Genomic DNA, 87,912 nt, shown 5'->3' on the forward strand with positions numbered 1-87,912 from the left:
CATTGAGTATGTAAAGGTGCTTCAGCACCAGCTTGGATATGATTTCAAGTTGAATGAGTGCACTGACAATATTGAGGTAAATGGAAGTCCAATCCACGATCATTTGGCAGCCCAGATTCGAAGCCAGATGAGAGATTTGGGGTTTGAACGCTCTCAAGTAGTTGAAGATGCTTATGTTTCTTTGGCTTTCCAACAGCGATATCATCCTGTGCGACAGTACTTGACCAGCTTGAATTATGATGGCGGAAATTACATCGCTGAGCTTGCTTCCTTTTTCAAGGATAAATATGGCATGTTCCCAATCTGGTTGAGAAAATGGATGATAGGTGCCTGCGCCAAAGTGTTTGAGGCAGAGCAAAACCCCATGCTGGTTCTGGATGGCCGCCAGGGGATTGGCAAAAGTGAATTTGTGAAATGGCTGGCAAAGCCGCTCCAGGATTATTTCATAGAGGCACCCATCAATACAGAAGACAAGGATTCTGATATTCGGTTATTCAGTTATTGGATCTGGGAAGTAAGTGAGTTGGGCGCCACAACCAGGCGTGCAGATTACGAAGCATTGAAAGCTTTCCTGACCAAGCGTAAGGTAACCGTAAGAAAGCCTTACGGCCATTATGATATCAATAAACCGGCCATGGCAAGCTTTATCGGCACAGTCAACAATAGCAGTGGCATTCTAAATGACCCTACAGGTAGCAGGCGCTTTCACATTTCACACTTGGAAGGTATCAATTGGGATTATACAAGCATTGAGCCAGATTTGGTTTGGGCAGAGGCGATGGCTGCTTACTTGGCTAGAGAAAGCTGGCAGCTGACCAAAGATGAAGAAAAGCGCGCTCAGGAAATTAATGAGGAGTATGAAATCACTGATCCAGTAGAAGATTTGATTCGAAAGCATTTCAAAATTCAAGTTGGCAATCAGACCTGGTGGATGCCCACAGCCGATATTCTTTCTATTTTGGAGGATCCGTTTGCAGGTGGATTGAAAGGGAATACCCGGAGTAATGCCATGGCGCTGGCTGGTGCTATGAAAAAGATTGGGTTAGAAAAGAAAAAGCAGCGAAACTCCAATGGTCAGCCGGTTTGGGGCTATGTGGGCATTGCTTATGGACCATAAAAGTGGCTAGGTTGGAACAGGTTGGATACAAGGTTGGAACGAGGTTGGAACACGAAACGGACTACTTAATATATGAAGAAAGCTATTCGTAAAAATGATCACTTAACCGGTTGTTCCAACCGTTCCAACCTAAAAACCAACAAACACTGAAACGACTTAATTATTAACAAATCAATTTAATGAAAAAAGTCGGAACAGTTGGAACAGGTTGGAACAAAATCGGTTTTTTGGGTATTGAAAGCGAGCTGAGAATGGAAATATTAGAATCCGCTTTATATTGGCGTAAAAAAGGCATAGCAGTCATTCCGATTCGGTTTCGGGATAAGAAACCAGATGGTAGTCTATTGCCGCGAGATGAAAAGGGCAAGCCTGTTTGGGAACCGTTTCAAAAACGACTGCCAACAGAGAATGAAATAAAAACCTGGTTTCCTTCTCGATTACGCAATATGGCAATTATAACCGGTTGGCGCGGTCTTGTTGTATTGGATTTTGATAATGCAGCTGCATTTTCTCAATGGCGTGTATGGACTACCAGAAAGGGCGGATTTACCAGGTATGCATCTGAATCAACTTATCAGGTTAGAACAGCCCGGGGGATTCATGTTTATGTCAGATTACCTCATACTGAGTTGAATAGAAAATTTGATGGTATTGATATCAAAGCGGCAGGTGGGTACGTTTTAGCTCCGCCTTCCATTCATCCCACAGGAATACAATATCAAGCTGTTGATGAAAAAGCACAAATCATTTTAGTGGATGCGCTTTCAGATATTTTGCCTGCAAAACTGCTAGAAAAACATACTGAGTTACCAGAGGATGTGGTGATATTGCCTGGAAGAGCTCAGGTACCACAACCATCAGATGATCTTTGGGAAACGGTCAACCGTGGTCCTGATCCGGAGAGGGCATTAGTCGATCAAATTAGAGAAAAATTTGATATTCTTAGTTTCTTCCCAAACGCAGAAAAAACCAGTGGCAATGGCCGCTGGTATCGCAGCATGTGTCCATTCCATCAGGACAATCATCCCTCATTTTGGATTGATCGGGCAAGACAAATATGCGGCTGTTTCGCCGCTTGTACACCAAAGCCATTGGATGTGATCAATCTTTATGCGCGGTTGAATGGAATCAGCAACGTTGAATCCATTTTTAGCCTTTCGCGGTTGTTATGAATTGTTCGGACAGGAGATATTTATGGCATCATTTATCGGAACTAAAAAGAAGATCTATTGCCCGAAATGTCAGCATGTAGTGGGCGATGTAGTGATCATCGAAAACAGAGAATGGTTGAAGGTAAATGGCATCGCAGTGAATGTTATGCGTGGGGTATGTCTTGAATGTGGTGCTGAATTTCATTGGTCAATCTCCGAAAGAATGTTGTCTCAGCTGGTGGAGCACGTCATTAAATTGAGAGATAGTTGACGACTGGTATATAATATTTTAAAACAAATGCGGTATAAAGCTGGATCCGCCCGGCACATTGCGTAATTCAACGCAGTGCCGGTTTTTTGTTAATTAGGCTTGTACATGAAAAAGAATACTGAGTATCGGCTTAACTCAAAACAAAGGATGTTTCTTGAGAGTTACCTTCAAACCTGGAATGCCACCGAAGCTGCGCGGAGAGCTGGGTATAAGCATCCATTGACTCAGGGCCCACGTTTGCTAACTCACCCAGAAATTGAAGCTGCACTTAAAGAGCGGATAAAGACTGCTGCCATGGAAGCGGACGAAGTTCTGGCGCGGTTGGCTGAGCAGGCAAAACTGAATGCTGCTGAGTTTTTCAATTTTGAAGAGAATCCTCAGGGTGAACTCCAGATGAAAGATATTAACTGGGAGGTTTTTCGCAGTCGCGGGCACCTGGTTAAGCGCTTGACCTGGATTAAGGGAAGGCCGGTGGTGGAATTTCATGATGCTCAGGCTGCTTTGATCCAATTGGGAAGAGCGCTCAAGCTATTTACAGATGGCGTGGATTTAAATATGCCTGCCGCCAATGTGCATTTTTATATTCCTGATAATGGTAGAGATGATGAACCAGATCAGAATTGAAATCCGGCCGCAGCCTGGCCCGCAGGAAATGTTCTTATCATCCCCAGCAGATATTACAATTTATGGTGGTTCTGCCGGGGGGGGGAAGACCTGGGGGTTGTTGATTGAAGCTGCCCGGCATCATAGGCGGCAGGGATATGGAGCGGTGATATTCCGTCGGACTTACCCGGAGATTACAAATGAAGGTGGTCTTTGGGATGAAAGTGAAAAGATTTATCCCCTCTTAGGAGCCAAACCAGTAAAAGGGGATTTATATTGGAAATTTCCAAATGGTTCAAAAATTAGTTTTGGTCATCTGCAGTTTGAGAAAGATCTGATGAATTACCAGGGGTCTCAAATTGCCTTGATAGGATATGACCAGCTAGAACACTTCACTCAAAAGATGTTCTTTTATATGCTCAGTCGTAATCGGTCAGTATGTGGCGTTCGGCCGTATATTCGGGCAACATGTAATCCGGACCCCGATTCATTTTTAGCAAATTTCCTGTCCTGGTGGATTGCTGAAGATGGATATGCAGATCTTTCTAGAGCAGGAAAAATCCGTTGGTTTATCCAACCTGATGGACAGATGGTTGTCTGGGGGGATTCTCGAGAAGAACTGATTGAGAATTATGGTGACGACGTAGATCCCCTGAGTGTGACATTTATTCCTGCCAGTGTTTTCAATAATAAGATTCTGCTGGCGAAAGATCCTGGTTATTTAGCCAAATTAAAAGCGTTGAGTTATATTGACCGTGAAAGATTGTTGGGAGATCCCATGCGTGGGGGGAATTGGAAAGTAAAACCCACAGCAGGTAAGTTCTTCAACCGCACATGGTTCAAATTGGTCAAAGAAGTGCCGGCAGGTGGAATTGTTGTGAGACGATGGGATTTTGCCGCGACTGCAAAAGAGCTTGTTAATGACGACCCTGACTACACGGCTTCGTGCTTGATGTTACGTTCTCAAGATGGCAGCTTCTATATTCTGGATGTGACTGCAGCTCAAATGGGGCCAGCTGAGGTTGACAAGTATTTCATGAATCTTACACGTCAGGACGCGGTCCGATTTAGGGAAGAGAAACGGCAGTACTTGAGCCGTTGGGAACAGGAGCCGGGTAGTGCTGGAAAACGGGAATCTTTCCGGCTCACGAAATTGCTTGTCGGGATCGATGCCCATGGTATCCCATCAACAGGAGACAAGCTGGTTAGAGCAAAACCACTTGCTGCCCAAGCTGAAGCTGGAAATGTGTATTTGCTTGAAGGACCATGGAATGAAATGTTTCTTTCTCACATGCATGGGCAACCCGATTTGCCTCACGATGACATAATGGACAGCACCAGTGGCGCTTTTGATGATTTATCACGACCCATTTTGAGAATAGCGAGGAGTTACCAGGGATGAACGCTGATTTAAAGCTTGCATTTGAATCGATTATCGAGAAACAGAAAGACCACACTGAAAAGTTTAATTATTACGATGGCCAACAGCCGTTGGTTTATTTAACGTACCGCTTGCGAGAAATCTTCCAGGGTTTGGATATTGAATTTATGGATAACTGGTGTGCGGTTGTTATTGATGCTGTGAAAGAAAGGATTAACCTTACGGGGTTAAATGTTCCAAAAGCGCACCAGAATGCAATGAATAAGATTTGGACTCTGAATGAGCTGAATTTAGAAGCGGATGAGGTCCATGAATCAGCGTTGGTGACTGGCGAGGCATTTATGATCGCCTGGCCGGATGAGAAAAAAATGCCTAAGGCTTACTATAACGATCCGAGATTGTGTCACAGTTTTTACCATAGTGATAATCCACGAGAATTACGCATGGCGGCAAAGATGTGGGTGGATGATGATGGATACTATCGATTGACATTGTATTATCCAGATCGGCTTGAATACTACGCCAGTACTCAGAAGGCGGATCAAGTGTCAAGTCACAAATCTTTCAAGGCTATGGAAACCCCAAGTGCTAAAAATCCTTATGGAAAAATTCCCGTTTTTCATTTCAGGTTAGAACGGCGCGGTCGAAAGAGTGATTTAACCAGCGTCATTCCATTGCAAAGGGGCGTGAACAAGCTGTTAAATGACATGATGGTAGCTGCAGAGTTTGGTGCATTCAAACAGCGATATGTAATCAGTCAGGTGGATGTTTCAAGATTAAAAAATGCGCCAAATGAAGTGTGGAGTATTCCAGGGTCAGATGGCACCGGGCAGGGAACCGAGGTGGGAGAATTCGGAGCTACTCCATTGCAGAATTATATTGAAGCTATTGATAAGCTCGCTGGCGATATGGGGCGAATAACCCGGACTCCAAAGCACTATTTCTATCACCAGGGTGGAGATCCAAGTGGTGAGGCTTTGATTGCTCAAGAAGCGCCACTTAATAAGAAAGCTCAGGACCGGATTGAAAAATTTAGTTCAGTCTGGCGCCGGCTTGGCTCTTTCTTGTTGGAGTTGAAGGGAATCAATGTAAACCCGATGGAAATAACCCCGGTGTGGGATCCGGTAGAGACGGTACAACCCAGAACGCAAGCGGAGATTCGATTGCTTGATAGGCAATCTGGGATTCCCTTGATTACTGTGTGCCGCCGGTCTGGCTGGCCTCAGGTTGAAATTGATCAAATGCTTCAAGAAGCTGAAGCGGATGTTGAAGGGCTTGGTGAGCGGATACTGAGCGCATTTGATAAAGGCAAGTAGTTCGTGTAGGCAATCATGGCAGATTATGAAGGCGATCTTTTCATTACAAGTGACCGGTTTCGGAAGGCATTGTTAAATTCTGAGCGTGCAGCCGCCAGCGAGATGGTCCGAGTTTATGGAAATATCTGGAAGGAAATTAATACTCAGATCAGAGAAATTGGCCAGAATTATTACGCAAACCAGGCGGCAGGAATAGCAACTGATCAAGCCTGGCTGCAGCAGCTTGGAAGATTGAAGTTGCTTCGAAAGCAGGTTGAATCTGAACTAGCAAGGTTTGCAAAGTACGCAGAAGATAAAGTGATATCTGAGCAAGAGGCAGCGGTAAAAAGCGCTCAAGAGCATGCTGAGAAGCTTATACGAGCTAGACTAGGATTGCCCCTTCAAGGACCAGCTATTCTTCCTGGTGAAGTGCGTTTGGTGTTTAATCGTTTGCCAGCTCAATCAATAAAGGAATTAATTGGATTCATGCAGGATGGATCGCCATTGAAAGAATTATTCGATGGGCTCCCAAACGACGGTGGCAAGATTGTGGAAGAAGGCCTTATCCAAGGTCTGGCATTGGGATTGAGTCCTGCTCAAATTGCCATTAATATTCGAAAAGGTTTGGGGGGGAATTTAGCGCGCGCATTGACTATAGCCAGAACGGAAGTGCTTCGCTCTTATCGTGAAGCCAGCCGGTTAACTTACAAAGAAAATGAAGATGTGGTGGCTGGATGGATTTGGCGAAGTGCCAGGAACACAAGAACCTGTGCATGCTGCTGGGCAATGGATGGAACAGAACACAGTTTAGATGAGAGACTTGATGATCACCCGAACGGCAGGTGTTTAACTCCCGGAACAGTTGTTTCTGGTCCCATTGCTACCGCCTTCGTATCCAGATACTACGAAGGTGATATTGTCACTATCCAAACTTCCTCTGGAAAGTTCCTGTCCGTCACCCCGAATCACCCTATACTCACGAGTCGCGGATGGGTTGCTGCAGACTCTATTGTAGAAGGCGACAATGTAGTCTGCTACAGCGGGGACGAGTGGCGATCTTCTGGCATGTGTCCAGATGACTATCAAGTGCCAACCGCTGTTGAGAATATACCTGGCTCTCTCAATTTGACTAGGCTTATCACGATGCCAACCTCCCCCAAAGATTTCCACGGCGACGGGGTAGGCTCCAATATCCACGTTATATATACCAACCGCTTTTTGGGAATTTGTAGCAAGACCTCTTTTGCTGAGCCATTTTTTGAGGAGTATTTCTGCAGGGGATTGTCCAATAGACCTTTTTTCTCTAGTCATTGCCCGTCTGAGTTTTTCTTCAAGTGGGACAATTCTACCTCGTACAGCGTCTTGGGCGATTTTGATCCTTTTACGGTGTTCTTCAATAGGAATATTTTGGGAAAGCAGTTTATTCGCCTCGGTTTGGTTTCTGAGGCTGACATTATTAGCAATCAGTCTAGCTCTGACTGCACTTCGCGATATGCCGAAGGATTTAGCGAGGGAATTCTCAGATTCTCCAGACAAGTATCGTCGGATAATTTCGTCTTCAGGAATGTTGAGTTTATCTCTCCTGGTTTTACCGGCTTTTTCCCCGATGACACGATAACGAGTGCTTTTGTCTCTGAACAAGTTATGAGCCTTGAGAAAATCTCTCAAGCGTTGTTCAGAAGTGTGGAATATGGCAGCAGCATTCTGCGCGCTATAACCAGAAATGTAAGCCTTGACCGCGTTCTGGAAATCAGTATCACTCGCTTTAGTGGGCATGTTTATAACCTTCAAACTCCGGTAGGATGGTACATCGCTAATGGTGTTATAACACATAATTGCACAATGATACCTAAAACCGCGACTTGGGCAGAAATTGGCAAAAGATACGGGATTGACCTGTCGGATATTCCAGATACTAATCCCGAGATTAAATCAGGCACAGCGCTTTTTGAAAAACTGCCGGCAGAGAAGCAAATCAAGATTTTCGGACCAGCGAAGTACGCGGCATGGAAGGATGGCCAGTTTACACTGAGTGATATTGTTGGTAGAAAGCGGTCAAGGGAGTGGGGGACGCACCGGTATGAGCGGTCGCTGCAGGATTTGATTGGGGAAAAGGCAAAAGAGTATACCCGGCTGGCGCGGATGGGGATGGCGCAGCGGGCGGGGAATTATACAGTGGATGATCTGGTTCATATTGCAGGGATTGGGCTGCGGAAGTTGACGCCTGGAGAATTGGATCGAGTGGTGCGGCATGTGGCGAATGCTGGGTTCAGTTCAACTGAGATGATGCGGGTCAGAATGCCTATTCGGGGGCAGTTTTGGAATGGAAAATGGCTGGGAACTGACGACAGAATACCAACTGATGTTGGGCATTATCTCAAACATGTTGTTGTCAATCAGGAATGGCCGGATGGCACGACACTGAAGGATTACAAACGAAGCTTGCGGGAGGTTATTCTTGACCCGGCTTCAGATATATTTGTGTCCAAATATAATGACGCCTGGCAGATTGGGTTTATCCGCGAGAGTCGGGAGTGGCAAGGATTGAGAGGAAAAGATTTTATTCTTGTCGAATACAAGGTACAATATGGATATTGGACAACGGGATTTCAACCTCAGAATTTGAGTCGTCAAGTATTTGAGGGAAGAGAGAGTATTGTATGGCTGCGAAATCGGATTTTGAAATAATTTGCGATCAAATTGATGAGTTGGCTGAGGCTGAAGAAGATTTAGCCAGCAACCCTGATCAATTATCTATGTTTATGTCCGATTGGAATAACATCATTTTCTGGTTTCAAGATATTCGAGAGAGATTTTCTCAAACTGAAGAGGCCACCATTTTACAGAAATTTGCGGCTGTAAAACCGATTGCTGAAAAGTTGAAGTTGACCTGGTATGAGTGAAATGGATGTCATGAAACGCGTTTTCCGTTTGCGATTGCCGGCAATCTCTGGATTGTGGATGTATGAAGTGGGTGAAACGCCAGAGGATGCAATCAGGCAAGTGGAACGAGAATTTGAAGGTAAATTTGCATTCTGCGGTGATGGCAGTGAATGGGAAATTGAACCCTGCCCAATGGATGACCTGTCACGGGTATGCAAGGATTACCGCCATCTGCACAGGAAGGTGAATGAGTTGTCTGTTGCACTGAAGTCGAAAAATATAGTTCTTGAAAGCAGGAATAAAACGATTAATACTTTGGTGAAAAAAATAGATAATGTGCTATAATTTAAATAATTGAATATGCGGTATTTTAACCGGAATCCGCCCGGCACTCTCAATTTGAGGGCTGCCGGGTTTTTTGGTTTAACCCATTTGAAAGAGGTGAGGAATGAAATTTGAAGCATTTCTATCTGAGTTTGTCCAGCAGCTGCTTTTATATCTCTTGCCAATCCTCGCAGCAGCATTAGCAAGCTGGTTGATCGTGCAGGTATCGAAAGGCCTGGCTGAATTAAAATCTGCCCGTCCTGATGTGTACCAGGAATTGATGTGGGTTGCCAAAGGTGTTGTTCAAGCAGCTGAACAGGCAGGGGCGGCCGGGTTAATCACAGATAAGAAAAACTACGCCATCAATATCGCTGAAAAGTGGCTTGCCGCAAAAGGGTGGCATATAGATCTTGATTTGATTGATGCTGCAGTAGAACAGGCCGTTTGGGATGAAATCAACAAGTACAAAGTCCTGCCGGTTTCAACGCTGACCGAAGTAAGCGAATAAGCCAAAAGGTGCTGTGATGCCGCCCACCGCTGGCCAAAACTATAGCATGCAAACGCAGATCAATGCACTCAAAGAAAGCATGGAAAAAGGATTCGACGAAATCAAGCGCATGATCCGCGATTTCGACGTGCGCGTGCGCGAAGTGGAAAACCGCGAAGCCGCCTGCCAGCCGGTGGTCCAGCAGCGCCTGGATGCCGCCTGGCGCAAGATTGATGAACACTCCACCCAGATCAAAGAGCAGGACGCGCGCCTGGACGCGATGAACAACCTCATCACCAAATTGGAGCAGGCCAATACCCTGCTGGTCTGGCTGCTGGGCATTCTGGGCGCTGCAGTCATTGGCTGGTTGGTCACCCAGATTCTCAAAGGAATCGCGTAATGGTTTACCCACAACTGCCCTATGTGTTTGGCCCGGACATCTCCGTCTGGCAGGATGACAACAGCACTGCCCAGATGGTGGATTTTGACATCATGCGCCAGGCCGGCGCCACGTTTGTGGGTATCAAGGTTTCACAGTCCACGTGGATTGATCAGGACTTTGTCTACAACTGGCATAACGCCAGGTTGAAGGGCATCCCGCGTAAGGCATATCACTTTCTGGATTGGGATAAGACCGGCAAAGAGCAGGCGCGCACCTTTTACGGCGCGTTGAAAAATGATCCGCCCGAACTGCTGGCCGTGTGCGACTACGAAAAGCGCACCAACGCGCCCGGCAGGTCCAAAATGCTGGACACACTTTATGACTTCATGGAAGAGCAGAAGCGCCTGTTTGATCTGCTGGATCGCCGCCCGAAGGACGCCATCTATACCGGTATTTCCTTCTGGAAGGAATTCGGCAGCACAGATTCCTATTGGGCGCGATATTTGTTGTGGCTGGCGTTCTATTCCACGATGGTGCCGGCAGCCCCCAAGCCCTGGTCGCAATGGACCTTCTGGCAGTGGGGCACGCCGGCCTGGGGTCGCCAGTTTGGGGCTGAATCCAAAGACATCGATATGAATTACTTTAGAGGTAACAAAGCGGAGTTCTGTAAATTCTTTGACCTTCAATGTGATGAAGAGCCAATAGTAGAAGAACCGAAAATTCAAAAAATGTGTGTGAATGTTAGATCTTTGAACCTGCGTACGATCCCAGGAAAAGAACAATCAACAATCATTGGGCAAGCATTTCAAGATACTGAGGTTGTAGTACTTGATCGACAAATATTGGGAGAAGATATCTGGATAAAAGTACAGATGGAAGGATGGATGGCCCAACAATTTCAAGGTTACCGATACATGCGAGATGCGTGACCGGATACTGAGTATCAAGGTGGTCTGAGATGGACCAAAGGAGTTAAAGCGAGATGCTTTCAAAACGCATTTTTGACTTCGATGCCGATGATGGCAAAAGTGGTGGAAACACTCAGGAGGATAATGAGACGTTTGATGCCTGGTTGGAAAAACAAGATTCATCTGTTAAGGGGTTGTATGAAAGCCATGTTGCGAACCTGAAATCTGCTTTGGAAAGCGAGCGCACCAGCAGAAAAGATGCCGAGCGGCAGCTGAGAGAGCTGGCGGTTCAGGCTGGGAAAGGTAGTGAAGCAGAAAAAAAACTGACTGAGATGGCAGATAAACTGGCTGAAGCTACGCGGCGGGCTACATTTTATGAGAAAGCGCCTGGCGCTGGGGTTCGTAATGTTGTGGCTGCATACAAATTAGCCATGGCAGATGGAATATTTGATGGGGATAAAGTGGACTTCAAGAAATTGCAGGAAGCTTATCCAGAATTGTTTGGAGAGAATGAACCTCCCCCTGGAAATGCGGGAGAAGGTAATGAAAAGATTGGACTGCCGAAAAAAGGGATGAATCAATTCATCCGTGCTGCTGCCGGCAGAAAGTAAATGTAACCAGGAGAAAAAGAGATGCCTTACAACTCAATTATCAATCGAACCGATGCTGAAGCGCTAATCCCTGAAGAGGTCTCACGCGAGATTATTCAAGAAGTCCCCACCAGCTCTTCAGTAATGCAACTGGCACGGAAGTTGCCAAATATGAGCCGAAAGCAGCGCAAAATGCCTGTGCTTGACGCTCTCATCAGCGCTTACTTTGTAAATGGTGACACTGGTCTCAAACAGACTTCTGAAGCCGCTTGGACAAATAAATACGTTACTGCGGAAGAAATGGCGGTCATCGTTCCCATTCCTGAAGCGGTTTTGGAAGATGAGGACTACGACATCTGGGGCGAAGTAAAACCCCGGATTGTTGAGGCTTTTGGCCGGGCATTTGACGCCGCTGTAGTGTTAGGAACGAATATTCCTGCTGCCTGGGTAATTGATATGGGTAACCATTCTGGTCTATTGGATGGTTGCACTGATGCCAGCCATGTTGTAGACCTGTCAACTCAACTGGCTGCTGGTAAGGATATGTTTGATGTGATTCTGGGAGAAGGTGGTTTACTTTCTTTTGTGGAAGAAGATGGATATGAAGTTAATGGCCATGTTGCTTCCCTGACCATGAAAGCAAAACTCCGCGGTGTTCGAGCGAAAGTGTTCAATGGTGTGGATTCAATGGTGCCGGCTGGTGAACCCATCTTCGTGCGGTCAATGCAAGAAAGTGGCCGTTATGAATTGGATGGTACGCCAATCCTTTTTCCGAAAAATGGAGCAATCCCCGCTGATTCTTTGTTGCAAGTTAGTGGCGATTGGAATCAGTTAGTTTATTCAATCCGCACTGATGTTACCTACAAAATCCTGACTGAAGCGGTCATCCAAGATAATACCGGGACGATCATTTACAACCTGGCCCAGCAGGATATGGTAGCTTTGCGGGCTGTGATGCGTCTTGGCGTTGCCTTGCCAAATCCCATTAATGCTGTTAATCAGGATGTTGCAACCCGATTCCCCTTCAGTGCATTGGTACCGTAATCTGGTTCGTTGGTTGAGGGAGATTGATATGGCGGCAGCAGCAGATTTGATTCCCCGTTTCAGACGTATGATCGCAGAACCCACTCAAGATGTATATTCGGATGTGGTCTTGATTGAAGTTATTGAAAGTCATCCTTCTCAGGATCCTTCCGGGGTTTTTCCGGAGTATGCTGATTGGGAACCTTCATTTGATCTAAATGCTGCTGCCGCTGAAATTTGGTCTGAAAAAGCGGCTGCCCTGGCATGTAATTTTGATTTCTCGGCGGATGGATCCAATTTCAGTCGCAGCCAGGCGTATCAACAAGCCATAGCGCAGGCAAGATATTTCAGCGCTCGCCGAAGTCCTTCCACAATTCGTCTTCAGATGGCCCCGCGACCTGAGGTAGAAGATGTTGACTGAAGAAGAGTTATCTCAGATTCAGATTGATATTAATGCAAGCTTTCCAGAAACCTGTGAAATTTACCATCAAGTTTTCATCTCTGATGGAGCAGGAGGGAAAAAGAGCGACTGGGCAATTACAGTGACTACGGGAGGGCGGATTGGTCCAGTAGGCAGAGACCCTGTTGAAAGAGTATTAGCGGAAAAGGTTTCCAATTCTCAGCCTTATGTCATCACGATGCCTGCTGGAACAGTGGTTTCTGAAACTGATCAGATCCATATTGGTGAAAGGATTTTTGAAGTGGTGGGCGTTATTCAGAGAAGCTTGGAGACAGCGAGACGCGTTATTTGTAAAGAGGTCAGATGAAACCAGGTTATCGAGTGGTTTACAACCGCTTTCCAAAGATCGCAGCCCAATTCCCGGTTGCAACTGAGGCGGTTGTAAAGAAGACCACCCAGGAGATTGAAAAAATCTCCAAAGAAAGCATGGAAGGCCCCAAAAGTGGTCGGCTCTACTCCCGCGGAAAAAAAACCCATCACGCTAGCGCGCCAGGGGAACCACCGGCTGTTGATAGCGGGAATCTGGCAAACTCAATTCAATCCGAGGTGTCAATGCAGGCCAATGGTCCAAGAGGAGTGGTGTTCACGAATACCGAGTATGCGGTGGGGCTGGAATTTGGAACACGGAAGATGGCAGCCCGTCCTTTCATGAAGCCAGCAGCTGACAGGATGCGACCGATATATTTATCTGCCTTGAAGAAAATCGAGGAATCATTGAAATGAGCACATTCTTAAATAGGGAGCAGGCTCAGAAACAAAATGAACACATTCTGGAAGAGCAAATTAGTGCTTTGAGCGCCGAAAATGCAGTTCTTCATGAAATGTTGGGCAATTATGCAGCGAAGGTAGCCAAGCTTGAATTCGAAATTCTTCTTTTACACTCCAGGGAAGAAGGTATAGATGGCGGAAATCAACCAGATTGAACGCTGGATTTTTGAAATTCTTTCAGCCGATTCAGCTCTGAGTCAGCTGAGTAAAGGAGTGTATGCTCACCCAGCTGATCAAAATGCTGAATACCCATTTGTATCGTTCCAGTACCAAGGCGGGTTTGATCTTAACGGTGTAGGTGCCAGACGAATTTATGTGAATGCTCTTTACCTGATAAGAGTCATTGGAAAGAATTGTGGAATTGAGGATCTCAAATTGGTGGCTGACCGCATTGATAGTCTTCTTACCACGCAGAATGAAGGAAGCATTGCCTGTTTACGAGAGCAACCATTTTCCATGGTTGAAGTAGAAGATGGAATCAGATACCCCCACTTGGGAGGTTTGTACCGGTTTTACCTAAGTTAAGGAGCCAAAGATGGCAGAACGATCTAGTATTTTTCAAACTGTGCAAATTGGTGTGGAAGCCAACCATGGTGTAGCCGTATCGGCGAACCGTAAGTTGCAGTCCGTTGGTCTTTCCACGGCGATGAAAACGGATATCAAGAAATTCAGGCCGGCTGGTAGTAAGTTTCCAACAATTACTGCGCTTGGAAAAGAATGGGTGGAACACAGTCTCAGCGGCCAATTAACATATACCGAGATTGTGTATCTCTTTGCTTCAATTTTCGGTCTTGATGCTGGTCAGCCAACAGATAATCTTGATGGATCTTTTACTTGGTTGTTTTCACCAAAAGCAAACCAGGCAGATAACTTTGTTACCTTTACGATTGAACAAGGTGGAAGTGTTCGGAGCCAGCGATCTACATACGGTTTGGTAAAAGACCTGACTTTGAATTTCAGCCGTGATGAAGCTACGGTTGAGGGTGGCACATTGGCTCAAGCGCTTGAAGACAATGTCATAATGACAGCAGCGCCTTCAGCTATTGACCTTGTACCTGTGCTGCCAACACATATTTGTATATACCTGTCAGATACATTTGCAGGTCTTGACGCGGCAGACCCACTTCAGCGTGTTCTATCCTGTTCTTATTCAATGTCAGATCGTTTTGGGGCGATTTGGCCAATGAATCGAAATTTGAATTCGTTTGGCGCTGTAGTTGAAACCGAACCAAAACCACAATTGAAGTTGAAAATGGAAGCCGATGCTGAAGGTATGGCTTTATTGAATACCATGCGAGGTGGTTCCACCAAATTTCTCCGGATTGAAGCGGTTGGAGATGAGATCGCTGCAGGTGTGCCTTATGAATTGGTTATTGATACCGCGGTGCAGGTGGAGGAACCTGGAGAATTTGAGGATGCTGATGGTCTTTATGCCATTGAATGGACGTTTACCGCGATTCAGGATAGTGCATGGAATAAAGCAACTCAGTTATCTGTGACCAATTCCATTTCAACTCTGTAGGAGAAACTATGAGTATTCGAATTTCTGATCTTGTCCAAGAAGAACGGACAATCACCATCATGGTCGGTGACGAAGAATTGAGTGTTACTTATAGGCCCAAGGCTTATACACCGCTTGTGGAAGATCAAATGCAATCTTTGATGGAAAGCAATCGGCCGGGAAATGGTCTTGCTCAGATGCTTTCTCACATCTTGATCAACTGGGATGTGGTAGATGAAAACAACAAGCCAATAGAGACCACCTTTGAAAATATAAGGAAATTTCCGGTTGCGCTATTGACTTTAATTACCCAGGAAATAAACAAAGACAATCGCGCCGGAGATGAAGACCGAAAAAACTCAGGCGGTGGCTCGCGTCGAGGGGCGAAATCGGACAGCGTCCGAACTGGTTCCTTCTGATGCGGGCTGCGCAAATCATGCATGTGCCACCATGGGAGTTGATGAAACAACCAACCTGTTTCATGGATTGGGCTTTGGAAATGAATGCGGCAATGATTGAGGCAGAGACTACAACAAGACCGAAAAATAAATAGTGAAGTAGTCTCTGCCTGATTTTAGGTGAAAGCATGGCGATTACCGTTGCAAAATTGTTAGTTGAAATTGGAGCCAACATAGATCAGGCTCTGACCGGCATGGAAAAAGCTGGACAGAGTTTACTGGATGTCGGCGCCAGAGCAAAGCGAGCAGGAGCAGAGCTTACGGCTACTTTCACTTTGCCCCTGGGAATTGCCGGGCGCCAGGCTCTCAACTTAACTGAAAATTATGACCGAGCCATGGGTGTGTTGCGGGAAACCAGTGGGGCAACCGCGGAAGAGATGGGATTACTCCAGCAGAAGGCTAAAGAGTTGGGGGCTGATCTGACTCTCCCGGGCACAAGTGCGGCTGATGCAGCAGAAGCAATGTTGGAATTGGCAAAAAGTGGTATGGCTATCAACAATGTGTTATCTGCTTCCAAAGGAGTACTACAGATGAGCGCTGCCGGCCAAATCAGCAATGCAAGAGCGGCAGAGATCACCAGCAATGCGTTGAATGCATTTCGCCTAGAAGGAAATCAGGCTGTAAAGGTTGCCGATTTACTAGCTGCAGGGGCTAATGCCAGTAGTGCTGAAATTGAAGATATGGCAGATGCTTTGCAGATGGCAAGCGCTGTGTACTCAGCAGCGGGTGTTCATATTGAAGATCTTACAACCTTGATTGCTGAAATGGCAAATGCTGGTATCAAAGGAAGTGATGCAGGGACCAGCCTGAAGCAAATGATGTTGAGCCTGCAAGCTCCTACAGCAAAAGCAGCAAATTTGATGAAAGATCTAGGGATCAATATTTATGATTCTCAAGGCAGTATGTTGCCCATGGAAAAGATAATTGGGCAATTTGCTACCAGCTTGTCTGGCCTTACACAAGAACAGCGCAATGCTGCGCTTGCTACGATATTTGGAAGTGATGCTGTTAGGGCTGCTAATGTGGTTTTGATGAGTGGTGCAGACGCCTTTATTACAATGCGATCAGCAGTATCCAAACAAGGCGCTGCTGCTAATCTGGCAGCGGCTCAAATGAATGGATTAAGTGGAGCTTTTGAGAACTTACGCAGTGCTGGCGAAACAGCAATGCTGGCAGCAATAGAGCCTTTTCGAGAAGATATCATCAACCTGACTGGTTCAATTACAGAAACAATTAATACTTTTAGTGAATTGGATGAATCTACTCAAAAGATTATTGTTGGGTTTTTGGCTGCTGCAGCTGCGGCTGGACCAATGTTAATCGTGTTTGGTCAAATGGCCAGTGGTGCAGGTTTCTTAATGACCACGTTGAGCAATTTACCTGGTTTATTATCTCAGGTGGTTTTTGGATTTCAAGCCATGGCAGTTGGAGCCGGTACAGTGGCTGAAGTGGCAACCATGAGCTTTGGGGGATTTGTAGCTGCTGCTCTACCGGCAATTGCTGCAATTGCAGCTGTTGGAATTGCTTACAAGAAATTGATTGCAGATGTAGTGGCGTCTGGAAAAGAGGCGACAGAATCTGCATGGTCAGATTTCTTCCAAAAACAAATTGATTCTGGAAAAAGTGCAGTTGAAATTGCCAATGAATACCGAGCTGCTCAACAGCGAGTTCAACAAACACTTGATGAAGCCAATCCAGTTGCACGGATGTTTATCAAAAACCAGGTTGGCCTTATTGACGCATCCAAACAGGCATCTGAGGCGATTTTACTCAGTTCTTCCTCATATACTGAGTATGCTTCAGCAATGAGTATGGCTGGCTTGGCCAATGAGCGTCTGGCTGAAAGTGAATGGAAGAAAGCTAGAGAGGTCGGTGCTTCAGCCCTGCAGATTGAGGCTGGGCTTGGACTGAATGAAGATTACCGCGCTATTGTTGAGGCTTTGGGTGAAACAACAAGGCAAACTACTGACCAATTCAGTGGATATAATGATGAGCTTGGTGAAGCTAATCAGAAAACCGGTGAATTGATTTCAGCTCAATTAAGTTTGCAGGAAGAATTGAAGAATGCTTCGGGTGCAGATTATGCCAGAATGGCCCTTGATTCGCTGAAAACGAAGATCGAAGAAACCGGGGATCCTACTGGTGCCCTTACAGTTAAATATCAAGAATTGGGAAAACAATTTGGCTTGATGAATGATGCTTCAATTGTGGCAGCAGATAACTGGGGCATTGTTAATGCTGCAATAGAAGGTGGAATCATTCCGATTGAAAAAGCAAGAGACGCCATTAATTATTTCCGGGCAGACGCCGCTGATGGCTCTATCGATATAGATGCATTCCTTCAAAAATTTGCAATATCTCCTGACCAGGTTCAACCATTTCTTGAAAGCATTGGTGGGCTTGAAACTGGCGTACAGAATATTACAACCAACCTGGCTTCTTTGGAATCTGAAGGGATTGGTCATGTCAACAATACTGGTAAGAGCTTTGAAGCGTTGGATACCACGATTCAAAATTCAGCCAACAATGTTCAAACTCAGTTTATTCAACCGGTCACACAGGACTTGAGCACATTGGCAACGAAGACAATGCCCGGATTGACAGAAAAAATTGCGGCTCACTTCGATTCAATTCGCGATGCAGCAGAAAAAGCAGCAGGAAAGGTTGGCGCTATCCATACTGCTGCAAAAAACCTGAAAGACTGGGCTGATAAAAATACAATTGATATCTTTGTCAATATTCACCAGTCAGGATCTATTCCTTCAATACCTCAACCATCAGGCGAAGCTATTGGCGGCTCAGTATTTGCGGGGCGTCCATACATTGTTGGCGAGCGAGGTCCAGAGCCCTTTTTCCCCGCAATCAATGGCCGAATTTTAAGCAATCAGGAAGCCAGAGAAGCCCTTGCAGGTGGTAGAAGTAGTGGAAATCAATATAACATCACAATTCAGGGTGGAGACGGGGAAGCAACCGCAGTTCATCTTGTGCGCGAATTGAAACGCCTGGAGGTTCTACATGCTTGATGTGGTCTGGATAGATCCTTCTGGTGGTTCTACCGATTTGCATAATTGTCAGGATCTATTTGTTCTTGAGGGATGCGCCGGCCTGGATATGCCTGAATTTAAATTTGTGACTGATGATTTCCCTACCTCAGATGGTGGTGAAGTCCGAATGGTGAAAGCGGCCGGTAGGGATGTTCAACTACATTTACTGGTGAAGTGTTCTAGTAGATCATTGCTAAGGGAGAAAATAAGAAGTCTTTCCAGAGTAATGAATCCCAAATTGGGAAATGGCCGGCTGCGAGTAACTTCTGCGGATGGTAAGCAAAGAGAACTAATTTGCCGCTATGTCCGTGGCCTTGAAGATGAAGATACAGGTTTTTCCTGGCGAGAAGTAGTATTGGTTTTTCGGGCTTGGAAACCTTTTTGGCAATCCGTAAATGAACGTGCGGCCACTTTCGTTTCAGGCGGTGCTGCCCCATTCTTTCCAATCTTTCCTTTAGTGTTATCAAATTCAGCAGTGTTTTCTTCACGCAGCTTGGAAAATCAGGGCGATACGGAGTGCTGGCCTGTGTGGACAGTGTATGGTCCAGGCGAAAATTTAAAAGTAGTTAACTTCACAACTAATCAGGAATTGGAAGTTGGTATCACGCTTAATCAAGAGGACACTTTAGAGATTGATACTCGACTGGGATACAAGGCAGTAAAAAAGGGTGATGGCAGTAATCAATTTTTTAGACTTAGCCCCGAGTCCGTTTTATGGCCGTTACAAAGAGGCGAAAACCAGGTGCAAATTGAATTGAGCAATACCAATGAGTCTAGCAAGGTGATAGTTCATTATGTTGAACGTTTCCTGGCTGCGTAGGTGATTATGGCTAATTATGAATTATTTGTTCTTGATAATACTGGTCAAAGAGTGGGGCAGATTGATGGTTTTACTCGATTAGATCTTGTTATTCGGTTTAATGATATTGGAAAGTTTTTGTTGACACTGCCGGCTGAAAGCGAATTCTCGAATCTCATCACATGGAAGGGCGGAATTGAAGTTCGAAGAAATGGAAGTCACCTGATAACAGGTCTAGTAAGACATTTTGAAAGAAATCAAGATGACTCAAGGAATGAGCTGATGGTAGGCGGGCCTGACGAAAATGCGTTTCTTTCAGACCGCATAGTCTATCCGGCACCAGATGGAAATTTTATAAGCCAGGCGCATGATTCTGCATCAGGTCCGCTGGAAACAGTTTTAAAACATTTTGTTACTAATAATCTTGGGCCAGGAGCGCTACCAACCCGCCAAATACTGAGCATCCAGGTGGATTTGGCGAGGGGGAATTATGTTGAAAGAAACGGACGGTTTCAGAATCTTCTTGAGCTATTACAGGAAACCGTTCTTCAAAGTGGTACAGAATTGGGTTTTCAGGTGAGAAATCGAGTTTTTGAAGTGTTTTTACCATCGGATAAACGAGGTGAGGTTGTCTTTTCACTTGGTCTTGGTACGATGCTTGAATTTGATTACACCCTTGAATCTGCGAAAGCTAATGCGGTCATTTGTGGTGCATCAGGTGAATTAACTTCTAGAATTGTGCGAGAGGTTTCTTGGAATCAGAGTGTTAATCAGTTTGGCAGAATAGAAAGTTTTCGAGATCGCCGAGATACGGATCAGGAAGATGAAATTCATCAAACATTAACTGAGGAACTTGTAAAAAACTCCGAACGATTTTCACTGCAATTTAGAGTTGCTGAATTAGAAGGATTGAAAGCGTTTGATCATTGGAATATTGGAGATCTAGTTACTGTGATGATTGATGGGCAACGGATTGAGCAGGCAATCCGGGAAATTCATGTCAAAGTAGATCAGAAAAATGGTGAAACAATCATTCCAGTAGTAGGTACACCTGGTATGGGCGCGGTCAATTTTATGAGTGGGCTTTTTGAACGGATGCGAGATATTCGCCGGCGAGTTGATCACCTGGAGGTGATAGTATGACTAAGCGTTTCTTCCCTTTTGATGGAGTGCCATTGTATGAATCTGACTGGTCCAGTATGGCGCGATATTGGCGAGATTCCGGGGTGATTTCTGGAGTCTTGAATGAACTTGAAGTTTATGCAGATAGCACAGGAATGCAGGTAAAAGTAAAATCAGGTCGAGCTTGGCTGCAGGGTCATTTTTTTGAATCCGATTCTGAAGAAGTCTTGTCAATTTCTTCAGCAGATCCAACTTTGACTCGAATTGATAGAGTTGTACTAAGGCTGGATTGGACTTTGAACAGCATTGATTTCCTGGTGCTTGAAGGTACTCCAGCCGCCAGCCCAACTGCTTCTGATTTGTCTCAAACTTCATCAATATGGGAAATTCCTTTAGCCAAAATCACTGTAAGTGGTGGAACAAACACCGTTAATTCAGGAGATATTATAGATGAACGTGTTCTGTCGAGGTCTGTGGAAGAAATCAAATCTGAACTAGAATCCATCAAGTATTTTGGGTTGACCGTGGCCTTGGGAGATGGGGTCTTGCCTGTTCCCATAAACTCTTATCTGGGCTGGGTAGAAATACCATTTTCTTGCACAATTCAGAGTGTTAGACTTTGGTCTGATGTAGCTGGATCAATCACAATTGATATTAGGAAGGCTTCCAGTTTGGGTGGATCATGGGCTTCTATTTGTGGTGGTTCAAAAGCGGTAATTTCGAGTTCTACCATTGCTACTCCAAATATTGCTGCATGGACAAAGTTACTGAATGCGGGTGATTGGATTTCATTCTTTCCTGAATCAGTTACTAATATTAAAAAACTAATGCTTTCAATTCGCGGGATTAAAAACTAATGGCAATTGATATTGTTCTTCTTGATACACGCTCATCAGGTACGACTGGCACATGGTCTTTGACTGTAAACGTACCGACAGGTAAGACGCCAGCTTGCCTTCTTCTATTTCTCTTTAACAAAAGTGGATTGGGTGCATTAAACTATGTAAGGATTGGAAGCGTCACACCGACCACAATCCATTATTACTCCGCGAATAATGTTGGGTTTGGTGTTTATGCCCGAAAAGACCTTACGCCGGGCGATTACCTGGTTGAAGTCAACGGAACTGGTGAAAATCGGGGTATCATTCTTGGCGTTTGGGAAACGATAGGATGGAATACAAATGCTGCTAGTCAATACACGAGCGTATTGCCTAACCCCGGAAACCTTTCTTTCAATCCGACTTTGGCTGCAGGACTTCTATTTCTAGAATTCTACAAACAAAACTCTGGCACCAACAACCTGGCAACTGCTAGCCAAACAGTTCTCTCTCACCTGACTGGTACCAGTTATGAAGGTGGTGCTGTGTATAAGAAAGGGGTGGGACCTTACACATGGACTACCTATGTTTATGAAGAATACCTTTTTGGACTCGAATTTCTTCCCGTGCCGGCCGGCAATTTTCAACCTATTTGGATTGTTTAGGAGATAAAAATGGCAAAACTATTAGGTTCTGAGTATGAAAAACTCAGCCAACTATCTCAGAATGGAGAATTCCTGGGCGTCATCAAAATTGCTTTGGTGAAAGCGGTTCGCGAAAAACTAACTTGGACCGTGAAGAGCGGTCAATTTCAGAGTGAAGAGCAGAAAACTCAACAGCAAATGTACGCAAAAGTCACACTTAATGATCTAGATAATCAGGCTCGGCGCTGGGCAAACGTATTGGCCTCCTGGGATGAATATATCAGCACGGTTGATTGTGAAGAGGATCTTGATGGAAGCCTGGCATTTTCCAATTTCAATGAAAATGGCGCCTTGGATTACACGATCAGAACTTCACTTTGGGGAGTGTTGAGTAATTTATAATCGCCAGTTATCTGCAGGAGATGCTCGCTGGTGAGCAGCTTTTACATCAAAGTCTGCAATTGCCAGGTAATGCTGGACCATTGAAAGTGAACTGTGTCCAAGCATTCTTTGAAGAGTGAAAATATCTCCAGAATTTCTTAAATACTGTATCGCAAACGTGTGCCTGAATCGATGCGGGTGCACGTTTTTTACACCTGCTCTCTTTCCAATATTCACCAAAAAATGGCGTATGGAGTTTTTATTCATAGGCACACCGGTTGAAGATAAGAAAACCGGGTCAGTTGGCTTTGCATCTTTTCGAGTAGAAAGATATTTCCAAACTGCTTTTAGAGATGAATTTCCAAGGAATACCACTCTGGATTTTGTTTTTCTACCAGTGCTGAAAGGTTTAACAAACACTTCTCCATTCTCAAGGTTGATGTCTTGAATACTTAGCCTCGCGAGCTCTGAAACTCTAAGGCCGGTATCGAGAAGCATAAGAATAATAGCTTGATCTCGTTGAGAAGTTGGCCGTGGCATTGTAAATTTCTTTCTGTTTTTTGTTACTGCCAGACTTGTGCGGCTGCAAGCATTTAATAATTTCCGGATCTCTCCTTCAGAAAACGGAGTGATTTCTGCAGGCTTATATTTTGGCCGGGCCAGGTCATTGTCTACTCTAGGAAGTTGCAGATCAGTATTCATCCAGCGATTGAATGTGCGAATTGCTTTCCAATGATTTTCGATTGTGGAGGGAGAAAGATTTTGATCCTGTAAACCTATCAGAAAGAATCTTAATTGATTGCGGTTCATTTCACCTAATTCAATATCCCCAATAGCTTTGACTAGATTATTCAAGCAGTATGAATAGAGCTCAACGGTTGAAATGGCATACCCTTCTGCACGCAAGAAGATCTCAAATCCCTTAATGGCTTTCGATAACTCCATTTTGACCTCCAATCTCAGACCCTTTTGGGGCTAAAATGTTATGGGTCTCTGGTAATAAGCGATTTTTTGAATCATAAAACCACAGACCTCTTACAGGCTTTTTCATTGACTGTAAGAGGTCTGTGGTCTTGTAAGGTCGGGGCGAGAGGATTCGAACCTCCGGCCTCTTGCACCCCATGCAAGCGCGCTAAACCGGACTGCGCCACGCCCCGACATATTCGTTTGAACGCTGGCTATTATAGCTTCATCCAGTGGATTTGACAACCCTTTTTGTTCATTTTATTTTCAGGTTGGTTGGGCGAGGGCGTAAAAGGTGGGCAGGTATAGCACGCGCCGGTTATTCTGTTCGGCAAGGCGGGCGGCGGTGAGCAGTTCATCCAGGCGGCGGGCGGGGAGAAGGGGCGCCAGATCCTGGCGCAAGACTTGCTCTTCGGTGGGGTCTATTGAGCTGGCGGCTGGGTGCTGCCACTCTCCACCGAGGATGCCGCTATGGATGGTTGTGAAACCGGCTTGCTGGAAAAGGGAGACAAGGCGGCGGCCGGTGAGCGGATCGGCGCCCTGGGCGCGCAGGGCGAGGGTTTGCAGGCGTCCCAGCTCGTCGAGAGGCGGCGGGTAGTCCACGCGCCCGCCGTAATCGGGTTCGGCGAAGGCCATTACCCAGCCGCCGGGGCGGGCAACGCGGCGCATTTCGCGCAGAGCGGCTTGCGGGTCGTCCAGCCAGAGCAGCAGGTAATGGCAGCAGACCAGGTCAAACGCAGCGCAGGCAAATGGAAGCTCGTATCCATCTGCCTGCACGTTGGCGATTGAAGCGTTGTGCTGGCCCGCGAGGCGCAGGAAAGGGCGGTTGAGATCCACGCCCACGCGCAGGGCGCCGGGCGGGAGAGGTAAATCGTTGAGCAGCGCGCCGGTTCCGCTGCCGACTTCTAAACAGCGCGGATTGGCAGGGAGAGAGACGCGCTGCAGTAGATAGCGGCGCAAGTCACGCGTCCAGACGGCTTGCCGGGTGAATCGCTGGTGCCAACCGTCCGGGGTTAAGGGTTCGTCAGGCGCGGGCATGCTGCCAGATGGTGCTCCACTCGTCGCGCAGCAGATTGCCCAGCACTTCGGGCTGGCCCTGCCCGCGCAGCACGTCGCCGTCGGGTTCCACGTAGAGGGCGCTCAGGCCATCTGCATCGGGAATGTCACCGGCTTCTTCCTGATCGAGGGCGACAGGGTTAAGGGAGGAGTATGGCACCGGCAGGTTCCAAACGAGGCTGATCTGCAGGTCGGCGGCGGTGATGGCGGCCTGGTCGAGGGCGGGTTTGAGCTGGATATTGGCGGCGGACAGCGAAAGCGATTGCACGCCCATGCTGGCCATCCGCTGCAAAATGGTGTTAACATCCTCCTGGTTTTTCTCGGTGATGGTGAGGTGAACGGTGGTGTGAATGTCCTCCGGCATCAGGTCGCGTAGGGCTTCCCAGGATTGTTCTTCTTCGGGCTGGAAGACGAGCATAATGTGGTCCAATCCACAATCGAGAAGCTCGTGCAGGTAGTCCGGGTTGGTAAGCCGCAGGCCGTCGGTCAGCAAGCCGGTAACCATCCCCAGTCCTTCCGCGTGGGTCAGGAGAGCGGCCAGATCGGGGCGCAGGGTTGGCTCGCCGCCGGTGAAGACCACGTGCGGGATACCGGCTGCCCAGGCTTTGTTGATAATCTGCTGCCACTCGTGCTCAACCAGTTCGCGGCGCACGCGTTCCAGGGGGGCAACGCTGCCGCTTTCGCCATCAGAGACCTGATAGGTGAGGGCGCAGTCCAGGCGATATGGAGCAAGGACCGCCGCGCTGAGCGGTTCTTTGCGGTCAAATCCGAGGAACCCAACCGGGTCTAGATCGGGGGTCTGAACGAGGATATCAAGGCGTTCTTTGAAATCCTGATAGTCTTGCAGCGCTTTGTCTTGCGGGACATTGTAGCGGCGCGCCATCTGGCTGGCAATGACCTGTTCGGGCATGTCTTTAACCAGGTAGTAGGCATATTCGGCGGCGGTGTGATTGAGATGCAAGACGATGCTGGCATTTACAATCAGGATGCCGCTGCCGTTTTCTTCCAGGCGCAGGTGAAGGCGGTACTGCTGCGGGGCTTCGGGCGGGGTCTGGTAAGGATACATGCCAGCGGGCAGGGGCTTGACCGGTTTGAAAAACCGGTTTAAGAAGGATTGGAGTGCGTTCATAATCGGATCTCCGTTTCTTCATGAAGGAGTGGATTAATGGCTACCGGTGGCTTGGTTTCGCCCGCGCTGCGCGCCAGCGGACAGCCACCGCCGCATTCGTGTTCAAACAGGCAGGCTTTGCAGGCAGCGGGAAGGTTGCGCCGCTCGCGCAGGCTGAGGGCTAATGGATGATTCCAGATGGCGTCCCACTCATCGCTCTGGATGTTGCCGAGGGACTGATAATAAGACTGGCAAGGCAAGACACTGCCGTCAGGCTCGATGCACATGTTGTAGAGGGCGGCTGTGCAGCCTTTGATGCCCAATTCCATTTGCTCGGGATCAAAGTTGCAGTACTGGGTGGGGGTGTACCAGATGAGGCGCTGGTGATTGGCATCGGTCATTTGGCGCGCGACGGTCAGCAGGGCAGGCAGGCGGCTTTCCGGCAGACCGGTGCCGACCTTGCTGCCTCGGCCGGAGTAAATGAGGGCATTGAGGCCGACGGTAGGCACGCCGAGGCGGGCCAGGAATTGCAGTGTGCCTTCCAGATGCTCAACATTATCGGTAAGCATGGTGGTATTGGTCATCACAAACAATCCGCTTTGCAGGGCTTTTTCCAGGCCAGCGAGGGTTTCTTTCCAGGCGCCAGGGTGGTTGACCATGCGGTCGTGAATTTCTGGAACATGCGACTCAAAAGTGATTTGAATATGATCCAGGCCAGCGTCGCGGAGCTGGTCTACATAGCCTTCACGCGCCAGGCGGCGGCCATTGGTGTTGATGCCGGTAATCTGACCGTTGGATTCGGCATGCGCGATGAGCTGCGGCAGGTCTTCGCGCAAGGTGGGCTCGCCGCCGGTGAAGACGATGTGCGGAATAGATAGCTGCCAAAGGCGGTCAAGGATGGCGTACCATTGTTCGGTGCCCAGTTCGGGAAAATTGCGGGAGCGGGCGTTATAACAGTGGGCGCAGTCATTATTGCAGCGGTAGGTGACGGCCAGGTCCATGCGGTAGGGTGCCGAAGGCTGGCTGGAAAAGGGAACGTTGGTTTCCAGTTCCATCTCGCAAACCGGGCAAGGACCCATTGGGTCAATCAGATCGCGCAGTTGGTCTGAAATGGCTTTAAAGTCCGCGATGGCCTGATAGGATGGCACATCGTAATAGCGCGAGAGCGCAGAGGCAGCTTTGGTCGCGGGAGTATGGTGAAGATAGAGAAAGGCCAGGTAAGCGGCGGTTGGGTTGAGATGGAGAACGCGGCTGGCGTTGATCAACAGCAGGGCGTGGCCGTCTGCTTCCACGCGCAAATGGACGCGGGTCTTTTCGCCTTCGTCCTGGATGAGGAAGTGATATAAACCAGCGCGGGGCGGCGCAGGAGCCGCCCCGCGATTAAGCCATTCTGAAAATTGGGTAAAAATACTACTCATGCTTTCTTCCCAACCGGTTTAGCGGCCGCCGCCGGCGCAGGCACAGGCACACCCGGCACAGGCACAGGCGCACGCGCAGCCGCCTCCCCCTCCGCCACCTCCACCACGGTAACTGGAACCGGCGGGGGCTTTGGGAACGGGGTTGGTCACGTTGGTTACTCCGCTGGTAAAGGAGGTAACATCGCCGATCACGCCCGCGGAGAAAGCGGAAACGCTGGAGGCAATGGATGCAGCAAAATCAGAGCCAGGCAGGTGCGGCAAAGAAACGGACTTGCCGCCAGAGGAGGGCATTCCGCCGGTAGAAGCGCGCGACAAGCCGCCAGTTACTCCGCCGCCGCTGGACGCGATGCTGCGGCCAATGGCCGGGTCGAGGCGGCCCCACCACATCGGCACATACACAGGCTGGGTGAAAGTGCGGCGCGCGCGTTCGTCGTACTGACGGTCAAGCATGGTCCAGTCCATGTACTTTTCGTATTGCTCCATTTGCACGTCGGGGGTATCGGCCTGTTCCACCTGCTGCCAGGCTTGCTCCATGATTTTCTCGTAATATTCTACGGTTTCTTTGCGGCTGAAGCCTTTCATTTTGGTGGTTACTTCTTTAACCAGCGCCACCATCATTTTTTGCAGGGCGGTGCGACGCTCAGCTTTCTTCAGTTTGAAGGCTTCCAAGAAGTCCGTTTCGTACGCGCGCAAATCCGCTGGCAGGGTTTCTTCCACGCTGATTTCAAGCGGTTCTTTGTTGGTAACGGTAGCGGCATTCTTGCGGACAACCGCAAAGAGAATCAGGGTGAGAACTTTGTCAATGGGTTGTTCCATCAGAACAGCGGCTTCCACCGGGGTAAGGCCGCGTTTGACACCGTGGCCTTCAATCGAAATTTTGGGTGGCAGGTATTTTAATTTGCGTTTCTTCGCGCCCCAAATGGATTGGTAAATTCCGAGTCCGAAGATGGCGGCAAAGACGCCAAAGAATCCGCAGCAGATCAGCCCTTCAGGGTCAAAGGTGCTGCCAACGGCTCGCGAGATCTCGGAAGGCGGCTGCTGGACTGTGCCTGTGGCGACCAGGCGGGCCGGGAACGCGGCGCCGAAAATGTATTGCGTGTAGCTGTTGGCTGAGGCGGTCTGCCAGTGATAAAAGACGCGCCCATTGCTATCGATGCCGGAAGCTGGGGCCTCATCGCCGGGCCAGTTGCGCGGCGTGATGTAGCGCGGCTCTTCGGTGGTCAGCCCAGGCGGCAGGATGATGGTGAAAGCCAGGTCGGTGGTGCCGGTAACGGTATCGCGATCGTAGTAATGGGGCGCAAACTCTACGCTGGCGTAGGGTTCGGCTTCTTCCTGCGAGGCGTTGAAAATAACGCCGTTGATTTCGGGCAGGAAGAAGTGAAAAGTGCCGCGCTGGCCGGGTTGGATGGCATTGCTGCCTAACCCAAAGGCAATCCCATTACGCACATAGGGCGAAGAGGTGATATCGGTAATGGTTTTACCGTCCACTTCAGCAGTGATGCTGCCCAGGTTGTAATTTGTATTGGGCATTCCAATGTCAACGTAGTCGATGGGATCGGCGGAAGGTTCGTTGTAAAAGACAAGGGTATATTCAACCGAGGCCGTGCCGTCTGGATTGATGAAAAGGTTAATGTCGGACTTCTCGATTCGGAAGTAATAGGTTTGCGCCGAGGCCGGCACAAAGCTCACCGCCAGCAGCACAAACACGCAGAACAGCAGGAATACACGTCTGGTCATCTCAAGGCTCTCCGATCTACAAATTTACCACTTGGGTTCTTCGGTCAACTGGTAAGAGGTATGGCAGTATGGGCAGGTCACCATTGGGGCTCCGGCGACCATTTTAATGTCATTGGCGGTGAGGGTGCCACCGCAGGATTTGCACTTAATCGTATCCATGTTTACACTGCCGGGCAGGTCAATCTGGTAGGTAACGTTTTGGGCCGCGCCGGAATCGCTGGCGGGGGCATGGATGCGCGTGGCAAAAAAGATGATCCCAAAACTGGCTGCCAAAAGGACAATGCCGGTAATGATCCAGCTGCTTTGGCCCTGAGGGCTGAAGGCGCCGAGAATGAAGATCACGCCAAAAAGGATTAAGATGGCAGCGATCACAAACGCAATAATTTTGATAGCTTTCATAAGTCCTCCTGACTACAGATTAGTTTAACACGAATGGGTAACGCGCTTCAAGAAGGGTGGAGGAGACCGCCAGTCTATATCTATCTACGCAAAAATGATCAATCTGTTTCGAGAAATTTGAAAAAATGGTCCTATCAATGGGAGAAAATCCTTTAGAATAGATATATCCAGAATGATTGTATCATCTTTGAAAATCGAAGTGTGATCCTTTATTCATCAAGAGGGCAAAATGGGCTCTATGGAAGAACATAATCAGATGACTGAATACCAGGAATTGCGCGAGCAGATTCAATACCATAATTACCGTTATAACGTGCTGGACGACCCGGTGATCAGCGATGGAGAATATGACCGCCTTTTCGCGCGATTGAAGGCGATTGAAGCGGAGCACCCGGAATGGGTAACCTCCGATTCGCCCACGCAGCGGGTGGGTGGCGCGGCGACAGGGAAATTTGCCAAGGTGCGCCACCCGGCGCCGATTTTAAGCCTGAGCAACGCCTTCAACCTGGCGGACGTGCGCGCATGGTACGACCGCCTGGTGAAGCTGGATGAGCGTGTGAAAAGGGCCGATTTTGTGGTGGAGCCTAAATTTGATGGTCTGACGGTTGTGCTGCATTATGAAAACGGACTCTTTACGCAGGGGGCAACCCGCGGCGACGGCGAAGTGGGCGAAGATGTAACTGCCAATCTGAAAACCCTTTTGACCCTGCCGTTACGCATCCCGGTGAAGAAAGGCGCGGCAGAGGTTCCGCCGCGGCTGACGGTGCGGGGCGAAGTGCTGATATTTATTGCTGATTTTGAGGAATTAAACCAGCGGCTGCAAAAGACGGGTGAAAAGACGTATGTCAATCCGCGTAACACGGCAGCGGGTTCATTACGGCAGTTGGATCCGAAGATTACGGCCACACGCCCGCTGAAGATGTTCACCTACGCAATTGTGGATGCCGATGGGTGGACGCCACAAACTCAATGGGAGTCACTGGCGTATCTGAAGGCGTGCGGCTTCCCGGTGAGTGAGTATGTGTATCACTGCGCTAATCTGGATGAACTGCTCACCTGCTGCGAAGCCATGCAGAGCAAGCGGGATGAATTTCCGTTTGAAGTGGACGGTGTGGTGATTAAGATCAATGACCAAAAACTGGCCGCTGATTTGGGCTATGTGGGCAAAGACCCACGCGGGGCGATTGCGCTGAAATACCCGGCCAGAGAAGTAACCACGATTCTGGAAGGGATCGGGGTCAACGTTGGCCGCACCGGGGTGTTGACCCCGTACGCGATGCTGCAGCCGGTGGAAGTGGGCGGCGTGATTGTGAAACAAGCTACCCTGCACAATTTTGATTTTATTGAAGAGAAAGACATTCGCGTGGGCGACCGGGTGCTGATCAAGCGCGCCGGCGATGTGATTCCTTATGTGATTGGCCCGGTGGTGGACGCGCGCAGCGGGAAGGAAACCCCGTACGCGCCGCCGCAGAACTGCCCGGCGTGCGGCGAGACCGTGGAACACATCGAAGGCGAGGTAGCCTGGTACTGTGTCAATTCGGCCTGCCCGGCGCAGTTGATTCGTAATGTGGAGCATTTTGTCTCACGCGGGGCAATGGACATGGTAGGCCTGGGAATCAAAATTGTGGAGCAATTGGTAGAAGCGGGTCTGGTGAAAGATGTAGCTGACCTGTATGGGTTAACCAAAGAGCAGTTGCTGGGTCTGGAGGGGTTCGCGGATAAGAAGGCTGAGAATCTACTGGCTTCGATTGATGCCTCGCGGCAGCGCCCGCTGGCTCGGCTGATCACCGCTCTAGGCATTCGAGGGATCGGCGAAGTGGGCGCGGGCGACCTGGCGAAAAAGTACGCGGATTTGGATGCACTGAGCCAGGCCGGCAGCGCGGAACTGCAAACCATTGAAGGCATTGGACCCAACATTGCTGAAGCGATTGTAGATTGGTTTGAGCAGCCAGCCAACCGGGCTCTGGTCAAGAAACTGAAAGCGTATGGGGTTTGGCCAAGCGGGGCGCCCGCGACTTCCGCTGGTGGGGCTGGCCAGGCGCTGCTGGGCTTGAGTTTTGTCATCACCGGTACCCTGCCCAGCTACAGCCGCGATGAAGCCAAAGAGCTGATCCAGGCGGCGGGTGGCAAGGTGGTTGGCAGCGTCAGCAAGAACACCGATTATCTGTTGTGTGGAGAAGCGGCCGGTTCCAAGCTGGAAAAGGCGCAGCAGTTGGGGATTAAGATCATTGACGAAGCGGGCCTGCTCCGCCTGATTGGCGCGGCGGGAGCCAACCAGAAAGAATGAAGGGTATGAAATCGATCCGGTTAAAAGAGCAAAAAGAAAAGACGGTTCTGCAGGGGCATCCGTGGATTTTTTCCGGGGCGATTGCCGAGATGAAAGGATCGCCGGGGATGGGTGAGACGGTGGGCGTGCTGTCTTCCGCTGGAAAATGGCTGGGCAGCGCGGCGTTCAGCCCTTCTTCAAAAATTCAGGCGCGGATGTGGACGCGGGATGAGAATGAACCGGTGGATGCCAGCTTTTTTGCCCGGCGCATCGCCGCCGCGATTCAGGCGCGAAAGGACCTGGGCCTGCTGGATGCCAGCAACAACGCCGTGCGCCTGGTGCATGCTGAATCGGATGGGCTGCCGGGGGTGATTGTTGACCAGTACGCGGATGTGGTGGTGGTCCAGCTGCTTTCGGCCGGCGCGGAAGCCTGGCGGCAGGTGATTGCCGATCAACTGCTGCAGGCCAGCGGGGCCAAAAGTGTTTACGAGCGCTCGGACGTGGATGTGCGCAAGCTGGAAGCGCTGCCCGCGCGCACGGGTCTGCTGGCGGGTGAGCCGGTCGCCGACGAGATTGAGGTGGTGGAAAGTGGGTTGAGGTTTCTGGTTGATGTGAAAAGGGGCCAGAAGACCGGCTTTTACCTTGATCAGCGGCAAAACCGCCAACGCCTGGGTGAAATGGCCAGAGGAAAACGGGTTTTGAATTGTTTTTGCTACACGGGCGGCTTCAGCATGTATGCCGCCAAAGGTGGGGCAGCACAGGTGATTTCGGTTGACTCATCGGCTGAGGCGCTGGAAACTGCGCGGCGCAACGCGGACTTGAACGGGCTGCTGGCTGATTCTATGGCTTGGGTGGAGCAGGACGTCTTTACCTATCTGCGCGGACAGCGCGACCGGAACGAGCGATATGATTTGATCATCCTTGACCCCCCCAAGTTTGCGCCAACGGCCGCCCAGGCTCAGCAAGCCGCGCGCGGCTATAAGGACATCAATCTGCTGGCGTTTAAGCTGTTGAATCCCGGTGGGTTGTTGTTCACCTATTCCTGTTCGGGAGGGATTTCAGCCGATTTATTTCAGAAGATTGTAGCGGGGGCGGCAGCCGATGCTGGCGCGCGAGCCAGGATTATCGGTACGATGACACAGGGGCCAGACCACCCGGTGGCGCTGGTTTTTCCGGAATCGGCGTATTTGAAGGGTTTGATCTGTCAGATGCTCTAACGGATGCGGGTCAGAAGCTAATCAAGCCGCGTTCCAACAGTTCCAAGAACTTTTCGACCACATTGGGGTCAAACAAGATACCGGCGTTTTCACGCAGATGGGCAATGGCCTTTTCTCTTGGCCAGGCAGGCCGGTAGGTCTGTTCGTTCAGCAAAGCGTCAAACACTTCCACCACCATAAAAATTCTCGCCGAAAAAGGTATTACGGTGCCCTTTAACCCTTCCGGGTAGCCAGATCCATCCCATCGTTCGTGATGGTACTGAGGAATTTCTCGCGCGGTGGATAAATAGCTGATCGGCGAAAGCAATTGCGTGGCATACAGGGGATGCTGGCGGATAACCTGCCACTCTTCCTCAGACAGCGGGCCGGTCTTCAGCAGGATACTATCGGGAATCATGATTTTCCCGATGTCGTGCAGCAGCGCGCCGCGCCAAATGTGAATTAATTGTTCTTTGGGCACACCAAGGTGACGTGCGAGCTGCAGGGTTATATCTGCGACGCGTTCAGTGTGTCCTTTGGTTTCAAAGTGGCGAGTCTCCAGGCTGGAGGCCCAGCTGATCAGTGTGCTGTCGTAAGCCAGCACGAGGCTGGTATGGGTCTGCTGAAGTTCGTTGAAACCGGTGATATTGTCCATCGCGATGGACGCCTGGGAGGCAAACGATTCCAGCAGTGCGATTTGGTCTTCATCGGGTGAAATGGGCTGTGTAAAGAACGACTCGAGGATTCCGCGCATTTTGCCCTTGGAAATAAGCGGAATGCCTATATATGCCTGAAACCCCTGAGCCGTGAGCCATTTGTTAATTTTTTGATCTGTGGTTGTGAGATTAACGTTGGGTACCAGCAAGATGCGCCGGGATAGGACTACCTGACCGGCCAGCGAGTTGGAAATGGGAATGGACGCGCGGGGTTGGGATGATGCCAGATTGCCACGCGAGATGATTTGCCGTAAGGTCATGCTTTTCTGTTCGAGCGAAAGGATATCCGCGGCTGATGCTGGTGTTCGAGAAAGCACCTGTTCCAGTAAGACCGAGAAGGTCGTTTCAAGGTCCATGCTGCTGGTGATCGCAATATCCACGTTGCGCAGCGCCTGTAAATGCTGCATGCGTTGTTCGGTTTGCTCAAAAAGCCGGGCCGTTTCTAACGCAGCAGCCGACTGGCTGGCAAAGGTCTTCAAGACGTTGATTCTTTCCGGCGAAAAGAAGAATTCTTCTTTGCTGAGCAGCACCAGCATCCCAACCAGATTGCCGCGCAAGATCAATGGGAAGAAACCCGCAGATTGTACCGGCGTTTTCTGTTGCGTTTCAGTCTCTTCAAAGAGTTCGGGGTTGGCAAAGCGGGTGAATATGAGGGGCTGCGTGATGGATGGTTTGGATATCTGGTTAATCAACCAGCGGCTTCTCAATAATGTTGTGGTTATGCTCTCACAATCCCCGTCGGATTTCGCCAGAGTCACCCATTCCTGATCCACAATTTTTCCAACCCAGGCCGAGCAAACTTCGAATGCCTGAACACAAATATTTGAAATGCCCTGAGAAAGGTCAATTGCTTCCAGATTCAGCACCAGATGCTCGCCGCTTTTGAAAAGCGCGTCGAGCATGTTGAGCTGCTGCTGGATGCGTTGGCGGGAAGAAACCTGGTATGAAATATCATGAATGATTACCTGGGCGGTTTTTCGATCTTCCCAAGAGAAAGAGGTTATCAGCACTTCCACGGCCAGGTACTCGCCCTGAGAAGTTCGGATATCTGCCTCAAAACTTTGGCGGCTGCTCTCTTCTTCCAGTGCCAGCGCAAAGAAATGGTTGATCACCGCCTTATCTTTTTCATGAAAAAGGGATGAGAGGCTCAGACTGGCAGGAAAATTGTTAATTTGCAGTCCGGTTAACCGAGTTAGCGCGGGGTTGAATTCCAGCAGATTTGCGCTCGCGTCGGTGATGATGATCGCGTCTGGCGATTGGTTAAATAGGCTTTCAAACCTGGCACGCTCGGCCAGTAATAAGCGGTAGCGGTTTAGCTGGATGATATTCTTGATACGGGCGCGCAATTCAAGCCGGTTATATGGTTTCGAGATAAAATCATCTGCACCCGCGGTGATTCCGCGAATCCGCGAGTCAGAGTCATCGAGGGCGGTAATCAGAAAGATGGGAATTTCCGCTGTTTCCGCGTCTGCGCGCAGCACCTGGCAAACTTCGTAGCCGTCCATGCCCGGCATCATCACGTCCAGCAGAATCAAATCCGGTTTGGTTTGGTGCGCCACCGCAATGGCCTGAGGACCATTTTCCGCGAAGGAAAGCTGGTATCCTTCTGTTGTGAGCAAAGACTCAATGGTCTCCCGGCCAATTGGCTCGTCATCAACGATGAGTATGCAACTAGGACGGATCATGGGGGCTTTCCTGTAACTGGTCTGGTTTCACAAAGATCGGTTTAATGGGAAGAAAACTTGGCTTTGGTGAAGCTCTTGATCAGCATGACTTGCCTTCATTGTAGCAAGGATTAAATTAAACCGCGACCCGTTTTGAGAGAATTGTGAACGAGATTGGGCTGGGTTTCGTGCTGTTGAGATCAATATCAATTATATTTATTTTACTGATTTTTTACCTGAATTTGGTGGAAGATTTACCGTTTTACGCTTATCCTATAGAGTGATGAAAAGGGTGAAAAGGGAAATTCCCATTGCGCATAGGGATGTTTATGATGAAGGCATGCATTGAAAGAAGAATCGGGTAAATCGATGGAAAAACAGCAAATCAAAGAAGCGCTTAACAAAAATGAGTCTCGCCATATTGTTAGGTTTTTTATGCTTCTTATTGTGTTTTTCTTGGGGCTGCTTTTCTTGTTGCAGTGGGAAACCCTTGGTTATTCGGATTACCGGCTTACGATTTTGGGGGGAGTGGCTTTCTTAGCGGGGTCGGTGTGCCTGTTTTTTCATTCTGAACGGGAGTTTGAATTACTAAATCATCTGGGGCATGGTTTACTGCTGTCGGGGATACTATTACTTATTTCCGGTTCGTTTGGCTCATTTTCTGATTGGTTGGTTTACTGGGAATGGTGGATTTCCATAAGCTTGATAGCCTGCTCTTTCCTTTATGGGTTCTCCCTGAAACCACGAAAGTCGCCGATGGCTTTAAAGATTACCCGTTACGCCATTTTACTGGGATTGTTGTTATTGGCTTTTTTCCCCTATTTGTTGCAGTCAGTTACCACCGGCGAGTTAGCCCTCAGCCGCGGTGCGACACGCCTGTTGCAGATCATTCCGCTTGGGTTGTTTGCATTCATTATTTGGGATTTGCTGCGCCATCGACGTCAGATGGATAGACGCCTTTGCAGTTTGTTACTGCTGTCGCTGAGCATTTTTACGCTAAGCAACCTGGTCATGATGATGTCTGAGCGCAGTGTTGATGGGTACTTCTTGCTGGCAGCTCTCTTCTTCTTTTTAGCCGAGATTGTGCTGGTTAGCGCGATTGGCGAGTGGGTCAACCTGGAGTTTTTCCATTTACGGCAGACATCAAAGAACGCTGAAGAAAAGCTGCAAACGGCATGTAACCAAATCAGTCAACTTGAAGCGCAAATTGATATTCTTCATCAATTCATGGACGAGGTTCCGGATTTGCTATTCATTAAAGACCGGAGCGGGAAGTTTTTATACAACAACCGCGCTCATCTGGAATTGCTTGGTATGCAAAATCAGATAGAGGCACTTGGCAAATCGGACTTTGATGTTTTCTCCTTTGATCGCGCCCGCCAATATTACCTTGAAGAGCAGAAAGTGATTCAAGGGATTCTCCCTGAACTCTCGATTCAATCTCATACGCCCTCGAATAAAACAGGCGGTAAAAATGTGTGGCTTTCTGAGACGAAAGTACCCATGCGCAACGAGCATGGAGAAATTATCGGGCTGTATTGCTGCTCGCAGGATATTTCTGAGCGCAAAAATGCGGAAGACGCCTTAAGAGAAAGCGAAGAACGCTACCGTCGCTTGATCGAGTCTGCACCGATCCCGTTTTTGATGGTGTGTCAGAATGAAGTTGTCATGGTCAATAATGAAGCGGTAGCGGTGTTGGGCGGGCGCAGCAAAGAAGAAATTATTCAAACACCAATTCATCATTTCGCGCCCGAAATTGATTTGCAGCGATTGGATGATCAAATTAATTTCAAAGCAAAAAGCACGAAAAATACCCAACCGATTGAATTGAAAGTGACGCGCTTGGATGGTTACCAGATTGATGTGGAGTTAATGGCCTCCAAGGCGGAATTTTTTGGAATGCCTGCGGTGCAAATTTTGTTTTGGGATGTAACCGAACAGCGCAAAGCAGAAAAAGGACTGCGCTTGAGTAAAGACAGGCTGCGCCTGGCGCTGGAATCGGCCAACCAGGGCTTGTGGGACTGGAATCTGTTGACTAATGAAATGTATTTCGACGAAACCTGGGCAATGATTATGGGCTATCGAGAAGCCGCTGAACTGCAGCCCGTGATGAGCACCTGGGAAAAATCCATTTATCCGGAAGATAAAAAACAGGTTTTTCGCAATCTCAATGATCATCTGACAGGGCTGCGGCCAAATTTCACCGCCGAATACCGGGCTTACCGCAGCAACAGCGAGGTGATTTGGGTTCAAGCCAAGGGCAGAGTGGTGGAGTGGAGTGTGGACGGCAACCCGTCGCGGATTATGGGCACGCTGCAAGATATCAATGCCCGTAAAGAGGTGGAGAGAGACTTGCAGGAAGCTCGCAAAGCGGCGGAAGACGCCGCGAAGACAAAAGCTGAATTTCTAGCCAGCATGAGCCACGAGATCCGCACACCAATGAACGCGGTGATCGGTATGACCAGCCTGCTGCTGGACACCGAATTGCAAGCACAGCAGCGCGATTATGTCAATACCATTCGGGTCAGCGGTGACTCTCTCCTGTCTATCATCAACGACATCCTTGACTTTTCCAAGATTGAAGAAGGAAAGCTGGACCTGGAAAGGCAGCCGTTTTACCTATATGATTGTGTAGAGTCGGCTATTGATCTGGTGGCTTCCAAGGCGCAGGAAAAAGGGCTGGAAGTGATGTACAACCTGCAAGGTCAGGTTCCAATTGCAATTGAAGGCGATGTAACCCGTTTACGCCAGATTCTGGTGAATTTACTGAGCAACGCGGTGAAATTCACTGACCAAGGTGAGGTGGAAGTGCTGGTTACGAGCCAGACCATCAATGAAGACTGGCATCAAATCCAATTCTCTGTGCGGGACACGGGGATCGGAATCCCGCGTGAACAGCAGGATCGATTGTTTAAGTCTTTTACTCAAATTGACGCTTCGACCACGCGCAAATATGGCGGCACAGGGCTGGGGTTGGCGATTAGCAAGCGCCTGGCGGAAATTATGGGCGGCACGATGTGGGTTGAAAGTGATGAGGGAACGGGTTCCGTTTTCCATTTCACGGTGAGAACGCGGGAAATCATCTTCAATATCCCCCAAATCTGCCGGAAAGACCAGCCAGAATTTGCCGGAAAGCGAGTTCTGCTGGTGGATGATAATTTCAATCACTTGAATATCATTGCTGAGCACTTGCGCGGCTGGAATATGGAGGTGGACGCTTTCACCAGCTGTGATCAGGCAGACCAGCAGTTCCGTCAGGCCAAGAAACCGTATGATTTGCTGATGGTTGACCGGCAGATGCCCGGTCAGGTTAGCCTGGAGTGGGTAGATCGCTTATGGAAAGAAGGATACCTGCCGGGCGGGGCGATTCTGATTTCGGCGTTGGGGGACAAGCCCAGCCATTTGGAGAAACCCTCGGTCTTTGCGGAAATCAGCAAGCCACTCAAGCTGCAAATCTTCCACGATACTCTGCAAAGTTATTTCAAGCATGAACATCGATCTGGTTCTGCTCAGGGGGAAAAGAGCCAGGGATTTGACCAGAAATTTGGCGAGAAATATCCAATGCGCATCTTGTTGGCCGAGGACAATCTCACCAATCAGAAAGTGGCGGTGGCCATTCTTGCAAAATTGGGCTACCGGGTAGATTTGGCTGCCAACGGGATTGAGGCGATGCAGGCGGTGGAACGGCAGAAGTATGATGTCGTTTTGATGGATGTGCAAATGCCGGAGATGGACGGCATTGAGGCAACCCAACGAATCCGAAGCGAAGTAGCCAGCAGCCATCAGCCCGGACGGATTATCGCCCTGACCGCGAACGCGCTGGAAGGCGACCGGGAACGACTGATTGAAAGCGGTATGGATGATTATGTGAGCAAGCCCATCGCTGTGGAAAACTTAAAAGAGGCTTTGAAGAACGCCTATGAGAATCTTTTTGGGCGGCCGGACGTGGTGAATGTTGTTCTGGGTGGTTTTCAGGCGATTAACCACGCCCAGCTCCATGAATTGATTGAGCAAATTGGCGGAGACAATGGCGGCGGTTCAGCGCGTGAACTGCTGGATATTTTCACCAGTGAAGCCAGAGAAGGTATTATTGGCCTTGCAGAAGCCGTTGAGGAAAAAGATTATGTGCGCTGCAAGCACTATGCTCATAACCTGAAAAGCACAAGCGCATATATTGGCGCAGAAAATCTTTCCAAACTTCTCGCAAAAATAGAGACTGCTACGTCGCACGGCCGGAATGAAGAAATTCCAGGCCTCTACGCTGCCGCACGTGATGAATTCTCGCGTGTGCTGGTGGAATTGGAAAGAGTGCGCCAATTGGCTGGATGCGTGGATTAATTCCTCTTCCAAGCAAAAAGCAGAAACGGAAAAAACAGGGCTGACCATTGCTGGGTTCAGCCCTGTTTTATTGTTTTTTTATGCGTTTTTGAGGATCAAGCAAGGACGGGCTCGGCGTCCTCTTCCAGCACCTGAAGAAACATGGCGATCAATTGGGGATCAAAATGCGTGCCCGAGTTTTCTTGCATGTATTGTTTGATGCGCTCAGGCGGCCAGGCTCTGCGGTATGGCCGGTCCGAAGCCAGGGCGTCCCAAACATCCACCATCGCAAAAATGCGCGCTGGCAGCGGGATCTGGTTGCCTTGCAGACCAAAGGGGTAGCCGGTGCCGTCCCATTTCTCGTGATGATAGTAGGGAATATCCAAAGCCGGGCGCAAGTAAGAAATGCGCGACAGCATTTCAAAGGCGTAAATGGGATGCTTTTGCATAATATCCCATTCTTCATTGGTTAATGGGCCAGGCTTGTGAAGAATATGATCAGGGATTCCCATTTTTCCAATGTCGTGCAGTAACGCGCCGCGGCGAATCTGGCTGATTTCCGATTCGGGTAAGCCCAGGCGGCGGGAGAGGCGCACGGTCATTTCGGTTACGCGCTGGCTGTGGCCTTTGGTTTCGTAATCGCGAAGCTCCAGCGCTCTGGACCAGCCTTCAAGCGTGTTATCGTAAGCGAGAACCAATTCTATGTTGGAGCGTTCCAGGTCTTCAAAGAGGGTGGCTTCATCCACGGCGATGGTCGCCTGACGGGAAAGCGTGTCGAAGAAGTTGAGCCATTCGGGAGTGGCATTCACGGGAGTGCGGTTGAACACCTCAATAACGCCTTTGATCTGTCCTTTGGAGATTAATGGCGCGCCGAAGTATGCCTGAAAGTCTTCCACGGTAAAGAACGAGTTAGCTTCAGAGCTGCTGGCCTGGAAGTTGGTATCCAAATAGATATCAGGGATTGTGATTGTTCTGCGCTCGGCTGCAACCTGACCAGAAAGACCTATGCCAAGCCGACAAGGCCGCATGGCCAGGTCTGTGTTATGAAAGCCAACGGTTTTGGATGCTTCAAGGGTGAGGGTGGTAGGTTGATAGAGCATGATGCGCGCCGCAGCTACATCTAATTGGCGGGTAACCTGTTCGAGAACCACATCAAGAATGGCATCCAGGTGGGTGTTGGTAGTGATGGCTTTGTCGATGGTGTGAAGAGCGTTGAGCCTTTTGATCTGCAATTGGGTTTCTTCAATTAATTGGAATCGCAGCAGAGAACTGGCAACGATTTCGCAGACTGTGGATAAGGAGCGCATGTCCGTGTGTGTTAATTCCCAATGGGATTTAATCACCATTACACCAACGAGGTCGCTGCCAGTTAGCAATGGGAAGACGGATATGACGCGATCGAAAACGCCGGGGAAAAGATCTACAAATGCCGAGGGCATTTGTGAGGTTTTTACTTGGACCGGTTTTTGCTGGTGGATTATGGTGGATATGGAGGGAATATCGGGCAAAGTGTCAGCCAATTGTAGGCTGGTTTGGCCAGATGTTTTTACCACATGAAACTGTTGGCTGAGGTTGTCCTTCCAAGCCAGCACAGCGGCTTCGGCATTGGAAGTTGACATCGCATAATTGAGCAGCAATTGGTAAACATCCTCTGAGTTGTCAACGGCGCGCAGGTCTTTGGCAATTTGGGCGATGATTTCCATTTCGCGCTCACTCTCTACCCGTTCGGACACATCGTGAAGGGTGGCAAACAAGTAGAGCTGGCTGTTAATAGTGATTGGGCCGGTGTAAACTTCGATTTCGCGCAGGTCCCCATTTTTAAGGCGATGCTTGCAAATAAATTGCTTGAGACTGCCATTTGAAATGGCCTTTAGCGCGGAAAAGATGGTCTCATTGGAGCGCATGTCGATGTCGGTGATGAGAAGGCTGGTTAGCTCTTGTTCGGTGTAGCCGTAAAAAGCGGCCGCGGCCGGGTTGGCAGAATGAATACGCCCATTCTGAGGATCTACAATTATCTGCATGGAAGGGTTTTCTTCAAAAATACTGCGGTAACGGTTTTCGCTCTCGAGCAATTTGGCTTGTGCTTTATTGCGCTGCAGAATGGCGATCAGCATGATAAAAATGACGGCCGATTGGAGTACAAGAAAAACCAAGACGCCCCAGAACAGGGGTTTGTTTTCCTCGTATAGAGATGGTTTTTGGTTGATGATCTGGCTGTCTTTAGGCAGGCTGGCACGGTGGATGCCCCAGCGCTGCAACTCGAGATAATCAAATTGATAGGCGGACGAGCCGAGCGTATTGACGGGAATGGAAGAAGCAGGTTCGCCTGCTAGAATTCGTTTGGCGATTTTCCCGGCAGCTTCGCCTTCCAGGAAACCCGTTCCCAGTTTGCCACCGACGATTCCGTGACCCAGGTACATGCCCGCGTGAGCAAAAATGGGCGCAGGCGAGGCTTCTGAAAGGCGGGGTAGGAAATTCTGGTAATCAACATAGGTTCCGTCCGCATCACGAAAGAAATCCGAATAGTAAACGATGCTTTCAGCAGGCAGCTTGCTGACCTGGGCGAGCAGCTCTTCTTGCGTCAGGCCATGTTCACCATCCAGGAAAATGAGCGGCACAGCGAAAACCCCTTCATCAATCATGCTCTCGATGGCTTTCCGGTTGGCTTGACTGCTGAGGGTTTTATCGGTGATGATGAAAACTCTTTTGGCTTTGGGATAGAGGCGCAGGTCAGTGTTGATGCTGGTGAAATCGTTCACCTCAGCAACCCCGGTGATGTTAAGCTGACCAGACAGGTATTTGGGTTGGAAATCATTGACGCCTAAGAATAAGACAGGAGCTTTGCCGAACAGATCTTCTCGATGCTGGAGGGTGAATTGAAAGGCGGGGTCATCCAGTGTGATGATGAGGTCAAATTTATAATTATGATATTTTTGCTTGTATGCAACATAGAGCATTTGAAGGTAAGATTCTGATTCATTGCGTTTGGTGTCCATGAATTCGGTTTGAACATTTGCGTTGGCGGGAAGTTGTGAAAGCAACCCCCGCATTTCATCATCTGACCATTCAAAGCCGTAATGATAGGAATTGAGGATGAGGATTTGTTGCGGTTTTTCTTCCTGGGCGGAAACCCTTGTGACATGGGCAAACCAGGGGATACTCAATGAAAACAGGATGAGCACCAGTAAGTTGGGTTGGAATATTTTTCTTCTTGCCATTTGATGTTTAAGAATAGTCATAATTGGTGATAATAAAATTATCACAAAAACGGTCTGTAATTTGAATAAAGTTCGTGTAAAAAAAGAGTTGGAATTGTGTAAAGGCAATTTGAACGGCAGCAGGTAATCGCCGCCTGATTATTCTTCTTCAATCTCCCGGCGGTGCTGCCATTTCTGCCACGGCCATAGCCCGGTGATTTCCAACTCTACCGTGGCGCTCAAGAAGGTACGGATAAGGATGAGCAGCGCGAGGGTTGAAAGGCCTTGTAAGGTTGGTTCCACGGCTACAGTACGGATGATATCCGCGGCTATTAGAAATTCAAGACAAAGCAGCAACGAGCGCCCCAATTCTTTGCGATAGAGCGCGTAATTATTGTTTTCAATGTGATGGTTAAACAAACGGTAAAAATAGCGGATGGTGGCGGTGAGAATGCCCGCGATAATCAGGAAGACCCCCGCTGCGTCGACCAGTAAAGAGATGTTGACAAACACCTCGCTCAATTGATCCATGCTGCTGTCCTTTCTTTGTGTAGAAGTGGTCCTGGCTGGCCGGCTGGGCGGGAAACGAAAAGCGTGAAAAGCCAGTATCTATCTCATCCTTATTTTATCCGGGTTGATAAAGGGTTACAAATCCGTATCCATATTGTGAATTTGTAATTAACTTTCAAGGTTGGGCGGCGGCAGTGTTGTGGTATAAATAGGGACACATGTACATTATTCCTTAATAGAGGGAAGCAATGGCAACAGACAAGTCACTTGGGGAAAGACTGAAGAAGCGGCGGTTGGAATCTGGGATGAGCCTGAGAAAACTGGCGGAATTGACGGGAGTAACCGCTTCGTTTTTGAGCCAGGTGGAACATGGGAAAGTTAATGTTTCGCTGAACTCTCTGCAAAACATCTCGGAAGCGCTGAATGTGCATTTGTCTTATTTCTTGTCGGATCCAACCACTTTGGCGGAAGACGCTGAGATTGGGGAGGGATTGCCTCGCGCGACAGGAGAGCGAGCAGCGGCTTATTCGCCGGTGGTCAGGGTGAATGAGCGCGCGCAGCTTTTTCTTCCGATGACAGGCGCGGCTTACGAAATGCTGGTGCCGAGTTTTGGTAATAAAATGGTGGCCATCAGCGGGCGGCTGGCGCCGGGAACGGGCAATGCAGCCCGAAAACTGCGTGAGCCCACCGAAGAATTTCTTTACCTGCTTTCCGGGAATCTGCTGGTGGGGTTGAACAGCGGCGAATATGTTTTGTGTCCCGGCGAATCGATCTATTTCAAAGGCGATGACCTGGTGCAGTTATCCTGCCATTCGGAGGAAGAAGACGCGGTGTGGATTTCGGTAATCAGCCCGCCCGTTTTCTAGATATCATGAATGGAAAACCGGTTCCCTGAGGAGCCGGTTTATTGATTCTGGATAGTTTGCGATTTTTGTCGTTACTCGCTCGCGCCGGTGAGCTGTGTTTTTGATCGCGGATAAGATCCGAGGAGGCGGAAAAGGGGTGCCATTTCTTGCAGTTCGGCTAGCGCCGCAGCAATTTGCGGCTGGCTGGCAGCGCCTTCAAAGTCGATGTAGAAAAGATATTCCCACATTTTCCCCACCCAGGGACGGGATTCAATTTTTAACAGGTTGATTCCGCGCCGGGCGAAAACGCTGAGTGCCGTGTATAGCGAGCCGGGCTGATGATTGAGGGAGAAGACCAGCGAGGTTTTGGCGTTTTCTTGCGGGCTAACGGGCTGCGGATGTATACGAAGAAAGCGGGTGTAATTGTGCTGGCTGTCTTGAATTCCGTGATCGAGGATGCGCATCTCATACAGCTCGGCGGCGCGCTGTGAGGCAATCGCTGCCATCCGGCGGTCGCCGGATTCTTTCAGCATTTTCACGCTGCCGGCAGTATCGTACACGGCGGTTACTTTAACACCGGGCAAGCGGGAGAGGTAGCCGGCACACTGCGCCAGGGCCTGCGGGTGGCTGATCACCTGGGTGAGAGCGGAGCGTTCGGTGTCGGGGAAAGCGATGAGGCAGTGCTCAATTTTGTGATCGTGCTCGCCGGTGATGAAAAGGTTGTATTTGAGCAGCAGGTCGTAGTTCTGGTGGATGCTGCCGGCCTGGGAATTTTCGATGGGAATGAGTCCCTGGTCGGCGCGCCCGGAAGTAACGGCCAGAAACACCTCTTCAAAGGATTCGCAGGGCAGGGTGGTAATCTGGTCTCCAAAACTGGCGAAGGCGGCCGCCTCAGAGAATGCGCCGTGCTCGCCTTGAAAGGCTATGATGGGAAGGTCTGTTTTCAATCGGACTCCTGAATTGCTGGCCGCTTGGGAAGTCTGGCATAACTGATTTGATGCTAGCCATCCCCTCAACGCGGCTGTGGAGTGAGGGGATGGCGAAGTTTGGATGAAAAGGCTTTTAAGAAACGTAATGCAGCCATTGCGCATAGGCGTCGTTCTGGCCATGAATCGCGGCCTGATACGCCTGCTGGATTTTTCGGGTGATGGGACCGCCCTGACCACTGCCGATCACGCGGTGGTCAATTTCCCAGAGCGGCACGCATTCCGCCGCCGAACCGCACACGAAGACCTCATCGGCGATGTAGAGCTGGTCGCGCGAAATGGGTTGTTCAATGATTTCAAAGCCCATTTCGGTGGCAATGGTGATGAGCGTATCGCGGGTGATGCCTTCCAGGATGGTGGTGGTGGGTGGGGTATAGATCTTGCCATCACGAACGACAAAAATATTTTCACCGGTGCATTCGCCTACATAGCCCTGCGGGTCAAGCATGATGGCTTCGTCAAAGCCTAAACGGACCGATTCGGTTTTGGCGAGCATGCTATTGGCATAATTGCCGGTGATTTTGGCTTTGGTCATGTTGACGTTGGGGTGCAGGCGGGTGAACGATGAGATGTTGGCGCGAATGCCTTTTTCCAGCGCTTCGGGTCCCAGGTAGCTGCCCCATTCCCAGGCGGCGATGCCCAACTGAGGGGTGGCTGTATCGAGGTTGAGGCCTAAATTGGGCGCAGAAAGATAGAGCAGGGGGCGGATGTAGCATTCTTTGAATCCATTCGCCGCGACAACATCAAGGGTAGCCCGGTCGATCTCTTGCAGGCTGTAGGGCAGGGTGTTGAAGCCCATCACCTTGGCGGAATTGATCAAGCGCTGGGAGTGTTCCGTCAGTCGAAAGATAGCCGGTCCTTTGGGGGTGTCGTAACAGCGGATGCCTTCAAAGGCGCCCACGCCATAGTGCAGCGAGGTGTTGAGGAAATGAATGGTAGCTTTTTCTGTTTCAACCAGCTTTCCGTTCAACCAGATATATTTTGATTCCAACGACATAGTGTTTCTCCTTTAGTGTGGTGAATTAAAATTGTTCGAGCATATAATCCGCAACCTGCGAGGTGGACAGCTTTCCGCCCAGATCGGGGGTGCAGGCTCTGGCATGGATGGCTTTTTCTACGGCGTTTTCCAGCGCGGCAGCTTCTACTTCCAATTTGAGCGAGTAGCGCAGTAGAAGCGCGGCGCTTAAGATGGTGCCGATGGGGTTGGCGGTGCCTTTACCGGCGATATCGGGGGCGGAGCCGTGAATAGGTTCGTAGAGACCGGGGCCGCTTTCACCCAGCGAGGCTGATGGCAGAAGCCCCATCGAGCCGGCCAGCAGAGAAGCCTCATCGGTGAGGATGTCGCCAAAGGTATTCTCAGTCACCATCACATCAAAGCTGGCGGGGGAGGCGATCAGTTTCATGGATGCGGTGTCGACCAGCATGTGTTCGAGGGTGACATCGGGATAATCGGCGGCGACGCGGTTGGTGACCCGGCGCCAGAGGCGCGAGGTGGCGAGGACATTGGCTTTATCCACCGAGGTTACTTTTTTCTTGCGGTTTTGCGCCATCTGAAAAGCCAGGCGAACCACCCGTTCCACTTCGCTCTCGGTGTATTCCATCGTATCCACGGCGTGGGCCTGTCCGTTGACCACGTCTTCGCCTTTAGGGCTGCCGAAGTACAGGCCGCCGGTCAGCTCGCGGACGACGACCATATCCACATTTTTGAGCACTTCGGGCTTGATGGGAGAGGCGTCCAGCAGGGCATGATGAACCTTGACCGGGCGCAGGTTGGCAAAAACGCCCAGGCCTTTGCGCAGTTTGAGCAAGCCCTGTTCGGGGCGCACGGCGGCGTTGGGGTCGTCCCATTTTGGGCCGCCCACCGCGCCCAAGAGCACCGCGTCTGCGGATTGGCACGCGGCCAGGGCTTCGTCCGTCAGGGCGGTGCCGTGCTGGTCAATGCTGCAGCCGCCGATCAGGTGGGTAGTATAGCGGAAAGTGTGCCCATAACGGGCGGCAACGGCATCCAGCATGCGCTGCGCCTGGGCGACCACTTCGGGGCCGATGCCGTCTCCCGGGGTGAGTGCAATGTAAGCTTGCATGAAGTCTCCTTAGATAATGAAGTAGATTATTTCAATTCGAGAAGGCCGTATTCGATGGAATCGGCCAGGGCGCGCCAGCTGGCTTCGATGATGTTGCTACTGGCGCCAACGGTGCTCCAGGCTTTGGTGCCGTTGCGCGTGTCGATCAACACGCGGGTGGTGGCGCTGGTGCCTTTATCACCGTCGAGAATGCGAACTTTGTAATCGGATAAGTGGAAGCGGTGAATTTGCGGGTAGTGCTGTTCGAGCGCCTTGCGAAGTGCTTTATCCAACGCGCTGACCGGTCCGTCTCCTTCGGCGGCGGTATGAAGCACCTGCCCCTGCACCTCCACTTTGACGGTGGCCTCGGCGAAAATGCCGCGGCCCTGGCGGTGCTCCACCTGAGCAGAGAAGTCGATCAGTTTGAAAGGAGGAGTGTAGCCTGGTTTTTGACGATGGATCATCAGAGCTACCGAGGCTTCAGCCGCTTCAAAAGAATAACCCTGCGATTCGAGCTGCTTGATGTCTTCGAGCACGCCCTTCATCAACGCGGTGTCGTCTAACGCAATGCCGTATTCCTCGGATTTTGAGATAAGATTGCCGCGCCCTGAAAGCTCGGAGACGACCACCTGCATCTGATTGCCAACCAGGGCGGGGTTGATGTGCTGGTACGAGTTGGCGTTGCGGCGCATGGCGGCCACATGCACGCCGCCCTTGTGGGCGAACGCGGCTTTGCCAACGTAGGGGAGATGATCGTCGGGGGCCAGGTTGGCCAGCTCGGAGACGAAACGTGAAAGCTCGTATAAGCGCTGAAGCTGGCCTTCCGGCAGGATTTTTTCACCGAATTTCAGCTCAAGGTTGGGAAGGATGGAACACAGGTTGGCGTTGCCGCAGCGCTCGCCGTAGCCGTTGATGGTGCCCTGAATGTGGGTGCAGCCGGCGCGGTAGGCGGCGATGGAATTGGCCACGGCAAACTCACCATCGTTGTGGGCGTGAATGCCCAGTGGAACAGGAATGTGAGGGAGAACCGCTCGGACGACGGTCTCAACTTCCCAGGGGTGTGAGCCGCCGTTGGTATCGGCCAGCACCACGCGGGATGCTCCGCCGCGCACCGCGGCCTGCAGGGTTTGCAGGGCGTAGGCAGGGTCGGCTTTGTAACCGTCGAAGAAATGTTCGGCGTCATAGACCACTTCGCGCCCCTGTTGAGTGAGATAGGCAACACTAGCCTCGATGAGGCGTAAGTTGTCTTCCAGGGTAGTGCGCAGCACGTCAGTCACGTGCAGGGTCCAGGTTTTTCCAAAAAGGGTGCAGACCGGTGTCTGCGATTCAATAAGGGCTTTCAGGTTGGCGTCGTCTTCAGGGTTGGTTTTGGGGCGGCAGGTGGAGCCGAAGGCGCTGATTTTGGCGTTATGCCAGGTCATATCTTTGGCGCGCGAGAAGAATTCGATGTCTTTGGGATTGGACCCCGGCCAGCCGCCTTCAATGTAATGAACACCCAGGCGGTCCAGTTCCACGGCAATGCGCAGCTTATCCTGGCAGGAAAGGGAAATCCCTTTGCGCTGGGTCCCGTCTCGAAGGGTGGTGTCGTAGATTTCGATCATCAGAAATTCTCCCGCTGGCGGCCGGTGAAGGCGCTAAAAAGCCTGATGGGCCGCTTCGTATTGGTTGATAGCTTCAGAAAAGGATAAAACGTAATCGAGGTCGTCCATCCCATGCAACAGACAGTGTTTGGAGAAGGGATGGATATCGAAAGACTGCGTGACCCCGCCGGGCAAGGTTACGGTTTGGGCGGCCAGGTCGATGGAGACGGTGGCGAGGGGATCGGCTGCCAGGCTATTCACCAACGCCTGGTGGACGGATGGCGGGACAATCACCGGCAGAAGGCCGTTCTTTTGAGCGTTGTTGAAGAAGATGTCGGCAAAGGATGTGGAGATGATGGCGCGAATGCCGAAGTCGGTCAGCGCCCAGGGCGCGTGTTCGCGCGAGGAACCGCAGCCAAAGTTATCCCCGGCCAGCAAGATTTGCGCGCTGTCAAACGGCGGCTGGTTGAGGATGAAGTTGGGGTCGGGTTCGCCGCCGGGCGTGTAGCGCCAATCGGAGAACAATTTGCTGCCCAGGCCGGCTTTGTCGATGCCTTTCAGGAAGCGCGCCGGGATGATCTGGTCGGTATCAATGTCGTTGACCAGTAGCGGAGCGACCAGGGATGTGAGGGTGGTGAATGCTTGCATGACTGTGCTTTGCCTTTCTACAAAATCTCACGCGGGTCGGTAACATACCCATTGACCGCGCTGGCCGCGGCAGTGGCCGGGCTGGCCAGCAGGGTGCGCCCACCCTTGCCCTGGCGGCCTTCAAAATTGCGGTTGCTGGTGCTGATGGCGTATTGGCCGGGCTGGATCATGTCTCCGTTCATGGCGATGCACATACTGCAGCCAGCATCGCGCCACTGCGCCCCGGCTTCGATGAAGACGCGGTCAAGGCCTTCTTGCTCGGCCTGGCGCAGCACCGCGCGTGAGCCGGGCACGACCAGAACGGTGAGGCCATCGGCGACTTTGCGCCCGCGCAGCACTTCGGCCGCGGCGCGCAGGTCGGTGATGCGGCCATTGGTGCAAGACCCGATGAAGACCACGTCCACCTTTTGCCCCGCGATGGGCTGGCCGGGTTGCAGGCCCATATAGGCCAGGGCTTTTTGCAGGGCGGCGCGCTGCGATTCGTTCTCCAGCTTATCGGGGTGCGGCACAGAAGCCGTTACCGGGATTCCCATACCAGGGTTGGTTCCAAAGGTAACCATTGGCTGCAGGCTGGTGGCGTTGAGAACAACTTCACGATCATATTGGGCGCCAGGGTCGCTGGGCAGCTGCCGCCAGGCGGCAAGTGCCGCGTCCCAGGCAGATCCGCTGGGGGCATATTCGCGGCCCTTGAGATAGTCAAAGGTGACTTCGTCGGGGGCGATCATACCGGCGCGCGCGCCGCACTCAATGGACATATTGCAAATCGTCATGCGCTCATCCATGTTGAGCATTTGGATGGCTTCACCGCCATACTCGATGACGTGACCGGTGGCTCCGCCGATGCCAATCTGTGCGATGAGGGCCAGAATAATATCTTTGGCGCTGATGCCGGCGGGCAGTTTGCCTTCGATTTTGACCAGCATGGTTTTGGGTTTACGCTGCAAAAGGCATTGGGTGGCCAGTACCTGCAGGATTTCGCTGGTGCCAATGCCAAAAGCCAGCGAGCCAAACGCGCCGTGGGTGGAGGTGTGGCTGTCACCGCAGACGATGGTCATGCCGGGCTGGGTAAGGCCTTTTTCCGGGCCAATGACATGCACAATGCCCTGGTCGGGGCTGTTGTGGTCGTAGCAGGGAATGCCAAAATCGGCGCAGTTTTTCTCCAGTTGGCGAATCTGGGTTTTTGAGGCGTCATCCGCGACGGATAGACGGTCGCCGGAGGGAACAAAAAGGGTGGGAATGGAGTGGTCCACGGTAGCGAAGGCGCGATCCGGGCGGCGCGCAGGCAGGCCGCGCTCGCGCAGTCCGGCAAAGGCTTGCGGAGAAGTCACTTCATGCAGGTACTGGCGGTCGATATAGAGAATGGCCGGCGCGTCCGGCTGCTGCGACACGACATGCGCTTCCCAGATTTTTTCAAACAGGGTTCGAGGTTTCATGATATTTTCAATTGTGGCGGAATGAATGCGGTCAAGGTGGGCTGTTAGAAGATCCAACCGGAGGGCATGGTGGTGGTTTTTGGGAACTTCTCTGGTGAGCGGGGAGCCTGGGCGTCCTGTTCATTGGCGCAATGGCCCGCATCGGATGCCATTGCCGATTTTCCGTTGGACGAAGCTTCCATGCCGCTCATGTCCCAGCCTTCGGGAAACGTGCGGGTTTTGGGAAATTTATCGTGAGAGCGCTCGGATTGGGGGAATTTGGAGTCTGCCATTGGTTACCTTCCTATCTTGAAAATCAAATGAATACTGAAAAAGTGATTGGATTCAACAAGGGTTATCAATTTTCTACCTGACTGGCGATGAGCAGTTTGTTGATGGCTGCCAGGTAAGCCTTGGCGCTGGCCACGATAATATCGGTGTCGGCGCCGTATCCGCCATAGGTGCGGCGGTGAGTTTTTTCAGGTTGAGCCACAAAGACCGGTTGGCCGTCGCTGCCGGCGATGCGCACGGTTACTTCGCCGAGAGCGTCAATGCCTTCGGTGATGGCGTGGATGGTGAACTCCACCAACTGGTTGGGGGCCTGGGTGATGGCGTCGATGGCTTTATAGGCGGCGTCCACCGGGCCGGTGCCAATGGCGGCGTGGGTGTGCACCTCACCCTGCTGGCCGCGCATGCGCACGGTGGCGGTGGGCATGCCCATCGTTCCACAGGTAACCTGCAGGCCGTCGAGGGTGAAGACCTCCTGGTGCTGTAAAAGCTCGTCCGAAACCAGGGCTTCCAGGTCGGCGTTGGTAATGGTTTTCTTTTTGTCGGCCAGGTCTTTGAAGCGGGCAAACATTTTTTCCAGGTCTTCTTCGTTTAATTCATAGCCGAGGTCTTGCAGGCGGGTTTTGAAGGCGTGCCGTCCAGAATGCTTGCCCAGCACCAACTGTGATTGGTTAACGCCCACCGTTTCAGGGCGCATGATCTCGTAGGTCTGCTGGTTTTTCAGGATACCATCCTGGTGGATGCCGGCTTCGTGCGCGAAGGCGTTGGCGCCGACGATGGCCTTGTTGGGTTGGACGACGATGCCGGTGTAATTGCTGACCATGCGACTGAGGCGCATGAGCTGGGTGGTGTCGATGCCGGTATCGAGGTGGTAGACCGGATGGCGGGTGTGCAGGGCCATCACCACTTCTTCCAGCGAGGTGTTGCCCGCCCGCTCGCCAATGCCGTTGATGGTCACTTCGGCCTGGCGCGCCCCGGCACGAATGCCTGCCAGTGAATTGGCTGTGGCCAGGCCCAGGTCGTCGTGACAGTGCACGGAGACTACACAGTTTTCGATGCCGGGGGTGTTGGCAATAATGCCGCGGATGAGTTCGCCAAATTCGTCGGGGGTGGTGTAGCCCACCGTGTCGGGGATATTAAGGGTGGTGGCCCCGGCGCGGATGGCTTCGCCCAATACTGTGTACAGGAATTGCGGGTCGCTGCGCCCGGCGTCTTCGGGGCTGAACTCAATATCGGGGCACAGGCTGTGCGCGTAGGCCACCATTTCGCGCACTTTTTCCAGTACCTGCTCGCGGGTCATTTTGAGTTTGTATTGCATGTGGATTTCGGACGTAGCGAGGAAGGTGTGGATGCGCGGATGGCGGGCAGGGCTGACCGCCTCCCAGGCCTTATCGATGTCGCGTTTGGCGGCGCGCGCCAGCCCGCAAATGATGGGCGTGCGGCCGTTGATTTCGCTGTTGCCCACTTCCTGGGCAATGCGGCGAACAGCTTCGAGATCGTCCGGGGAGGCGGCAGGGAATCCGGCTTCGATCACGTCCACACCCAGGCGGGCAAGGCCACGGGCGATTTCCAGTTTTTCGGGGCTGGTAAGGGTCGCGCCGGGGGATTGTTCGCCGTCTCGCAGGGTGGTGTCAAAAATTCGGACGTAATGGTCAGTCATAGGATTCTCTCTTTTTGTGTATTGTTAATGGTTGGTCAGTTGCGTCTATTGGGTCGATTATTTATTCCAGTTTTCGGGGCGCAGGGAGCGGACAGCCGCGCCGGTTTGCCACATTTCCGATTCACGCATAACGCGCAGCTCTTCGCCCAATTTTTCGCGGTAATCGGGGGCGGAGTTGGCGGCCAGCACCACGCGGGTTTCTTCACCAGAGAGCACGCTCTGATAGAGTTGTTCAAAAGTCGGTTCCACGGCGGCTTTGAAGCGAGGCGCCCAGTCCAACGCGCCGCGCTGGGCGGTGGTGGAGCAGTTGGCGTACATCCAGTCCATGCCGTTGGCAGCCACCAGGCGGATGAGGCTCTGGGTGAGTTCTTCCACGGTTTCGTTGAAGGCTTCGCTAGGGGAATGGCCGTGGCGGCGCAGGGTCTCGTATTGGGCTTCCATCACACCCGCCAGGGCACCCATCAACACGCCGCGCTCACCGGTCAGGTCAGAGTAGACTTCGTTTTCGAAGGTGGTGGGGAAGAGGTAGCCAGACCCGACCGCAATGCCCACGGCCAGGGTGCGCTCTTCGGCACGGCCGGTGTAATCCTGGTGGACGGCGTAGCTGGAGTTGATGCCGCTGCCGCTGAGGAAGTTGGCGCGCACGCTGGTGCCAGAGCCTTTGGGGGCAACCAGGATGACGTCAATATCAGCGGGGGGGATGATGCCGGTCTGGTCTTTGTAGACAATGCCGAACCCGTGGGAAAAATAGAGAGCTTTGCCAGTGGTGAGATGGGGTTTAAGACGGTCCCAAACCATCATTTGGGCGGCGTCGGAAACCAGATATTGAATAATGGTGCCGCGGGCGGCGGCTTCTTCGAGGGAGAAGAGGGTTTCGCCGGGAACCCAACCATCTTTGACGGCTTTGTCCCAATAAAATTTGTCGGAGGGTTCTTGCCCAATAATGACATGAATGCCGTTGTCTCGCATGTTGAGGCTTTGCGCGGGGCCTTGCACGCCGTAGCCCAAAACAGCCACGACTTCGTCTTTCAAGACCTCACGGGCTTTTTCCAGCGGGAACTCATCTCGCGTTACCACGTCTTCCGTTACGCCACCAAATACCATTTTTGCCATGTTTTATTCTCCTTTGCGATGGATCTACATCTTTTTTTATGATTAGAGACCGCCATTATTGGCAGTATTCTTGTGAAACATAACTGCTGTCGTTTTGAACCGTGTGAAGGTTGAACTCTGGGTTGGCGTTGGAACCGCGCGCCATCGCGACAATGCCAGTGCGCACCATTTCAACGATGCCGAAGGGTTTCAAGACGTCCACAAAGCTGTTGATTTTTTCTTCCACGCCGGTGATTTCGACGATCATCGAGTCGTTTGCCACGTCAACAATGCGAGCGCGGTAGACATCAACCAATTGCATGATCTCGGTGCGAGTGGCGGCCTCGGAGCGGACTTTGATGAGGGCTAGATCGCGCTGCACCGAGGGGGTGGCAGCCAGGTCGGTTACGTGCAGGGTGTTGACCAATTTGTACAGGTTGTTGACCACCTGCTCGGTGCTGACTTCGTTGCTGTCGACAACGATGGTCATTCGCGAAACGCCGGGGCAGTCGGTGTGGCCCACGGTGAGCGATTCAATGTTGAAGGCGCGGCGGCGAAACAGAGAAGCCACGCGGTTGAGCACGCCGGGTTTATCTTCCACTAATGCGACTAAAGTATGCTGCATAAGTCCTCCTCAACTCTCTTTATTGCGCCATCGGGCGGCGGATCATTTTGTGCAGGGCGGCGCCAGCGGGCACCATCGGGTAGACACAGTCTTCCGGCTCGATGCGGAAGTCAATGACCACGGTGCCGGGGGTTGCGCGGGCCGTGTCGATGGCCTCGACAGCCTCTTTACGGTTGGTAGCGCGCAGCCCGGTGAGGCCGTGCGCCTCGGCAATTTTGACGAAATCTGGGCTGGTGATGGGCGTGGCGGAATAGCGCCGGTCATAGAATAATTCCTGCCACTGGCGCACCATGCCCAGATAGCCATTATTGATGATCGCCACGTTTACTTTGATGCCCGCCTGTACCGTGGTGGATAGTTCCGCCTGGGTCATCTGGAATCCGCCGTCACCGGCGATGACCCACACTTCTGCTTCCTGGTCAGCCATTTTGGCGCCAATGGCGGCTGGCAATCCAAAGCCCATCGTCCCCAAGCCGCCGGAGGTAACCATGTGATAGGGGTAGTCATGTTTGTAATATTGGGCGGCCCACATCTGGTGCTGACCAACATCGGTGACAATAACGGCTTTGCCCTGGGTGGCGCGCAGAATGTCGTGCATGATGTGGGCAGCATAGAGGCGGCCGTTGTCGGGGGTGTAGAGAATGTCGCGCAGGGCGCTTTCGGAGCGCAGTTTGTTGATTTCCTCGTTCCACGATGTGTGCGTCTTTTGGGGCAGGTTGGGTACCAGCTTCTGGAGCAGTTCGCTCAAATCGCCGATCAGGGCCAGGTCAACACGTACATTTTTGTTGACTTCAGAGGGGTCCAGCTCGAAATGGATTTTTTTGGAATTGGGCGCGTAGGTACTCAGGCTGCCGGTAACGCGGTCATCAAAGCGCATGCCCAAGGCTAAAAGCAGGTCGGCGTTCTGGATGGTGTGATTGACCCAGGCCTCGCCGTGCATGCCCATCATACCCAGGTTGAGCGGATGGCTGGCGGGGAAGGCACCAATGCCGAGCAGCGTCGTGGCGACAGGGGTGTCAGTTTTCTCAGCCAACTCGCGCACCCAGCTCATGGCACCCGATTTGAGAATACCCTGCCCGGCCAGAATGACAGGGCGTTCGGCAGCGGCGATCATTTTTGCCGCCTGTTCGAAGTCATTCATCGATGGCCGCAGATCGGGGCGGTAGCCGGGAAGGCGGATGCTTTCTTCGTAGGCGGGGTCCCATTCGATTTGCGCGACTTGCGCGTCTTTGGTGATGTCGATCAGCACCGGGCCGGGGCGACCGGAGCGGGCAATGTAGAAAGCCTCGTGGATGGTGCGGCTGATCTCGTTCACGTCGGTAACCAGGTAGTTGTGCTTGGTGATGGGCAGGGTAATACCGGTTACGTCCACTTCCTGAAAGGCGTCGGAGCCGATGAGGTGGCTGAACACCTGGCCGGTGATGGCAACCATCGGGGTTGAGTCGAGCATGGCGGTGGCAATGCCGGTAACCAGATTGGTGGCGCCGGGGCCGGAGGTCGCCAGGCACACGCCTACTTTGCCGCTGACGCGCGCGTATCCGTCGGCGGCGTGGGCGGCGCCCTGTTCGTGGCGCACCAGAATGTGGCGGATGCCAGGATAATCCAGCAGGGCATCATGAATAGGAATGGTGTTGCCGCCGGGGAAGCCGAAAATCACATCCACACCTTCTTTAAGTAATGATTCCCAGATGATTTGAGCGCCGGAGTATTTCATTATTTTCCTCTCTTCTATTGCCTGAATGCCTGGATCAGGCTTTAAGTACCGCACCAGTGTCCGCGCTGGTTACAAACTGGGCGTAACGGCGCAGCCAGCGGCTGGTGATTTTGGATTCGAAGGGGGGTAAAGCGGATAAGCGGTTTTGAATTTCTTGATCGCTGAGTTGCACGTTGAGGGTGCGCTGTTCCAGGTCGATTTCGACCATGTCGCCGGGGCGCAGGGCTGCGATGGGGCCGCCGGAGGCCGCTTCGGGTGAAACGTGCCCAATGCAGGCGCCGTGCGTGCCGCCAGAGAAGCGCCCATCGGTGATGAGGGCAACTTGATCACCCAGGCCCATGCCCATGATGGCGCTGGTGGGACTGAGCATTTCCTGCATGCCGGGGCCGCCGCGCGGGCCTTCGTAGCGGATGACCACCACCTCACCGGGCTGGACTTCTCCGTTGAGGATGCCGGCGTAGGCTTCATCTTGCGATTCATAGATGCGCGCCGGTCCGCTGAAATGGCGCATGCCGGGTTTGACACCACCGGTTTTGATCACCGCGCCCGCCGGGGCCAGGTTGCCAAACAGGATGGCCAGGCCGCCGGTCTGTGAATGGGCGTTTTCAGCGGTGTGGATCACTTCGGTGTCGGTAATTTGCGCGGATTGGAAGGTCTCGCCAAAGGTCTTGCCGCTGACAGTGGGACGGTCGGTGTGCAAAATACCCGTGGCGCGCTGCACTTCGCGCAGGATGGCGGGTACGCCGCCAGCGCGGTGAACATCTTCAATATGCCAGGGGCCGGAGGGCGAGACTTTGGAGAGATGCGGAACTTGCATGGAGACGCGGTTGATGCGCTCCAGATCGTAGGCGATGCCGCCTTCATTGGCGACTGCCAGGGCGTGCAAAACGGTGTTGGTAGAGCCGCCCATTGCCATATCGAGGGCGAAGGCGTCATCCAGGGCTTCAGCGGTAACAATCTGGCGCGGGGTGAGCTGTTGCGCTACCAGATCCATGATGCGCGCGCCAGCCTGGCGGGCCAGTTCTTCGCGCTCGGCGCTTTTTGCTAGAGCGGTGCCGTTGAACGGCAAGGCGATGCCGAGGGCCTCCATGAGACAGTTCATGCTATTGGCGGTGAACATGCCGGAGCAGGAGCCGCAGGACGGGCAGCCGTGATCTTCGAGGGTTTGCAACTGTGCGTCGTCGATCTGGCCGGTTTTGTATTTGCCCACACCTTCGAAGACGGAGATCAAGTCAACGGACTGACCGCTGGGGGTGCGGCCGGCGGCCATCGCGCCGCCAGAGACAAAGATGGCGGGGATGTTGACGCGCATGGCAGCATTCAACATGCCAGGGCCAATTTTGTCGCAGTTCGTGATGCAAACCATGCCGTCGAACTGGTGGGCTTCGATCATTGACTCGATGGAGTCGGCGATCAGTTCGCGGGAGGGCAGCGAGTACTTCATGCCTGCGTGCCCCATTGCGATACCGTCGCAGATGCCAATCGTGTTGAATTCAAAGGGAACGCCGCCGGCAGCGCGCACGGCCTCTTTGACGATACGACCAAACTCCTGCAGGTGGACGTGCCCGGGAATAATATCGACGTAAGAATTGACAATGGCAATAAACGGTTTTCGCATGTCGGACTGGGCAACGCCAGTCGCTTTGAGCAGGGCACGGTGGGGGGCTTTTTCAAACCCGCTTTTGATTTTGTCTGATCGCATATTTTGCTTGTCTCCTGGTTCTGTATCGTATAATTTCGTGAAGTAGCAACAAAAGTCCATCACCTGGCGGCGCGCCGGTGTTGAAAACCATCCCTTTGATTGAGAAACGGCCGTGTATGGAGTTGGCTGGGATCCCCCGGTTGGGGGTTGGTACGAAAAAGGCCGCCCTGTGCTTGGGCGGCCTTCTGGCTGTATGTGGGTGTGTTTACTTTTTTACTTTACCTTCACCCGCCCAAGCGCTAATTCGCTCTCACCAATAAGGACGAGAACGAAAATAATAATAATCGAAAGGACGAGCGACAGATAAAAGGACATGGGTTTCAAAGGTTAAGTAAGAAAGTGTGTAACTATTGGTAAGATTATAGGTCAATAAAATCAAATGTCAATAGGTTATGCGGGCGGAAAAGTTAATAGGTTGTTAACAAGCCATAAAAAGCGCGTGAGTCTGGCCGAATTGGCAGACTCACGCGGGTATTAATCGTTGGCAGGCGCGTCAGGCAGCCAATAATCACCGCCGCCGCCCTGGCGGCACATGTAGCCCTGCTCCACCAGCTCGCGGCGCAGTTGGGCGTAGTCTTCGTTGTAGTGCTGCAAAATCTCGTTGACCTGCTTTTCGGTGTAGCGCGCGCCGGGCTGGAAACCTTTGAGCACATAGCGCAAAATGGCGTCCAGTTTTTTGAGCTGGGTGGGAATGGTCTTCAGCGTGCCGTCGGGGTTGGTGTAGCTCTTGATCACCTTGTGGTCGTAAGCGTCCACATCAATTTCCTGGGTCACCTCGGGCAGATCTTCGTGGGCCAGCAGGCGCTTCGACATGGCCTCCAGCTCGTTGACCTGCAGGTGGTAGATATTGTAGTAGCTCTCGGCGCGCGCGCTGACCAGCCCGGCCTTGCTGAGGCGCGAGAGGTGGTGCGAGACGGTGGAGGGGCTGAGGGCGAGCATCTCGGCGATCTGCTCGACGGTGAGGTCTTGCTGCGAGAGCAAGCCGACTATTTTGAGGCGGTTGGCGTCGGCCAGCGCTTTGAAGAAGTTGAGAAGTTCTTGCGTAGCGTCCATAGTCAATTCCTTGAAATTAATTCGATAGATATAGAAATAATTATATGGAATTAAAGAGATGTGTCAAGAGGGGATGGTTAATATCTTAAAAAAGGATTTTATTGCTATATAGCAAGAGCATTGTGTGCTTTTACTTGGATGAATCCCGACAAGTGTGCAGATATTTAGCAGCAGCTTAGTGCGTTATTTCATCAGTGAACCGATATTTAATAATTGCTCCTCGATGGGGGGTAAAAAACGAATTACCGTTTGATCCCTTCAATCGACGCGGCCTGGCTCAACTGCTCGTCGGTGATAATTGCGCCTCTAAGGTTTGCCTTAGTGAAATCTGATTCAGTCAGATCAGCTCCAGTAAAATCTGCGTTTTGTAAATTTGCATTCTCAAAATCTACTTTGTATAGACTCGCATTTCCAAATTTTGAATCACTTAAATCCGAATATTTAAAAATTACCTCGGACAAAACTGAGTTAGAAAAATCCGCCTTCTGCATTTCAGTTTCTGATAAATCAGATCTAGATATGACAGAGTATCGAAAATCAGCTTCAGATAAGGTGGCTCGCCAAAAACAGGAATCTACAACTTCTGCTTGATAAAGGCTTACCCCTTCCATTTTTGCGTGATGAAAATAGCTCTGATCAATATTCGCATATGAAATTTTTGTACCTGAAAGGGCAGCTTTTTCAAAATTTGATTGGTCCATCGTTACGCATGATAGATCACAGTTTTTCAGAACAGCCTCTACTGGATACGCATAAGTAAGATTAGCCCCAACCATAGTTGTCAACCACATATTTGCTTTGTAAAAATCAGCCTCCATAAGATTCGCGTGTGAAAAGTTGACTCCCATTAAACTTGCATTGGAAAATGTTGAGGATGATAAATCTGCCCCAATAAAATTTGATCCCATAAGTGAAGCAGTATCAAGCCACGTAAATGAAAAATTTGAAAAATTGAAATTCGAACCGCTAATATTTGCATGATCAAAATCGGCTCCCGATAAATCTATATAATTCAAGTTTTTTGATACCCAATTTGAATTGCTCAGGTCTACACGTTGAAGGTTGATATAAGGTTGATTGGATTTAGTCGGAGTAATAAGCCTTGTTTCATATAGAAATTCAATTATTATATTTTTTCTTGGTCCATCAAGTTGCCTAATGGTTGTAAAAGTTCTTGCTTGTGCTAGTGATCTTAGCTCTGTCGAATCATTATTAATATTTTGGCCGAGATCAAGATCTAATAATATCTCGCCCATCTTATCCAGATAACTTTGCAACAATGCTTCGCGATGGTTCTCTAAATTGATTTCTCTTTCAATTTGCGCATTCTTTTCAGCATTTTCATATCCCTGTTGTGTCAATGAGTAGTTTATAAACAATGCCCCAGCTGCCAGAACAATGGGGATGATCAATAACTCCAGCCAGTCCCAGAGAGTTTTTCCTCGGTGGAATTTCCCTTCATAGTCAGTAAACTCTCCAAACCCAGTCCAGACTGGCCAAAAAGTTTTTAATTCTGGTTTGCTTTGTTCAATCTGCTCACCTTCGGATGGGCGCGAATCAATCTCTTCCATCTCATTCCCCCAAAAATTCACATTTGACATATTAACCTGTCAATTTTGACAGATTGTATTGTAGACTATGTGGGCTAATATCATTCAGACGCGCTTCTTACGCGCACACCTGCGTTTATTACCCCATCATCATCCGCAAAAAAGAACACAATAATTATAGCAACACTACAATTGATATACAAAGCGATGATCAATTCATTGGCTCAGACCAGGCTGAGCCACACCCCATTTAATCGAAATGATCTCCAGTTTTCTGCTAGAATCATTCCAATCTCAATCACCGTTCTTCAACACACAGGGAAAAGCGTATGACGGTTTCTTCCAAGCCGGTTTCTACACCCCTATCCTTCGCGCGAAAGGTGGCACAAATGTTTCTTTATGTTTTAAGCGCGCTGCTGGTTTGCCTGATTCTGCTGGCAGGGTATTTTTTCGCGATCAGCCCGGGAAAGCCGCGGCCGGTTGTGGATGAGCAGGGACGTCCGCTGGCGGGCAGCCTGTCTGAGAAGGTGTACATCGAGATCAACGGCGTGCAGCAGGGCATGTTCATTCAGAGCCGGGATGTGAACAACCCGGTGCTGCTGTATTTGCACGGTGGAATGCCGGATTATTTCCTGTCGGAAATATACCCGACTGGGATGGAAGAAGTCTTCACGGTGGTGTGGTGGGAGCAGCGCGGGGCGGGAATGTCTTACAGCGCGGAGACGCCGCCTGAGACGCTGACGCTGGAGCAAATGATCGCGGACACGCTGGCGGTGACCCACTACCTGCGCGAGCGCTTTGGGCAGGAGAAGATTTACCTGATGGGCCACTCTGGAGGCACCTTCATTGGCATTCAGGCAGCGGCGCGCGCGCCGGAGCTGTATCATGCCTATATTGGCGTGGCGCAAATGGCAAATCAGCGCCAGTCCGAAGTGGAGGCGTATAAGTACATGCTGGCGCAGTTCAAGGCAAACGGCAACAGCGAGATGGTGAAAAAGCTGGAGGCCGCGCCGGTGACGCTGGAAGGCGGGATCCCGGAAGCGTATCTGCGGGTGCGCGACCAGGCGATGCACAGCCTGGGGGTCGGCACAATGCGCGAGATGGATTCGGTGGTGACGGGGATATTTTTCCCGTCGCTGATGAGCCGGGCGTACACAGTGCCGGAAAAGCTGCGGTTCTGGCAGGCCAAGGCAAACGCGGGGGTGAGCATCTTGTGGGAGGATTCGATCAGCACCGATTTGTCGGAGAAGGTGCCGGCGCTGGACCTGCCGGTATATTTTCTGGAAGGCGTTTATGATTACACCTGCACTTACGCGCAGGCGAAAGCCTATTTCGACCGGCTGGACGCGCCTGTGAAGGGCTTTTACACGTTTGAAAACTCAGCGCACAGCCCGATGTTTGAGGAGCCGGAAAAGATGCTGGAGATTCTGCGCGAGGATGTGCTGACGGGAGGGAACCGGCTGGCGGATGAAGAGTGAGGAAGCGGGGAAAGGACTTCTCGCAAAAGGGGGATGGTTTAAAGAAAAAATGTCACCTACGACCGCACGGCAGAAATCTGTCGGGTATCCGTGCGGCTTTCGGTGACGGTTGTGTCGGGGCGAGAGGATTTGAACCTCCGACCTCACGGACCCGAACCGTGCGCTCTATCCGGGCTGAGCCACGCCCCGTACGGCGCTTATTATAAACCCAGGGTTGGGCTTTTAGCAAGGTTTGCGGAGTAAAGAAAAAGGCTGGCAGCCAATACAGGATGCCAGCCTTTTTGTATCAGGTTTGATCCGTTACTTTGATTTGGCCATGCGGTTGGTAACGCCGTTGAGGACGAAGGCCATGCCGAGGAAGACGAGGCCCAGGTTGAGGAAGAGTTGATGGGCCAGGCTGCCAGCGGAGAAGTCGCCGCCGGTGACAGGAATGAGCGCTCCGGGGTCGCCGCCAGCGGCGGGCGGGGCGAGAGTGGGCAGGGGATCTTCCTGGATGGTGGTGATGCTGGGCGGGTCGCCGGGGTCAGGGGTAACGGCCGGGCCAGCGGGCTGCGTGGCAGTGGGGGTGGGGTTGGACTCGCTGGGCTGAGTGGGGGTGGGGTTCGAACCCGAGGGCTGGGTAGCCGTGGGGGTAGGGGTTACTTCTTCATCGATGCAGAAGTCGCTGCCGTTGGTGGCATCCACGCTCATGGGGGTTTCATTGGGCAGCAGCCAGCTAACGCGGACGTTGTTGGTGCCGACAGGCCCCTTGAAGAACATCAGGCTTTCGCCTGCCGGAACGCTGCCGCTGCCATTTTGTGACGGATCATCGAGCGACTGCCAGTCGAAAGCGACGGCGTAGGCGTTGGGGTTGAATACGGAGAACTGAACGCCATCACCAGCGCAGAAGTACGATGTTTCCAGGTCTTGCGGGTCTGGCAGTGGGGTGGGGGTGGGCGCCGGCTCGGTAGGCGTAACCGTGGGTGTGGCCAGAGTGGCGGTGGGGGTGGGCGTGGGAACAGTGGGTGTGGCGGTGGGCAAATTGCAGACCCACGGATACCAGTAAACATCCAGGCCGGCAGTGTCCAGTTCGGTATCAATGCCGTTTTCAGGGTACGACAGGCGCGCGCCGAAGTGAATCTCCACCACGGAATCACCGGGGTCTACGCCGGGCCAAAGGCCCTGAACAGTGATTTCATCACCGTCGGAGACATTGTTGTATACCCAGTAGGTGGTGGGGGAAAACTTATTGGGGGGGTTGACGATATAGTAGCTGGTCTGCAAGCGGGCGGTTACGCCTTCGGGCAGGCTGACGCGCACGGTGGCAGTGATGGTGGTTGGGGTGAGCTGGCAGATGGAATAGTCGCCGGTGGTGAATTCAATGCTGCCGGTTATATCGGGTTGAACCGGGAGAGTGGGCGTGGGTTGTAAAGTTGCCGTAGGCTGCAACGTAGCAGTGGGTTGTGGCAGAGGAGTGGGCTCATCGGCCTGCAGCGGAGGGCAGGGGTTGTTGGCGTCCACAATCCAGTCGCCGTGCGCGAGGTGAGCGTCGAGCACCGAAGGGTTGGCCACTTCTATCTCTTCAAACGGGTTGGTTGGTGAGGAGGTGAGGTGGCAGACGATGGTTTTTCTCTCATCATTCTGGATGGAACTGTTGTCCGTTTCTTCTGAGAAAACCTCTTCGGTTGGTTCTGGCGATTCTTCAATCACCGGCTCGGCGGTTGGCGATTCCTCAGGTTCAGGTGATTCGGAAGTCTCCTGAGGTTCCTGCGTGGGCATTTCTTCTGGTTCCTGGATCTCTGCCGGGGGCTGTTCTTCTTCCAGCGTTTCAATGACTGGAATTGGATTTTCCGGCTGGTCTGAGTCTGCCAGGGCGGTGGTATTGACCATTGATAAGATGAGTCCGGTCATTAAAAAAATGACGCTAACCGCGTAGCTATAACGGGTTAGCCTTCGATACAATAGGACCTTTTGAGTTTTCATTTTTTCCTCCGAAAATCAGCCTTCTCGCCTTGGTACGAGTTCTCCCAGATGGTCTGGGAACAGACTTCCTTTCGGTCGGTTTCGCTACTCGGCTCCCTGCGCATCCCGCGCTACGGACGGTTCCGTGCGCCAAGCGACCAGATTGAAGATGCTCAGATCAGTGCCTCCCTAAGGATGGTGTGATGTATATGAGATAAATAGGATAATTTTTATCAACATAATAAAATTCTAGCAGTAATAAATTGGTTTGTCAAGCATTAATTTATGATATTAGGTTGGACTTCAGGCGAAAATAGAAGGGCTGGAGCGTACGGGATTTTGCAGGCTGCCAATGCCTTCGATGGAGATGTCGACCCTATCGCCGGGCTGCAAGGGACCAACCCCGGCAGGCGTGCCGGTAAGGAGCAGATCGCCGGGTTCGAGGGTCATGATAGAGGATACAAAGGCGATGAGTTGGGATATGGTGAAGATCATCTCGCGGGTCGAGGACATCTGACGCAGTTCTTCATTGACGCGGCAGGTGATGAGGGCGTCGGCAGGGTCGAAATCGGTCTCAATCCAGGGGCCGAGGGGACAGAAGGTGTCGAAGCCCTTGGCGCGCGTCCACTGGCCGTCTTTGCGCTGCAGGTCGCGGGCGGTAACGTCGTTGGCGATGGTGTAGCCAAAGACAAACGACAAGGCCGTTTCAGAGGAAACCCAGCGGCAGGTGCGGCCGATGACAACGGCCAATTCGGCTTCGTGGTCTACCTGGTGGGATTGGGGAGGGAGGTAGATAGACGCCTGGTGTGCGATGATGGAAGAAGGCGGCTTCAGAAAGAGCAGGGGAATTTCGGGAATCTCAGCGTCTTGCTCGCGGGCGTGGTCTGCGTAGTTGCGGCCCACGCAGACAATTTTCTGCGGAATGACGGGAGGCAAAAGGCGCACTTGTTCGAGGGCAATGGTGGCTTCCTGACGGCGGTAGCCTTCAAAGGGCGAGCCGTCCAGCGGGCCGACCTGGCCTTCATGAAGCCAGCCGTATTGGGGTGGGTTGTTCTCGAACTGGTAGCGAAGAAAACGCATGCCTGACCTCCCGGTTTTTAATCTTGCTTAAGTCTATCACAGGCTGAAGTTGATTGATGAAAATACCCAACCGAGTTGTTTTTTTACCAGAGTGGTTATGGTAAAATCATCGCATGGTGAATCGCAAACCGGCGGCACTGGTTATGATTGTGGTTTTGGTGGCGTTGTTTCTGATGAGTATGGCTTGCGGACCGGTGAATGATCTGGTTCAAAAGCGCATCCGCGAGACGCAAGCCGCCTGGACAGCCGTGCCGACTGCGGAGCCATGCGTTTGTGAGGAGGAAGAGGGTGAGGGGGACATGCAACCAACCTACACTCCTTATCCAACCTATACGCCTTATGCGGTTGATGCGCCCCCGGCGTTCTACCCGTAGCCATCGTCAGAGATAGACACAACCCAAGGTTGATGTCTGCCAGCATTTAAAACCATCACGCCCGCGTACGTCAGAAGGGGATAACCTCTCGGTATGAGTAGGAAATTAAGTACGCAATGGCCACACAAAGCATTCCTTTCTCAACGGTCAGTAAAGATGAATATGCTCACCAGTTATATTCACACGCGCTGGATCACCAATTCACAGAGCCTTCCAGCGCCTTGTTGGCGTTAATGAACCTGATTGAGCAGTTTCCTGAAACGTGGACGGTTCAATACCTGGTGATTGACGCGGCGCTGGAAATTGCGCTTAAATTCGGCTTCTATACCGAGGCGCTGGAGATCTGCCGGCGCGCGCAGGAGATCGACCGGCGCTGCGCGGAGATTTATCGGTTGGAAGCCGAGGCGATCCAACTGGAATTGGAGAACCGGATTGTGGAAGCCACCAAAAAGCGCCTGGAAAAGGATGTGGCGCGCGGGAAATGTTTTGGCACGCTGCAAAAATACGCGGAGACGATGATCCAGTTGGGTGATTTTGATGCGGCGGGCCGCCTGTTGGATGAGGCGGCGCAGATCGCCCAATCAGAAGGCTTGATGTTATTCGATATTATGCGCTCACGGGCGGTTTTGCTGCGGCGGCAAGGACGGACTGTGGAGGCGGTAGAGCATTTGATTGACGCGTTTGCTAATGCCGCGGATTGGAAGGTGGCAGCGGCGCCGTTCTCGTTGGTGCGCGAATTGGACGTGACGCTGAGAGAAATCCATCTCGCTGATGGCGATCTGGCACAATGGCTGGCTCAAGCGGGCATGGAAGGCGCCGTTGATGATGCGAAACAGGCTTTCCGCGCCGCGTTGTGGGAGAAGAGCTGCCAGTAAAATGGGCGCCGGCAATTCGGCAGATAAAATGGCGGTTTTATGTTATAATCGCCACTGCCCGATGGGCGGGTAGCTCAGTTGGTTAGAGCACATCCCTTACAAGGATGGGGTCGCAGGTTCGAGTCCTGTCCCGCCCACAAGAAATAAAAAAACCGGCCGCGAGGCCGGTTTGCTGATTCAAGGGGGGGATTAGAACCAGTCGCGTTTGTAGAAGACGGCGACAACAATCAGCGAAATGATCACCGTCGCGCCCAAAATGATCAAATAGCCAACCGCATTGTTTTCCAGCGGCAGGGGAACATTCATGCCAAAGAAACTGGTTGCGATGGTCGGCAGGCTGAGCACAATGGTTACCGAGGCCAGGAATTTCATGACCATGTTCATGTTATTGGAAATGATGGAGGCGAAGGCGTCCATCATGGAGCTTAAGATGGTGTTGTAGATGTTGGTCATTTCAATGGCCTGCTGGTTTTCGGTGATAACGTCTTCGAGCAGATCTTCGTCTTCGGCGTACATGCGGAACAACTGGCTGCGCTGCAGGCGCTCGAGCATTAACTCGTTGGATTTGAGGGCCGTGGTAAAGTAGACCATGCTTTTCTGGTATTTCAAAATTTCCATCAACTGGTTGTTATTCATGGAAAGCTGGAGCTGGTCTTCAAGGATATCGGTGGCGCGGTTAATCTCGCGCAGGTCAGAGAGGTATTTTGAGGCCGTGTGGAGGAGCAGTTTAAGCACAAATTGATTGTGCTTGGCGGTGGAGAAAGCGCGCACCTGCCCCCCCAGGAATTTCTGGAGTACGTCGTTCTTCCAACGGCAAATGGTTACAATCAAATCTTCGTTGATGATAATGCCGAGCGGAATGGTAATGTAAGGAATATCGGCGCGCATGCCCTGAAAATACGGCACTCTCAACACGATCAAGACGGTGCCGTCATCTTCGCGCTCGGTACGCGAGCGTTCGTCAACGTCCAGAGGGTAGGTGATAAAGTCTTGGGGAATGCCCAATTTGGAAAGCGATTCGATTTCATCGGTGGTCGGGTCGACAACATTAATCCAGCATCCGCTGGAAGGTTCGGTTTGCGGTTCGAGGCCGCTGGGTGTGCTTTTAAGGATGGAGATCATGACCGGGCACTCCTTTCCAGGTGAGAGAATACGCTACCATTTTACCGCAAACCGGTCTAAATGTTCTATTAATGGTGCTTTGCGGAAATAAGTGAACCTGATATAATAAGAGTGCTTGAGGGGATGACAGGCTTCGACGGGGGAGGCTGGTCCCGGATTGCGAGCCGAGAGGTGCCGACCTCGAAAAATCAGCACAAAACATTAAGTGCCAATCGCACTTCCTACGCTGCTATGCCCCTCGCCGCCTAATTGGCTGGCTAAGGCAAGCGCATAGTCTCTACGGAGGCTACGTCCGCCTGTTTCCGTTCTCTGGTCGGGGCAGTCCGGGCGAGACAATACCAGGGTGCCGAGCGGTGTGCCGTGAGCCGCACGAAAGACAAAGCGGATAACCCAAGGCGGGTTTGTTGGCTCAGCCTGCGGCGGGTGAAACTTAAAAACCAACTACGCTCGTAGATATTCGAGGGTCGAATCTTTCGGACGCGGGTTCGATTCCCGCCATCTCCACTCACCCCCCAGCTAAGAAAATGGCAGCTTTGCCATTTTCGCGTTTAACCACAACATCCCCTGCGCAAATACAGGGGATGTTGTAATTTGTTTTCTCAATGCCGCCAGACTGAATAGTTTATTTGAACAGCGCGCTCGTTTGGCAGGCTTCAATTGGGTATTGGCCAATGGCGGTTTCGTCGGAAAGCACCACACCGCGGAAGCCTTTCTTGACCGTATCATGCAGGAAGCAGACTTCGGAGCGGGTGGGGGTGGGGTGAAGGGTCATGTGCTCGAGGATCTGGCCGGCCATGTAGACCGGGACGGCATACTCGCGCAGATGTAGCGAGAATTCATGCACGGCCTCGGCCATCGCGCGCATGCCCAGCTCGGCGCCCAGGTCTCCGCGGCAAAGCCAGAGCTCGTCGGCTGACTCGGAGATTTGAGCGGCTTCACTGACAGCCGGCTGGCGCTCCAGTTTGGCAATGAGGTGAGACGAAGCGCCCATCAAGGCACGATACTGGGCCATTTCGGCCGCGTCTTTGATATACGAGATGGCATAGCGAATGAAGCCCAGCCGGTGTGTCTGGTCAATGATGGCCTGGTCTTTGGCGTTGAGGGCTTCGATGCGGTAATCGGACGCAGAAAAGGTGATGCCCTTGTTGGATGCGATGGTTCCACCGAGAAGTACCGTGGCAGTAACCGCTTCGGGAGTGATGCTTTCTAACTGAAGGCGGGTTTTGGCGTCGTTCAACACGATTTCGCCGCTGGAAAGGGATGCCGCTGAGAAGAAATCGGCGTGTGGAACCGGAAGCACGTTTTTGGCCTGGGAGGCGGTGGCAAAAACCAACTGTACTTTTTGGCCGGGTTCAAGGTCAAAAGTGGGGAACTGCCCCAACCGCCATTTGCTGCCCTGCAGGTCCAGAACTAATGGGGGGTGCGGGTCTAGTGCGCGGGTGAAGGATTGAATCTGGTCCAGCCAGGTGTTAAGCTGGGCGATGGAGAGGTGTGAGGTGTTGAGCCGGAAGGCGTCGACACCGGCTGCCAGCATAGCGCTCCATATCTGCGGAGTGCTGCTGCTTGGGCCGAGGGTGGCGATGATTTTGTATTCCATACATTATGTCCAATCTGCGTTCGGTTTGAAAGATTATATCAATAATGGGGGGACAGGTTAAGAGATATCTGATAAGATTGAAAAAAACAGGCAAGGAAGATGATCGCTGTCCATTTAGACCATGTTAAAGTTAATTACCATGATACACCCATCTTCAGCGATTTGTCGTGGGATATCCATGACGACCGCTGTGTGGGGTTAATCGGCTATAACGGCAGTGGAAAAACCAGTCTGCTGCGGTTGATCGCCGGAGAACTGCCGGCAGAGGCCGGTTTTGTGGTGCGAAAAGAGGGATTAAAAATCGGGTATCTTGCCCAGCACCCGCAGTTTAATGCCGATCACAGTCTGCTGGATGAAATGATGGCCTGCCACACCGAGCTGCACGCGGTAGAAAAAGACCTGGAAGAAGTGGAAGCCCGCCTGGGTTTGCCTGAAGTATATGAGAATGCCGCGCGTCTGGCCAGCTTGCTGGACCGACAAGAAAAGTTGTTTGAACAATATCAGGCGCTTGGCGGGCCAGGGTTTGAAGGCCGCGCGCGCTCGATCCTGTTAAAGCTGGGTTTTGCGGAGGCCGATCTTTCGCTGCCGGTGCGCGTTTTGAGCGGCGGGCAAAAGAAGCTGCTGGGGCTGGCGATGCTGCTGGTGCGCGGACCGGACCTGCTGCTGCTGGACGAGCCGGATAATCACCTTGACTTGCGCGGCAAAAAAATGCTGGAGCAGACCATCAGCCAGTTCAGCGGGGGTGTGATTCTGGTATCTCACGACCGTTATTTATTGGACCTGGTGGCTGATGAGATCGCCGAAATTGAGGGCGGCAGGCTGACTGTTTTCTCTGGCAATTATTCAGAATTTATGTTTGAGAAGCAGCATTTGCGCGTCCGGCAGCAGCAGCTCTTTGGCGCTCAGCAGAAAGAGATTTCCCGCCTGGAGCAGGCAGCCAAACGCCTGTTGTTATGGGGAAAGGTATACGATAATCCCAAGTTCATCAAGCGCGGCGCGAATATTCTAAAGCGCATCGACCGGATGGATAAGATCGAAAAACCAGCGGCGGAACGTGAGCGCATGGCGCTGCGGTTCGCGGGCTGGCGCGGCAGCCAAAAGGTGTTAGAATTGCGCGAATTGAAGAAAGTCTTCCGCGAGGATGGGGGCGCCGGTAAACCGTTGTTTGAAAACGCCAGCATGGTGATTCAACGTGGCCAGCGGGTGGGCATGGTTGGACCCAACGGCTGCGGGAAGTCGGTGTTGCTGAAAATGATCTTGGGAGATCTACCCGCCAGCGGGGGGGATATTGAGATCGGGCCAAGTGTGACCATCGGATATTACGCGCAAGAACACGAAACCCTGGCGCCTGAACGGACTTTGTTTGACACCGTGCGCTACGCGGGCAACTTTTCGGAGCGGGAGGCGGCCGCGTTTCTGGATAAATTTTTATTCTCCTACCGCCAGGGGCAAATGTTGATTAAAAATCTTTCGGGTGGTGAGCGCAGTCGGCTGCAGCTGGCGCTGGTGATGCTAAAGCGCCCCAATTTTCTGGTGTTGGACGAACCCACCAATCACCTGGATATCCAATCGGCGGAGGTGCTGGCCGAGGCGCTGGAGGATTTTGAAGGTACGGTGCTGGTGGTTTCACATGACCGCTATTTTTTAGATCAGGTGGCAACGCATATCGCATTAATGTCGCCAAGTGGAATTGAGAAGGAGACGGGCAATTTCACCGAGGTGAGCGACCGCGTCGATTTGTATTTCTAAAAACGTGAAGATGCGTCTGCCAGCCGAGATTTGGGCAGTTCAGACGGTATTCAGATAGTTTTCGATTGGTTAAAGGTGGTATACAATAGGGGTAGTGGAAAATTTTTCAACAAACCTTTGGTGATAAAGGGGTGCAAGATGCTGATTAAGATGGGCGAGCTGTTAAAACGTTGTTTGACGCTCGAAGATGTCTTTTCGGTGTTTGCTCAATATGGGGGTGAGTTTTTTCCACAATCGGTTGGCGGATTATATATTTTTCACCCTGAAACCGGCTTAAGTGATTTGGTCGCCCAGTGGGGAAAAGGCCTTACAAAGCAAATGGTCTTTACATTCGAAGACTGCTCTGCCATTCGCCAGAACTCGCCCTGCATTGAGGTTGTCCAGCCGGAAGAAGTACGCTGCGAACATGTGCGAATGGCAATGGAGGAAGGTGGGTTTAATCCGTACATATGCGCACCGTTGAATTATCAAGGCGAAGTGCTGGGTCTATTGCACCTGCGGTTTGAATCGGCGGATGCGCTGAAAGAGCATGTGAACCTGGCTGTGGTGCTGGCGGATTTACTCTCATTGGTGATGATCAATATGAGGCTGCGTGAGCAGTTGGAACTGCAAACCGTCATCGACCCGTTGACCGGGCTGTTCAACCGCCGATATTTGTTAGAAACAATCAACCGCAATATCTTCCATCCAGAGCGAAGGGAATACCCGGTCTCGGTGTTAAAAATTGACATTGATGGTTTCCGAACGATCAATGACCAATACGGCTTCGCGGCGGGGGATGCTATTTTACGTTCGGTGGGAGAATTTCTAAAGGGACACGTGAGAGGAAGCGATATCGCCTGCCGGTACGGGGGTGAAGAGTTTGTTATTATCCTTCCTGGCCTGCCACAGGAAGCCGCCTTAAAACGGGTGGAGTGGCTGCGAACTGAGGTTAAGAAGCTGCGGGTCAGGTATCAGGGCAATCAGCTTCCGGCGCTGACTTTTAGCATTGGGGTGGCCTTGTTTCCCCAAAATGGCAGCAATATGACCGATGTCTTAAAATCGGCCAATACCGCGATGTTGAACGCGAAGCTGCAGGGATACGATCAATACGCTTTGGCGGATTAGAGACCACCGGGAGAAGGGAACACGACGTGTGGCGGCGTAGCCGCCATTTTTTTTATTCCACCCACTGCACCTGACCGGTTTTTTGGGTGTCGTAACCGCCCAGGGCGTCTATGCTCTGGCGCACAGCAGGTAGCTGCAGCCATTGAACAAGGGCTTGAATTACAGGTTGTTCAAACTGGTCTTCGGGGATGATCAGGTCATATTTTTCCAGGGTAAGAAAGGTGAAGCCGAGGCAAAAGGCAAGGGCGGTTGCTTCAAGGCCAATGCCCACATTTGCGCGGCCTTCTACAATCTGTTGGGCCACTTCAGAGTGGGTGGAGACTTCATTCTCATAGCCGGGTATGTCGGCAGGGGCGATGTGATTTTCTTGCAGCATACGGTCGAACCAGACCCGCGTGCCCGACCCGTCTTGCCGGTTGACGTAGCGAACAAGGGGGTTAGCCAGGTCTCGAAACGAATGCAAGTTAAGGGGGTTGTCTTTTTCCACAATCAGCCCCAGGCGGCGAAGCGCCAGAGTGACCAAAGCGGTTCTTTTGCCGGGAAGGATTTTTTGGACGTAGGGAATGTTGTAGGTGCTGGAAAGCGAGTCCCACAGGTGGGCTCCGGCGACATTGGCTTTCCCCTCTGCCAATGCGATGAGCCCTCCCAGGCTGCCGGTGTAGGAAACCTGCACCTGGAATTGGGGGTGTTCAACAGGAAAGTGAGATGACACCCAATTCAATGCCATATCGTGGCTGCCCGAAAAAACGATGGCGGCAGATTTCAGGCCAGCCTTATCATGCGCGGCTGTTTTCCAGCGATCAAGCGCAATTTGAAAGGCCTGTTCGATTTCACTGGTTGAGTAGGCGTTGGTGATGGCTTCGAGAATGAATTTCTCGGCCTGGTGCACCAGTTTGGCTTTTTGCAACGAAGGGTTTATTTTGCGGACAGGCTCGGCGAGAATATGGGTTCCCTGGCCGGGCCGGCTGGAAATCAGGTTCTGACGGCTCAGCTCGCGGTAGGCGCGCTGAACGGTGCCAGGTGTGCACTGCCATTGTTCTGTCATCTGGCGCACTGAAGGGAGCCGCTCGCCCGGTTTCAGCTGGCCATCGATGATGCTCCGGCGAATCTGCTCCGCGATTTGCTGGTAAAGGGGAGTCTCACCTGTGTTCATTGCTGGTAGTATATGCGCGAACCGATTTTCCGGCAAGCTGATCCTGGTTACCCTGCCGCAGACCTGGCGGGTGGGGCAACTCTGGCGTTTTAATGATGTGGGAGCCGGGATCAGCGAGTTCGGCGTGGTGAAGAAAGCCTCCCATGTGATGGTGGCCGAAGACTGATTGAGTCTCGGTTAACGCATTGACTATTCGTGATATCATTCCCCTGATTTTCGCGGGTAGAAAGAGGACAAAAATGCAAACACAGTCAGGCGCGCCCGGCTTTCGGACAGAAGAAACACTGCTCAACGCGCCACACGACCGCAGCGTGGCGCTTCTGCTGCGCCATTCAGCGCGCTATCCGATATTCGATGATTTTGACCCTTACCAGGCGCAGTTAACCCCCGCCGGGGTGCGCATGGCCGAGGACCTGGGGCGCTGGATGGGCAGGCAAGGGATGCGGTTGGGTGGATTCTATTCCAGCCCAGTGGGGAGGTGTATTGATACCGCGATGGGAATCGCGCGCGGGGCCGGGTATTGGGCCAATGTTCGCCCCGAGGAAAAACTCAGCTTCCCATACCTGCAGCCCACCCGCAGAAACATTATCCACTTTCGCGCCAGCGACCCGCTGCCCGAGCGGGTGGTGGAAGCGATGCGCTTTATGCTGCGGCGCAACGGCGGCCTATCCACTTTTCAGGTGTTTGTGAGCCACGATTCGTACCTGGCTTGCATTCTGGCGCACGTCTTTCTGGAGCCGATTGAAGATCACTGGCCGGAGTTTTTGGAAGGGATGGCGATGTGGCGGGAAGGTGATGAGGTGATTCTCTCCTGGCGTGGGCGCACCAAGCGCATATCTGGAATTTGAAGTTGGTGGTTGAATACTATAAAGAAAGCAGCGGAAGACCAGATGATCTTCCGCTGCTTCGTGTAGACATTGCGGTTATAGCTTGGGGAGCAAAATGGTTTGCTGGTTCTGATATTTACCTTTTTTGTCGGCGTAAGAGATTTCACATTCCTCGTCCGCTTCAAAGAACAAGACCTGTGCAATACCCTCATTGGCGTAGATTTTCGCCGGCAGCGGGGTGGTATTGGAGATTTCGAGGGTAACGAAGCCTTCCCATTGGGGTTCGAAGGGGGTTACATTGACGATGATGCCGCAGCGCGCGTAGGTGCTTTTTCCCAAACAGACGGTGAGAACACTGCGCGGGATGCGGAAGTATTCCACGGTTTTGGCAAGCGCGAAGGAGTTGGGGGGAATGATGCACACGTCGCCGACAAAATCGATCATCGAGCGCGGGTCAAAATTTTTGGGGTCAACGGTGGCCGAAAACACATTGGTGAAGATCTTGAATTCATTGGCGACACGCACATCGTAACCGTAGGAAGATACACCGTACGAGACCACTCCATTGCGAACCTGATGGTCAACGAAAGGTTCAATCATGCCATGTTCAAGCGACATTTTTCGAATCCAATGGTCGGGTTTCAGTCCCATATTTTTCTCCTGCAATCTGTTTAATATCCCACGGCAAATGGCGCGGGTTAATTCACGGGCGGTTCCAAAGACTTAAGTCAAACACCGTATCGAGCAGTTCTGCGCGTTCTTCGGCTGTCATCGGGCGCGAGCGGGCATAGTCCACAAACCGGGTGGTAAGCAGCTCGGTGCTGATGTATTTTCCGTCATAAAACACGTGGCGGTCAATGAAAGCCTGTTGGGTAGGGATGCCTTCTTTCAGTTGGTCGAAGAACAGGTTTCCTAAACCGTAATGCAAAAACGCGCCGTTGAAAAACTCGAATGCGTGCGGTTGGTGCGCCTGACTGCCGCTGACAATCACCGCGCCAGCCTCAGCTACACGTTGAAAGTCGGGCTGCAGGTAGGGGTTGATCTTGTAATCGTAATATTCCAGGTGTTGAAAGGTAACGATGGGCAGGTAGCCTTGCTGGCGCAGCTCCTGAATTTGGGCTGTTAAGAAATCGAAATCGCAGAAAACCGCGCCAGGCTGGGTTTCGCTGGCGGTGGCATAGCCGCGGGCCTTGGCGTTGCAACCGAGGAAGGCAATGTGGTTGCCGTTGTGTTCGATGAGCAGCGGTTTGCGCCCGTCGGCCAGGTTTTCGCCGCCCCCATAGTATCCCCAGCCGCGCTGACGGTAGAGATCCAGGGTAAAGTAATCGGCTTCCGGTCCCCAATCCTGAAAGTGATCACCACTCAATTCTACAACATCCGTTCCGATGTCTTCAAGCAGTTGAATGTATTTCTCTTTGCTGCAAAAAACCAGGTTGTCTTCGCGGGGAAAAGGCGGCGGGCAATTTTCGGCAAAGGGAATTTCGTTGTTGATGTGAAGAATATCGGCTTCGCGCAAGTCCGCGCCAATGTCGGTGGCGGGGTACGCCATTCCTTTTAATTCCATCATCTGCGCGGTGGCGCGCACCAGGGCGGTGACACCGGTGAGAATCACAGTGGTCAGTTTGGAGGGGTCGCGGTTGGTGGCCGGCAGTGAGATAAGATCGGAAGGCTGGACGCTGGCCGTTCCTTGATTGATCAGGCTGATGGAAATGGTGAGGGCGTATTGGTTAGGGTCGAACGATTTTCTGAGCGGGGATTGGCCGTCAAGCGAGATAATCTTCCAGGTGTGGTCAATGGCTTCAAATGGCAGCAGAGTCCATGAGCCGGGTGTGTTCCAACATTGGTCAGAAATAGTCTCTGTCGAGACCACATCCACAGTCTGCCGAGACGGCGCGCCCCACTGGGCTTCAAAAACGGCGGCTGTGCTGGCATCGACCACGAGACGCTCCAACGGCAACTGGTCATCCACCTGCCCCAGCCAGACCTGCAAAAGCGCGGCGGTGGAAAGATCATCCGGAATGGTGGGAAAGGGAGCGGCCAGGGCGTAAACCCACTGGCTGGCCGGCATGGAATCACCAGTCGTGAGGAGAAAATCGGCAGCGCCGGCATCGGTGGTCGTTACCATGCTCGCGTCGACGGCAACTTGCGCGCGGAAATCTCCCGGCAGGCTGGGGTCGATCCAGAGCGCAAGTGGGCGCGGGGTGGCCGTTGGTTGCGGGAGAGCGGTGGGCGGTACGGGCTGGGTTGGCTGGACGGTTGTGGGACCAGCAGTGGCAGACGGAGCGGAGCTTTGCGGCGCACAGGCAGAAACAGCCAGGGTGACTGCCAGGCACGCGAGGACGATGATGTGTAATTTATTCGGCATAGGGCGGCTTGAGTCTATTGACTGCGTTCCTTGATGATGGTGGGAATAGTTGAATGAATTTCGATCTGGGCTGTCTCGATTTCTTGCAGGCGTTGGAGCATACCAGCGGCTTGCTCTTCGCTTTCCAAACCGATCAAATTGATACGTACGTTGTGACCGGCACCAATGATGGCGGCTTGGGCGAGGGCGGCAGCAGAGGCGGCATCGCTGACCGCGTTGAGGTTGCCTTTTCGGGCGACTGCCTGGGCCAGTTTGAGTACCTTCAGGCTGTTTTCGGCCACATCCAGCGGTACGCTGGCGGCCTGGTACGTGGCGACGGAGATGGCCTGCAATCGTATTGCTTCCTGTTCGGGGGTGTCTTTAGGCAGGCGGCGCGCGTGAATGAAGGCTTCAAACGCGGCTGAATCCTGGGCTACGCATTCCTGCAGGTGTGCCTGCAGCGCGCTGGCAGTCTCGATGGTTTGCAGCATTTCAGCTTCCACTTCGGCGTATTTCTTTTTGCCCAGAGTAACGCGCGCCACCATGCACACCAGCGCGGCTGCCATCGCGCCAGCATAGGCCGAGGCAGACCCGCCGCCAGGTGTGGGGGATGCGCTGGCCAGTTCGTCAATAAACGACGGTTCAGGCGCAGCGACGGAGGCAGATTCGATTGCCAGGTCGGCCAGACGGTTTTCAAGAATCTGATTTTTCTCAAACTGGTCCAATTGCAGGTACCACACGGCCGCGTCTTCGAGCGCTTCTTGCGGGATGAGGCCGACCAGTTCGCTGTGGTGGATGGCAACTCCGTAGCGCTGGGCCTCGCGGCGGATCATCTCAACCACCTGGGCAAGGGGAGTTTTGCGGAAATGGGTCAGGTTCATTGAGACCTGCGCGCGGCCATCAACCAGCACGCCCATCGCTTTGACAAAACGCAGTCCTCCGGTTGAAAAGCGAATGGTGCGGGCAATCTTTTGCGCAATCTCAACATCATCGCTGGTGAGATAGACATTGAACGCGATCAGGGGGTTGCGCGCGCCAATCACCGTCGCGCCGGCGGGGCCTAGTTCAGCGGGGCCATAATCGGGCTTGCGGTTGGGGTTGGTGAGAATTTCTTCTTTGAGTCCTTCGTACTGGCCTTTGCGAATGTTTTCCAGGTTTTTGCGGTCGGGGTTTTGGGCGGCCTCTTCATAGAGGTAAACGGGGATGTTGAGCTGGCTGGCAACGCGTTTGGCCAGGCGATGCGCCATTTCGATGCATTCTTCCATTGTGACGCCGCTGATGGGCACAAAAGGCACCACATCGGCAGCACCGATACGCGGATGCTCGCCAGTATGCTGGTTCAGGTCAATCAGCCGCGCGGCGGTTTCAATGGATTGGTACGCTGCTGCTTCAACCGCTTCTTTTGGCCCAACAAAGGTAATCACGGTGCGGTTGTGGTCCAAATCGGAATGTTGGTCCAATATTTGCACACCCTGAATAGAGGAGACTGAAGCGGCAATGGCTTGAACGATTTCGGGGCGTCGAGCCTCGGAGAAATTGGGAATACACTCAACAATTTGTCTGGCCATTTGACAATCCCTTGAAAAATTTATTGGTTTCTATTTGTTCGCAGGTTATTATAAACCACAAAGAGCCGTATGACCCCGGGTGTCCATATTCACATGCTTTTTATGAGGATTAATCCGGATTAAGAACTTGAATGTGTATAATTATATTGGTTAACTATGTGAATCAGGTGAGCGATGTGCGGGCGATTTACCATCACAATTGAAGCAGCCGCGCTGCAGCTTGAGTTGGGTTTGGCTGAAACCCCGCTCGAGTGGAAGCCGCGTTTTAATGTGGCACCTACCCAGCCGGTTGCGGTGGTGCGCGACCCGAATCTACAGCGATTGGAGTATATGCGCTGGGGACTGGTACCCTCATGGGCGAAAGATGTGGAAATTGGAAACCGGCTGATCAATGCGCGCAGCGAGACGATTGAAGAAAAACCTTCCTTCCGCACTTCCTTTTCTCGAAGACGGTGTTTAATTCCTGCAGACGGGTTCTACGAGTGGCAGCGGGGTAAAGAAAGGAAAACGCCCGCGCAGCCGTATTACTTCTTTCTGAAAGATCATGCTTTATTTGCCTTCGCGGGCATCTGGGATTTGTGGCAGTCTCCGGATGGCAGCGAGCTGACATCTTGTTCGATTATCACCTGCGCGGCCAATGACCTGGTGAGTCGCTATCATGAGAGGATGCCCGTAATTCTCGCCCCAGGGGCATATCAGGAATGGCTGGGTGAATCGAATGTGGGGTTGCTGAAACAGATGCTTACCCCATACCCCGCGGAGCGAATGGATGCCTACGCGGTATCCACGCAGGTGAATTCCGCATGGGAAGACACACCGCAATTGATTCTGCCCCTTGAGCAAAAACCACCTGCGGCAACTCTTTTTGATTGAAGGCTGGTTGTTACCTTGAGCTTCAGCAGCGTGAAAACAACGTTGGTGATGGAGGATAAGAATGGTTGAACGCATTTTGGCTGTTGACGATAATCCTGTCAATTTAAAGGTAGTTTCTGCAACGTTGAAGCAGGCCGGATTTGAGGTGGCTACGGCTGGCAATGGCAGTGAAGCATTGGAGCAGGTTAAAATTGTCAAACCAGCCTTGATTATTTTAGATATTAATATGCCAGACATGGACGGGTATGAAGTCTGCCGCCGCCTGCGGGCTATGCCGGCTACAGCCAATACGCCGATTGTGATGCTGACCGCCCACGATTCGCTGGAAGAGAAAATAAAGGGGTTTGAAGCTGGAGCAGATGAATACATTACCAAGCCTTTCCAGCCCGCTGAACTGCAAGCGCGGGTTAAAGTGCTTCTGCGGCGGGTGGCTGTGGCGCGGCCAGAAAAAGTGCAAAAGACATCCAAAGTAATCGCCGTTTTTTCGCTGCGCGGCGGGGTTGGCGTTTCCACTTTTGCCACCAACCTGGCCGTCGGGCTTTCTCAATTGTGGAAGGAGCCGGTCGCGCTGGTGGATATGGTGCTGACAATGGGGCAGAGCGCGCTGATGTTGAATCTGCCGCTGCGCAATACCTGGGGAGACCTGGCAAAAATTCCCAGCGAGGAATTGGAAAGCGATCTGCTGCAAAGCGTTTTATTGAACCATGATTCGGGCGTTTCTGTGCTGGCCGCGCCGCGCACCTATGTGGAAGGCGAGACGGTGACGCCTGCCATCGCGACCAGGGTTCTGGAATTGCTGCGCGGCAATTTCCCTTACGTTGTGCTTGACCTGCCCCACGATTTTCGCGAAACGACCCTGGCGGGGCTGGACGCGGCGGATGAGATTATTGTGCTTATTGCCCCCGAGCTGGCGTCTGTGCGGGCCGTGGTGGGCGCGCTGGAAGTGTTTGACGAGCTGGGGTATGGGCGGGAAAAGATTAGGATTGTGATGAATTGGACCTTTGAGCGCAAAGGGTTGGCGCGCAAAGACATTGAGAATGTGATGAAGCACCCGATTCAATATGTGGTGCCATTTGTGCCGGATGGATTTGTTTCCGCGATTAATTTAGGAATTCCGCCTGTATTGGGCGAGCCGGAAACGCCGGTAGGGGCGTTGTTTGAGGATTTTGCCTTTGCCTTAAGCAAACCAGAGGATAAAGAGTCACCTTCTGCGAGCCCAAGCCCGGCTTATCAGCGTGTATTGGAGCGCAGCAAATCCCGCCAGCATTCAAAACGTTAAACAGGGCCAAATTCGAGTCCTTTTTTGGCAGGAAATTCCAGCTTACATCGCGGCTTATGATGCGATGAATTTTGCAGTGGCAGGGAACTCGAGGAAGCATGCAAAGCAGTCCAGAACCCCATTTGTTCAACGAGCTATACCTTGAGCTTTTCAATCAGTCTTCTACCGCGACGGTTGTCCTCTCGGTTAAAGATTTTTCCGTGATTTCCGCCAATAAGGCATTCCACGTTTTTTTTCCAGAATATCAATCCAAACCACATGGCGGTCTGCCGTTACTGCTGGCAGAGCGCGGCTTCATCCGCACCGTTGAGGATCTGACCGCGCTGGCCGCGGAAAGCGTGGCCGGCCCCCTGATGGGACGAGGCGCACAGGGGGAACGCATAAGGCTGGATAGCCGGTTGATTTCTGGGGGAGCGCATCTGGGCAGCTGCCTGGCGCTGCAATTCTCTGAGATTGAGAAAGCACATGATGAACTGGCGTTGGATTTGGAAAACGCGCTGCTCATCAACCGCATCACTCAAACGATCACATCCAGTACGGATACCATTTCGATTTACAACAAGGTTTGCGCAGAATTGGCGGTCAGCCTGAACGTGCCCCAGGCCGCGCTCGCGATCATTTTTCAAGCGGAGGGGCATGCCAGGGTGGTGGCCGAATACCTGGAACCAGGACGCCCGTCTGGATTGGGTGAGTGCCTGCCTCTGGAAGGCAACCCCGTTATGGAACTGCTGCAGGAGACGCTGAAACCCATTGTGATTGAGGATACTGCTTCTGACCCGCGCATGGAAGCCGTGCGAGACCTTATGCAGTGGCGCGGAACTGTTTCGATGCTGTTGGTACCAGTGGTGGTGCGCAACAAGCTGCTGGGGTCTTTAGGCCTGGACGCGCTTGAGCACCGCGTTTTCACCGAGCGGGAAGTGCGGCTGGCCGAGGCGGTGGCTTCGGCGGTGGGGCAGACGGTGGAACTGGCCGAAGTCTATGAAGACCAGACACGCGAGCTTCAGATGCGGCAGATGGTTGAAGACGAATTAGAGAAACGCGAGCGCTATCTGGCTGGCCTGGTGCAGATCGAGACGTTGCTGCTCAGCGCGGCCAAAACGGAGGATGTGATCCCCAAGGTGCTTTCCATTTTGGGCGAAGCTTCGGGCACGAACCGCATCCAATTGTGCCAGAACTTCGAGCAGGAGGACGGCAGTCTGATGGCGGTGCAGCTAGCGGAGTGGGTGCAAGATTCATTTGCATCGAAAAATTACATTTCTGTCGGCAGCTATTTGTATTCCGATGGGATGATGCGCTGGCAAGAAATGCTAACGCGCGGTTACATGATTAATGGGAATGTGAAAAACTTCCCTGATGCGGAAAGGGAGCGCCTGGAAAGGCTTCAAATTCGCTCAGTTCTCGTATTGCCAATCCAGATTGGCGAGGTTTTTTGGGGGTACATTGGGTTTGGTAACTGCGAGAAAGAACGCTCGTGGGAGACCTCGGAAATTGTTTTATTGAAAGCCGCCACCACCGCAATTGCTCTCTCGGTTGAAAAGCAGCAGAAGGAAATTTTGTTGCAAGAAAAGCAGGCAACCTTGCAGCTTGTCATGGATCAACTGCCGGCGCTGCTGTGGATAACGGATGAAAATTTGCAGATTGTTTCCATTCGCGGCAGCGCGCTGAAGTCGCAGTGGCGGGATACCGAAGGAAATGAAAAAGAGTTCAACGAGCAGGAACTCATTTATGGAGCGAAGGACGCGCACCAACACGCCCTGGGGGGCGGCACAAGCACCTATGAATTGAATCATGGCGGGCGTTATTTTCAATGCCATGTTGAACCTTTCCTCAACTCAGAAGGGAAAATTGCCGGGGTTTTGGGGATTGGCCTTGAAGTTACTGAACGAATAACTGCGGAAAAAGATTCTCAGGCTCAGCGCGACCTTGCGCTGCAAATTATGAGCAATATGGGCCAGGGACTGGCCGTTACGGATATCAACGGAAAATTGGAGTATTTCAATCCGTCTTTCGGATCTATGGTTGGCTTTAACCTGCAAGACCTGAATGGCGCCGAGATGATGGACCTGGTGAAATTTGACCAGAAGGCACAGATGGCAGAATTCCAGCGCCAGACGATGCTGGGCGAATATGCCAATGGAGAGTTTCAACTGCTGCATAAATCGGGGCAGCTTTTGGATGTGTTGATCACCGGCGTGCCGCTGATGCGGGATGCCAAAGTGGGCGGCACGATTACGGTGGTGACAGACCTGCGCGATCAGAAAAAAGCGGAAGCAGTGCTGCGCAAGAATGTTTCGTTTCTACGATCTCTTCATGATATTACCTCTGCCAGCAGCTTGAGTCTCAAAGAGAAAATTGACCGGCTCATAAAGATTGGCTGCGTTTTCTTTCGCCTCGAAAAAGGAGTGATGTACAAAGTAACGGACCAGAAGGTGATTGAAGTCTCAGGTCTGTACGCGGATGGCGCCGTTTATCACAGTGAAGGGCGGCACACTACGGAGGATTTGAAACCATTCCTGGAGAGTGAATTTCCGGTTGGCTCGCACTGCATTTCCAATCTGGATTGTAATAAACAGAAACCCGCTTTTGCCGAGATTGAGAAAGCTTTCTTGGGTGTGGGAATTATGGTGGAGGATAAACCCTGGGGCGTGCTGTTAATGACTAGCAGCCAGACGCGCTCAGATGCCTTTCATGAGACTGATTTTGAATACTTACGTCTGATGAGCCAGTGGATTGGGGGGGAAATTGAACGAAACCGCTACACCATGCGCTTGCAGGCCAATGCGGAAGAAATTCAAAAAGCGAATAGAGAGATTTCCGCGGCCAGAGACCAGGCGGTTGAGGCCTTGCAATTAAAGTCTGAATTTTTGGCGACGATGAGCCATGAGATTCGCACCCCCATGAACGCGGTGATTGGAATGACGGAGCTGTTGCTGGAAACGAAACTCTCGGAAGAGCAGCGTGAATACTCACGGGTGGTTCAAGATTCAGCCTATTTATTGTTGAATCTGATCAATGACATTCTTGATTTTTCCAAAATTGAGGCGGGTAAGGTGCATGTGGAGCGGATCAACATCCACTTAGCTACCGAAATTGAGGGTGCGGTGGATATGTTTACCATCCGCGCGCAGGAGAAGAAATTGGATTACCTGGTATTCGTTGACCCCGCGCTGCCCTATACTGTGCTTGGAGATCCGGTTCGCATTCGGCAGGTGCTGGTCAATTTGTTGGGGAACGCGTTTAAGTTTACCCAAACCGGCTCAGTCACTCTGAATGTGGGCCTGGCGCGCGAAAGCGATACCGACCTTGTTATGCGAGTGGAGGTGATTGATACCGGGATTGGCCTGTCGGATATTGCGATGCGAAGGCTCTTCCAGCCTTTCACGCAGGCAGACGGCAGCATGACGCGCAAATACGGCGGCACTGGCCTGGGGTTGGCGATTTCCAAACGGTTGGTGGAGCTGATGGGTGGAGAAATTGGTGTGGAAAGCCGCGAGGGAGCGGGCAGTATGTTTTGGTTTGAAATCCCGCTGCGCAAATCCAGCGGCGATGAGGATCTGGCTGCCAGGAACCAATTATCGCTGCGTTTTGATCAGCAAAACGCGTTGGTCATTGCACCGGAGTCTCACCAGGCTGTCATCTCGCGCTACTTCAGCGGATGGGGGATGAAGCCAGTGTTAACCAGCGAGACGCACGACACAGTCATTTGCAGGGCGCTGCAAAAAGAGCCGCCCGGCAGCCTGGACTGGCTGGTGATTGATCTATGCGTATGTGAGGATTTGCGGCAGGCATTAGGTTCGATAATGAGACTGCCTCAGATGAGCCCGCATGCAAAAGTGATTGTGATCTGTGAAGCTTACGCGCACGGCAGCCTGGAAAATATCCCGGGTGTGGAATATCGAATTCTTCATTGGCCACTGCGGCTTTCAGAAATAAAAAAGGTGTTGCAGGAGTTAGTTGCGGGATTGAGGGAAGAGGGAAGCGAAGAATCCAAGTCGGTTACCCAGCCGTTAAACAAGCGGCAGGGATCTCGCGCGAAGCGTTCCATCTTACTGGTCGAAGATAACCTGACCAACCAGAAACTGGCCGTTGGTCAATTGAAGAAGCTGGGATATGATGTACTGATTGCCCACCACGGAATGGAGGCGCTGCAGTGCCTGTTCGACGAGCGGCAGCCGGTTGACCTGGTGTTGATGGATTGCCAGATGCCCGTCATGGATGGGTTTGAAGCAACTCGGCAAATTCGCGCCAGACACGCGGAGAGCGGGACTCATTTACCGATTATTGCAATGACGGCCAACGCCATGAAAGGCGACAAGGAATTGTGCGTTCAGGCCGGGATGGATGACTATATTTCGAAGCCGGTAACCCTGGAAAACTTAAGAAACGTCATTCAGCGTTTTATTGATCTGGATACGCTCCAGGCGCAAACGGCAAATGATGCTCCTGTTTTCCGGCAGCCGGTGCTGGATTTGAAGGTAGTGCAGAGCCTGTTCAACCTGCAGACAGAAGCAGAACCAAATTTCTTCTCAGATGTGGTGGAATTGTTCATCCGCGACACGAGTAGAGAAATGAACCAGATCAAAGCCGCCATGCGTAAGCAGGACGCGCAGTTGGCAAAGAAGTCGCTGTTGAATTTGAAAAGCGCGGCGGGCAATCTGGGCGGTATGCGTTATTCGGAAGTGTGCAATTACATGCTGGCGCAGATGGAGGAGAGCGGATTGAGCGTGGTAGATTCGCAATGGGAACTGGCAGAAGCCGCTCATAAAGAATTATGCACTTGTCTGCGCGAGCAGCACCAATTTTGAAAATTGCCTGTCAATTTCCTTGACCACATAGGGGGGGTTTGGTAGAATATCTTCCACAGCGCCTCCATCGTCTAGGGGACCAGGACGCAGCCCTTTCAAGGCTAAAACGCGAGTTCGAATCTCGCTGGAGGCACAGAAACCGCCAGAAATGGCGGTTTTTCGATTTATTTTAAAGGTGTTACAAAACCGGCTGTATAGGCTGGGTGTCTGGTACAATCGACTGATGGATCTGATTAATTGATGTTATGAGGTGTAATAATGACGGCGACAGGCAAAGACGAGAAAATCATGCTGTATCCATGCAAGTTTCCGCTCAAGGCGGTTGGCCATAATGAAGAAGGTTTTTTTGAAACGGTTGTGGATGTGGTCAGCCGGCACATTCCCGGCTTGGAAGAGCATCACTTCTCCTCGCGGCTTTCAAGCGGCGATAAGTACATGTCGGTTTCGGTAACATTTATCGCTGAGTCTCGCGAGCAGGTGGACCGTTTGTATATTGAAATGAGCGAGAACAAGAGAATTTTGATGATTTTGTAAGGCTGAGAAAACCTCTCATTTACGAGAGGGCTTTGGGGCGTGAAGGATAAGGATGAATTCCGCTTTCTTCTCGCCCACTTCTTTTTTAATCTCGCCCAGCGTGCCGCGATAAATTTTTTCGGAAGCCAGGCTGATGTCACAAGCCAGGGTGGCCTGACGGCCAGGGCCAAAGGCCGCGCTGGTTTCTTCGAGCAGCTTGATGAGGCGGTAGGGCGTGTCCATTAGGATGATGGGAATGTTGATGCTTTTCAACTGGTTAAGCTGCGTTTTCCGCTCTTGGTTATCTCGCGGAAGAAATCCGGCGAAATGGAACTGCTCGGGCTTGAAATTCAGAACAGAAAGCGCGGCCATCAGAGACGAAGGCCCGGGAATGGGTACAATCGTGATGCCTGATTGTACCGCGCGCTCGATCAGGAACGCGCCGGGGTCTGAAAAGACCGGCGTGCCGCAGTCCGAGATGAGCGCCCCATCTTTTCCGGCGTACAATAGCTGCAGCACATCGTCAACCTGGCTGGCTTCGTTGTGCTCGTTGACATTCAAGAGCTGTTTGGGCTGCACATCCAGGCGGTTGAGCAGTTTGCTGCCCTGACGGATTTCTTCACAGACAATAAAATCAACGGTGCGGAGTGTCTCCAGGGCGCGCAAGGTGATATCTTTGAGGTTGCCAATGGGAGTGGCAATGATATATAATTTACCAATTCCTGCCATTATTGATTCCTTTGCTCAAGCGGTTCTTTCCAATTCTACCCGAAATCGATAACGAGACGGATTTTTCCTGACAGAGCATACATGATATTTTTCATGGCGATCATGGATGAACAACGAGGTGCAGAATGATTGAAGCGATTCGAACCTTTAATCCTATTGTGCAGGCCCTGCTGGCCACTCTCTTCACCTGGGGGTTGACCGCTCTGGGTGCTGCCGGAGTCTTTTTGACAAAAGAGATTAACCGCCGATTACTGGACGCGATGCTGGGGTTTGCGTCGGGGGTGATGATTGCAGCCAGTTTTTGGTCGCTGCTGGCTCCGGCGATTGAAATGACCGAATCTAACGGCGGGACGCCGTGGGTGCCAGCATTGATTGGATTTTTAGCCGGCGGCGGTTTTTTATACCTGGTAGACCGGATTCTACCGCATTTGCATTTGGGCTTGCCGATTGATGAAGCAGAGGGGATTAAGACTTCTTGGCAGCGATCCATTCTGCTGGTGCTGGCGATTACACTGCACAATTTCCCCGAGGGATTGGCGGTTGGAGTCGCTTTTGGAGCGGCAGCGGCAGGGGTATCCGAAGCCAGCCTTTCGGCCGCGGTGGCGTTGGCGATTGGCATTGGCATTCAAAATTTCCCGGAGGGATTGGCAGTTTCTGCCCCGCTGCGCAGGGAAAAGATGAGCAGGTGGCGCAGTTTTATGATTGGGCAGGCTTCGGGTATGGTGGAGCCGGTTGCCGGGGTATTGGGCGCGGCTGCGGTCTATTTTATCCGACCGCTGTTGCCCTACGCGTTGGCTTTTGCGGCGGGGGCAATGATTTATGTCGTGATTGAAGAGTTAATCCCCGAAGCGCAGCTCAACAAAGACACCGATCTGCCCACCTTGGGTGCGATGCTGGGCTTCGCGGTGATGATGATGCTGGATGTCGCCTTGGGATAAAATTCGGTTTTTGGGAAGATTTGACACGTTCTGCGGTATAATTTGCACTATGTTAAACAACAATACTGACGAAACCAAACCCGTCGAAGTGAATCCTTCGACGAATGCCTTACCTGTGGATATGCCCCCGGCGCCTGGCATAGAAAAGCCGAAGCGCTTGAAGTGGATTTTGGGCGGGGTGGCCGCTGTCGTCATTTTAGGGATGATTGGCGGCTTGATTGGTTATCAAACCGCGATCCAGAATCGCAAGCGGATTGCTGCCGACCAATTAACCCTGGTAACAACCACCCAATTTGAATTGGGAATTGCAGATTTTCAAGCAGGCCGTTTGGAGACAGCCCGGCGACGCTTTGAGTATGTCATTCAGGCTGACCCCAAATATCCGGGCGCGGCTGAGAAGCTCACCGAAGTGATGCTGGCGATGGCAACCCTGTCCACTCCTACGACGGCCCCCACACCGACCATGACGGTGGAACCCACCCCCGATTTCAGCGGCGTGGAAGAGATGATGCAGCGCGCGCAAGACCTGTTAAGGAATAAACAATGGGATGACGCTCTGACAGTGTTGGATTTGATGCGCAAAGAGAACATTAATTTCCGCACCGTAGAAGTGGACGGCATGTATTACATCGCACTGCGCGAGCGCGGCGTTCAGAAGATTGTGAACGATGGCAATCTGGAGGGTGGTATTTACGACTTGGCGCGGGTAGAGAAGTTTGCGCCGTTGGATAAAGAAGCGGATGGATTTCGCACGTTCGCTCGCTTTTATCTGACTGGCGCCAGTTTTTGGAAGGTGGATTGGCCGCAGGTGCTGGTCTATTTTGAGCAGGTCTACCCTGCCCTGCCAAATTTGCGCGATTTATCGGGCTGGACGGCCCAGGAACGCTACCGTATCGCGCTGGTGGAATTTGGCAATCAATTGATGCTCGCCGGCGATTATTGCAAAGCCAAGGATCAATTTGAGAAGGCGCTGACCTTCAGTGTGGATGATAAGGTTAACCAGGCTTTTGAGAAAGCCAAGCGCGAGTGTGAAGGCGACAAAGATGAGACACCCCAGGAAACCCAGGCGGTAACGCCAGTGCCGACGCAAACGACACCGGTGCCGACTGAAACTACTCCGGTTCCTACTGAAGAAACGCCCGTTCCGACTGAAGTAACGCCAGTGCCTACGGAAGTAACACCTGAACCGACCGAATCATCTGGAGGCGGCGACACCTCTGGGGGTTGATGCTGCGTTCAGGGTGAAAAATGGTAGATATTGGGGGCTGTCCAAAAAGTAGAGGACAGCCCCTTTACATTTTTAAAAAGCAATGATTCAATAAAGGAATGAGAAGAAAACAAGCCCACCCCGTGTTTAAGCCCTATGTAATGAACCAGGTAGCGCTGCT

76 protein-coding genes, 4 tRNA genes and 1 other RNA gene (1 of these 81 running past the window's edge) are annotated in these 87,912 nt (G+C 51.8%); 47 read left to right on the forward strand and 34 right to left on the reverse strand.

What is annotated here, in order from left to right; genetic code table 11:
- The 27 genes from ADN00_RS19055 to ADN00_RS19180 form a co-directional block, all read left to right on the forward strand.
- Positions 1 to 1,117: the 3' portion of a VapE domain-containing protein gene (locus tag ADN00_RS19055; RefSeq protein WP_075064587.1), read on the forward strand. It extends 374 nt beyond the left edge of the window; 1,117 of the gene's 1,491 nt are visible here — the last part of the coding sequence; the start codon falls outside the window, past its left edge; it ends in the stop codon at positions 1,115 to 1,117.
- A 179-nt stretch (positions 1,118 to 1,296) separates the two neighbouring features.
- Positions 1,297 to 2,289: a bifunctional DNA primase/polymerase gene (locus ADN00_RS19060; RefSeq protein ID WP_075064588.1), complete on the forward strand. Its 993-nt coding sequence runs from the start codon at positions 1,297 to 1,299 to the stop codon at positions 2,287 to 2,289.
- Positions 2,290 to 2,311: 22 nt separating this feature from the next.
- Positions 2,312 to 2,539 carry a vacuolar protein sorting-associated family 26 protein gene (locus ADN00_RS19065; RefSeq protein WP_075064589.1) on the forward strand — a complete coding sequence of 76 codons (228 nt, stop codon included), beginning with the start codon at positions 2,312 to 2,314 and terminating at the stop codon, positions 2,537 to 2,539.
- A 105-nt stretch (positions 2,540 to 2,644) separates the two neighbouring features.
- Entirely contained in the window at positions 2,645 to 3,163 is a 519-nt protein-coding gene (locus ADN00_RS19070; protein WP_075064590.1) for a terminase small subunit, read from the forward strand.
- Complete coding sequence (gene terL / locus ADN00_RS19075; protein ID WP_201781225.1) at positions 3,144 to 4,544, forward strand: phage terminase large subunit; 1,401 nt, start codon at positions 3,144 to 3,146, stop codon at positions 4,542 to 4,544. The genes ADN00_RS19070 and terL overlap by 20 nt, the downstream gene beginning before the upstream one ends.
- On the forward strand, positions 4,541 to 5,839 hold the full coding sequence (locus ADN00_RS19080; protein ID WP_075064592.1) for a phage portal protein: 1,299 nt from the start codon (positions 4,541 to 4,543) through the stop codon (positions 5,837 to 5,839). Before terL ends, ADN00_RS19080 begins: the two co-directional genes overlap by 4 nt.
- Positions 5,840 to 5,854: 15 nt before the next feature.
- A complete protein-coding gene (locus ADN00_RS19085; protein ID WP_075064593.1) occupies positions 5,855 to 8,506 on the forward strand; it encodes a phage minor head protein in 2,652 nt (883 codons plus the stop codon).
- Positions 8,479 to 8,721 carry a hypothetical protein gene (locus ADN00_RS19090; RefSeq protein ID WP_075064594.1) on the forward strand — a complete coding sequence of 81 codons (243 nt, stop codon included), beginning with the start codon at positions 8,479 to 8,481 and terminating at the stop codon, positions 8,719 to 8,721. The genes ADN00_RS19085 and ADN00_RS19090 overlap by 28 nt, the downstream gene beginning before the upstream one ends.
- Complete coding sequence (locus ADN00_RS19095) at positions 8,714 to 9,046, forward strand: hypothetical protein (protein WP_152966427.1); 333 nt, start codon at positions 8,714 to 8,716, stop codon at positions 9,044 to 9,046. Before ADN00_RS19090 ends, ADN00_RS19095 begins: the two co-directional genes overlap by 8 nt.
- Before the next feature lie 103 nt (positions 9,047 to 9,149).
- Complete coding sequence (locus tag ADN00_RS19100; RefSeq protein WP_075064596.1) at positions 9,150 to 9,533, forward strand: phage holin, LLH family; 384 nt, start codon at positions 9,150 to 9,152, stop codon at positions 9,531 to 9,533.
- Positions 9,534 to 9,549: 16 nt separating this feature from the next.
- The gene (locus tag ADN00_RS19105) at positions 9,550 to 9,912 is read left to right on the forward strand and encodes a hypothetical protein (protein ID WP_075064597.1); all 363 of its coding nucleotides are present in this window, start codon (positions 9,550 to 9,552) and stop codon (positions 9,910 to 9,912) included.
- Positions 9,912 to 10,823: a GH25 family lysozyme gene (locus tag ADN00_RS19110; protein WP_075064598.1), complete on the forward strand. Its 912-nt coding sequence runs from the start codon at positions 9,912 to 9,914 to the stop codon at positions 10,821 to 10,823. The genes ADN00_RS19105 and ADN00_RS19110 overlap by 1 nt, the downstream gene beginning before the upstream one ends.
- Positions 10,824 to 10,876: 53 nt before the next feature.
- Entirely contained in the window at positions 10,877 to 11,413 is a 537-nt protein-coding gene (locus ADN00_RS19115; protein ID WP_075064599.1) for a hypothetical protein, read from the forward strand.
- A gap of 21 nt (positions 11,414 to 11,434) precedes the next feature.
- A complete protein-coding gene (locus tag ADN00_RS19120; protein WP_075064600.1) occupies positions 11,435 to 12,436 on the forward strand; it encodes a phage major capsid protein in 1,002 nt (333 codons plus the stop codon).
- 28 nt (positions 12,437 to 12,464) lie between these two features.
- A complete protein-coding gene (locus ADN00_RS19125; protein ID WP_075064601.1) occupies positions 12,465 to 12,836 on the forward strand; it encodes a hypothetical protein in 372 nt (123 codons plus the stop codon).
- Positions 12,826 to 13,182 (forward strand): phage head completion protein, encoded by a 357-nt coding sequence (locus ADN00_RS19130; RefSeq protein WP_075064602.1) that lies wholly within the window; start codon positions 12,826 to 12,828, stop codon positions 13,180 to 13,182. The genes ADN00_RS19125 and ADN00_RS19130 overlap by 11 nt, the downstream gene beginning before the upstream one ends.
- Positions 13,179 to 13,598, forward strand: a complete 420-nt coding sequence (locus ADN00_RS19135; protein ID WP_075064603.1) for an HK97-gp10 family putative phage morphogenesis protein — start codon at positions 13,179 to 13,181, stop codon at positions 13,596 to 13,598. The genes ADN00_RS19130 and ADN00_RS19135 overlap by 4 nt, the downstream gene beginning before the upstream one ends.
- A complete protein-coding gene (locus tag ADN00_RS19140; protein WP_075064604.1) occupies positions 13,595 to 13,798 on the forward strand; it encodes a hypothetical protein in 204 nt (67 codons plus the stop codon). Before ADN00_RS19135 ends, ADN00_RS19140 begins: the two co-directional genes overlap by 4 nt.
- Positions 13,776 to 14,168 (forward strand): hypothetical protein, encoded by a 393-nt coding sequence (locus tag ADN00_RS19145; protein WP_075064605.1) that lies wholly within the window; start codon positions 13,776 to 13,778, stop codon positions 14,166 to 14,168. The genes ADN00_RS19140 and ADN00_RS19145 overlap by 23 nt, the downstream gene beginning before the upstream one ends.
- A gap of 10 nt (positions 14,169 to 14,178) precedes the next feature.
- Positions 14,179 to 15,165 (forward strand): hypothetical protein, encoded by a 987-nt coding sequence (locus tag ADN00_RS19150; protein ID WP_075064606.1) that lies wholly within the window; start codon positions 14,179 to 14,181, stop codon positions 15,163 to 15,165.
- A gap of 8 nt (positions 15,166 to 15,173) precedes the next feature.
- Positions 15,174 to 15,563, forward strand: coding sequence for a hypothetical protein (locus tag ADN00_RS19155; RefSeq protein WP_075064607.1), 390 nt, complete (start codon positions 15,174 to 15,176; stop codon positions 15,561 to 15,563).
- A 167-nt stretch (positions 15,564 to 15,730) separates the two neighbouring features.
- Positions 15,731 to 18,625, forward strand: coding sequence for a phage tail tape measure protein (locus ADN00_RS19160; protein ID WP_075064608.1), 2,895 nt, complete (start codon positions 15,731 to 15,733; stop codon positions 18,623 to 18,625).
- Positions 18,618 to 19,466 carry a phage distal tail protein gene (locus ADN00_RS19165; protein WP_075064609.1) on the forward strand — a complete coding sequence of 283 codons (849 nt, stop codon included), beginning with the start codon at positions 18,618 to 18,620 and terminating at the stop codon, positions 19,464 to 19,466. The genes ADN00_RS19160 and ADN00_RS19165 overlap by 8 nt, the downstream gene beginning before the upstream one ends.
- 6 nt (positions 19,467 to 19,472) lie before the next feature.
- A complete protein-coding gene (locus ADN00_RS19170) occupies positions 19,473 to 20,588 on the forward strand; it encodes a Gp37-like protein (RefSeq protein ID WP_075064610.1) in 1,116 nt (371 codons plus the stop codon).
- Positions 20,585 to 21,424: a hypothetical protein gene (locus tag ADN00_RS19920; protein ID WP_152966428.1), complete on the forward strand. Its 840-nt coding sequence runs from the start codon at positions 20,585 to 20,587 to the stop codon at positions 21,422 to 21,424. The genes ADN00_RS19170 and ADN00_RS19920 overlap by 4 nt, the downstream gene beginning before the upstream one ends.
- Entirely contained in the window at positions 21,424 to 22,050 is a 627-nt protein-coding gene (locus ADN00_RS19925; protein ID WP_152966429.1) for a hypothetical protein, read from the forward strand. Before ADN00_RS19920 ends, ADN00_RS19925 begins: the two co-directional genes overlap by 1 nt.
- A 9-nt stretch (positions 22,051 to 22,059) precedes the next feature.
- Positions 22,060 to 22,431 (forward strand): hypothetical protein, encoded by a 372-nt coding sequence (locus ADN00_RS19180; RefSeq protein WP_075064612.1) that lies wholly within the window; start codon positions 22,060 to 22,062, stop codon positions 22,429 to 22,431.
- Here ADN00_RS19180 and ADN00_RS19185 read toward each other — a convergent pair.
- The 7 genes from ADN00_RS19185 to ADN00_RS19215 all read right to left on the reverse strand — a co-directional run bounded on the left by ADN00_RS19185 (position 22,426) and on the right by ADN00_RS19215 (position 29,091).
- Positions 22,426 to 23,355 carry a tyrosine-type recombinase/integrase gene (locus tag ADN00_RS19185; RefSeq protein WP_075064613.1) on the reverse strand — a complete coding sequence of 310 codons (930 nt, stop codon included), beginning with the start codon at positions 23,353 to 23,355 and terminating at the stop codon, positions 22,426 to 22,428. The genes ADN00_RS19180 and ADN00_RS19185 overlap by 6 nt on opposite strands.
- A 136-nt stretch (positions 23,356 to 23,491) precedes the next feature.
- Positions 23,492 to 23,567: transfer RNA gene (locus ADN00_RS19190), tRNA-Pro, on the reverse strand.
- A gap of 73 nt (positions 23,568 to 23,640) precedes the next feature.
- Complete coding sequence (locus ADN00_RS19195; RefSeq protein WP_075064614.1) at positions 23,641 to 24,411, reverse strand: class I SAM-dependent methyltransferase; 771 nt, start codon at positions 24,409 to 24,411, stop codon at positions 23,641 to 23,643.
- On the reverse strand, positions 24,398 to 25,558 hold the full coding sequence (locus ADN00_RS19200; RefSeq protein WP_075064615.1) for a radical SAM protein: 1,161 nt from the start codon (positions 25,556 to 25,558) through the stop codon (positions 24,398 to 24,400). The genes ADN00_RS19195 and ADN00_RS19200 overlap by 14 nt, the downstream gene beginning before the upstream one ends.
- Positions 25,555 to 26,955: a radical SAM/SPASM domain-containing protein gene (locus ADN00_RS19205; RefSeq protein WP_075064616.1), complete on the reverse strand. Its 1,401-nt coding sequence runs from the start codon at positions 26,953 to 26,955 to the stop codon at positions 25,555 to 25,557. The genes ADN00_RS19200 and ADN00_RS19205 overlap by 4 nt, the downstream gene beginning before the upstream one ends.
- 18 nt (positions 26,956 to 26,973) lie before the next feature.
- A complete protein-coding gene (locus tag ADN00_RS20200) occupies positions 26,974 to 28,692 on the reverse strand; it encodes a hypothetical protein (protein WP_075064617.1) in 1,719 nt (572 codons plus the stop codon).
- Between the two features lie 24 nt (positions 28,693 to 28,716).
- Positions 28,717 to 29,091, reverse strand: coding sequence for a hypothetical protein (locus tag ADN00_RS19215; protein WP_075064618.1), 375 nt, complete (start codon positions 29,089 to 29,091; stop codon positions 28,717 to 28,719).
- Positions 29,092 to 29,329: 238 nt separating this feature from the next.
- On the opposite strand from ADN00_RS19215, the gene ligA reads away from it, so the two are divergent.
- Together ligA and ADN00_RS19225 are read left to right on the forward strand one after the other, a co-directional pair.
- Positions 29,330 to 31,378: an NAD-dependent DNA ligase LigA gene (ligA, locus tag ADN00_RS19220; RefSeq protein ID WP_075064670.1), complete on the forward strand. Its 2,049-nt coding sequence runs from the start codon at positions 29,330 to 29,332 to the stop codon at positions 31,376 to 31,378.
- Between the two features lie 5 nt (positions 31,379 to 31,383).
- Entirely contained in the window at positions 31,384 to 32,574 is a 1,191-nt protein-coding gene (locus tag ADN00_RS19225; RefSeq protein WP_075064619.1) for a class I SAM-dependent rRNA methyltransferase, read from the forward strand.
- 10 nt (positions 32,575 to 32,584) lie between these two features.
- Here the strand turns inward: ADN00_RS19225 and ADN00_RS19230 are convergent, their stop codons facing one another.
- Positions 32,585 to 34,954, reverse strand: coding sequence for an HD domain-containing phosphohydrolase (locus ADN00_RS19230; protein ID WP_075064620.1), 2,370 nt, complete (start codon positions 34,952 to 34,954; stop codon positions 32,585 to 32,587).
- 735 nt (positions 34,955 to 35,689) lie between these two features.
- Between ADN00_RS19230 and ADN00_RS19235 the strand changes: the two genes are divergently transcribed.
- Positions 35,690 to 39,271, forward strand: coding sequence for a PAS domain S-box protein (locus tag ADN00_RS19235; RefSeq protein ID WP_160317573.1), 3,582 nt, complete (start codon positions 35,690 to 35,692; stop codon positions 39,269 to 39,271).
- Positions 39,272 to 39,366: 95 nt separating this feature from the next.
- Here the strand turns inward: ADN00_RS19235 and ADN00_RS19240 are convergent, their stop codons facing one another.
- Both ADN00_RS19240 and ADN00_RS19245 read right to left on the reverse strand, forming a co-directional pair.
- Entirely contained in the window at positions 39,367 to 42,468 is a 3,102-nt protein-coding gene (locus tag ADN00_RS19240; RefSeq protein ID WP_160317574.1) for an HD domain-containing phosphohydrolase, read from the reverse strand.
- Between the two features lie 138 nt (positions 42,469 to 42,606).
- Positions 42,607 to 42,978, reverse strand: a complete 372-nt coding sequence (locus ADN00_RS19245) for a DUF1622 domain-containing protein (RefSeq protein WP_075064623.1) — start codon at positions 42,976 to 42,978, stop codon at positions 42,607 to 42,609.
- Positions 42,979 to 43,205: 227 nt separating this feature from the next.
- Here ADN00_RS19245 and ADN00_RS19250 point away from each other — a divergent pair, with 227 nt between their 5' ends.
- Complete coding sequence (locus tag ADN00_RS19250) at positions 43,206 to 43,823, forward strand: helix-turn-helix domain-containing protein (protein ID WP_075064624.1); 618 nt, start codon at positions 43,206 to 43,208, stop codon at positions 43,821 to 43,823.
- A 71-nt stretch (positions 43,824 to 43,894) separates the two neighbouring features.
- On the opposite strand, the gene pheA is transcribed toward ADN00_RS19250, so the two are convergent.
- From pheA to ADN00_RS19320, 14 genes are all read right to left on the reverse strand, one after another.
- The gene (pheA, locus tag ADN00_RS19255; RefSeq protein ID WP_075064625.1) at positions 43,895 to 44,749 is read right to left on the reverse strand and encodes a prephenate dehydratase; all 855 of its coding nucleotides are present in this window, start codon (positions 44,747 to 44,749) and stop codon (positions 43,895 to 43,897) included.
- Positions 44,750 to 44,864: 115 nt separating this feature from the next.
- Positions 44,865 to 45,785 (reverse strand): branched-chain amino acid transaminase, encoded by a 921-nt coding sequence (locus ADN00_RS19260; RefSeq protein ID WP_075064626.1) that lies wholly within the window; start codon positions 45,783 to 45,785, stop codon positions 44,865 to 44,867.
- 25 nt (positions 45,786 to 45,810) lie between these two features.
- Positions 45,811 to 46,869 (reverse strand): 3-isopropylmalate dehydrogenase, encoded by a 1,059-nt coding sequence (leuB, locus tag ADN00_RS19265; RefSeq protein WP_075064627.1) that lies wholly within the window; start codon positions 46,867 to 46,869, stop codon positions 45,811 to 45,813.
- Between the two features lie 26 nt (positions 46,870 to 46,895).
- On the reverse strand, positions 46,896 to 48,449 hold the full coding sequence (cimA, locus tag ADN00_RS19270; protein ID WP_075064628.1) for a citramalate synthase: 1,554 nt from the start codon (positions 48,447 to 48,449) through the stop codon (positions 46,896 to 46,898).
- Positions 48,450 to 48,482: 33 nt separating this feature from the next.
- Positions 48,483 to 49,076 (reverse strand): 3-isopropylmalate dehydratase small subunit, encoded by a 594-nt coding sequence (gene leuD, locus ADN00_RS19275; RefSeq protein WP_075064629.1) that lies wholly within the window; start codon positions 49,074 to 49,076, stop codon positions 48,483 to 48,485.
- 17 nt (positions 49,077 to 49,093) lie between these two features.
- Positions 49,094 to 50,509 (reverse strand): 3-isopropylmalate dehydratase large subunit, encoded by a 1,416-nt coding sequence (gene leuC, locus ADN00_RS19280; protein ID WP_075064630.1) that lies wholly within the window; start codon positions 50,507 to 50,509, stop codon positions 49,094 to 49,096.
- Between the two features lie 44 nt (positions 50,510 to 50,553).
- Positions 50,554 to 50,781 (reverse strand): hypothetical protein, encoded by a 228-nt coding sequence (locus tag ADN00_RS19285; RefSeq protein WP_075064631.1) that lies wholly within the window; start codon positions 50,779 to 50,781, stop codon positions 50,554 to 50,556.
- Positions 50,782 to 50,846: 65 nt separating this feature from the next.
- The gene (locus ADN00_RS19290; protein WP_075064632.1) at positions 50,847 to 52,436 is read right to left on the reverse strand and encodes a 2-isopropylmalate synthase; all 1,590 of its coding nucleotides are present in this window, start codon (positions 52,434 to 52,436) and stop codon (positions 50,847 to 50,849) included.
- Between the two features lie 57 nt (positions 52,437 to 52,493).
- Positions 52,494 to 53,549: a ketol-acid reductoisomerase gene (ilvC, locus tag ADN00_RS19295; RefSeq protein ID WP_075064633.1), complete on the reverse strand. Its 1,056-nt coding sequence runs from the start codon at positions 53,547 to 53,549 to the stop codon at positions 52,494 to 52,496.
- A gap of 55 nt (positions 53,550 to 53,604) precedes the next feature.
- The gene (gene ilvN / locus ADN00_RS19300; protein ID WP_075064634.1) at positions 53,605 to 54,153 is read right to left on the reverse strand and encodes an acetolactate synthase small subunit; all 549 of its coding nucleotides are present in this window, start codon (positions 54,151 to 54,153) and stop codon (positions 53,605 to 53,607) included.
- 19 nt (positions 54,154 to 54,172) lie between these two features.
- On the reverse strand, positions 54,173 to 55,867 hold the full coding sequence (gene ilvB, locus ADN00_RS19305; RefSeq protein ID WP_075064635.1) for a biosynthetic-type acetolactate synthase large subunit: 1,695 nt from the start codon (positions 55,865 to 55,867) through the stop codon (positions 54,173 to 54,175).
- A 34-nt stretch (positions 55,868 to 55,901) separates the two neighbouring features.
- Positions 55,902 to 57,569: a dihydroxy-acid dehydratase gene (gene ilvD / locus ADN00_RS19310; protein WP_075064636.1), complete on the reverse strand. Its 1,668-nt coding sequence runs from the start codon at positions 57,567 to 57,569 to the stop codon at positions 55,902 to 55,904.
- Between the two features lie 474 nt (positions 57,570 to 58,043).
- Complete coding sequence (locus ADN00_RS19315; RefSeq protein ID WP_075064637.1) at positions 58,044 to 58,622, reverse strand: DUF2087 domain-containing protein; 579 nt, start codon at positions 58,620 to 58,622, stop codon at positions 58,044 to 58,046.
- A 242-nt stretch (positions 58,623 to 58,864) separates the two neighbouring features.
- On the reverse strand, positions 58,865 to 60,193 hold the full coding sequence (locus ADN00_RS19320; RefSeq protein ID WP_075064638.1) for a pentapeptide repeat-containing protein: 1,329 nt from the start codon (positions 60,191 to 60,193) through the stop codon (positions 58,865 to 58,867).
- Between the two features lie 368 nt (positions 60,194 to 60,561).
- Here ADN00_RS19320 and ADN00_RS19325 point away from each other — a divergent pair, with 368 nt between their 5' ends.
- Positions 60,562 to 61,650, forward strand: a complete 1,089-nt coding sequence (locus ADN00_RS19325; protein ID WP_152966430.1) for an alpha/beta fold hydrolase — start codon at positions 60,562 to 60,564, stop codon at positions 61,648 to 61,650.
- A 114-nt stretch (positions 61,651 to 61,764) separates the two neighbouring features.
- On the opposite strand, the gene ADN00_RS19330 is transcribed toward ADN00_RS19325, so the two are convergent.
- From ADN00_RS19330 to ADN00_RS19340, 3 genes are all read right to left on the reverse strand, one after another.
- Positions 61,765 to 61,839 (reverse strand) — tRNA-Pro (locus ADN00_RS19330).
- Positions 61,840 to 61,950: 111 nt separating this feature from the next.
- Complete coding sequence (locus ADN00_RS20205; protein ID WP_152966431.1) at positions 61,951 to 63,612, reverse strand: hypothetical protein; 1,662 nt, start codon at positions 63,610 to 63,612, stop codon at positions 61,951 to 61,953.
- 282 nt (positions 63,613 to 63,894) lie between these two features.
- Positions 63,895 to 64,671 (reverse strand): fumarylacetoacetate hydrolase family protein, encoded by a 777-nt coding sequence (locus ADN00_RS19340; protein ID WP_075064640.1) that lies wholly within the window; start codon positions 64,669 to 64,671, stop codon positions 63,895 to 63,897.
- A 113-nt stretch (positions 64,672 to 64,784) separates the two neighbouring features.
- On the opposite strand from ADN00_RS19340, the gene ADN00_RS19345 reads away from it, so the two are divergent.
- From ADN00_RS19345 to ADN00_RS19355, 3 genes are all read left to right on the forward strand, one after another.
- Complete coding sequence (locus tag ADN00_RS19345) at positions 64,785 to 65,045, forward strand: hypothetical protein (protein ID WP_075064641.1); 261 nt, start codon at positions 64,785 to 64,787, stop codon at positions 65,043 to 65,045.
- A gap of 116 nt (positions 65,046 to 65,161) precedes the next feature.
- Entirely contained in the window at positions 65,162 to 65,920 is a 759-nt protein-coding gene (locus tag ADN00_RS19350; RefSeq protein WP_075064642.1) for a tetratricopeptide repeat protein, read from the forward strand.
- A gap of 63 nt (positions 65,921 to 65,983) precedes the next feature.
- Positions 65,984 to 66,057: transfer RNA gene (locus ADN00_RS19355), tRNA-Val, on the forward strand.
- Positions 66,058 to 66,109: 52 nt separating this feature from the next.
- Here the strand turns inward: ADN00_RS19355 and ADN00_RS19360 are convergent.
- The gene (locus ADN00_RS19360; RefSeq protein ID WP_075064643.1) at positions 66,110 to 67,042 is read right to left on the reverse strand and encodes a magnesium transporter CorA family protein; all 933 of its coding nucleotides are present in this window, start codon (positions 67,040 to 67,042) and stop codon (positions 66,110 to 66,112) included.
- Positions 67,043 to 67,161: 119 nt separating this feature from the next.
- On the opposite strand from ADN00_RS19360, the gene ssrA reads away from it, so the two are divergent.
- Positions 67,162 to 67,549, forward strand: a transfer-messenger RNA (tmRNA) gene (gene ssrA, locus ADN00_RS19365).
- Positions 67,550 to 67,664: 115 nt separating this feature from the next.
- Here the strand turns inward: ssrA and ADN00_RS19370 are convergent.
- Entirely contained in the window at positions 67,665 to 68,639 is a 975-nt protein-coding gene (locus ADN00_RS19370; protein ID WP_075064644.1) for a pyruvate kinase, read from the reverse strand.
- Positions 68,640 to 68,738: 99 nt separating this feature from the next.
- Here ADN00_RS19370 and ADN00_RS19375 point away from each other — a divergent pair, with 99 nt between their 5' ends.
- Positions 68,739 to 70,388 carry an ABC-F family ATP-binding cassette domain-containing protein gene (locus tag ADN00_RS19375; RefSeq protein WP_075064645.1) on the forward strand — a complete coding sequence of 550 codons (1,650 nt, stop codon included), beginning with the start codon at positions 68,739 to 68,741 and terminating at the stop codon, positions 70,386 to 70,388.
- Between the two features lie 30 nt (positions 70,389 to 70,418).
- The gene (locus ADN00_RS19380; RefSeq protein ID WP_152966432.1) at positions 70,419 to 71,495 is read left to right on the forward strand and encodes a sensor domain-containing diguanylate cyclase; all 1,077 of its coding nucleotides are present in this window, start codon (positions 70,419 to 70,421) and stop codon (positions 71,493 to 71,495) included.
- A 52-nt stretch (positions 71,496 to 71,547) separates the two neighbouring features.
- Here the strand turns inward: ADN00_RS19380 and ADN00_RS19385 are convergent, their stop codons facing one another.
- Positions 71,548 to 72,648 (reverse strand): substrate-binding domain-containing protein, encoded by a 1,101-nt coding sequence (locus tag ADN00_RS19385; protein ID WP_075064647.1) that lies wholly within the window; start codon positions 72,646 to 72,648, stop codon positions 71,548 to 71,550.
- Here ADN00_RS19385 and ADN00_RS20085 point away from each other — a divergent pair.
- Positions 72,641 to 72,814 carry a hypothetical protein gene (locus ADN00_RS20085; protein WP_160317576.1) on the forward strand — a complete coding sequence of 58 codons (174 nt, stop codon included), beginning with the start codon at positions 72,641 to 72,643 and terminating at the stop codon, positions 72,812 to 72,814. The genes ADN00_RS19385 and ADN00_RS20085 overlap by 8 nt on opposite strands.
- Before the next feature lie 73 nt (positions 72,815 to 72,887).
- On the forward strand, positions 72,888 to 73,496 hold the full coding sequence (locus tag ADN00_RS19390; protein WP_075064648.1) for a histidine phosphatase family protein: 609 nt from the start codon (positions 72,888 to 72,890) through the stop codon (positions 73,494 to 73,496).
- A 75-nt stretch (positions 73,497 to 73,571) separates the two neighbouring features.
- Here the strand turns inward: ADN00_RS19390 and dcd are convergent, their stop codons facing one another.
- Genes dcd through ftcD form a run of 3 tightly spaced genes read right to left on the reverse strand, consistent with a single transcriptional unit; the run spans position 73,572 to position 77,387 of the window.
- Positions 73,572 to 74,126, reverse strand: coding sequence for a dCTP deaminase (gene dcd, locus ADN00_RS19395; protein ID WP_075064649.1), 555 nt, complete (start codon positions 74,124 to 74,126; stop codon positions 73,572 to 73,574).
- 52 nt (positions 74,127 to 74,178) lie between these two features.
- Entirely contained in the window at positions 74,179 to 75,840 is a 1,662-nt protein-coding gene (locus tag ADN00_RS19400) for a CapA family protein (RefSeq protein WP_075064650.1), read from the reverse strand.
- A 14-nt stretch (positions 75,841 to 75,854) separates the two neighbouring features.
- Positions 75,855 to 77,387 carry a glutamate formimidoyltransferase gene (gene ftcD, locus ADN00_RS19405; RefSeq protein ID WP_075064651.1) on the reverse strand — a complete coding sequence of 511 codons (1,533 nt, stop codon included), beginning with the start codon at positions 77,385 to 77,387 and terminating at the stop codon, positions 75,855 to 75,857.
- A 174-nt stretch (positions 77,388 to 77,561) separates the two neighbouring features.
- Between ftcD and ADN00_RS19410 the strand changes: the two genes are divergently transcribed.
- The 5 genes from ADN00_RS19410 (at position 77,562) to ADN00_RS19430 (ending at position 84,878) form a co-directional block, all read left to right on the forward strand.
- The gene (locus ADN00_RS19410) at positions 77,562 to 78,260 is read left to right on the forward strand and encodes an SOS response-associated peptidase (RefSeq protein ID WP_075064652.1); all 699 of its coding nucleotides are present in this window, start codon (positions 77,562 to 77,564) and stop codon (positions 78,258 to 78,260) included.
- Between the two features lie 61 nt (positions 78,261 to 78,321).
- The gene (locus ADN00_RS19415) at positions 78,322 to 79,539 is read left to right on the forward strand and encodes a response regulator (RefSeq protein ID WP_075064653.1); all 1,218 of its coding nucleotides are present in this window, start codon (positions 78,322 to 78,324) and stop codon (positions 79,537 to 79,539) included.
- Between the two features lie 98 nt (positions 79,540 to 79,637).
- Positions 79,638 to 84,344 (forward strand): ATP-binding protein, encoded by a 4,707-nt coding sequence (locus ADN00_RS19420; protein ID WP_075064654.1) that lies wholly within the window; start codon positions 79,638 to 79,640, stop codon positions 84,342 to 84,344.
- A 60-nt stretch (positions 84,345 to 84,404) separates the two neighbouring features.
- Positions 84,405 to 84,477: transfer RNA gene (locus ADN00_RS19425), tRNA-Glu, on the forward strand.
- Between the two features lie 125 nt (positions 84,478 to 84,602).
- Positions 84,603 to 84,878 (forward strand): YbeD family protein, encoded by a 276-nt coding sequence (locus ADN00_RS19430; RefSeq protein ID WP_075064655.1) that lies wholly within the window; start codon positions 84,603 to 84,605, stop codon positions 84,876 to 84,878.
- Between the two features lie 15 nt (positions 84,879 to 84,893).
- On the opposite strand, the gene rsmI is transcribed toward ADN00_RS19430, so the two are convergent.
- Entirely contained in the window at positions 84,894 to 85,586 is a 693-nt protein-coding gene (gene rsmI / locus ADN00_RS19435; RefSeq protein ID WP_075064656.1) for a 16S rRNA (cytidine(1402)-2'-O)-methyltransferase, read from the reverse strand.
- 125 nt (positions 85,587 to 85,711) lie between these two features.
- Here rsmI and ADN00_RS19440 point away from each other — a divergent pair, with 125 nt between their 5' ends.
- Together ADN00_RS19440 and ADN00_RS19445 are read left to right on the forward strand one after the other, a co-directional pair.
- Positions 85,712 to 86,524, forward strand: coding sequence for a ZIP family metal transporter (locus tag ADN00_RS19440; RefSeq protein WP_075064657.1), 813 nt, complete (start codon positions 85,712 to 85,714; stop codon positions 86,522 to 86,524).
- A 49-nt stretch (positions 86,525 to 86,573) separates the two neighbouring features.
- The gene (locus tag ADN00_RS19445; protein WP_075064658.1) at positions 86,574 to 87,752 is read left to right on the forward strand and encodes a hypothetical protein; all 1,179 of its coding nucleotides are present in this window, start codon (positions 86,574 to 86,576) and stop codon (positions 87,750 to 87,752) included.
- The last annotated feature ends 160 nt before the right edge of the window (positions 87,753 to 87,912 follow it).

Source organism: Ornatilinea apprima (genome assembly GCF_001306115.1).
GTDB lineage: Bacteria > Chloroflexota > Anaerolineae > Anaerolineales > Anaerolineaceae > Ornatilinea > Ornatilinea apprima.

What these genes read in the sequence shown, in the direction of transcription:
- ADN00_RS19060 (WP_075064588.1), top strand. Translation starts at nt 1,297, where the DNA reads ATGAAAAAAGTCGGAACAGTTGGAACAGGTTGGAACAAAATCGGTTTT.
- ADN00_RS19065 (WP_075064589.1), top strand. Translation starts at nt 2,312, where the DNA reads ATGGCATCATTTATCGGAACTAAAAAGAAGATCTATTGCCCGAAATGT.
- ADN00_RS19070 (WP_075064590.1), top strand. Translation starts at nt 2,645, where the DNA reads ATGAAAAAGAATACTGAGTATCGGCTTAACTCAAAACAAAGGATGTTT.
- terL (WP_201781225.1), top strand. Translation starts at nt 3,144, where the DNA reads ATGAACCAGATCAGAATTGAAATCCGGCCGCAGCCTGGCCCGCAGGAA.
- ADN00_RS19080 (WP_075064592.1), top strand. Translation starts at nt 4,541, where the DNA reads ATGAACGCTGATTTAAAGCTTGCATTTGAATCGATTATCGAGAAACAG.
- ADN00_RS19085 (WP_075064593.1), top strand. Translation starts at nt 5,855, where the DNA reads ATGGCAGATTATGAAGGCGATCTTTTCATTACAAGTGACCGGTTTCGG.
- ADN00_RS19090 (WP_075064594.1), top strand. Translation starts at nt 8,479, where the DNA reads ATGGCTGCGAAATCGGATTTTGAAATAATTTGCGATCAAATTGATGAG.
- ADN00_RS19095 (WP_152966427.1), top strand. Translation starts at nt 8,714, where the DNA reads ATGAGTGAAATGGATGTCATGAAACGCGTTTTCCGTTTGCGATTGCCG.
- ADN00_RS19100 (WP_075064596.1), top strand. Translation starts at nt 9,150, where the DNA reads ATGAAATTTGAAGCATTTCTATCTGAGTTTGTCCAGCAGCTGCTTTTA.
- ADN00_RS19105 (WP_075064597.1), top strand. Translation starts at nt 9,550, where the DNA reads ATGCCGCCCACCGCTGGCCAAAACTATAGCATGCAAACGCAGATCAAT.
- ADN00_RS19110 (WP_075064598.1), top strand. Translation starts at nt 9,912, where the DNA reads ATGGTTTACCCACAACTGCCCTATGTGTTTGGCCCGGACATCTCCGTC.
- ADN00_RS19115 (WP_075064599.1), top strand. Translation starts at nt 10,877, where the DNA reads ATGCTTTCAAAACGCATTTTTGACTTCGATGCCGATGATGGCAAAAGT.
- ADN00_RS19120 (WP_075064600.1), top strand. Translation starts at nt 11,435, where the DNA reads ATGCCTTACAACTCAATTATCAATCGAACCGATGCTGAAGCGCTAATC.
- ADN00_RS19125 (WP_075064601.1), top strand. Translation starts at nt 12,465, where the DNA reads ATGGCGGCAGCAGCAGATTTGATTCCCCGTTTCAGACGTATGATCGCA.
- ADN00_RS19130 (WP_075064602.1), top strand. Translation starts at nt 12,826, where the DNA reads ATGTTGACTGAAGAAGAGTTATCTCAGATTCAGATTGATATTAATGCA.
- ADN00_RS19135 (WP_075064603.1), top strand. Translation starts at nt 13,179, where the DNA reads ATGAAACCAGGTTATCGAGTGGTTTACAACCGCTTTCCAAAGATCGCA.
- ADN00_RS19140 (WP_075064604.1), top strand. Translation starts at nt 13,595, where the DNA reads ATGAGCACATTCTTAAATAGGGAGCAGGCTCAGAAACAAAATGAACAC.
- ADN00_RS19145 (WP_075064605.1), top strand. Translation starts at nt 13,776, where the DNA reads ATGGCGGAAATCAACCAGATTGAACGCTGGATTTTTGAAATTCTTTCA.
- ADN00_RS19150 (WP_075064606.1), top strand. Translation starts at nt 14,179, where the DNA reads ATGGCAGAACGATCTAGTATTTTTCAAACTGTGCAAATTGGTGTGGAA.
- ADN00_RS19155 (WP_075064607.1), top strand. Translation starts at nt 15,174, where the DNA reads ATGAGTATTCGAATTTCTGATCTTGTCCAAGAAGAACGGACAATCACC.
- ADN00_RS19160 (WP_075064608.1), top strand. Translation starts at nt 15,731, where the DNA reads ATGGCGATTACCGTTGCAAAATTGTTAGTTGAAATTGGAGCCAACATA.
- ADN00_RS19165 (WP_075064609.1), top strand. Translation starts at nt 18,618, where the DNA reads ATGCTTGATGTGGTCTGGATAGATCCTTCTGGTGGTTCTACCGATTTG.
- ADN00_RS19170 (WP_075064610.1), top strand. Translation starts at nt 19,473, where the DNA reads ATGGCTAATTATGAATTATTTGTTCTTGATAATACTGGTCAAAGAGTG.
- ADN00_RS19920 (WP_152966428.1), top strand. Translation starts at nt 20,585, where the DNA reads ATGACTAAGCGTTTCTTCCCTTTTGATGGAGTGCCATTGTATGAATCT.
- ADN00_RS19925 (WP_152966429.1), top strand. Translation starts at nt 21,424, where the DNA reads ATGGCAATTGATATTGTTCTTCTTGATACACGCTCATCAGGTACGACT.
- ADN00_RS19180 (WP_075064612.1), top strand. Translation starts at nt 22,060, where the DNA reads ATGGCAAAACTATTAGGTTCTGAGTATGAAAAACTCAGCCAACTATCT.
- ADN00_RS19185 (WP_075064613.1), bottom strand. Translation starts at nt 23,355, where the DNA reads ATGGAGTTATCGAAAGCCATTAAGGGATTTGAGATCTTCTTGCGTGCA.
- ADN00_RS19195 (WP_075064614.1), bottom strand. Translation starts at nt 24,411, where the DNA reads ATGCCCGCGCCTGACGAACCCTTAACCCCGGACGGTTGGCACCAGCGA.
- ADN00_RS19200 (WP_075064615.1), bottom strand. Translation starts at nt 25,558, where the DNA reads ATGAACGCACTCCAATCCTTCTTAAACCGGTTTTTCAAACCGGTCAAG.
- ADN00_RS19205 (WP_075064616.1), bottom strand. Translation starts at nt 26,955, where the DNA reads ATGAGTAGTATTTTTACCCAATTTTCAGAATGGCTTAATCGCGGGGCG.
- ADN00_RS20200 (WP_075064617.1), bottom strand. Translation starts at nt 28,692, where the DNA reads ATGACCAGACGTGTATTCCTGCTGTTCTGCGTGTTTGTGCTGCTGGCG.
- ADN00_RS19215 (WP_075064618.1), bottom strand. Translation starts at nt 29,091, where the DNA reads ATGAAAGCTATCAAAATTATTGCGTTTGTGATCGCTGCCATCTTAATC.
- ligA (WP_075064670.1), top strand. Translation starts at nt 29,330, where the DNA reads ATGGAAGAACATAATCAGATGACTGAATACCAGGAATTGCGCGAGCAG.
- ADN00_RS19225 (WP_075064619.1), top strand. Translation starts at nt 31,384, where the DNA reads ATGAAATCGATCCGGTTAAAAGAGCAAAAAGAAAAGACGGTTCTGCAG.
- ADN00_RS19230 (WP_075064620.1), bottom strand. Translation starts at nt 34,954, where the DNA reads ATGATCCGTCCTAGTTGCATACTCATCGTTGATGACGAGCCAATTGGC.
- ADN00_RS19235 (WP_160317573.1), top strand. Translation starts at nt 35,690, where the DNA reads ATGGCTTTAAAGATTACCCGTTACGCCATTTTACTGGGATTGTTGTTA.
- ADN00_RS19240 (WP_160317574.1), bottom strand. Translation starts at nt 42,468, where the DNA reads ATGGCAAGAAGAAAAATATTCCAACCCAACTTACTGGTGCTCATCCTG.
- ADN00_RS19245 (WP_075064623.1), bottom strand. Translation starts at nt 42,978, where the DNA reads ATGGATCAATTGAGCGAGGTGTTTGTCAACATCTCTTTACTGGTCGAC.
- ADN00_RS19250 (WP_075064624.1), top strand. Translation starts at nt 43,206, where the DNA reads ATGGCAACAGACAAGTCACTTGGGGAAAGACTGAAGAAGCGGCGGTTG.
- ADN00_RS19260 (WP_075064626.1), bottom strand. Translation starts at nt 45,785, where the DNA reads ATGTCGTTGGAATCAAAATATATCTGGTTGAACGGAAAGCTGGTTGAA.
- leuB (WP_075064627.1), bottom strand. Translation starts at nt 46,869, where the DNA reads ATGCAAGCTTACATTGCACTCACCCCGGGAGACGGCATCGGCCCCGAA.
- cimA (WP_075064628.1), bottom strand. Translation starts at nt 48,449, where the DNA reads ATGATCGAAATCTACGACACCACCCTTCGAGACGGGACCCAGCGCAAA.
- leuD (WP_075064629.1), bottom strand. Translation starts at nt 49,076, where the DNA reads ATGCAAGCATTCACCACCCTCACATCCCTGGTCGCTCCGCTACTGGTC.
- leuC (WP_075064630.1), bottom strand. Translation starts at nt 50,509, where the DNA reads ATGAAACCTCGAACCCTGTTTGAAAAAATCTGGGAAGCGCATGTCGTG.
- ADN00_RS19285 (WP_075064631.1), bottom strand. Translation starts at nt 50,781, where the DNA reads ATGGCAGACTCCAAATTCCCCCAATCCGAGCGCTCTCACGATAAATTT.
- ADN00_RS19290 (WP_075064632.1), bottom strand. Translation starts at nt 52,436, where the DNA reads ATGACTGACCATTACGTCCGAATTTTTGACACCACCCTGCGAGACGGC.
- ilvC (WP_075064633.1), bottom strand. Translation starts at nt 53,549, where the DNA reads ATGGCAAAAATGGTATTTGGTGGCGTAACGGAAGACGTGGTAACGCGA.
- ilvN (WP_075064634.1), bottom strand. Translation starts at nt 54,153, where the DNA reads ATGCAGCATACTTTAGTCGCATTAGTGGAAGATAAACCCGGCGTGCTC.
- ilvB (WP_075064635.1), bottom strand. Translation starts at nt 55,867, where the DNA reads ATGAAATACTCCGGCGCTCAAATCATCTGGGAATCATTACTTAAAGAA.
- ilvD (WP_075064636.1), bottom strand. Translation starts at nt 57,569, where the DNA reads ATGCGATCAGACAAAATCAAAAGCGGGTTTGAAAAAGCCCCCCACCGT.
- ADN00_RS19315 (WP_075064637.1), bottom strand. Translation starts at nt 58,622, where the DNA reads ATGGACGCTACGCAAGAACTTCTCAACTTCTTCAAAGCGCTGGCCGAC.
- ADN00_RS19320 (WP_075064638.1), bottom strand. Translation starts at nt 60,193, where the DNA reads ATGGAAGAGATTGATTCGCGCCCATCCGAAGGTGAGCAGATTGAACAA.
- ADN00_RS19325 (WP_152966430.1), top strand. Translation starts at nt 60,562, where the DNA reads ATGTTTCTTTATGTTTTAAGCGCGCTGCTGGTTTGCCTGATTCTGCTG.
- ADN00_RS20205 (WP_152966431.1), bottom strand. Translation starts at nt 63,612, where the DNA reads ATGAAAACTCAAAAGGTCCTATTGTATCGAAGGCTAACCCGTTATAGC.
- ADN00_RS19340 (WP_075064640.1), bottom strand. Translation starts at nt 64,671, where the DNA reads ATGCGTTTTCTTCGCTACCAGTTCGAGAACAACCCACCCCAATACGGC.
- ADN00_RS19345 (WP_075064641.1), top strand. Translation starts at nt 64,785, where the DNA reads ATGGTGAATCGCAAACCGGCGGCACTGGTTATGATTGTGGTTTTGGTG.
- ADN00_RS19350 (WP_075064642.1), top strand. Translation starts at nt 65,162, where the DNA reads ATGGCCACACAAAGCATTCCTTTCTCAACGGTCAGTAAAGATGAATAT.
- ADN00_RS19360 (WP_075064643.1), bottom strand. Translation starts at nt 67,042, where the DNA reads ATGATCTCCATCCTTAAAAGCACACCCAGCGGCCTCGAACCGCAAACC.
- ADN00_RS19370 (WP_075064644.1), bottom strand. Translation starts at nt 68,639, where the DNA reads ATGGAATACAAAATCATCGCCACCCTCGGCCCAAGCAGCAGCACTCCG.
- ADN00_RS19375 (WP_075064645.1), top strand. Translation starts at nt 68,739, where the DNA reads ATGATCGCTGTCCATTTAGACCATGTTAAAGTTAATTACCATGATACA.
- ADN00_RS19385 (WP_075064647.1), bottom strand. Translation starts at nt 72,648, where the DNA reads ATGAACACAGGTGAGACTCCCCTTTACCAGCAAATCGCGGAGCAGATT.
- ADN00_RS19390 (WP_075064648.1), top strand. Translation starts at nt 72,888, where the DNA reads ATGCAAACACAGTCAGGCGCGCCCGGCTTTCGGACAGAAGAAACACTG.
- dcd (WP_075064649.1), bottom strand. Translation starts at nt 74,126, where the DNA reads ATGGGACTGAAACCCGACCATTGGATTCGAAAAATGTCGCTTGAACAT.
- ADN00_RS19400 (WP_075064650.1), bottom strand. Translation starts at nt 75,840, where the DNA reads ATGCCGAATAAATTACACATCATCGTCCTCGCGTGCCTGGCAGTCACC.
- ftcD (WP_075064651.1), bottom strand. Translation starts at nt 77,387, where the DNA reads ATGGCCAGACAAATTGTTGAGTGTATTCCCAATTTCTCCGAGGCTCGA.
- ADN00_RS19410 (WP_075064652.1), top strand. Translation starts at nt 77,562, where the DNA reads ATGTGCGGGCGATTTACCATCACAATTGAAGCAGCCGCGCTGCAGCTT.
- ADN00_RS19415 (WP_075064653.1), top strand. Translation starts at nt 78,322, where the DNA reads ATGGTTGAACGCATTTTGGCTGTTGACGATAATCCTGTCAATTTAAAG.
- ADN00_RS19420 (WP_075064654.1), top strand. Translation starts at nt 79,638, where the DNA reads ATGCAAAGCAGTCCAGAACCCCATTTGTTCAACGAGCTATACCTTGAG.
- ADN00_RS19430 (WP_075064655.1), top strand. Translation starts at nt 84,603, where the DNA reads ATGACGGCGACAGGCAAAGACGAGAAAATCATGCTGTATCCATGCAAG.
- rsmI (WP_075064656.1), bottom strand. Translation starts at nt 85,586, where the DNA reads ATGGCAGGAATTGGTAAATTATATATCATTGCCACTCCCATTGGCAAC.
- ADN00_RS19440 (WP_075064657.1), top strand. Translation starts at nt 85,712, where the DNA reads ATGATTGAAGCGATTCGAACCTTTAATCCTATTGTGCAGGCCCTGCTG.
- ADN00_RS19445 (WP_075064658.1), top strand. Translation starts at nt 86,574, where the DNA reads ATGTTAAACAACAATACTGACGAAACCAAACCCGTCGAAGTGAATCCT.